The organism is Arthrobacter sp. K41 (assembly GCF_059089645.1).
Genome location: NZ_JBNHEW010000003.1, coordinates 1 through 114,230, shown reverse-complemented (window position 1 = coordinate 114,230; position 114,230 = coordinate 1). Strand labels below are relative to the sequence as shown.

Genomic DNA, 114,230 nt, shown 5'->3' with positions numbered 1-114,230 from the left:
ATCAGGCCTCCAGCGTCCTGGCCACCGTGAAGCGGGAGCAGTACGAGGCAGCCGGCCAGGAGTGGTCGGCTGAGGACGAGGAAGACTTCAAGGCGCCCATCCGCCGGCAGTACGAGGACCAGGGCAGCCCCTACTACTCCACCGCCCGCCTGTGGGATGACGGCGTGATCGATCCCGTGGACACCCGGACGGTCCTGGGGCTGGCACTGGACGTGGTGTCCCGCGCCCCGCTGCCGGAAACCTCCTTCGGCCTCTTCAGGATGTGAGCCCAGTGACCATGCCACTATCGCCGGCCGCCCGCGCGGAAACATCCGCCACGGCACCGCCAAAACAGGATGCACTCTTCGGCGCCGTCCTCGTGGCCAACCGCGGCGAGATCGCAAGCCGCGTCATCCGGACGCTGCGCGCCCTGGGTATCCGGTCAGTCGCGGTGTACAGCGATGCCGACGCCGGCGCCCGGCACGTCCGCGAAGCTGACACTGCCGTCCGGATTGGCCCGGCCGCTGCCACCGAGAGCTACCTGAAGATCGAAGCCATTATCGAGGCGTGCCGCAAGACAGGGGCCGAAGCAGTGCACCCGGGCTATGGCTTCCTCAGCGAGAACGTGGACTTTGCCCGCGCACTGGACCAGGCAGGCATTACCTTCATCGGACCCGGTGTGGAGGCCCTGAATGTGATGGGGGACAAGATCCGGTCCAAGAACCACGTGGCCGGATACGGCGTTCCCGTGGTCCCCGGGGTTGCCCAACCGGGAATGACCAACCACCAACTGGCACAGGCTGCCGGGGCCGTGGGGTTTCCCCTCCTGATCAAACCCTCAGCGGGCGGGGGCGGCAAAGGCATGCACGTGGTGGAACGCCAGGAAGACCTGGTGCCGGTACTGGCCACGGCGCGAAGGGTGGCGGCAAGTGCCTTCGGCGACGACACCCTGTTCCTGGAGCGCCTGGTGTCCACCCCGCGGCACATCGAGGTGCAGGTCCTGGCCGACAACCACGGCAACGTCATCCACCTCGGCGAGCGCGAATGCTCGTTGCAGCGGCGGCACCAAAAGGTTATCGAAGAGGCTCCTTCACCGCTGCTTGAAGCACTCCCGGCAGGCGCCGCCATCCGTGCCCGCCTCGGCGAAGCCGCGTGCAACGCAGCCCGCAGCGTCAACTACAGCGGCGCCGGAACAGTGGAGTTCCTCGTCTCCGACGATTCGCCGGAGGAGTTCTACTTCATGGAGATGAACACACGGCTGCAGGTGGAGCACCCAGTCACCGAGATGGTCACCGGCATCGACCTCGTCGAGTGGCAGGTGCGGATCGCCGCGGGCGAGGAACTCACCGTCCGGCAGGCCGACGTCGGACTTAACGGTCACGCAGTGGAAGCCCGGATCTACGCCGAGGTGCCCGAGAAGAACTTCCTTCCGTCCACAGGCACGTTGCTCCTGCTGGACGAACTGCCCGGCGGGCCAAGGCGCCCAAGCGCCCCTTCCCAAACCCAGGTCACTGCCGGCAACGGCCTAGTGCGGGTGGACTCGTCCCTGGTGGAGGGGCTGGAGCTCTCGGCCAGCTACGACCCCATGATGTCCAAGCTCATCGCCTGGGGCGAGGACCGCGCGGCCGCCCTGGCCGCCCTTGATACCGCCCTGGCAGGCTATACCGCACTGGGACTGGACACCAATGTGGAGTACCTGCGGTTGCTGATCAATGATCCCGACGTCCGCGCCGGCCGCCTCGATACCGGACTGATAGAGCGCAAACTGCCCAAGCTGACCTTCCGCCGGGTCGCCGACGCCGAACTGGTGGCGGCGGCACTCTTCACCATCGGTGCCGAGGCACAGAACAATACGCCCCCCGCGCCCGGCCTCTGGCAAGCACGCAATGGCTGGCGGCTGGGAGCACCTGCACCCCGCCGCATCAGTTTGGGAACGCCCGACGGCGGCGTTGCAACAGTAAGCATTAGCGGCGCATCAACAGACGGTACTGCGTTTGGCACCGTGACCGCGGGAGGCAGGACCCCCGGCGGCACCGTCCTCGTGGCTGTGGACAGCGGGCCCGCACGACCGGCGCGGCTGGAGTACCTTTCCCCCCGCGCCGCCGTGCTGACCCTCGACGGCCAGAGCACCACCTACGCCGTCGCACCGGTCTTCCGTGGGCCGGTGACACCTAACAATGACCACCCGGTTGCAGGGGTACCGGCGGAACTGTTCCTGGGCAACGAAGGCTGGTCCTGCCGGCTGGAAATACTCACCCGTGAGTCACGGCTGGAACGGGTCCTGGCAGCTGTCCACCGGGAGGAGGGCGCCGCCGATCCCGCCGTCCGCTCCCCGATGCCGGGAACCGTGGTGTCCGTTGCGGTCAGCGACGGAGAGGCCGTGGTGGCCGGGCAGGTGCTGGCGTCGGTGGAGGCGATGAAGATGGAACACCATTTGCTGGCACCGCTGGACGGAACGGTCCACCTCAGTATCCGGCCGGGCGACCCCGTCAAAGCAGACCAGGTCCTGGCCACCATCCACGCCACCCACACGGAGGCCGCCGCAGAACAGCCACACGACACCCCTTCAGATGGCAAAGGAGCCTAGACATGGCAGGTTTTGAACTCAGCGAGGAATACCAGGACCTCAGCGACACCGTCCGGGACTTCGCGGACAACGTGGTTGCCCCGGTGTCGGCCAAGCACGACGAAGAGCACAGCTTCCCCTACGGGGTAGTGAAGCAGATGGCGGAAATGGGGCTGTTCGGACTGCCCTTCCCCGAGGAATTCGGCGGCATGGGCGGGGACTACTTCGCCCTTGCCCTGGCACTGGAGCAGCTGGGCCGGGTGGACCAGTCCGTAGCCATCACCCTCGAGGCGGGCGTATCCCTCGGTGCCATGCCGATCTACCGCTTCGGAACCGGGGAACAGAAGCAGGAGTGGCTGCCCCTGCTGGCGTCCGGCCAGGCGCTCGCGGGCTTCGGCCTGACCGAACCGGAGGCGGGATCCGACGCCGGCGGCACCAAGACCTCCGCCCGGCGTGAGGCAGGGCAATGGGTGATTAACGGCAACAAGGAGTTCATCACCAACTCCGGCACGGACATCACCCGGCTTGTCACGGTCACGGCCGTCACCGGACAGAAGGAACGCGCGGACGGCAGCATCCAAAAGGAAATTTCCACCATCCTGGTTCCCACGGACACGGAAGGCTTCAAAGCGGAGAAGCCGTACAACAAGGTGGGCTGGAACGCCTCGGACACCCACCCGCTGACGCTGAGGGACGTGCGTGTCCCGGAGTCAAACCTGCTGGGGGTGGAGGGCCGCGGCTACGCCAACTTCCTGTCCATCCTCGATGAGGGCCGCATCGCGATTGCGGCGCTGGCCACCGGCGCCGCCCAGGGCTGCGTGGATCTGTCGGTCAAGTACGCGAAGGAACGGAGCGCCTTCGGCAACCAGATCGGCAAGTACCAGGCGATCTCATTCAAGATCGCCCGCATGGAGGCAAGGGCCCATACCGCCCGCCTGGCTTACTACGACGCGGCGTTCCGCATGCTGGCCGGAAAGCCGTTCAAGACCCAGGCGGCCATCGCTAAGATGGTCGCAGGCGAGGCGGCCATGGACAACGCGCGGGATGCCACCCAGGTGTTCGGCGGCTATGGCTTCATCAATGAGTTCACCGTGGCACGCCATTACCGCGACTCCAAGATCCTTGAGGTGGGGGAGGGCACCACGGAGGTCCAGTTGATGCTGATTGCCCGCGAACTGGGTCTGTAGTACCGGGCGCTTGCCCCATGGAACCGAGTCGGCCTGAAAGGATCACCGATGATAGATAAGGTTGTTGCCACCGCAGAGGAGGCTGTAGCGGACATCCCGGACGGCGCCTCCCTGGCGGTGGGGGGCTTCGGTTTGTGCGGCATCCCGGTGTCCCTGATTGACGCGCTGCACCGGGCCGGAACAACGGAGCTGGAAACGGTGAGCAACAACTGCGGCGTGGACGACTGGGGCCTGGGCATACTGCTTCGGGACGGCCGGATCCGCCGGACCATCAGCTCCTACGTCGGCGAGAACAAGGAGTTCGCCCGCCAGTACCTGGCCGGTGAGCTTGAGGTGGTGCTCACTCCGCAGGGCACCCTTGCAGAGAAACTCCGGGCAGGCGGTGCGGGCATCCCGGCCTTTTTCACCAAGGCCGGCGTAGGCACCCAGGTGTCCGACGGCGGCCTGCCGCAGAAATACGACGCCCACGGCGGGATTGCCATCGCTTCGGCCCCGAAGGAGGTGCGCACCTTCGCCGGGGTCGATTACGTGCTGGAGGAGGCCCTGACCCCGGACTTTGGCCTGGTCCACGCCTGGAAGGGCGACCGCCACGGAAACCTGGTCTTCCACGCCACCGCCATGAATTTCAACCCGCTGTGCGCCATGGCCGGGCGGATCACCATCGCGGAGGTGGAGGAACTGGTGGAACCGGGCGAGCTGGACCCCGAACACATCCACACACCGGGGATTTTCGTCCAGCGGGTAGTGCTGGCCCCGGACGCCGAAAAGCGGATTGAAAAGCGGACCGTCGCCCTCAACCAGCAGGCAGGAGCCTAACCATGGACCCGAACAGCCCCTACGCGCCACGGCCTGAAGGCGTACGTCCGGAGTACCGCCGCGCAGCCTCCCAACACGACGCCCCGGGCGACGGACGGGACACGTCCCAAACCAAGGGCTGGACGCGGAACGAACTGGCCGCCCGGGTGGCCCGGGAGCTCAGCAACGGCCAGTACGTCAACCTGGGCATCGGCATGCCAACCCTCATTCCCAACTACATCCCTGCCGGGGTGGAAGTGGTGCTCCATTCCGAAAACGGGATTCTCGGCGTCGGACCTTATCCGGCGGAGGATGCCGTAGACCCGGACCTGATCAACGCCGGCAAGGAAACTGTCACGGTCAACAAGGGGGCTGCCTTCTTCGACTCGGCGACTTCCTTCGGAATGATCCGCGGCGGGCACGTGGATGTCGCCGTACTCGGTGCCATGGAGGTGGCCGAGAACGGCGATCTCGCCAACTGGATGATTCCGGGCAAGATGGTCAAGGGAATGGGCGGGGCCATGGACCTGGTGTTCGGCGCCAAGAAGGTCATCGTGATGATGGAGCACGTGGACCGCAACGGGAACCCGAAGATCGTCCGGCAGTGCTCCCTGCCCCTGACGGGCAAAGGCTGCGTGGACCGGATCATCACGGACCTGGCAGTCATCGACGTCGTCACCGACTCAGCGGGCCCGCGCCTGGTACTCCGGGAACTGGCGCCCAACGTTTCCGTGGAGGACGTGGCAGCGGCCACCGGTGCCGAGCTTTTCGAGGAAGACCGGGAACTGACTGTATGAGGGGCGGCAGGAATTCCGGCGACGGGCTGCGCCAGATCGAGCAGCGCGGACTGTACTTCGATGAGCTGGAGGAGGGCGTGCTGTACGCCCACCGTCCCGGCCGGACCGTCACGGAAGCGGACAACGTCCTGTTCACCACGCTGACAATGAACACCCAGGCGCTGCACCTCGACGCTGCCTGGAGCGCAGGCCAGCCTTTCGGCCAGCGGCTGGTGAACTCCATGTTCACCCTCGCCACCATGGTGGGCCAGTCCGTTTCCCAGCTCACCCAGGGCACCATCATCGCCCAACTGGGCCTCACCGACGTCTCCTTCCCGCACCCGCTGTACCACGGCGACACCCTTTACACCGAGACGGTGATCGCCGGGAAACGGCTCTCGTCATCCCGCCCCGGCCAGGGCATCGTCAGCATGGAACACACCGGCCGCAACCAGGACGGCACCGTGGTTGCACTGGCGAAGCGCAGTTGCCTGATGTGGATGCGGGACGCGCACGCCCGGCAGCCCGGCCCGGGAGAGGGGACAATACCGGTATGACCTTTGTGATGGGACCTGCCCTGCTTTTCTGCCCGGCGGACCGGCCTGAGCGCTACCAGAAAGCCGCCACCCGCGCCGACGCCGTCATTCTGGACCTTGAGGACGCCGTCGCCCCGGCGGACAAACAACGCGCCCGCGGTGCCATCCTTGCGCAGCTCGGTGCTGCCGGCGACGTGCCCGAGCTGGACCCGAGCCGGACCATTATCCGGGTAAACCCTGCCGGGAGCGAAGAATTCGAGAAGGACCTGCACTGCCTGGCCCACACGCCCTACAAAACCGTGATGCTCGCGAAAGCCGAGAGCACCGCGCAGGTGGATGCCCTGGCCCGCTACCAGGTGATTGCACTGTGTGAAACGGCCGCCGGCGTCCTCAACGCCCCGGCAATCGCCGCGGCCCCCAACGTAGTGGCCCTGATGTGGGGAGCTGAGGACCTGCTGGCGTCACTGGGCGGGACCTCCAGCAGGACGGACGATGGCGGCTACCGGGCCGTCGCGCTCCACGCCCGGTCCTCAGTCCTGCTCGCCGCACGGGCCTTCGGCAAGGAAGCGGTGGACGCCGTCTACACCAACATTCCGGACCTGGAGGGCCTGGCGGCGGAAGCGGCGGATGCGGTGGCGTCAGGCTTCGGTTCCAAGGCATGCATCCATCCCAGCCAGGCAGCAGTGGTGCGGGGGACCTATGCGCCCTCGGAAGCGGAGGTCTCGGCTGCCGCAGCGCTGCTCCAGGCCGCGGCGGCGGCAGGACAGGGCGTTTTCCAATACAACGGCCACATGGTTGACGGGCCCATCCTCCGGCACGCCGAGGCAGTTATCCGCCGTGCAGGGGAGCACGCCTAACGTTTGCGTCCGCTCGAATTCCGCAGCGAAACCGGGGGAATCGGCTCGTGGAGCAACGTCCGCACCCACCGGTCCCCGGTCTCCCGGAATTCCTGACGCGTCGCAAACCGGTAGTGGTAGCTGCGGACGCGCACCCAGTGCGGCGGCACGCCGTCGAACGGGTCCTGGCGAAGCAGCCGCAGCGTGGGGCGGTCCGCTTCCAGCAGTTTGCCGAGGAAAGCGTAGAACCACTCCTCATGGACGCTCCGCAGCGGCAGGAACCACATCAGCCAGTCCAGCCGGAGGTGGTACGGCGCCCACTGGCGCGGCACCCTGCGGACATCGCCCGGCTTGCCCTTGAAGCCGTACTCCTGCCACTTGGCGGAGCTGTCCGGGTCCTCCTCCAGCGTGCCTTCCACCACGATCTCGATGCGCTTCCTGGTTACTGAACCGAACGCACCGTAGGTGTTGACCAGCTGCCACCGGTTGAAGCTGGCGTTCATGAGCTGCCGGCTGGAGAACAGGTTGCGCAGGGGCCAGTAGCTGAGCACCAGCAGCAAAAGGGTGACGGCCAGCGTGATGACCAGCCACCACAGCGGTGTCTCCCTGCCCGCGGCGGCTTCGCCGTGCCAGTCCAGCGGGATGACCGGCAGGACAGCATGCGCCACCGGGTCGCTCACCGCGGCGAACGCCAGCACAATGGCGATCCAGTTCAGCCAGGCGAAGTTGCCGGTGGCCACCAGCCACAGCTGGGTGAGGACGACCACCGCCGCCGCGACGCTGGCCACCGGCTGCGGCGCGAACAGGAAAAAGGGCACCACCAGCTGGGCGAAATGGTTGCCGAGGACTTCAACTTTGTGGAGCGGTTTGGGTAGCAGATGCGCCTGCCGGCTCATTGGCCCCGGCATGGGCTGGGTTTCGTGGTGGTAGTACAGGGCGGTGAGGTCGCGCCATTCACGGCCGCCGCGGATCTTGATCATGCCGGCGCCAAACTCGAGCCGGAACACCAGCCACACGATCAGGATCAGGATGGTGCGCGGCGGGTCGGTCTGGTCCGACCCCAGGAAGGCCACGGTGAAGCCCGCCTCGAGGAGCAGCATCTCCCAGCCGAATCCGTAGAAGGTCTGGCCCACGTTCACAATGGACATGTAGAGCAGCCACAGGCTCAGGAACGCAATGAGGGGAACCCAAGGCGGACCCTGCTGCGGGATGCCCGCCACCAGCAGCGCCGACACCACAAGCCCTGCCGCGCAGACCCAGCGCAGCAGCCGGTCCGAGTACCGCCAGCGGAATAGGGTGGGCCGGCGCAAACGGCTGAAACCGGACAGGTACTCAGGCGCCGGAAGGAGGCCCCGCTCGCCCAGCAGCGCGGGGAACTGGTTCAGTGAGGACAGGAACGCAACGAAATACAGTGCTGCCACGCCGCGCTGCAGCACCTGCCGGGCGAACTCGTATTCCGGCGCATCAAACCACGAGAGCCAGTCCACGGAGTCCACGTTACGCCCGGCCACCCCGGGGTCAAGGCGCAGCGGGCCAAGGATGGTGCGCAATACTTAAGCAATGCAGCCACGCAAGATCGCCCTCCTTGGATCCACCGGCTCCATCGGCACCCAGGCGATTGACGTCGTCGACGGCGCCCCGCATCTTTTCGAGGTGGTGGCACTCAGTGCCGGGGGAGGCAACCTGGAGCTCCTCGCGCAGCAGGCGGTGAACACGGGAGCCGCGGCTGTGGGCATTGCCGGCGGCGACCCCCGACGCCTCGCACTGTTGATCGGGGAGGCCGCCGCCGCGGCCGGCAGGCACGGCTACCGGCCGGAGATCGTCGCAGGACCGGATGCATCCACCCGGATCGCAGAGGTCCAGGCAGACGTGGTGCTTAACGGAATCACCGGTTCCATCGGCCTGGCACCGACTTTGGCGGCCCTCAAGTCAGGCGCCACCCTCGCCCTCGCCAACAAGGAATCGCTTATTGTCGGCGGCTCTCTGGTGAAAGCGGCGGCACGGGAAGGCCAGATTGTCCCCGTGGACTCCGAGCACTCGGCTATCGCCCAGTGCCTGCGCTCGGGGTCGGCGGCCGAGGTGGACAAACTCATCCTCACAGCCTCGGGCGGCCCTTTCCGCGGCAGGACCAGGGCGGAACTCCATGATGTCGCTCCGCACGAGGCACTGGCACACCCCACCTGGGACATGGGCGTCATGGTCACCACCAACTCTGCCACCCTCGTCAACAAGGGACTGGAAGTGATAGAGGCACACCTGCTGTTCGACGTGCCGCTGGAACGGATCGATGTGGTGGTGCATCCCCAGTCCGTGGTTCACTCCATGGTCCAGTTCATCGACGGGTCGATCATTGCCCAGGCGTCCCCGCCGGACATGCGCCTCCCGATCGCCCTGGGGCTGGGCTGGCCGGACAGGGTGCCCAACGCCGCCGCGGCCTGCGACTGGACCCAGGCGTCCACGTGGACTTTCGAGCCCCTGGACGTGGCTGCCTTCCCTGCCGTTGACCTTGCCAAGGACGCGGCCAAACGGGGCAGCACCTTTCCCGCCGTGTTTAACGCCGCCAACGAGGAAGCCGTGACGGCCTTCCATGCCGGCCGGATCAGGTTCACGGACATTGTGGACACCGTGGCCGCCGTCCTCAGCGAACATTCAGGCTCCTCCGGGCTGACAGTGGAAACTGTGCTGGATGCTGAAAGCTGGGCACGCGCACGCGCCAATGAACGTTTAGCAGTCAGCAGTCTCTAGGAAGCAGCAAGTACCTCCATGACCCCCGTTTTCCTCTTTATCCTCGGTGTCGTCTTTGTGGCCATCGGCATCGCTGCCTCCATCGCGCTCCACGAAGTGGGCCACCTCGTGCCCGCCAAGCTCTTCAGGGTCCGCGTCACCAAGTACATGATCGGGTTTGGCCCCACACTCTGGTCACGGCGGAAAGGCGAGACGGAGTACGGCGTGAAGGCCATTCCGCTGGGCGGTTACGTCTCCATGATCGGGATGTACCCGCCCAACCAGGAGGACGGATCCGTCAGGCCCTCCAGCACGGGAATGTTCCAGACGCTGGCAACGGAAGCACGGTCCGCCGCCCAGGAGGAAGTTGGCCCGGGTGATGAAAACCGGGTGTTTTACCGGCTTCCCGTATGGAAAAAGATCATCGTGATGCTGGGCGGCCCGGCCATGAACATGGTCCTCGGCGTGGTGCTGACCGCTGTCCTGCTGATGGGCTTTGGCATGGCGACGGCCACCACCACCATCTCGGACGTCTCCAAATGCCAGGTGGCGGCGGGCGAAACCGTTGACCCGGATTCAGCGGACTGCCAGCTTACGCCGGCCGCGGCCGCAGGCCTGAAACCCAACGACACCATCACTTCCTTTGACGGGAAAGCCGTTACCAGCTGGGACCAGTTGACTGAATGGATCCGGGCTTCGGCAGGGCGTGAAGTAGCCATTACGGTGGAGCGGGACGGTGCCCCGGTTTCCACCACCGTGACGCCGGTACTGTCGGCCAGGCCCATCATCGGTGCGGATGGCCGGCAGGCGACGGACGACGCCGGCACCCTCCTTTACCAGGACGTCGGCTTCCTGGGCATTGGCGCGCAGACAGAACTGGTGCCCCAGCCGGCGTCGTCCGTTCTGCCCATGGCCGGCGAAAACATCCGGCAGGTGGCAGGAGTGGTCTTCAACCTCCCCGCCCGGGTGGTAGGCGTGGCGAAAGCCGCCTTCAGCGAGGAGCCCCGCGACCCCAACGGCCCCATCAGCGTTGTGGGTGTGGGCCGGGTGGCCGGTGAAGTGGCTGCCATGGAGGAGATCCCCGTACAGTCCCGGGTGGCCACCCTGGTGGGACTGCTGGCCGGGCTGAACTTCGCCCTGGCGGTCTTCAACCTGATCCCGCTATTGCCGCTGGACGGCGGTCACGTAGCCGGTGCGCTCTACGAAGGGGCCCGGCGCCAGGTGGCCAAACTGTTCGGCAAGCCTGACCCAGGCGCCTTTGACATTGCCAGGCTGCTCCCCGTGACGTATGTGGTGGCCGCCCTGCTGATGGGCATGAGCGCGCTCCTCATCTACGCCGACATCGTCAAACCCGTCAACCTCTTCGGCTGACCTTCGAGCGCCTTGCGCGAGGTGTAAACCGGCTAAGGGTGATTCGCTTTCATCAGCCTCTGACGGCTGATATTGGATAATCAGCTATTACCGATTGATTATGTGCCGCCCGGTGTCTAGGGTCATGGCATGTACGTTCTGACCATTGACCAGCGCGGCAGCTCTTCGGACCGCGACCGGGTCCCTGACCTGATCTCCGCGCTCCGAACCCTCACGCCGGCACCCTTCGAACGCTCGGTTGGTGACGAACTCCAGGGCGTTGTGGAGAACGCCGCAGAGGTGGTGGATATAGCACTCCACGCGCTTCGGAGTGGCCACTGGTACGTCGGGATTGGGATAGGCAACGTACAGCTGGCGCCGGGGAACAGCCCCAGGGAGGGATCAGGCAGCGGCTTTGTGGCAGCGCGCAAAGCTGTGGAACTGGCGAAAAGTGCAGCGGGCCAGGTTCCGTTGTCAGTGGTAGCGGGCATTATGGGCCGTGGGGACCTCCCGTCCCAGGGAAAGGAAGGTGCCATGGCCAGCGCAAACGCCCAGGCGGTGCTGCGCCTGATCGGAAGGGTTGTGCAGCAGCGCACGGAGGCGCAGTGGCGGGTGGTGGACCGGCTGCGCGAGATCCAGGACGGCGAGGGCCGGCATGGCAGCCAGAAGCAGGTTGCCCACTCGTTGGGGATAACGGAGCAATCGGTGAGCCGGGCGGTCCTTCGCTCCGGCTGGCAGGAAGAATGGGCAGCCAGGCCGGCAGCAGCGATGCTTTTGGACCACGCCCACTTCCAGGCTGTCCATACCAGGAATGAGGCAGCCCAGTGACCGCACTGTGGGTTACGGCCGCGCTGCTCGTGGCCGGTTTCGCCGGTTGGCCGGTGACCGCCCTGGTGTTCCGGGTAGCCAGAACCATCGACGACAAAGCCGATGCCGCCAGAGCTGCGGAGGAGGCCAGCAGGGCAACCGAGGACCCGGCCGCGGACGTGACAGTGGACCCGCCCCGTGCCGGAACCCGAAACGTGGACGGGGAGCTCACAGCGGCAGCCGCCGCCCCGTCACCGGGTGCTTCAGCTGGGATGCCCCCTGTTTCCAGCCAGCGCATCCTCCGCGGCGGAGCAATTATTGGAGTACTGGAGCGGCTCGGCGTGTGCCTGGCAATCCTCACCGGCCAACCTGTGGCCATCGCCTACATCGTGGCCATTAAGGGCCTGGGCAGGTTCGCGGAGCTGAAGGAAACGCCCGTGGCAGCCGAACGCTTCATCATCGGAACACTGACCTCCATGCTGTGGGCTGCCGGAACGGCGGCGGTGGTTAAAGTGCTGTTCCTTTCCTGAGGCGTGCGCACTGTGCAGTCCCGTCGGCCCGGCAGGGCTCCCGGATGGGTGCTGGGGCAGGCGGGGCGATAGGGTAGCGGTATGACAGTTTTTGCCGTTGAGTACGTTTACGCCGCCGATTCCACCGAAGCCCGCAACGAGGCCAGGCCAGCCCACCGCGAATGGCTGGCGGGCCTTGCGCAGGATGGTGTCGTCCTTGCCAGCGGTCCGTACGGCGACGGCGCCGGAGCGCTGCTGATTTTCAAGACCGCAGACGAAGCCGCCCTGAATTCAATCCTCAAGCAGGATCCCTTTGCCGCCGCCGGAGTCATCGCCGGGACCCGCATCACGGAGTGGTCGCCCATCATCGGCGTGCTCGCCGGCCTCACCGCGTAGCCGCTTCGAAACCCTTTCAACTCTAGGAGTCCACGTGACCTCGGTCAGCCTGGGAATGCCGTCAGCACCGCCGCCCGTCCTCGCCCCCCGCCGTAAGACCCGCCAGATCAAGGTCGGTTCAGTAGGGGTAGGCTCAGACTTCCCCATCAGCGTGCAGTCCATGACCACAACCCCCACCACGGACATCAACGCCACCCTGCAGCAGATTGCGGAACTCACGGCGTCCGGCTGTGACATTGTGCGCGTGGCCTGCCCTTCCGCCGATGACGCCGAGGCATTGCCCATCATCGCCAGGAAGTCGCAGATTCCGGTCATCGCGGACATCCACTTCCAGCCCAAGTACGTCTTCGCGGCGATTGAGGCCGGTTGCGCCGCCGTGCGTGTGAACCCGGGCAACATCCGCAAGTTCGACGACCAGGTCAAGGAAATCGCGGCGGCCGCCCGGGACCATGGCACCTCCATCAGGATCGGCGTCAACGCCGGTTCGCTGGAACCGGGCATCCTGAAGAAGTACGGCAAGGCCACACCGGAGGCACTGGTGGAATCCGCCGTCTGGGAAGCCTCCCTGTTCGAGGAGCACGGCTTCCACGACTTCAAAATCTCCGTCAAGCACAACGATCCGGTGATCATGGTGGCGGCGTACGAGATGCTGGCGGAGAAGGGCGACTGGCCGCTGCACCTTGGCGTCACCGAGGCCGGCCCGGCGTTCCAGGGAACCATCAAGTCAGCCACCGCCTTCGGCGCACTCCTGTCCCGGGGGATCGGTGACACCATCCGCGTTTCCCTCTCGGCTCCGCCGGTGGAGGAGATCAAGGTGGGCAACCAGATTCTCCAGTCCCTCAACCTGCGTCCGCGGAAGCTCGAAATCGTTTCCTGTCCGTCCTGCGGCCGCGCACAGGTGGATGTGTACACGCTCGCTGAGCAGGTCACGGCAGGACTCGAAGGCATGGAGATTCCGCTGCGGGTGGCCGTCATGGGTTGCGTGGTGAACGGTCCCGGTGAGGCCCGCGAAGCTGATCTTGGCGTGGCTTCCGGCAACGGCAAGGGCCAGATTTTTGTGAAGGGCGAAGTCATCAAGACTGTGCCCGAGAGCCAGATTGTTGAGACACTGATCGAAGAGGCCATGCGGATCGCGGAAGAGATGGGGGAGGCCGATGGCGAAGATGCTGTCAAGGGTAGCCCCGTGGTTAGCGTCTCGTAAGGACGCACCCGACCCCCCGGGGATTTCTGTCCGCACGCTGGACGGAACGGATACTGCCGCGCTCCGGATGCTGGCGCAGCAGGATCCGGTAACCAACGTCTTCATCCTTGCGCACCTGCGTGCTTCCGGTACCGCCGCTCCCACCAGCGGCGGCGCCGGCGTCATTGGCGTCTTCGACGACGGCGTGCTGGTAGGAGCGTGCTGGGCTGGGGCCAACCTGGTTCCGGTCCAGCTGGACCCCGATTTTGCCGGGGCCGTTGCGCGGGCAGCCAATGGGTCCGGACGCCGCTACGCCTCCGCCTTCGGTCCTGCCGAGTCGGTCCTTGCCCTCCATGCCGAACTTGTGGAACTGGGCCACCGGGCGCACGAGGTTCGCGCCGAGCAGCCCCTGATGACTATTGAAGGTCCGCCGTCGATCCAGCCCGATCCCGGCCTCGGTCTGGGAAACCTCGCCGATTTTGACCGCATCCTTCCTGCCTGCGCGGCCATGTTCGAGGAGGAAGTGGGCTATTCCCCCTTCCTTGGCGGCAGGGAGTTCTACAGCCGGCGGGTGGAAGGCCTGATCCGCCAAGGCCATTCCCTCGTTCACCTTAACGACGCCCATGAAGTGGTGTTCAAAGCCGAACTTGGTGCCGTCACCTCGGAGGTCACCCAGGTCCAGGGCGTCTGGATGAACCCGCTGTACCGCGGCCAGGGCCTCAGCTCCGGCTACATGGCGGCCGTTGTGGAGCAGGCAAGGAAAATCGCTCCCATTACCAGCCTCTACGTCAACGGATTCAACGTGCGCGCCCGCGCCACGTACGAGCGGGTTGGTTTCCGGCAGGTGGGCACGTTCGCCACCGTGCTGTTCTAGGCTCTCCTGCCACTCGCCCCATTCTCACCTGCTGGTCTACGCCGCACCTGGACATGACGCTGATCAACGCCGATGGAAAGAATACTTGTCATTTGTGGGCCCCATCACTTAGGTTCGATTTAGCTGCGCTGGAGTGGCGTGGGCGGTCTCACCAGTCCTCACCAGTACTTAGGCGGTAACGGCTTTGAGCCACGCCCGGATGCGATGACCAGCCCTTTGGGGGGCCAGGGGCTTTGTATCCCGGGCGTGGCTCTGCTGTGCTTGGCGGTAGATTAGTACCCAGACGAAATGCCCGGCCTGCTGCTGCTCCAGCACCTCTCCAGAAACGGAAACCTTCCCGTGGTTACAAGACTGTCCCAGTTATTCCTGCGCACCCTGCGCGAAGACCCCGTCGACGCCGAGGTTGCCAGCCACCGCCTCCTGGTCCGCGCAGGCTACATTCGCCGCGCCGCCCCCGGCATCTACACCTGGCTGCCGCTGGGACTGAGCGTCCTGCGCAAGGTTGAAGCCATCATCCGGGAGGAAATGGCGAACATCGGGGCACAGGAAGTTCACTTCCCGGCGCTGCTGCCGCGCGAACCGTACGAGGCCACAAACCGCTGGACCGAGTACGGCGAAGGCCTGTTCCGCCTCCAGGACCGCAAGGGCGCGGACTACCTGCTGGCCCCTACCCACGAAGAAATGTTCACGTTGCTGGTCAAGGACCTCTACTCCTCCTACAAGGACCTGCCGCTCAGCCTTTACCAGATTCAGAACAAGTACCGGGACGAAGCCCGCCCCCGCGCGGGCCTCCTGCGCGGACGCGAGTTCATCATGAAGGACTCCTACTCGTTCGACGTCGACGACGCCGGCCTGGACGCCAGCTACGCGGCCCACCGCGGGGCCTACCTCCGGATTTTCGAGCGCCTCGGCCTGGAGGTTATCCCTGTCACTGCAACCGCCGGCGCCATGGGCGGCTCGAAGAGCGAGGAATTCCTGCACCCCACGGAGATTGGTGAGGACACGTTCGTCCGATCCGCCGGGGGCTACGCCGCGAACGTCGAGGCCGTCACCACTGTGGCGCCAGCGGAAATCGACTTCTCGGCTGCTCCCGCCGCCGAGGTCCTCGACACCCCTGATACGCCCACCATTGACACGCTCGTCGCAGCTGCAAACCAGCTCGCCCCGCGCTCATCAGCCGACGGCGGCGCGTGGACTGCCGCGGACACGCTCAAGAACGTCGTGCTGGCCGTCACTCTGCCCACAGGGGAACGGCAGCTCGTGGTCATTGGTGTCCCCGGCGACCGGGGCGTGGACCTGAAGCGCGTTGAGGCGAACATCGGCTCCTTCCTGCCCATCGCAGGCGAAATCGGCATCGAGGCCGCCAACGACGACGACCTCAAGAAGCAGCCGTCGATCGTGAAGGGCTACCTTGGACCCGGACTTGCACTGGACGAAGCACTGCTGGGCAGCGAGAGCGCCTCGAAGCTCCTGTACCTGGTGGATCCCCGCATTGTCAGCGGAACCGCCTGGATCACCGGCGCCAATGAGGCAGGCAAGCACGTCTTCGGCCTGGTGGCGGGCAGGGACTTCTCGTGGGACGGCGTCATCGAGTGCACGGAAGTCCGCGAAGGCGACCCCGCCCCTGACGGCTCCGGCCCCCTGGAGATAGCCCGCGGAATCGAGATGGGCCACATTTTCCAGCTCGGCCGGAAGTACGCCGAAGCCCTGGAGCTGAAGGTCCTGGACCAGAACGGCAAGCAGGTTACCGTCACCATGGGCTCCTACGGCGTAGGTGTCACCCGGGCAGTTGCCGCGCTGGCCGAGTCCAACAATGACAGCAAGGGCCTGGTGTGGCCGCGTTCGGTGGCGCCGGCTGACGTCCACGTGGTGGCCGTCGGCAAGGGCGAGGACATCTTTGCCACCGCCGGGCAGCTGGCAGCAGACCTGGAAGCCGCGGGCCTTGAGGTCCTGCTGGATGACCGGCCCAAGGTCTCGCCCGGGGTCAAGTTCGGTGACGCCGAGTTGCTCGGCGTACCCACTATCCTTGCCGTGGGCCGCGGCCTGGTGGACGGCGTGGTGGAGATCAAGGACCGCCGCAGCGGTGATGCCGAGAACGTTGCCGTAGACAAGGCTGTTGACTACGTAGTCAACGCTGTCCGCGCCAGCTGACGCAGCAGGGGTGCTTCCAGGGCTTGAGTCCATCCAGCTCACCACGCTGGTACTGATTGTGCTTGCGGGTTTCGCAGCCGGGTGGGTGGACGCCGTGGTGGGCGGGGGCGGGCTGATCCAGCTTCCCGCCCTGTTGCTGGTCCCGGGCATCACGCCCGTGCAGGCACTGGCCACGAACAAGATGGGGTCCATTTTCGGAACTGCCACCAGCGCCGTCACGTACTACCGTCGGGTGGGACCGGACCTGCGGACGGCACTGCCAATGGCCGCAATCGCGTTGGCAGGCAGTTTCGGTGGTGCCGTGTTGGCCGCCACGCTGCCGTCCGCCGTTTTCAAACCCATAATTGTGGCCGCACTGGTGGCGGTTGCGCTGTTTACGGCCCTTAAGCCGGACGCGGGCCACATCACCGACCTGCGGCACAACGGACACAAGCACTATGTGGTGGCGTGCCTGATCGGTGCCGTCATCGGCTTTTATGACGGCCTGATCGGTCCTGGAACCGGTTCTTTCCTGGTCATCGCACTGGTTTCCGCGATGGGTTACGCGTTCCTCGAAGCCAGTGCCAAGGCCAAAATCGTGAACATGGCAACCAATGCCGGCGCCCTGATGTTCTTCCTGCCGCACGGCTCCATCCTGTGGGGACTCGGCTTGTTGCTGGGTCTTGCCAACATGGCCGGCGGGTACCTGGGAGCCAGGACGGCGGTAGCGCAGGGAAGCCGGTTTGTCCGTGTCGTCTTCCTGGTGGTGGTGGCCGCCCTGATCATCAAGCTCGGCTACGACGTCTGGCAGGAAAACTTCGCCCAACAGGGGTAGGCGGAAGCCTCCCGGGCACCAAAGGCGGGGGAGTAGCATGCAGCTATGCCACACGGCGAAGATGAGTACTCCAGTGCCCTTGCTGCCGCGGCAAGGCACGCCAAGGCCTGGCTGGGCAGCCTTCCTGACAGGCCGGTGGGTCCACGCCGGCCGGCCCAGGACCTCACCGGCGCCTTTGGCGGCCCGCTGCCTGCTCACGGCGTCCCTGCAGAAGATGTTGTTGAGCTCCTGGCTGAAACAGCCGAACCCGGACTGATGGCGATGCCGTCCGGCCGCTTCTTCGGCTGGGTCATCGGCGGGACACTGCCTGCCGCTCTCGCCTCAGACTGGCTGGTCAGCGCGTGGGACCAGAACGCCGGCCTCCGCTACGCCACCCCTGCCATGGCAGCCATCGAGGAAAGCGCCGGGACGTGGCTGCTGGAACTGCTGGGGCTTTCACCGGACTCCGACGTCGGCTTTGTCACCGGGGCCACCATGGCCAACTTCACCGGGCTGGCTGCCGCACGGTGGCGGCTCCTCTCGAACGCCGGCTGGGACCTGGACCGTGATGGGTTGAACGGAGCACCACGCATCAGGTGCTTCGTGGGCCGCGAACGGCATGACACCGTGGACCTCGCCCTCAGGTACCTGGGTTTGGGCAGGCCGGAAGTGATTGACGTGGATGATCAGGGGCGGCTTGTTCCTGCTGCCCTTGAGGCGGCGCTGGCTGAAGGTTCGGGGCCGGCCCTGGTATGCCTGCAAGCCGGGAACCTACATTCCGGGGCGTTTGATCCGTTTGCCGACGCCATTGGCATCGCCCGGAAACATGGCGCCTGGGTCCATATCGACGGTGCATTCGGCCTCTGGGCGGCGGCAGTACCCGAACTGCGGAACCTGACCCGGGGCTACGAGGATGCCGACTCGTGGGGGACGGACGCCCACAAGACCTTGAACGTTCCCTACGACTGTGGCATCGCCATTGTGCGCGACGCAGCCGCCCTCCGGTCCGCCATGGGCCTGCACACCAGTTACCTCATCCAGGATGCTGAAGGTCCTGGTGACCCGTTTGAGAAGGTGCCGGAGCTGTCGCGGCGCGCCCGAGGGGTCCCCGTATGGGCTGCGCTGAAGAGCCTGGGCCGTGACGGCGTGGAAAACCAGGTGCGGGGCCTGGTGACCGCGGCTGCTGACATTGCCGCCGGCCTGGCAGGGCTCGACGGCGTGGAAGTCCTGAATGACGTCCGCTACACCCAGGTCTGTATTGCGTTCGGTGACGACGCGACCACCCGCGCCGTAACCGCACGCATCATTGCGGACGGCAGGGTGTGGATGTCCGGCTCCCGCTGGCGCGACCGGGACATCCTGCGCATCTCCGTCAGCAACTGGCAGACATCAGCGGAAGAGGTGCGCACTGCCGTGGCAGCGGTGGATTCCGCCCTCGCCGCCGTGGGGGGAGCATGAGCAGCGAGGCGCCACCGGCATCAGCGCGCGCCGGGAGCCTTGCCGGGTTCCGGAAGACGATGCGCTGACGGGAGCCCTTCCAGGGTTTTGCCGGCCAGGGTGCTGGCCACCCACAGGGACCGGGCAAGCTCCCCGCGCAGGCCCAACCTCCCAGCGTATGCGAGGGCGCTTTCCACTTCCCGGGCGATGCCCCATTGCCGTGCCACGTCCGGGTCCAGGCCCGCGGCAGAGCTGAACTCAGCACAACGCTGCCGAAGCCCGGCTCCGGCGTTGTTCAGGGGCAACCAGGACAGGCGGTTCCACAGCAGCGGGGCCACGGCAAACTCCGGCTCGCCGATCATGGGCTGCGGGTTGATGGCGGCGAAGCCTGCCGCCATCGGAAGCGCCGGCGGGGCTCCAGAGCCTGCACGTCCCGGCGCAGCGGGACGTGCCAGGACGTTGAGGAAGTGCAGATCGGTATGTACCAGGACGTCGCATGCTGAACGCCGCCCTACCGCCCCACGGGTTTGGCACACCTCAAGTGCAGCTTCGAGGAGCCAGCGTGGAAAGGGGCGTCCCAGCTGTTCCCATTCCAGGGGCAGGTCATCACTCCATTGCTCAGCCCGTGCGGCGATGTGTTCAAACTCCTGCCACTGCGGCCGGTCATCGGGGACGATGCTCAGCTGCCGCACCAGGCCGCCCCACACTTCCACAGCCTCTTCCATGGAAACAGCGGCGAGCGACCGTTCGCCGTCGAGCCTTTCCAGGAGCATGGCGCACGTACCTGCGTCTGAGGCCAGCAGTGCTGCCGCGCCCCGTCCCTGCCATAAAGCAAGGGCGTGCCGTTCAACCCGGGCTTCCTCGTGGGGGAAGGCGATCTTGAGGGCCGCCGTGGTGCCGTCCGCCTGCGTCACCGGGATGACTACTCCGCCGCGGCCGTTCCAAGGCAGTGCGCCGCGAGGCAGGTCCGGTGTCAGCTGCCAGTTCTCCAGCCGGCCCTTGATGAGGTCCGGCAGGGACGCGAGCCACGCCCGCCCTGCGCTGCTGCGGCTGTACCGCGCAGTGAGGTCAGGGGGGATTGGTACTGCCGCCGGCCCGCTCATCCCTTCCAGCCTAGGCGTACGGAAGCGGCCAGCGCCGCAGGCACCTCCTTTAGACCACGCCCGTGGCTCCGAGCAGGCTGCCGACACTGAAGGTGGCTGCGAGGGCGAGGGCGCCGCCTGCCACCACCCGGGCAGCCGCCCGGACTTTTGAACCGCCGCCGATCCAGGCCCCAACCCCACCGGTCAGTGCCAGGGCAAGGAGGACCGCGGCGAAGGTGATGGGGACACGAAGCTCCGGTGGCGGGAGCAGGATGGCCAGCATGGGGAGGACGGCGCCGGTGACGAAAGCGATGGCAGAGGCGAAGGCGGCGTGCCAGGGGCTGACGATGCCGGTCTCGTCAATGTTGAGTTCGGCGGACAGGTGTGCGGCCAGTGCGTCGTGCGCTGTAAGTTCCTCGGCTACCCTGCCGGCTGTTTCCGGGCTAAGTCCTTTGGCCAGGTAAAGGGCCGTCAACTCGGCCAGTTCCTCTTCCGGTTCCTCCGCCAGTTCACGGCGTTCCTTTTCGATCAACGCGCGCTGGCTGTCACTTTGGCTGCTGACGGAGACATACTCGCCCAGTGCCATGGACACGGCCCCGCCCACAAGGCCCGCGGCTCCGGCTGTCAGTATCGGCCCGGTTGCGGCGGTAGCGCCGGCCACTCCAACAACTATCGCTGCAACGGAGACGATGCCGTCATTGGCGCCCAGCACCCCTGCCCGCAGCCAGTTCAGCCGCTGCGCGATGTCGTTGCCGTGCGGTTCGTTGTTGTGAAAAGGGGGTGCGGCGTCCATCCCTACAGCAAACCACCGGGCGCGGCAGGCCCGCCAGCATCAAGGCCCGGGTATTGGCGCCCGGGGCAGTCGAAGGCCGCCCTACGCAGGCAGTTGCGGCAGCTGGGCTGCGTCCACTACAAGGCCCGGCAGGGGAACCGTCCCGGCGCCCCAGTGCTGTGCGCGGCGCGCTGCTCCCTGAAGTGCGGACAAGGCCCAGGCCCGGGTGGATCCATCTGCGATCGCCACAATGTCCCCATAAGCGGGCATAATGTCTGACTCCAGCCCGGCAAGTCCTGCCGCCGGCGCATCAAGGAACGCCTGGTCCAGGACGTAACCAGGCTGCTGCGGAACCGGGCCCCTGCAGTGTCTCAGGCTCAACGTTTCGGCCTGCACCGCAAGGTCCTGGTGCTGTTCCAGGAAGTCCGACGCCGGGCGCGCCCCTTCGGACGGAAGGCGGGTGAGGGCGGCCTGGTACCCGTACACGGTCTCCCGCTCAGCCACAGCCACGGCTGCAAGGGCGGCCCCAAGGCCGGTGTCCGCATCCGCCTGCGAGTCGGGCGCGGTCGGTGCGGCCGGGCAGGCAGAGGCCTCGGCGGCCTTTGTTGGGCCGGGTGCACCTGCCGGAGCTGTTGCCGGCGCTGTTCCTGAGCCCTGGGCCCCAAGCCGTTCGGCTGCCAGGAGCTGCGCCGTGCCGGTCCCCGCCAGCAGGCGGGCCATGCCGCCGTCGGCCGTCTCCGCGTCCTTCAGCCGCTGCTGTCCGCTGGCGGCCAGTGCGGCGGCGAACTCCGCCGGCGTGACCTGGGCAGGAGGAGCCGGCGACGGCGGAGAAGCTGAAGGCGAAGCGCCGGCAGGAGGCGCGGTGGCTGAGGCCGCAGCAGCCCTGGCGGACGCAGGGTCAGTGGGGGCAGGCCCTGCGGGAAGCAGCAGCGCCCGGGCCTGGATGGTCAGCAATGTCACAACCCCGTCCACCGGGGGCATAGCCGTTGCACCGGCGGCGGCGTTTCCTCCGGTAGCGGCAAGTTCCAGCCCGGCGGACCGCAGCCGCATTGTCTCTTCGTACGCGGCCGCGCGGGCCCGTTCTGAGAACGGCGGTTCCGCAGGGGCAGGCGGTTCAGGGGGGATGAAGGCGAATCCCAGGCTCAGGACGAGGAGGGCTGCGAGCGAAAAAACGGCGTACCGGAAATAGCGCATCTGCAGGCGGTTTTCCTGGTTGTCGTCTGTCACAACAGACCATGGTGTCACGCCGGGGGTAGAACTTCGTGCACCAAGGAACCGCTAAAATAGCTACGCTAGTACACACAACATCATCTAAACGGGAGGCGGCCGGCATCGTGAGCAATGCAGAAGCCACGGCTTCATCAGACCGGACCGGTACGGGTAAGGCCGAGGCCGCGCACAATCCGGAAGCTGCACGGCTCAGGGCCCTTCTTGAACCCTCGGTCCAGGCCAACCGCCTCTACCTGGAGGACGTGGCCATCATCCCCGGTTCCCATCGGGTGGTCCACGTGGTGGTGGACCTGCCGCAGGAGGAAACCGGCGGCGTAAGCCTGGATGTCATTGCCGATATCTCCAAGGTGCTTTCCGATGTGCTGGACAACGATCCCGGTGACGATGGGCGTCCGTATGACCTTGAAGTCTCTTCCCCCGGCGTCGGGCGGCCGCTGACCGAGCCGCGCCACTGGCACCGCGCCAAGGGGCGCATGGTCAAGGTCAATGTTGTCCAGGGAGACAACATCACTGGCCGGATCAAGTCCGTCGACGACGGCGGCGTGACGCTTGTGCCCGAGATCGCCGTGAAAAAGGGCATGAAGCCCAGGCAGGGCGAACCCCTCAAGCTTCCTTTCGACAGGATCCGCAACGGAAAAGTCGAGATCGAATTCAGCCACCTCAATGAGGACGGTCTGGAAACTGCACACAATGGACCTTCTGAGGAGGCCTGATGGATATTGACATGAGCGCACTGAGGCTTTTGGAGCGTGAGCGTGAAATTCCGCTGGACCTCCTGATCCCCACCATCGAGCAGGCGCTCCTGGTGGCTTACCACAAGTCGCCCGGCGCCTTCGAAAAGGCCCGCGCGGAGCTGGACCGCAAGAGCGGCCACGTGACCATATGGGCCGTGGAGATTGATGACGACGGCGCCCCCATCGGCGAGTTCGAGGACACCCCGGAAGGGTTCGGCCGCATCGCCGCCAGCACCGCCCGCCAGATCATCCTGCAGCGGCTGCGTGACGTGGAGGACGACAACGTCCTGGGCGAGTTCAAGGGCCGTGAAGGCGAACTGGTGGCCGGGACAATCCAGCAGGGCCACAACCCGCACATGGTCCAGGTCAACCTCGGCGCTGTGGAAGCACTCCTTCCGCCGCCCGAACAGGTGCCGGGGGAGAAGTACATCCACGGCAACCGCCTGCGTGCCCTGGTCATCGACGTCCACCGCGGTTCCAAGGGCCCGTCCGTGACGCTGTCCCGTTCGCACCCGGGGCTGGTCCGGAAGCTCTTCGAACTGGAAGTACCGGAAATCGCCGACCGTTCGGTCGAGATCGTCGCCCTGGCCCGGGAAGCGGGACACCGCACCAAGATTGCCGTGAAGGCAAACGCTCCGGGCATCAACGCCAAGGGCGCGTGCATCGGCGAAATGGGTTCACGCGTGCGGGCCGTCATGACTGAACTGAATGACGAAAAGATCGACATTGTCGACTTCAGCGAAAATCCGGCCACGTTCATCGCCAGTGCATTGTCCCCGTCGCGGGTGAATTCGGTCACCATTACCGACGAGGCAACCCGTTCGGCCCGCGTCGTGGTTCCCGATTACCAGCTCTCGCTGGCCATCGGCAAGGAGGGCCAGAACGCCCGCCTGGCCGCCAAGCTCACCGGCTGGCGCATCGACATCGTCTCCGACGCAGCGACCCCCCGCGAAAACTAGTCCCGCCGGTTACCGGCCAGCCGCGCCGCGACCACAATTGCGTTTCGGGCAGAACGGCCCGGAGGGGCTAGAATAGATAAGGCCGCGCCCAACGGCCGGCAGTTGTGCGCCCTGCGCGTGTCCCTTCCGCTGAACAAGCGGAGGCAAGGCATGACGGGGCCGGCAGATATGAACGTCAGGAAGATGACCGTGGCAGAGCTTTCCACCGGGAGTCAACCGGAACGTACCTGCATCGGCTGCCGGAAAAAGGGCAAGCGGTCCGAACTACTCCGGCTCGTCGCCGAAGGCAGCGGTTCCACCGCTGTCCTTGTGGATGAACGACGCCGGATGGCTGGCCGGGGTGCATGGCTGCACCCCAGTGAATCGTGCCTTGCTCTGGCCTTAAAACGGCGGGCTTTCGGACGTGCCCTGTCGGGCGCAACCGGAACCGCCGCCGTCGAACGCTGGATCAAGGAAGCGAGCGTTGCAGCCACGGCAACTGCAACACCAACCGTCCAACCTGAAAGCGGGTCAGAAATCTGATGGAAACCCGATGAGTTCCCAGCGATGAGTGCGCAACGATGACAACTTTGTTGCGCTCTGCAATGGGCCCTTCTGCACCAAACGCGGCTGGGGCCCGCAGTAAGAAGTAGACGGTTCGTGCCTGGCTCGGTGCGGACCGAGACAGGAGAAATGTGGCCAAGGTCCGCGTACACGAGCTCGCCAAAGAGCTCGGTATAACTTCCAAAGATGCAGTGACAAAACTGCAGGAACTGGGCGAATTCGTTCGCTCCGCCTCTTCCACCATTGAGGCCCCCGTTGTGCGCAAACTGCGCAACGCCTTCCCCGACGCTGCTGCCAAGGCATCAGCTCCGGCCGCCGCGCCCAAGGCAGCCGCTCCCGCGGCAGAGGCGCGTCCTTCCACCCCCGCTCCCGGTCCGGCAGCGCCCAAGGCTCCGGCCCCCAAGGCGCAGGAACCTGCCCCCGCACCTCCGGCCGCACCGGCACCCGCAGCTCCCGCTGCACCGGCGCCGGCAGCACCTGTTGCCAGCGCTCCGGCGGCTCCGGCCGCTCCGGCAGCGGCTGCTGCACCGTCCACCGGCGCAAAGCCCGGTGCGCGCCCGGCCCCCAAGGCCGAGACCCCGGCTGCACCCACCCGCCCCGGTGGATCACAGGGTGGTTCCGCTCCCCGTCCCGGCGGTCCCCGTCCGGGCAACAATCCCTTCGCCACCTCGCAGGGCATGCCCCGCGGCCGTGGCGGTGACGGTGAGCGCGCTCCCCGTCCCGGCAACAACCCGTTCGCCACCTCCCAGGGCATGCCCCGTCCGGGTGGAAGCCGTACCGACGGCGACCGTCCCGGCGGTCCGCGCCCCGCAGCAGGTGCCGGCGGCCCCCGTCCCGGTGGTCCCCGTCCCGCAGCAGGCGCCGGTGGGCCTCGTCCCGCCGCAGGCGCCGGCGGCCCGCGCCCCGGTGCACCCCGGCCCGGTGGCGCCGGTGGAAACCGTCCTACTCCGGGCATGATGCCCAACCGCACCGAACGTCCGGCTCCGGCCGGTGCTGGACGTCCAGGTGCCGGCGGCCGCGGCCCGGCACGTCCGGGTGGCGCTCCTGGAACAGGTGGTCCCGGTGGCGGCGGCGGTGCTCCCGCCGGTGGTGGCTTTGGCAAGGGCGGCCGCGGACGCGGCGGCACCCAGGGTGCCTTCGGCAAGGGTGGCGCCGGACGCGGCAAGCAGCGCAAGTCGAAGCGTGCGAAGCGCCAGGAACTTGAGCAGATGAGTGCCCCGTCGCTGGGTGGCGTGAGCGTACCCCGCGGCGACGGCAACACTGTCATCCGCCTCCGCCGCGGCTCGTCCATCACGGACTTCGCCGACAAGATCGAGGCAAACCCCGCCGCGCTGGTCACCGTGCTGTTCCACCTCGGTGAAATGGCAACAGCCACCCAGTCGCTGGATGAGGAAACCTTTGCGCTGCTGGGCGAGGAGCTTGGCTACAAGCTCCAGGTCGTATCGCCGGAGGACGAGGAGCGCGAGCTGCTCTCCACCTTCGATATCGACTTCGAAGCAGAGCTGGAAGCCGAAGGCGACGAAGACCTCGAGGCACGTCCTCCGGTTGTCACCGTCATGGGCCACGTGGACCACGGTAAGACCCGCCTGCTTGATGCCATCCGCAAGTCCGACGTCATGGCGGGCGAGCACGGCGGCATCACGCAGCACATCGGTGCCTACCAGGTCACCCACAACCACGAAGGCAACGACCGGAAGATCACCTTCATCGATACCCCGGGCCACGAGGCGTTCACCGCCATGCGTGCCCGTGGTGCGAAGGTCACCGACATCGCCATCCTGGTGGTCGCAGCGGACGACGGCGTTATGCCCCAGACGGTTGAAGCTCTCAACCACGCGCAGGCAGCCAACGTCCCGATCGTGGTGGCCGTGAACAAGATCGACAAGGAAGGCGCCAACCCGGACAAGGTCCGCGGCCAGCTGACCGAGTACGGCCTGGTTCCCGAAGAATACGGTGGCGACACCATGTTCGTGGAGGTCTCTGCCCGTCAGAACCTCAATATCGATGAGCTGCTCGAGGCAGTCCTGCTCACCGCAGACGCTGCCCTGGACATGCGCGCCAACCCGAACAAGGACGCCCGCGGTATCGCCATCGAAGCCAACCTGGACAAGGGCCGCGGTTCCGTGGCCACTGTCCTGGTGCAGTCCGGCTCGCTGCGCGTCGGCGACACCATCGTTGCAGGCACGGCCCACGGCCGCGTCCGTGCGATGTTCGACGACGACGGCAGCGCCCTGACCGAGGCCGGCCCGTCCCGCCCCGTCCAGGTGCTGGGTCTGTCCAACGTGCCGCGCGCAGGCGACACCTTCTTCGTGACCGCTGACGAGCGCACCGCCCGCCAGATCGCCGAGAAGCGTGAAGCAGCGGACCGTAACGCCGCCCTGGCCAAGCGCCGCAAGCGCATCAGCCTGGAAGACTTCGACCAGGCAGTGGCCGACGGCAAGATCGACACCCTCAACCTCATCCTCAAGGGTGACGTGTCCGGTGCCGTGGAAGCCCTCGAAGACGCCCTGCTCAAGATCGACGTCGGCGAAGGCGTGCAGCTGCGCGTCATCCACCGCGGCGTTGGTGCCATCACGCAGAACGACGTCAACCTGGCGACGGTGGACAGCGCCGTCATCATTGGCTTCAACGTCAAGCCCGCCGAGCGTGTTGCCGAACTGGCAGACCGCGAAGGCGTGGACATGCGCTTCTACTCCGTCATCTACTCCGCGATTGATGACATCGAGATGGCGCTCAAGGGCATGCTCAAGCCGGAATACGAAGAGTTCCAGCTGGGTACGGCCGAAGTCCGCGAAGTCTTCCGCTCCTCCAAGTTCGGAAACATCGCCGGCTCGATCGTCCGCTCGGGCATCATCCGACGCAACACCAAGGCACGCATCAGCCGCGACGGCAAGATCATCGGTGACAACCTCACCGTTGAGACGCTCAAGCGCTTCAAGGACGACGCCACTGAGGTCCGCACGGACTTCGAGTGTGGTATCGGTCTTGGCTCCTACAACGACATCACCGAAGGCGACATCATCGAGACCTTCGAGATGCGTGAGAAGCCGCGCGTCTAAGCGTTGATGCTCTACCGGTGCGGGGCCGTCGGGATTTTTCCGGCGGCCCCGCCCCTTCGCTGGGTGGCCAACGTCTTACGACGTCGGCCACCCAGCTCCGGCAGGCCCGATGCCACTCCCGGGCCGCCGGAAAAATCCCGACGGGAGTCCCGTCGTACACTCGCCTTAGGTGGGTAGCAAAAACGCAAACGTACGTATGGCCCCGTCGGGGCGCCGTCGTACCCCCAAATTTTTCTTCTTATAGGAGTTGTTCATGGCTGATCCGGCACGTGCTGCCAAGTTGGCGCAGCGGATTAAGGTTGTTGTTGCTGAGGCCCTGGGCCGGAAGGTTAAGGATCCCCGGCTGGAGGGCATCACTGTTACTGATGCCCGGGTGACGAACGATCTGCAGCACGCCACCCTTTACTACACCGTTTTCGGTGACGAGGCCGTCCAGGCTGATGCTGCCAAGGGCCTGGAGAAGGCCAAGGGTGTGCTTCGGCAGGAAGTGGGGCGCAACCTCAGCATCCGACTGACTCCCACCCTCGAATTCGTATCCGACGAAATCCCCGTCAACGCCTCCAACCTGGAGGAACTGCTGCGGGAGGCCAAGAGGCGTGACGCCGAAGTGGCCGCCCTGGCTGCCAACGCGAGTCACGCCGGGGACGCCGATCCCTACAGGAGCGATGCGTCCGCGGACGTGGACATCGACGAAAACGATTTTGATGAAGAGGACTTCGACGTCGCAGACGACGAGGAACTCAAGGAGGACGGCACCAAGCAGTAACCGTTGCTGACAGGGAGAACCCCGGCCCGCAGTTGCGGACCGGGGTTTTTGCTTCCCAAATGGTGGCCGGATTACCTGATGTCCACCTTTATCACCCGGCCTTCGGCGGGGGGAGGCGGTGGTGCGGCCGGGTTCACTGCATCGACCGTCGCATACAAAGTTCGGCCTTGAATTTCTACGTCGGCCGGTGCAGGGACCGGAAGGAACACTGACCGCTGGCCCTTCCAAGCGCTGAACCTGATGATCTCGTTGCCGAACAGCGAGGCAACATACACATCACCGGAGTTTGCCACTGCCAGCCCGGTGGCACTGAGGATCCCGTCCGCCCACAGCTTGGTGCGGCCATTCCAGGGGTTGATCTTGAAAACCGCGCCGCGTGCGCCCAGGCCAGGGGCTTCGGGGCCGCCAGGAAGCGATGTCACGTACAGCCAGCCGTCCGGGCCGATCTCCACGTCAGTTGGAACGGGTTCGAAGGCGTACTTGAAGTTTGCACAGTCTGGTGCCCCCAGAGCAGTGGCGGTCTGTTGCGTGAGGACCGAAGGCCGGGGAGGCAGAACCGCCAGCGTGCTGACGGCGCCCGAGTGAATGTTGACCTTTAGGATGGCGTTTGCCCCTGCGTCGGCGATGTAAGCGGTGTTGCCTTGGACGGCAGTGGCGTAGGCGTTCGAGTCCAGGGCGCCGTGTACCGTGCCCCCGGAGCACCCGGAACCGCTGCGGCCTGCTCCAGGCACTTACTGCTGGCATCCGCTCCAAACCCGTAGTGCTGGCCCGCATCGGGGTTGTTTTTCCGCTCATGTTCGGCCAGGTCCGCAATGGTCCTGACATCTCCCCGCGGGCTGATCGCTTTCAAATGACCCCGCAGGGCGGCAGGGTCATTGGAGCCGGCGCCTGCGGTTTCGAGGAAGAACGTTGTGGCGCCACGGGTCTCCACACCCGCTACGCCCCGGCCAGGATCTGCCTGGTAGATGTCGTTGACGCTGCCGTCCCTGTTGACACGGCTCAGCTTCCCCGCGAAATCCTGCGTTACGTAAATGGACCTATTTGTTCCGATGGCCAGGTGCAGCGGTGAGACGAGCCCGCCAACTATTTCCCTTGCCTCCGGCTCCCGGTCAGAAGCGGCCGACGGGCCCGCCGGTGCGATGGCAGCGGCCACGGCGGTGCAGACGATGATGCTGAGTCTTTTTTTCATTGGGTACTCCGGGTTCGATGCCCTCTGCGGGCCGGTATGGGAAGCCTCGCAAGAGGCGAAAAAACGGAAAACCCCCGGCGCCAGAGTATTCCTCCCAGGCAACTATGTCGCAGGGAAATTCCCCCTATTCAGCCCCCTATTTACGTCCCCTGGGACCATACCCTTGGCTAGGATCTAGCTATGACTCAGGCGGACCAACAGCAGCTCAATGCCACGCAGTACCTCGAACAGGCGGTAGCCCTCGCCACCCGAAACGTCGAGGACGGGGGAGGGCCGTTCGGCGCAGTGGTGGTGACGAAGGACGGGCGGGTTCACGAGGGCGTCAACCGCGTCACCCGCGACAACGATCCCACTGCCCACGCCGAAGTGGTGGCCATCCGTACGGCTGCCGCTGCCGTGCGGAACTTCGACCTGCGCGGTGCGGTCCTCTACGCCAGCTGCGAGCCGTGCCCGCTGTGCCTGGCTTCTGCCCTCTGGGCCCGGATAGACCGTGTGTTCTTTGCAGCAGACCGGTACGGTGCAGCGTCCGCGGGTTTTGACGACGCCATCTTCTACGACTACTTTTCTGGTACCCGCCCCGACCTGTTGCCCGTCAGCAGAGGTGAGGTCCCGGCGTCGGACGCTCCTTTCCGGGCGTGGGGCGCCCACAAGAACAGGAAAGACTATTAGGCATGGAAGCCACCCTTGTCAGCTGTCCGCACTGCGGGAAGACCAACAGAATCCCCGCCGCCGCTGCGGGCCGGCCGCGCTGCGGCAGCTGCCGCGCCGGGCTGCCCTGGATCGTGGAGGCCGGGGATTCGGACTTCAGCACTGTGGCCGAACAGTCGCCGGTTCCGGTGCTGGTGGACTTCTGGGCTGCCTGGTGCGGTCCATGCCGGATGGTCAGTCCAGCCCTGGATAAACTGGCGCGCGAACGTGCCGGTGAAGTGAAGCTGGTGAAGGTCGACGTCGACAAATCCCCGGGCCTGTCCCGGCGTTTCGACGTGCAGGCCATCCCCACCCTGATGGTGCTGGTTGACGGGCAGGTGGCTGCCCGGCAGGCGGGGGCAGCTCCCGCAGACGTCCTGCGCGCTTGGCTGGACGGTGCTCTTTCCGGCACCCGCCGTTGAGACGGGACCCCGGCGGCAGGGCCTAGACGCGTTCCGGCAGCCGGGCCACGCCGTCGAGCAGTTCCTGCCTCTTGCCGCACAGCGCGATCCGCACCCAGCCCTCGCCGATGGAGCCGAAGGCAGTTCCCGGAGCGAGCGCAACGCCTGACTCCATCAGGAAGCGCCGCACCCACCCGCGGACGTCGCCGCCGCTGACATGGGACACGTCCGCCCAAAGGTAGAACGCGCCGTCGGCCTTCAAGTAGGGGATGCCCTTGGCATCGAGTACGGCGGAGGCGGCGTCCCGGTTGGCCCGGTAATGCCCATGGGCTTGCTCGACGTAATCCTGCGGTCCCGTGAGGGCGGCAAGCGCGGCGTACTGGGAGGGCGATGCCACGCACGACACGATTGATTCCATCACGTTGTTCATCTTCTGCTCCAGTCCCGGCGGGCAGATGAGGGCGCCGATGCGGAGCCCGGTAAGGCCATAGGTTTTGGACAGGGTCAGCGAGGTGAAAACGCGCGCCTCACCCGGCAGGACGCCGTCGAACCGTGCAGGGCTTACGTGCGGGACATCGTAGGTGAACGCCTCATAGCACTCGTCCGAAATCACCCACAGGTCGTGCCGGCGGGCCAGCTCCACGAGTTCGCGGGTCAGGTCCTCGCCGAGGACCGCGCCCAGCGGGTTGGAGGGCGAGTTCAGGACCAGCACCCGCGTCCGGTCCGTGATCAGCGCCTCGATGTCACCGGTTCGAGGCTGGAAGCCGTGCTCAGGATAGAGCGGGTAACCCACCGGGACAGCATTCAAGAGGCGGCTGGTCATGGCGAAGGTGGGGTAGCCCGGGTTGGGGATCAGGATCTCATCGCCGGGGGAGAGCAGCAGGCTCATGGCAAAGTGCAGGCCCTGCTGGGCGCCGTCCACCACATACACCCGGTCCGCGCCTATCTCACTGTGGTGGCCGGCACCAGCGCGCTCCCTGAACCTGGCAGCAAACGCCTCCCGCAGCGCCGGGATGCCGGCGTTGGGGGTGTAATTGGTTTCGTCCCTGTCCAGGCAGGCCATGCCGGCGTCGAGAATGTGGCGGGGGAGCGGGAAGCCCGGTTCCCCGATGCTGAGGACCAGGGCCCCGGGGGTCCGCCACGCGGCTTCGGTGATTTCCCGGATCTGGTTCACAGGGACGTCGCGGACGTGCGCGGCAAGCTCAGGCATGCCTGCCATCCTAACTGGCTGACTACCGGCGTTACCGGCGGAAAGGGCGTTGGCGTGGCTCCCTTGCGCCCAATCCGGGCGTGGGCAGGCGCCGGGACCAGCGCCGATATACTGGGGAGCGTGCTTTCTGGACTGGTGATAGTGGACAAACCGCAGGGATGGACCAGCCATGATGTGGTTGGCCGGATGCGGCGCCTCGCCGGTACCCGGAAAGTGGGCCACGCCGGAACACTGGATCCGATGGCCACAGGCGTCCTGGTGGTGGGCATCAACAAAGCCACCCGCCTGCTGACCTACATCGTGGGCACCTCCAAGACCTACACCGCCACCATCCGCCTGGGCCAGTCCACGGTGACGGACGACGCCGAAGGTGAGGTTACGGCCGTTGCCGGCACTGCCGCTGTGGACGAGCAGGCTATTCACGACGGCGTTGCCGCCCTCACCGGGCAGATCCAGCAGGTGCCCAGCAGCGTGAGCGCCATTAAGGTGAACGGGGAGAGGGCGTACGCCCGGGTCCGCTCCGGTGAAGAGGTAAAGCTCGCAGCGCGCCCCGTCACCATCCACCGCTTCGAGGTGCACAGCATCAACAGGGACACCGGGGCCGACGTCGTGGACCTGGACGTTACAGTTGAATGCTCCTCCGGGACGTACATCCGCGCCCTTGCCCGGGACCTCGGCGACGCACTCGGCGTCGGCGGACACCTCACGGCCCTCCGGCGCACGCATGTCGGGCCCTACTCCCTTGAACAGGCGCGCACCCTCGAACAGCTTGCGGACGGGCTCAACGTTGTGGACATGGCCGAGGCTGCCCGGGCGCTGATGCCCAACCGCGAGCTCAGCCCGGAAGAGACCACTGAGATTTCCTTTGGCCGGCGCATTGCCGCCGGTGCCGCGCCCGGCAGCCCGGGAGCAGCCACAGCCGAGCATCCTGCTGCCGCTTTTGCCCCTGACGGAAGCCTGGTGGCGCTGCTTGCGGACGCCGGCAGCTTCGCCAAGCCCGTGCTGGTGTTCGCCCCCGGTACTGGTACTGGTATCGGCGCCGGTGCGTCCGGGGTGGCCTGAGGGTGGACGCCTACTTTTACATCATCCTGGTGGTGGGGCTGCTTTCCAGCGGAGTCTGCCTGCTGGCCGGCATCCTGAAAAAAGCACCCAACGACGTCACAATCCTCTCGGTGGCCACGGTCGAGGTGGCCCTGCTGGTGTACCTGGTGGGATCGGTCGTGCGTGTGGTTGCGGGCGAGCCCATTGCCGGGGAGGCCTGGGAATTCTGGGGCTACCTCGCCACCGCGATGCTCCTGCCGCCCGCAGCCGTCTACTGGGCCATCCTGGAACGTACCCGGTGGAGCAACTTTGTCCTGGCCGCCGTGGGTGTCACCGCGCTGGTGATGGCCGCCCGAATGAACCAGATCTGGTACTGAAGTGGAAGAAGCACGCAACGTGAAAGACCAGCACTCCGCCCCTGGCGCAGCCGATACCGGCGCAGCCCATGCCGGTGCGGCCAAGGACGTGGCTCCCAACGGAACCGGGTCCAGGAACACCCGCAATACCGGGCCCGGACGCCTGCTCATCGCTGTTTATGCGGTCTTCGCCATCTCGGCTTCTGCCCGCGCCGGGTATCAAATCCTCACCAAGTTCTCCGAGGCCCCGCTGGCGTACCTGCTGTCCGCGTTCGCCGCACTCGTGTACGTCATTGCCACGGTATCCCTTGCCCGGGCCGGCAGTACGTGGTTCAAAGTATCCGTGGCAGCGGTCCTGGTGGAACTGGTCGGGGTACTCGTTGTGGGCGGCCTGAGCGTCTTCGACCCGGTCCAGTTCCCGCACGAGACGGTATGGTCCCTTTTTGGCCGCGGTTACGCGTTCATTCCCCTGCTGCTGCCCGTCCTTGGCCTGGTGTGGCTCTACCGGCGGCGGCCGTCCCGCAGGTCCTGACACCTGTCCGTCGGGCCAGGCGGCAACCCCGGCCACCTGGCAATAGCGGTTGCGTGAATGCGGGTAATCTTTAGAGAGTTCCGCGGCCGGCAGGGTCCGGGACGTCGATATTTTCAGCAGTAAAAGGCGAGGGTGATGGTCTACATCTGGAACGATCCGTCCGAGGTCCCGGCGGACTTCGGCCCATCTGTTGTCACCTTTGGGAACTTCGACGGAGTTCACCGCGGCCACCAGCAGGTGCTGTCCCAGCTGATCCGCACTGCCCGCCTCACCCGCTCCAGGTCGGTGGCCATCACGTTCGACCCCCACCCGGCCCTGGTCCACCGTCCCGAGTCCGCGCCGGAGCTGATCATGGGCCTGCACGACAAACTGGAGGCGCTGGGCGAGCTGGGCCTGGATGCCATCCTGGTGATGAAGTACTCCCTGGATCTGGCCAGCCTCACCGCTGAGGAATTCGTGGAGCAGTTCCTGGTGGACCGCCTGCACGCGAGCCACGTAGTGATCGGCCACGACGCCCGGTTCGGCCGCGGAAACTCCGGCGACCTGGACACCATGCAGGCCCTTGGCGGGAAGTTTGGGTTCGAAGTCCAGGTCATCAGTGAGTTTGGCTCGGAGGGCTACCCCCTGCATGACGACGACGGCACGGACCGCCGCTGCTCCTCCACCTGGGTGCGTGAGGCACTGCAGGAGGGTGACGTGGCCACTGCCGCGGCAGTACTGGGGCGCGCGCACCGGATGCGCGGGGAAGTTGTCCATGGCGCCGCCCGCGGCCGTGCCCTCGGATTTCCTACGGCTAACCTGTCCAGCAACTCCAGCGGGCTCATCCCTGCGGACGGCATCTACGCCGGCTGGCTTGTAGACCAGGCCGGGACGCGATGGCCTGCAGCTATTTCCGTCGGGTCGAATCCCACGTTCGATGGTGTGAGCCGGCAGGTCGAAGCCCATGTCATCGACCGGCCCCACGAAGCGGTGGAGGATTTCGATCTGTACGGCCAGACAGTGGTTGTTGAATTCGTGGCCCGGCTGAGGGGCATGGTGGCATACCGTGGGCCGGAGGCGCTGGTGGACCAGATGCGGCTGGATGTGGTCCAGGCGCACAACCTCCTCGCCAGGCGCTGACCCGTCCGCCAGGACAGCGCTCAAGGGAAAGGCAGCACCGTGTCCGTTGAGAAAAACACCAGGAAACTGGACGAAGGCATAGTCCGCGACTTCAGCACACGGATGAGCTACGCCTCGTACCTGCACCTGCCAACCCTGCTGAGTGCACAGCATCCTGTCAGCCAGCCGGAACATCACGATGAAATGCTGTTCATCATTCAGCACCAGACCACCGAACTGTGGCTCAAGCTGGTGTTGCACGAACTCCGGAGCACCGCGGCCTGGCTCCGTGCGGATGATCTGGGGTCCGCGCTCAAGGGCATAGCCCGGGTCAAGCACATCCAAAAGACCCTCACCGAGCAGTGGTCAGTGCTGGCCACCCTGACGCCCACCGAGTATTCACAGTTTCGCGGCTTCCTGGGCAATTCCTCCGGCTTCCAGTCAAGCCAGTACCGGGCCGTTGAATTCATCCTCGGCAACAAGGACCGCAAGATGCTTCCGGTGTTCGAGTCGGATCCGGAAGCCTACGCCATGCTCGATGAGGTGCTTTCCGCGCCCAGCATCTATGACGAATTCCTGGCCTACCTTGCCCGGCAGGGGTTTGCTGTGCCCCGCTCGGTACTGGAGCGGGACGTTACCTCTGCCCACGAATTCACCCCCGACCTGGTGCCGCTCTTCAAGCACATCTACGAGAACGCTGCGGATAACTGGGGCGCCTACGAGGCGTGCGAGGAGCTGGTGGACCTCGAGGACAACTTCCAGCTGTGGCGCTTCCGGCACCTGCGCACCGTGCAGAGGACCATCGGCATGAAAACAGGGACCGGCGGCTCAAGCGGGGCCGCGTTCCTGCAGAAGGCCCTCGAACTGACCTTTTTCCCAGAACTTTTCGCTGTCAGGACGGAGATCGGCCAATGACCACACAGGAGCACGTTGCCGGAACCACAAAAGATGCGGACGCCGCCTTGCAACAGCGCGCGGCCGAGCTGGACCGCAAGGACCCTCTGGCCCAGTACAGGAGCCGGTTCATCGGCACGGACACGCCCTTGTCCTACCTGGACGGCAACTCCCTGGGCCGGCCGCTTCAGCGCACGGCGGAGGACATCAGCGCCTTCATCCGCGACGGCTGGGGAGGACGCCTGATCCGGGGCTGGGACGAGGAATGGCTGGACCTGCCCCAATCCATTGGCGACCAGCTGGGCCGGGCCGTGCTCGGCGCCGCCCCGGGACAGACAATCATCGCGGATTCCACCACCGTGGTGCTGTACAAGCTGATCCGGGCAGCCCTGGCAGCCGTGGCAGACCCGGACCGGAACGAACTGGTCCTGGACACGGAAAATTTCCCTACCGACCGCTACCTTGTGGAGGGCATTGCCCTTGAGGAAGGCCTGACACTCCGCTGGATTGAAACGGACCCCAACGCGGGGGTGACAGTTGAGCAGGTGCGCAACGCGGCTGGACCGCGCACCGCCGTCGTACTTTTGAGCCACATCGCCTACCGTTCCGGCCACCTGGCGGACTTGCCGGGCATCACGGCAGCAGTGCACGACGCGGGGGCGCTGGTGGTGTGGGACCTTTGCCATTCCGCCGGTTCAGTGGAGATGGACCTGGACAGCGCGGACGTGGACTTCGCTGCCGGCTGCACCTACAAGTACCTCAACGGCGGGCCCGGTTCGCCCGCGTTCGCCTACGTCAACCACCGCCACCTCGCCTCGCTCAACCAGCCCATCTGGGGATGGATGGGCCGCAAGGATGCCTTTGACATGGGCTCCGGTTATGAACCAGCTCCCGGCATCCGCGGTTTCCTCAGCGGTACGCCCGCCATATTCGGGATGCTTGCCATGCGGGGGACCCTCGACCTTATTGAGGAAGCAACCATGGCTGCCGTACGGGCGAAATCGGTGCAGCTGACCGCCTTCGCCGTGCATGTCTTCGAAGCCTGGCTGGCGCCCCTGGGGGTGGAGCTCGCCTCGCCGCGGGAGCCGGGGGAGCGGGGCAGCCACATCACCCTGGACCACCCCGGTTTTACCAAAGCAACTGTCGCGTCCCTCTGGGACGACGACGTCATCCCGGACTTTCGCGCGCCGCGCGGCGTTCGCGTGGGCCTGTCCCCGCTGAGCACCAGCTTCGCGGAAGTCCTGCAAGGGATGGCGGCAATCCGGAAGCAACTGGCGCGGTAGCGCAGCAGCTTCCCTCCCGGGAGATGGCTGTTTCGACAAGATTGGGCAGGCGCCGGTAAACTGGGGGATGGATCCGGCTGCAGTCCGTGGCGGCTGGTTCCTGTTGTGTGTGGCATAGTCCGGTTTTTCCGGACCAGACGGCGCGGCAGACCCGGCAGTGAGTTACTGACCTGGGCCCTCACGGCACATCCCTAGGAGTTATTGTGGCACTTGACGCCGCTGTAAAGCAGTCCATCATCAAGGAATACGCAACCGGAGAAGGCGACACCGGTTCACCGGAGGTCCAGGTTGCAGTCCTGACCCAGCGGATCAAGGATCTGACTGAGCACATGAAGGAGCACAAGCACGATTACCACACCCAGCGCGGTCTGCTGGCCATGGTTGGTCGTCGCAAGCGCATGCTGAGCTACCTCAAGAAGACTGACATCGCCCGCTACCGTTCGCTCATCGAGCGCCTCGGCCTGCGCCGCTAGTCGGACTTTGGGGCGGCCCTTTCCGGAACGGAACGGGCCGCTCCTTCAAAGAAAAAAACTAAACAGGAGGATCAACCGCATCACGCATTCGCGGTCCTCGGTAGTGATCTCCGGGAACGGCTTCGTTGACTGAAGCCCCGGCCCGTGGGTCTCGATCGACGACCGGGTGCAGGGCCAGTCGACAGATGCTGGCCTGGGTTGATGCGGCTGGACTTCCGTAAAACAGAAACGGAGGTGACTCTCTTGGAGGGTCCCGAAATCCAGTTCTCAGAAGCAGTCATTGACAATGGCCGTTTTGGCAAGCGTGTAATCCGCTTTGAAACCGGCCGCCTTGCCAAGCAGGCAGCCGGCGCAGCAATGGTGTACATCGACGATGACACCGCCCTGCTGTCTGCAACCACGGCCGGCAAGCACCCGCGTGAAGGCTTTGACTTCTTCCCGCTGACGGTCGACGTCGAAGAGCGCATGTACGCTGCCGGACGCATCCCGGGCTCGTTCTTCCGCCGCGAAGGACGCCCGTCCACCGAAGCCATCCTGGCCTGCCGCCTGATGGACCGCCCGCTGCGCCCCGCCTTCATCAAGGGCCTTCGCAACGAGGTCCAGATTGTTGTGACCGTCCTGGCCATCAACCCTGACGAGCTCTACGACGTGGTGGCCATCAACGCCTCCTCCATGTCCACCCAGCTTTCCGGCCTGCCGTTCTCCGGCCCCATCGGCGGCGTCCGCGTTGCCCTGGTTGCCGACGAAAACGGATCACAGTGGGTTGCTTTTCCCAAGCACTCGCAGTTGGAAAACTCCGTCTTCAACATGGTGGTAGCCGGCCGCGTGGCCGGTGACGACGTCGCCATCATGATGGTGGAAGCCGAAGCCACCGACAACTCCTGGAACCTCATCAAGGAACAGGGCGCCACCGCCCCCACCGAAGAGGTTGTCTCCGAAGGCCTCGAGGCTGCAAAGCCGTTCATCAAGGCACTCTGCGACGCACAGGCGGACCTGGCTGCCCGCGCGGCCAAGCCCACTGTTGAGTTCCCGGTCTTCCTGGACTACGAGGACGACGTTTACGCCGCTGTTGAGTCGGCCGCCGCCGAGAAGCTGGCTGCTGTCTTCCAGATCGCCGACAAGCAGGAGCGCGACAACGCTTCCGACGTCCTGAAGGACGAGGTTACCTCTTTCCTCGCCGGCCAGTTCGAAGGCCGTGAGAAGGAAGTGTCCGCAGCATTCCGCTCGGTCACCAAGCACGTTGTGCGCCAGCGCATCCTCAAGGACCAGATCCGCATTGACGGCCGCGGCCTGACGGACATCCGTCAGCTCACCGCCGAGGTCGAGGTTCTGCCCCGCGTTCACGGTTCGGCCATCTTCGAGCGCGGCGAGACCCAGATCATGGGTGTCACCACGCTGAACATGCTGAAGATGGAACAGCAGATCGACTCGCTGTCGCCGGTGAAGACCAAGCGCTACATGCACAACTACAACTTCCCGCCGTACTCCACCGGTGAAACGGGCCGCGTCGGTTCCCCGAAGCGCCGCGAAATTGGCCACGGCGCCCTGGCCGAGCGTGCACTCGTGCCGGTCCTGCCGTCCCGCGAAGAGTTCCCGTACGCCATCCGGCAGGTATCCGAGGCCCTCGGTTCCAACGGCTCGACGTCGATGGGTTCCGTCTGCGCCTCCACCCTGTCGATGCTGAACGCCGGTGTGCCCCTGAAGGCAGCTGTCGCAGGCATCGCCATGGGCCTGGTCTCCGACCAGGTTGACGGCCAGACGCGCTACGCGGCACTGACCGACATCCTCGGCGCCGAAGATGCCTTCGGCGACATGGACTTCAAGGTTGCCGGTACCTCCGAGTTCGTGACCGCCATCCAGCTGGACACCAAGCTTGACGGTATTCCCGCTTCGGTCCTGGCTGCAGCACTCAAGCAGGCCCGCGAAGCCCGCCTGCACATCCTCGAGGTCATCGACTCGGCCATCGACACCCCGGACGAGCTCTCCGAGTTCGCACCGCGCGTCATCGCCGTCAAGATCCCCGTGGACAAGATCGGCGAGGTCATTGGCCCCAAGGGCAAGATGATCAACCAGATCCAGGAGGACACCGGCGCCGACATCTCCATCGAGGACGACGGCACGGTCTACATTGGCGCCACCGACGGCCCGTCTGCAGACGCAGCACGCTCCGCCATCAACGCCATCGCGAACCCGCAGGTCCCGGAAATCGGCGAACGTTACCTGGGTACGGTCGTCAAGACCACCACCTTCGGTGCATTCGTATCGCTGACCCCGGGCAAGGACGGCCTCCTGCACATCTCCGAGCTGCGCAAGCTGGCCAACGGCAAGCGCGTGGACAACGTTGACGACGTTGTCTCGGTGGGCCAGAAGGTCCAGGTGGAAATCACCAAGATCGATGACCGCGGAAAGCTCTCGCTCGCCCCGGTTGTGGCCGAGGAAGAAGGCGCTGAGGTCGAGACCGAGCGCGCCCACACCACGGAACCTGCTGAAGGCGCTGACATCTAGCACTTCCGGTTTCCGGCACGGACAAGCATGAATCGGCGGGGCCGGTGGATGATCCACCGGCCCCGCCGCTGTTACGATGGCAGCCAGATCCCGGCTGCCCCTTTGAAAGGCCTCAATGACTGTAGTACCCCTGCCGCTCGAGCAGAACCACCGCGGCAACACCCTGGTCCACGGTTCCGACGGCGGCTCCGAGGTCCGGCGTTCGGTATTGCCCGGGGGAGTGCGGGTGCTGACAGAGGCAATGCCTGGCCAGCGCTCGGCCACCATCGGTTTCTGGGTGGGCGTCGGATCCCGTGACGAGGCCCCGGGACAGCACGGCTCCACCCACTTCCTCGAGCACCTCCTGTTCAAGGGAACCAGGCGCCGTACCGCGCTGGAGATCGCCTCGGCCTTTGACGAGGTGGGCGGGGAGTCCAACGCGGCCACAGCCAAGGAAAGCACCTGCTACTTCGCCCGGGTCCTGGACTCGGACCTGCCCATGGCCATCGACGTCATCGCCGACATGATCACCGGAGCCGTCCTGGATCCGGCGGAAATGGAGCAGGAACGGGACGTCATCCTCGAGGAAATCGCCATGGACAGTGACGACCCCACCGACGTCGCGCACGAACACTTTGTCTCGGCAGTGCTCGGCAGCCACCCCCTGGGCCGCCCTATCGGTGGCACACCGGACGCCATCAAAGCCGTGGCCCGTGACTCCGTGTGGGAGCACTACCAGAGGTATTACCGGCCGGATGAGCTGGTGATCACCGCAGCCGGCGGCTTGGAGCACGACGTCGTCTGTGACCTTGTGGTCAGCGCCCTTGAGTCCGCCGGGTGGTCGCTGAAGAGTGACGCCGCGCCGGTGGAGCGGCGTTCCACTGACCGGGCCCTGATTACGGGGACCGCCGGACTCCACGTGGTCAAGCGGGCAGTGGAGCAGGCGAACATCATCATGGGCTGCCCCACCATCGTTGCCACCGACGAGCGGCGTTATGTCATGAGCGTCCTGAACGCCGTGCTCGGCGGTGGGATGTCTTCGCGCCTCTTCCAGGAGATCCGGGAGAAGCGCGGTTTGGTCTACTCCACCTACTCCTTCGCTTCCTCCTACGCGGACGCCGGCTACTTCGGCATGTACGCGGGCTGCACCCCGTCCAAGGTGCGGCAGGTCCTGGAACTGCTCGGCGCGGAATTGGACAAGCTTGCGGAGCATGGAATCACAGAGGACGAGCTGCGCAAGGCTGTAGGCCAGCTCGGCGGCGGCATCGTCCTGGCCCTGGAAGACACCGGGTCGCGGATGTCCCGGCTGGGCCGGGCAGAGCTCGTCTCCGGGGAGTACCAGGACATCGACGAGACCTTGCGGCTGATCAAATCCGTCACGGCCGAGCAGGTACAGGATCTTGCTGCGGAACTTGCCGCGGCGCCGAGGACTGTGACCGTGGTGGGACCGTTCGAGGAGACGGAAACTTTCGGTCTGTGACCGCGGCAAAACAACAACGCATCCCGCAAACGGCAGGACTTACGCTCCGGAAGTGAGGGCCAGTGGAACGGACGCAGTCCGGCGGATTGCCGGGCGCCCTGGCTGCGTTCCTCGGTCACTGGCGCGGGAGCACCCGCCTTGCGGCTGGTCCCTGGGGGCCCGAGCGTACTGTTGATGCCGAAGTAACCTATACGCGCGTGGCAGGCGGTTTCGCGGTGGTCCAGAGCTACCGCCATGTCGAGCCGGACGGCGCGCATTTTGAAGGGCACGGGATGTTCACCGTGGATCCGGATCATCAGGACGTCCTGTGGTACTACGTGGACGGCGCCGGCCCGGCGCCGGACGCACCGGTCCGCTGTTTATGGCATGAAGGGGCCCTGCGGGTGGAACGGCACGGCAGTGCAGGGTGGACCCGGCACACGCTGCGCGTTGACGGCGACGTGCTGACCCATGTGACGGAGTTGCGTCCGCGCGGAGATGACGCTGTACGGGAAAGTGGTCTTGCGGAGCGCGTAACCGCTGATGGTACTGGCACGGCATACAGCCCCTTCATGACGTCGTGGTTCAACAGAGACTGACATTCGGGCCCCGTTCAGGACAGGATCAAGTCCCAATTCCTTACCGGATCCGGCGGCAGGACGTATGGTTTCGCGTAAAAGTCCTCCCACACAGCATCGTCGGGCGGAATGTCGTCTGCGTCGACGAGGTTCTGGTCCGAAGGTTCTTCGTACGGAGGTTGAACGTACGGAGGTTGAACGCTTGGAGGCTCCTCGTACTGCGGTGGCGAGTCCCTCCCTTCAGCTAGAGGCGTCGGGGTGTCGGTTGAAGCGTCTGGCGAACTCCATGGCTCACGCCCAGCGAAAGCCGCGGGCCAGTGTGGTGGTTCCTGGTCGGGTTGTTCGCTTTTGTAGTGGCGGCCGGTGGGTGAGGTCCAGCCGGGTGGTTCGTTTCGGGTTGCTGGTGTGGGTGCCCATGGGGTGTTGTGTTTGAGGCGGTGGTGTTTGGGGCAGAGCTGGGCCAGGTTGTTGATTCCGGTGGTTCCGCCGTGGTGCCAGGCCTGAAGGTGGTCGGTTTCGTTGTCGGGGGTGCGGTTGTTGCAGCCGGGGAAGGTGCACTTACCGTCCCGCATCCGCAGCCAGCGCTTCATCGTTTCGGGGAGCCGGTAGCTTTTGCGGCCGATCTCCAGGGGCGTCCCATCCCTTGGGTCGACCAGGACCCGGTAGAAGGAGTTTGCCCCGTCCGCAACCAGTTTCCGGGCCATGGATGCCGGGATGGGGCCGTGCCCGTCGAGCATGGCGGGTTCGTCGATGAGGCCTAGGAGCGCGAACACCGGGACGGTGACCAGCACCTCGGTCCGGGGGGTGGGCACTTCAGCGCTTGGCTGCCCTGACCCGCCGCCAACGGTTGGTGCCGCGTTCCCGGCGGGAACGGGTCCGGTTGGAAGGACCCGAGCGCCGGGTACCTGCGTGCCGGGTACCTGTGTGCCGGGTTCGCGGGGGCGGAGTATCCGGTTGCAGAGGATGTCGGGGCGGAGTTGGGCCAGGGTGCGGGGTTCGTTGGGTCCTTGCAGGCCGCGGGCGGTGGCTGTGATGTTGTTCCACAGTGCAGAGGCTTTATCCGCGGGCAGGTAAGCGGAGATCCAGGCCATGCCGTCCCGGTCCGGGCTGTATTCGATCCGCCGGTCGGCGGCGCTTTTGTTGTGGCGTGTTTCGAGGGATTCGGGGTGGTGGCGTTCGCGCCAGGTCCGTACTTTGGCCCGGAACCGGGAGGGGATCAGGTCCCCGGCGGCGGCTCCGCGGGCGGGGTTGGGTGCGTCGGGGTCCAGGAAGTGCGCGGTCAGGGCGGTTCCGCCGGCGGGGCCCAGGGTCTCGGTTTCGTCGGCGATGATCCGGGCGTGTTGCCACGAGATGGTGCCGGAGGACAGGGCGTCCATGGCCAGCGGCAGGGTGCAGAGCTGACGGGACTGGGTGACGAGCGCTGCGGCTGCGGGGGAGCTGATGGTCAGGATGCCGGCGATTTCCTCGATCGCGGACATTTCGGCGTAGGTCCGTTCGTGCACGGGTGCTTCCGGCGGGGTCATCGCGTGTTGGAGGTCGAGGGCCTCGGCGGCGTCCCGGGCTTTCAGCCCGGCTATTTGTGCTTCGAGTTTCGACAGCAGCCCCAGCCGGTCCAGCCGGAGCTCGTAGGCGCGCTGCAACACATCAATTCCGCCACCAACACCGCTACCGGCAGAGGCACCAGCGGCGCCAGCGGTCAGGGCGGCATCCTCAAGAAACAGCGCATCCAGGCCGGCCACGGAGGCATGAACACCCTCCATCGCTGCCGCTGTCCCCGCGCCGTTTTCCATACCGACATCATCCATCGAGGCACCGACAATTCCAGGCGGGATGCACAGTATGGCCGCCCGGAAGGCCTTGAGGTTCCTAGCCTCCAGCGAAAGGAGGCAGGACATCCACTACGTCGTCTGCACCCACAACTACAGACTGGTCCCTCACCGCCACCTCGTTCAGCAGGAAGCTGCTCCGGGACAAAATGCGGGGCAGCGGGGGAGTGCCGGCGGGAGGTTCGGGGCGCTCCACGGACAGAACCGTTTGCAGCAGATCAGCGACAGTGGAGCCCGGCGCAAGGTCGAAGCTCTCTTCCTCAAGCCCTGCAGCGGCGCGTGCGGCAGCGAAGTAACGTACGTTCAAAAGTGTCAGCCCCCGATGGCGCTCATGCTGCGGTCCGGCTGGACGAAGTCCGGAGCATCAAGTCCCACGTGGTCCATTCCGTGGGCTCTGGGTTTGATCCACATCGCGTCCTGCCACCGCCGGGCCAGAGCGTCGTCGGTAGCACCGGAGCGAAGCAGGCCCAGCAGGTCGAATTCCTCACGGGAGAACAGGCAGCTCATGATTTTGCCCTCTGCCGTAATCCGGGTCCTGCGGCAGTCAGAGCAGAACGGTTCGGTCACGGAGGCAATAATCCCCACTGTTCCCAGCAGGGGACCAGCCGAACCAGCGGACGCGGAGTCCCGCCGTCGTACTTCAAAACGCTCCGCCGGGGCACCGTCACGGGCGCGGGGATCCGGGGTGAGGACAAACTCCGACGAGAGCAGTTCGCGGATTTCGGCCGCCGTAATCATGTTCCGCCGCGTCCAGCCATGGTCTGCGTCCAGCGGCATCTGCTCGATGAAGCGGAGTTCGTAGCCACGCCCCAGGGCCCATGCCAGCAGTGAGGAAGCCTCGGCATCGTTGATGCCCCGCATCAGGACAGCGTTGAGCTTCACCGGGCCCAGGCCCGCTGCCCATGCGGCATCCACCCCGGCCAGCACCTGGTTGAGGAAGGGCCTGCGGGTCAGCTGGGTGAAGGTTTCCTCGTGCAGCGAATCCAGCGAGACGTTAATGCGGGTCAGGCCTGCAGCCTTTAGCGCTGCCGCCTTTTTCGCAAGCCCTACGGCGTTGGTGGTCATGGAGATCGGCAGGTTGGGGTGGTTGCTGCGAAGGGCTGAGATGATGTCCACCAGGTCGTGCCTCACAAGAGGTTCGCCGCCGGTGAGCCGCAGTTCGCGCACCCCCAGCTGCTCCACGCCGATCCGCACAATACGGACAATCTCCTCTGCTGACATGACCGCCTGTTTCGCCAGCCATTCCAGGCCCTCGGCAGGCATGCAGTAGGTGCAGCGAAGGTTGCATTTGTCCGTCAGGGACAGCCTCATGTCCGTGGCACGGCGCCCGTAGCGGTCGGTGAGCCCCGCCGGAGCATCGCCGGGGCGGGCAGCGGGAACCGGGGGCAGGGGTGCTGCTTCCTCCCGCGGCTGGGGCATGCCTAGCTGGACACTCATGAATTCAGGCTACGCCACGTTGGGTTGTGCATCACACCTCGTGACGGACGCAGGTAAAGCTGCAGCCGGAGAATCTGGGACGGGACCGGCGCCACGGGGACTCTGCAAACCTATGCTGGGAGGGTGGACACCACCCAGCCAAGGCAGGCAAAGGCAACGCTCGACGGCGGGCCGGGGTTGCAAAAGCACGGGGCGCCTTCGTTTCCGCCCCGGTCAGCTCCACCCCGGTCAGCGCAACGCCGGAACCGTGGGTGGGCGGCGGCAGCCGGGAGTGCGGCGGTGGGCAGCGCGGTGGTGCTGGGCGAGCTGCTGGCTGGCATGTTTAGTCCGTCGTTGTCGCCGCTGACCGCTGTTGGCGGCGCCGTCATCGATGCTGTCCCTCCCGCGGTGAAGGACTGGGCCGTGGGGCTGTTCGGGACGGCGGACAAGGTGGTTCTCCTGGCAGGAATGGCCCTGGTGATGGCTGTGCTGGCCGGAGTGGTGGAGCAGCGCCGCCGCTTTGTTGGCGTCGCGGTGGTTGCCGCCTGCGGGCTGGTTGGCCTGGCAGCCGTTTTGACCCGCGCCCAAACCACCGCCATCGCGGCTGCCCTGGCGGTCCTCACTGCCGTCCTCGCCTGCGTCCTGCTGCGATACCTGATGGGCCGGCTGCAGGAATGGGGAAGGGAAGAACCGCCGGGAGGAACCGACGCCGACCCGGCACGCCGCCGCTTCTTGCAGGCCGTGGCAGGAGGAGCCGCGTTCACTGTCATCGGCGGAGCGCTGGCAGCGAAGTGGCGAGGTGCTTCAGCAGTGGCTAGCGAAGCCAGGAGCCGCGTAACCCTGCCCACTCCCGCTTCAGCGGCGCCGGCCATACCTCCAACTGCTGAGGCGAAAGTCGAGGGCATGCAACCGCTGGTCACGCCCAACGCCGACTTCTACCGTATCGACACAGCCCTCACGGTTCCCGCCGTAAACCCGGATACCTGGGTGCTGAAAGTAACCGGACTGGTGGACAGGGAGGTCGAGCTGCCGTTCGCGGAACTCCTGGCAAAGCCCCTGGCTGAACGCCACCTGACCCTTGCATGCGTGTCCAACAATGTGGGCGGCAACCTCATAGGCAACGCCCGCTGGCTGGGCTGGCCGGTCCGGGAACTGCTCGCGCTCGCCGGGCCGCTGCCCGGCGCGGACATGGTGCTCTCCCGAAGTGTGGACGGCTGGAGCGCGGGACGCCGCTGGAGGTCCTGACAGACGGCAGGGATGCGCTGCTCGCCGTCGGAATGAACGGGGAACCCCTGCCCCTTGAACACGGATTCCCCGTACGGCTGGTGGTACCCGGACTCTACGGTTACGTGTCGGCCACCAAATGGGTCACGGAGCTTAAGGTCACCAGGTTCACCGATGATGTTGCCTATTGGACACCGAGGGGTTGGTCGGAGCGGGGTCCCATCAAATGCTCGTCACGGATTGACGTGCCCCGCAGCGGCCGGGCGGTGAAGGCGGGCACTGTGATGTTCGGCGGCGTCGCCTGGGCGCAGCACGCAGGCATCGGACGGGTGGAGCTCCGCGTGAACCGTGGGCCGTGGCAACAGGCTGACCTGGCGGAAGGCATCTCGCCGGACACTTGGTACCAATGGAAGCTCGGCATGGAACTGGTTGAAGGGCAGTACGAGGTCCAGGACCGCGCCACAACTCTCGCAGGCCAGGCACAGGACGAGCAGAGCAGGCCTGTTGCGCCCGACGGAGCAACAGGGCTGCACACCATTAGAGTGGACGTGAAACCCTGATGGCCCACTGAAGGCGGAACCATGACCAGCCCTCAACCGCATGGAACATCCCTGCGCCCAACAGCAGAGCAGGCAGAGCACCATAGCCACCAAGCCGGGCATAACGGGCGTCAACCCCGGCACCAGGCAAGGTCCGTCGCTGAGCACGCCGCCGCCGTCGTCGAACTGCTGCGCCCGCTGCAGTCACCGGACAGGACCGAAGCGCTGCCACTGCACGCGGCCCTCGGCCGGGGACTGGTCAGCGACGTCCGCGCTCCCATCAGCCTGCCGCCCTTCGCCAATTCACAGATGGACGGTTTTGCCATTCGTTCCGCGGACGTCCCCGACGGCGGCGCGGAACTGCGGGTTATGCCTCCCGTTCCAGCGGGCGCCAGCCCTGCACCCCTTGAACCTGGGATGGCCGCTCCGATCATGACAGGGGCGATGCTCCCCGAGGGGGCCGACGCCGTCGTCCCTATCGAGCGGGCCGTTCCTGACCGTTTCCTGCCCCACGGTGAGCAGACAACGGTAAAGCTGCCACCGGCAGCGGCGGGCACCTTCGTGCGGGCTGCCGGAAGCGACGTGGGGGCAGGTGGAACAGCATTGGCGGCAGGCACCTGCCTGGGCCCTGCCCAGCTGGGACTGCTGGCGGCGCTGGGCATCCCGGAAGTGGCAGTCCGTCAAGCCCTGACCGTACTGCTGGTGACCACCGGGGACGAAGTGGTGGAACCGGGCAAGGAACTTCCCGTTGGCAAAATTTACGATTCCAACGGCACGCTCCTCGAAGCTGCCATGAAGCAGGCAGGACTGCAGGTGCGCCGCGCGGGAATCGCCGCCGACAACCCCGAGGCGCTTCGCACGCTGCTGCGGACCGAAGGAGACGGAACGGATCTCATTGTCACCACCGGCGGCGTCAGCAAAGGCGCGTACGAGGTGGTGCGGCAGGCCATGGAGGACCAGCCGGTGGAGTTCCTGCATGTGGCCATGCAGCCGGGCGGCCCGCAGGGGATCGGCAGCTTCGAAGGGCGGCCCTTCCTGGGTTTCCCGGGCAACCCCGTCAGCTGCCTGGTTTCCTTTGAGATGTTCCTCCGCCCCGTCCTGGCAAGCCTGTTTGGTGCTCCCGCGCCGCGCCTGCCCCTCCGCGCCCGCCTTCGGCATCCCCTGACGTCGCCCGCGCATAAGCACCAGGTCCGCCGCGGCACCCTCCAGCCCGACGGAACCGTGGAGCTCCAGGGCGGGGATAGTTCGCACCTGATGCATGCGCTCGCCGGTTCCAATGTGCTGGTCCATGTCCCTGATGGAGTGGACGCGCTCGCGGCAGGGGCGGAGGTGGAAGTATGGATGCTGTGAATGCAGAACAATCCCCGGCCGCACTGACGCACCTGCGCCAGGACGGCAGCGCCCAGATGGTGGATGTCTCCGCCAAAGCCGAAACCACCCGGGAGGCCACCGCCACCGCCACGGTCCGCACCACCGCGGAGGTCATGGGTCTGCTCGGCTCCGGCGGCCTGCCCAAGGGCGACGCCCTGGCCGTGGCACGTGTAGCCGGAATCATGGCCGCCAAAAAGACCCCCGAACTGATCCCGCTGTGCCATCCGCTGCCGCTGTCCAAGGTCACCGTGGACTTCCAGCTCGCCACCGATGCGGTCTCGATCCTGGCCACGGTTAAGACCCGCGGCGTGACCGGGGTGGAAATGGAAGCGCTCACGGCAGCCTCCGTCGCGGCCCTGAGCGTCTATGACATGATCAAGGCCGTCGACAAGCACGCCGTCTTGGACGACATCAAGGTACTGGCCAAAAGCGGCGGCAAGAGCGGGGACTGGACGCTGTGACCAGCACTCCCAACGCCCCCGAACCCCACCGCCACGGAGACGTACAGGGCCGAAAGGCCGGCGTCGTCATCGCCTCCACCAGGGCCGCCGCCGGAATCTACGGCGACGAAACCGGCCCCGTGATCACCGACTGGCTCACCGAACACGGCTTTGACGTGTTTCCGGCCATGGTGGTTCCCGACGGCGAGCCGGTAGGCGCAGCCATCCGGGCCCTGCTGACCCAGCGCCCCGCCGTCGTGATCACCAGCGGAGGCACGGGCCTGAGCCCGGACGACCGCACCCCGGATGTCACGCTGCCGCTGCTGGACCGCGAGATCCCCGGCATTATGGAAGCGGTCCGCCGCGCCGGGGCAGCGAAGACACCGCTGGCGGCCCTTAGCCGCGGCTACGCCGGCGCCGCCGGCGAGACCTTCATCATCAACCTGCCCGGCTCACCTAAAGGGGTCATGGACGGACTGAGCGTCCTGGACCCGGTGATCGGGCACCTGTGCGACCAATTGGAAGGCGGACATGGGCACTGAAACAGTATTCGAGGTTGTCAACGCTGTCCTGAGCGCGGAACCCATTTCCGTTGACCAGGCCATCGCGGCAGTGGAAAGTGACACCGCGGGTGCGGTGGTCAGCTTCAGCGGCGTCGTGCGGAACCACGACGGCGGCAAGGCAGTTGAGCGCCTTAGCTACACCGCTCACCCCACGGCTCACCAGGCGATGGCCGACGTCGTCGCGCGCCTGGTTGCCGAACAGCATGCCCAACAGGGCGGGAGCGGCGCCGCCACTTCCTCCCGGCCCGTGCGGATCTGGGCGGCCCACCGGATCGGCATGCTGGACATCGGGGACCCGGCGCTGGTGTGTGCCGTGTCGGCAGCCCACCGGGGCCAGGCGTTCGCGGTCTGCTCAGAGCTGGTGGACAGGATCAAGGAACAGGTTCCCATCTGGAAGGAACAGTTCTTCACCGACGGAACGGTGGAATGGGTGGGCGCAGGTAGCTGACGCTGCCGTGCTCCTTGACTGCCGGACCCACCCGGTGTCCCGGCATTGTCATTGTGGTTTACGGGTTCCTGCGAGGTAACGCACACTCCGCGGTTCCCGTGCCCCGCAGGCCCACCGGTAGGGTTAACGCCATGACCGAACAATTTTCCGCGCCCTTGCCCGTTGCCGTGCTGGGCGCGACCGGGCGCATGGGCGCCGAAGCAGTTAAAGCCGTTGAAGCCGCCCCGGACATGAAGCTCGTGGCCGCCCTGGGCAGGGGTGACTCGCTGGACCAGCTCGCCGCTGCAGGTGCCCGCTTCGTGGTGGACGTGACGGTCCCGGAAAGCACGGAAGCGAACGTTCGCTTCGCCGTCGAACACGGCATGCACGCTGTCGTGGGCACGACCGGTTGGGACAACGGCAAGCTGTCCGCGCTTGAGGACCTGCTGGCCCGCCACCCGGAGGCCGGTGTGCTCATCGCACCCAACTTTGCCCTCGGCTCGGTGCTGGCCTCTGCTTTCGCCGCGAAGGCATCCAGGTACTTCGAATCCGTGGAAATCATCGAACTGCACCACCCGGACAAGGTGGATGCGCCGTCGGGCACCGCAGTCCGCACCGCGCAATTGATCGCCGCCGAACGCAGCGCCGCGCAGGTTCCGCCAAGCCCTGACGCCACCACCAGTGAACTCGCCGGTGCACGCGGTTGCGTGGTGGACGGTGTGCGGGTCCACAGCGTCAGGCTTCGCGGCCTCGTCGCCCACCAGGAGGTTCTCCTCGGCAGCGCCGGCGAGCAGCTGACCCTGCGCCACGATTCCTTTGACCGCGCGTCCTTCATGCCCGGCGTGCTGCTTGGCCTGCGCAATGTCGCCGCGCACCCAGGGTTGACCGTGGGCCTGGACGGCTACCTGGACCTGGGGCTTTAGCCGTGGGCGGAGTGCTCGCCGGCTTCCGAAAGAACCGCACGAAGATTTGGGTAGGGGCGGTAACCCTGCTCCTGGTCTTTTACCTGGTGGTGTCTTTCCAGCGCTCGGTCCTGCTGCTGACAGACAGCAATCCTGCCGCTGTGGCCATCGGAGCGGCCTACCTCGTGCTGCCGGTGATCGGTGCCTGGGCGCTCGTCCGGGAACTGATGTTCGGGGCCCGCACCGAGCAGATGGCCAAAGTCCTCGAGGCTGAAGGCGGGCTTCCGGTGGACGAGCTGCCCAGGACACCTGCAGGCCGGATAGTCCGTTCCGCTGCCGATGCCGAGTTTGAAAAGTACCGGGCGGAAGCGGAAGCGGCACCGGAGGACTGGCGGTCCTGGTTCCGCCTCAGCTGCGCCTACGACGCCGCCGGCGACCGCAAGCGCGCCCGCGCCGCCATGCGCGACGCCGTCAAGCTCTTCAGGGGCGTTCCGGCCTAGCCCTATCGATCAAACGCCGTACTGGTGCCCGCGGGAGGGGCGTGCGCTAGCGGATGGCTTTGACGCCGCCCCGGCCAACTTGGTTCGCGGCGTGCCCGAGCCATTCCAGGGGCCCGCGCCACTTCAGCAGCACAAACACGATCCCCACCATCACTGCACTGGCAGCCTGGGCGAAATACATTGCGTCCTCCGTCCAGCCGGCGGGGAGCGGCTTCAGGTAGAAAGCCGACGCCACCCATACGTGGACGGAATACAGGGTCAGGGTCATGGCGCCCGCACCACGCAGGGGCAGCAGCAGGTCCAGGGCCACCCACTCGGCCAGCCTGCCCAGCAGGAGGAAGGCCCCAATCACCGCCGCCGCCACCGCTGAGGTATGCAGCAGGTCAAGCGGGGTGCCCGAGTGGGGCGCAGCGGACGCCAGCCACCACCAGGACCCCTCCTGCGGGATGCCCGTCAGGTTGACCTGCAGAACGTTGTGCAGCGGGTAGCCGGGGGAGTCCAGCAGCTTTTCAAGGGCGGCCCGGCCGCCCCACTCCTCCATGGTCGCAGTGCCCAGGGCCTTGGCGAGCACAGCAATCACCGTGCCGCCCGCCAGCAGCACCCAGGGGACCAACGGCCTGTGGAGCATCAGGCGGCCGACGACGAGCCCCACCAGCAGATAGGACAGCCACTGGAGAACGGGGTAGTAACCCGTCAACAGGAGGTCGGCCAAGAGCCGGGCAGGCGTTGACAGGTCCTCCCAGGAGGGATTGTGTCCCAGCCTCAGCGGGGGGTTCGCCGCCAGCAGCCAGGGGCGCAGCAGGTATGCCAGTACCGGCGAGGCCAGGATCCAGCCCGCCGCCCAGACCAGGAGCGGCCTGAGTTGCATCCCCAGGAACGGCAGGACACACAGGAAGAGCACCGCATAGTGGACCAGGATGATTGCCAGGTTCACCTCGAGGCCACCCAAGGTCAGCCCGACGGCGGCAATCACCAGGGCCCGCAAGGCTATTCCGCGCCTCGCTGCCGAAAGGCTGGAACCATCCAGCGGCTTGTGCTTTCCCGTGGACAAGGCGAGGCCGACTCCTGCAAGGACTGCAAAGAGCGCAGCTGCCCTGCCCGAAAAGGTCAGGCCGACCCAGGTGGGGGTAAGGTCGGCGTTTGACTCGAACGTGGGGAGCAGGTGAGTGGCCATCATTCCCAGCAGGGCCAGCCCCCGTGCTGCGTCGATGCCGTGGAGCCTGCCCGGGACGGCACGGGCGGCGGCAGCCGCCCTTGAGGTGGCGGCATTACGGGAGGTCATGACCAGATCGTCTCACACCGCCTTGATCTGAGCTGTCGGAGTGCAGACCTTGTATTCGAATATACGTTCGAATAATATTGGCGGCATGCAAACCCCATCACCCGAAATCCCCGCCTCGGATTTTCCCCACGCCGGGCCACTGAAGGCCATGAGTCCCGGCGTGGTTGACTACCTCTTCCGCCAGCTGGTGGCTGGAAAGTCTTCGGAAGATGTCCAGTGGGAAAGGGAAGGCGTCAGCCTGTCCGCGCAGCCGGAGGGGGCAGAACTGGCCCGCCGGCTCGGCGAGACGGATATCGACGCCCTGACTCCGGTTGAACTGTTCCACTACGTCAGGGCAGCCCAACGGTTGACTGCGTGGGCGGAGGGGCTGCGGCAGGCCGCGGTCGGCAAGTATTGCAATCCGGGCGCGGGGGAGCCGCCGCGCGCTGGAAAAGGCCACAGCGGCTGAAGCGCGTTGCAGAGGACGGCTGCCTGGGATGGAAGCGTGGCAGGCACCTCCTCGGCGATGTCCGTGAGGTGTGCCGTCGAACCGGAATTACAGCCGTGTTGGGCTCCTACCGCGAAAGTGATGGCACAGCCCGGCTGGCATTGGTGGCCATTCATCCGGACGGGAGTAACAATCGGCCTTCAAGGTTCACCTGCAACACATGCCGGAAACCGGCTGTTTGACGTTCATCACGCCGCCCCTATTGTCCTAACCCGCCGGGGACAGGGTAACGTTTTTTCCATGGCTGACACTTCCGCGCGCATCCCTGCCCTTGGCACCCTCCTGACCGCCATGGTCACGCCGTTCGCAAAGGACGGGACAGTGGATTACCAGCAGGCAGCGGAACTGGCCTCCAAGCTCGTGGACGACGGCTGCGACGGCCTGGTGGTCACCGGAACCACAGGTGAAACCTCCACCCTTACGGACGAAGAAAACCTCGGCATGTTCCGTGCCGTGAAGGAAGCAGTCGGAGGCCGGGCGGCGATCATCGCCGGCACCGGAACCAACGACACCGCACACTCGGTGCACCTCTCCCGGCAGGCGGCGGCGCTCGGCGTCGACGGCATCCTGCTGGTGACCCCGTACTACAACAAGCCCAGCCAGTCAGGCCTGCGGGCACACTTCGAAACCATCGCCACCGCCGCCGATGTTCCCGTGATGCTTTACGACATCCCCGGCCGGTCCTCCATTGCGATCGAACCCGAAACCATGATCCGCCTGGCGCAGCACCCCAACATTGTGGCCGTCAAAGATGCCAAGGCCGATTTTGTTGCCGCCACCCGCGTTATGGCCGAGACCGACTTGCACTTCTACTCCGGCGACGACGGACTGACCCTGCCGTGGATGGCACTGGGTGCCGTGGGCCTTGTCGGCGTCACCACGCACGTGGCCACCCGCCAGTTCCGGGACCTCATTGATGCGGTCAACGCCAACGACCTTGAAACCGCACGGAAGCTCAACTTTGAGCTCCAGCCCGTGGTCCGCGCCACCATGACCAGGGTCCAGGGGGCCGTTGCGGCCAAACAGATTCTTAAATGGCAGGGAGTCCTGCCCAACTCGATTGTCCGTTTGCCCCTCGTGGAGCCGGACGAAGCCGAGATCGAAACCATCCGCGGGGATTTGGCGGAAGCGGGGCTGGTCTTTTCCTGAGGGCTGAGACCGGCACCCTTCCGCCTGGAAAGTAGTGCAATATGACCCAAATCGCCCTAACCGGCCTTGTCACCCCTCCGCGCCTGCCCCAGGGCACGCTGCGGATCGTACCGCTGGGCGGACTGGGGGAGATCGGCCGGAACATGGCCGTGTTCGAGATAGACGGCAAGCTGCTGATTGTGGACTGCGGCGTCCTCTTCCCGGAGGAAACCCAGCCCGGCGTCGACCTGATCCTGCCTGACTTCTCCTACATCGAGAACCGGCTGGACGACATCGTGGCCGTGGTCCTCACCCACGGGCACGAGGACCACATCGGCGCCGTGCCCTACCTGCTGCGCCTCCGCAGTGACATCCCGCTGGTGGGCTCGCAGCTGACGCTTGCCTTGATCGAGGCCAAGCTGCAGGAGCACCGCATCCGGCCCTACACCCTCACGGTCGAGGAAGGCCAGGTGGAGAAGTTTGGCCCCTTCGAATGCGAGTTCGTGGCTGTCAACCACTCGATTCCCGACGCCCTGGCCGTGTTCATCCGCACCGCGGGCGGCACCGTCCTGCACACCGGTGACTTCAAGATGGACCAGCTTCCCCTTGACGGCCGCATCACCGACCTGCGCCACTTCGCCAAACTCGGCGAAGAAGGCGTAGACCTTTTCATGTCTGACTCCACGAACGCAGACATCCCCGGTTTCACTACCGCGGAAAAGGAAATCGGCCCCACGCTGGAGCGGCTCTTCGGCCAGGCCACCAAGCGGATCATCGTGGCATCGTTTTCTTCCCACGTACACCGGGTGCAGCAGGTCCTGGACGCGGCCGCCAAGCACAACCGCAAGGTGGCTTTCGTGGGCCGTTCCATGGTCCGCAACATGGCCATCGCCGAAAAGCTCGGCTACCTTGATGTTCCGCCCGGGCTGATCGTTGACATCAAGAACATCGACAACCTGCCGGACAACCGCGTGGTGCTGATGTCCACCGGTTCCCAGGGTGAACCGATGGCTGCGCTGTCCCGGATGGCAAACGGGGACCACCGCGTGGTGGTGGGTGACGGCGATACCGTCATCCTCGCGTCCAGCCTCATCCCGGGCAATGAAAACGCCGTCTTCCGGATTATCAACGGACTGCTCAAGCTCGGCGCCGACGTCATCCACAAGGGCAATGCCAAGGTGCACGTCTCCGGGCACGCTGCTGCAGGCGAGCTCCTGTACTGCTACAACATCCTGGAGCCCCTCAACGCAATGCCGGTGCACGGTGAAACCCGCCACCTGATCGCGAACGGCAGGATCGCCATCGAATCCGGTGTTCCGGAAGCCAGCGTCATCCTTGCTGACAACGGCACTGTAATTGACCTCAAGGACCACCGGGCAGACGTCGTGGGCCAGGTCGAAGTGGGCTTCGTTTACGTCGATGGCTCCAGCGTTGGCGAAATTACCGACGCGGACCTCAAGGACCGCCGCATCCTCGGCGATGAGGGATTCATCTCCATCATCACCGTCGTCAACCGGACCACCGGCAAGGTGGTGTCCGGGCCCGAGATCCACGCCCGCGGTGTGGCAGAAGATGATTCCGTCTTCGATGACATTGTTCCGAAAATCAACGCCGCGCTGGAGGAAGCCGTCTTGAACCACGCGGACCACACCAGCCACCAGCTCCAGCAGGTGGTCCGCCGCGTGGTGGGTACCTGGGTCAACCGCAAGCTTCGCCGCAAGCCCATGATCATCCCCGTGGTGCTTGAGGCCTAAGAGCCCGGCACCGGCTCCGGCCCGTACTCCCGCCTGAACGGGGGTACGGGCCGGCGGCGTTTAAGCCTCCCGCCCACATACCGTCCAGCCCCCAAATCCCCGGAAAACCGGCCCTGTTCCGGTACCGTGGCTGGTATGGCCACTCGTACTACTTCCGCGCCCAATGGTTCCAGCAGGGCCGGCTCCGGCAGCAAATCCGGCAGTTCCGGCGGCCGCAGTTCCGGCTCCACCGCAGCGAAAACCACCGCAGCCAAATCCGGGCGGAGCGGGAGCTCCGGTACGGCGCGGACCCGCCAGCTTCCCGCCGTCGAACAGCACCAGCCCTGGCTGCTGCGGGTAGTGGGCGGAGCATGGCTGGGCATGGGCCACCTTGTCGGCGGGGGAGTGCGCCGCATCGGCCATGATGTCAGCGACCTTCCGGCCGACGAGCGCCGCGACGGTGCCGCCCTCTTCAACCTGGCACTGGGTGTCTTCATCGCCACCTTCGCCTGGTGGGGACTTACCGGCTGGTTCCCGGACGCCGTCTACAGCGTGGTGAACGGTACCTTCGGCTGGATCTCACTGCTGCTCCCGCTGATGCTTTTTGTCTGTGCCTTCCGGCTCTTCCGCCACCCCTCTGACGGGCGGGGCAACAACCGGGTGGGCATCGGCTTCCTCATCATGGCCTTCGCCGGCTGCGGCCTGGCCCACGTTTTGGGTGGCCAGCCTACTGTCGCCCAAGGTTTTGACGGGCTCCGCCAGGCCGGCGGCATGCTGGGATTCCTGGGCGCTTCGCCACTGGCCGCCATCCATCCGGCCGTCCCCCTGGTTTTTTACGGGCTGCTGGCCTTCGTCTCCCTGCTTATCGTCACCGCCACTCCGTTCACCGCCATCCCGCGGCGCCTGCGCAGCGCGTACGAGCACCTCATGGGGATCGACCTCCTGGACCAGGAAAAGGACAGCGACCGCCACGACCGCAGTTACCTTGAGCGGACCCCGCCGGCCGCACCCAAGAAGAAGAAGCGCCGCCTGTTCGGCAAGGACGAGGACGCCGACGCCGGCCTGGAAGGCTATGTAGGCGACGAAGCCTTCGAGCACGCCGTCATCGACGACGACGAGCCCCAGCCGCCCCGCCCCGCCCCGGGCGTACGCCGTCCCACCCAGGCGGAGATCGCCGTCGAGAAAATCAAGGCGGCCCAGGGACTGGGTGCCGGTGCTTCCGCGCCAGCCGAGGAGAACGCCACCGAAGCCATCCCGATGATCACTCCGGGCATGTCCGCCCCCGGCGGACAGGCCGGCTCAGCGGCCCCCACCGTGCCTTCCAACCCTGTAGCCCCCGCTCCACCTCCCATCCCCATCCCGCAGCGGACCGAACAGCTGTCCCTCGCCGGCGACGTCACCTACACCCTCCCTGCCTCGGACTACCTGACGCCGGGCTCAATCCCCAAGGAGCGCACAGAAGCCAACGACGCCGTCGTCGCCGCCCTGACCGACACCCTTCAACAGTTCAACGTCGACGCCACCGTGACAGGCTTCAGCCGCGGACCCACCGTCACCCGCTATGAGATCGAACTGGCCCCGGGAACCAAGGTGGAACGGGTCACCGCGCTGTCCAAGAACATCTCCTACGCAGTGGCCTCCAGCGACGTGCGGATCCTCAGCCCCATCCCGGGCAAATCCGCCATCGGCATCGAGATCCCCAACACGGACCGTGAGACCGTCTCCCTGGGCGACGTGCTGCGCAGCCAGAACGCCCGCCGCACCGACCACCCTATGGTGATGGGTGTAGGCAAGGACGTTGAGGGCGGATACGTGGTGGCCAACCTCGCCAAGATGCCCCACCTGCTGGTGGCCGGCGCCACCGGTGCCGGTAAGTCCTCCTTCGTGAACTCGATGATCACCTCCATCCTCATGCGCGCCACCCCGGACGAGGTGCGCATGGTGATGGTGGACCCCAAGCGCGTGGAACTCACCGCCTACGAAGGCGTCCCGCACCTCATCACGCCCATCATCACCAATCCCAAGAAGGCCGCCGAGGCGCTCCAGTGGGTGGTCCGCGAGATGGACGCCCGGTACGACGACCTCGCCAATTACGGCTTCAAGCACATCGACGACTTCAACAAGGCCGTCCGCGCGGGCAAGGTCCACCCGCCGGTTGACTCCAAGCGCGTCATCCGCCCGTACCCGTACCTGCTGGTGATCGTGGACGAGCTCGCGGACCTCATGATGGTGGCGCCCCGCGACGTGGAAGACTCGATCGTCCGTATCACCCAGCTCGCCCGCGCCGCGGGCATCCACCTGGTCCTGGCCACCCAGCGTCCCTCCGTTGACGTCGTCACCGGCCTGATCAAGGCCAACGTTCCCTCCAGGATGGCTTTTGCCACCTCCTCCGTCACCGACTCCCGCGTGGTCCTTGACCAGCCGGGCGCGGAAAAGCTAATTGGCCAGGGTGACGCCCTCTTCCTGCCCATGGGCGCTTCCAAGGCCATGCGCGTCCAGGGCGCCTGGGTCACGGAGTCGGAAATCCACAAGGTTGTCGAACACGTCAAGGGACAGCTCCAGGCCACCTACCGCGATGACGTCGCCGCCGAAGCCCCCAAGAAGCAGATCGATGACGACATCGGGGACGACCTCGAAGTGCTGTTGCAGGCCACCGAACTGGTGGTCACCACACAGTTTGGCTCCACGTCCATGCTGCAGCGGAAGCTGCGGGTTGGTTTCGCCAAGGCAGGCCGCCTGATGGACCTGCTCGAATCCCGGGGCGTGGTGGGTCCCTCCGAAGGTTCCAAAGCCCGCGATGTCCTCGTGAAGCCGGACGACCTTGCCCCGGTCCTTGCCGCCATGAAGGGCCAGGAGGCGCCGAAAACGCCGGACGCCCAGACTGCAGCCCTCAGCGACAACGCCAACTCCAACATCGCCCAGGGCGGCTATGCGGAAGATCTCGTGGCCGCGGACCTGGACCAGCGGAAGCAGAATGTTGAATATTACGACGGCTCGGACTCCGCGCCGGGCGGCTATGACGACTAGGACGGCTCCGAAGACGCCTGGTCCCTGACCGGGCGCTAGCCCAAAGAATGTAGCCTAGAAAGGTGACTAGCACCGATGCAACCGCCGCCGGCCATGGCCGTGCCGGGGTCTGGAACCTTCCCAATGTCCTGACCATGCTCCGCATCGCGCTGGTGCCGTTCTTCGTCTGGTTCCTGATCCTGGACGCGCCGGGCCTGGACAGCGAGGCAGGGCCCTGGCGCTGGGCAGCGGCGGCTGCGTTCGCCGTCGCGATTTACACGGACAAGCTCGACGGCGACATCGCCAGGAGCCGGAACCTCATAACCGACTTCGGCAAGATCGCTGATCCCATCGCGGACAAGCTGCTCATCGGTTCTGCACTGGTGATGCTGTCCGTACTTGGCGAACTGCCCTGGTGGGTCACATTGGTGATCCTGGTCCGCGAATGGGGCATCACGGCCCTGCGTTTCTTTGTCATCCGCTATGGCGTCATCCCGGCTTCCCGCGGCGGCAAGCTCAAAACCGTCGTCCAGACCGCCGCCATCTTCCTTTACCTCCTGCCGCTGGCAGCCATCGCGCCCTGGCTTGGCTGGGCAGCTTTCGCCGTGATGATGGTGGCTGTGCTGATTACGGTGTGGACCGGCGTCGAGTACGTTGTTGAGGCGCTGCGCCTGCGGTCCAAGGGCAAGGTGCAGCGCACGGCCAACGGGCAGGAACAGGCATGACCGACCTTCACCACGTGTCGCTTCACCATCTGTCCCAGCGTGCGGTCAGCAAGGCGCTGGAGATGCGCCGCACCGTCGCCACGGCCGAGTCGCTGACTGCAGGCATGGTGTCCGCTGTCCTCGCCGACACCCCGGGAGCTTCGGGAATGCTGCAGGGCGGCGTGGTGGCCTACCAGAACTCCGTCAAGGAAAACGTCCTGAAGGTATCCCGCGAACTCCTGGCCGACGTCGGATCCGTTGACGGCGGTGTTGCCGCTGCCATGGCGGCCGGTGCCCGGACGGCCCTGGGCGCCGACATCGGTATCTCCACCACCGGGGTGGCGGGACCCGAAGCGCACGACGGAAAGCCGGTAGGAACCGTGTATATCGGCATAGCTACGGGTACGGGAACAAACAGCTTCGGGTATTCCTTTACCGGGAGCCGCGCCGATATACGCGGCCAGGCGTGCGGGGCGGCCCTGGAAAGGCTCCTCGAAGTCCTGGCTTCCTGAAGTTACCGGCCTGTAAAGTTGGTGGGAACAAAAGCCGGTACCGATTAGTTATTACATTGTGTCGCTTCCGCAGAGCGGGGGCGCCTAGGATGAAAACACCAATGGCCCGCTTCACCGCGGACCGGACTATGAGGAGCAAGGCGATACAGATGGTAAAGCAGCCCGTATCCGTAAACGGCGTTGTCCGCTGGAAGGATGTGGGCCTCGCCGATCAGGCTAAGAGCGAACAGAAGGAGCGCAAGATGGTTGTACTTCGTCACGAAATTGGTGATGTCCTGCGCGATGTTCGCCAGCGTCAGGGGCGCACGCTCCGTGAAGTTTCGCACAGCGCCCGTGTCTCCCTGGGTTACCTCAGCGAGGTAGAGCGCGGCCAGAAGGAAGCATCCTCAGAGTTGCTGTCTTCGATCTGCTCGGCCCTGGACGTCCCCTTGTCCAGCATGCTTCGTGAGGTCAGCGACCGTGTGGCAGTTGCCGAAGGCGTTGCCGTCCCGGACACCGTACCCCAGGAATTCTCCCAGCGTTATGGTCGTGACCTCGACGGCGACCTCAACACTGAACTGAACGACGAACTTTCAACGGGCCTGTTCTCAGGCGCCCGGTAAGGGCTGAACCACCACCAGCCAGCCCTGCAACATGTGAAGCCTCCGGCGGTGTGCCGGAGGCTTCAGTTGTGTTCGGCTGTGTCCCGCTTTCGGCTGCGCTGCGGGGCCTGGCCGTCCTGCCCGGCAGGTTCTGCCGCTGCCGTCCTACTTGTCCCCGGCGGTTGCGGGCCCGTCGTGCGGGAACCCGTCGCGCTCGTACGTCGCATTCAGTTTCGACATAAAACGGGCCAGCTCCTGCAGGTCCTCCACCGGCCACTCACCGAGACGTTCCCGGAAAACCTGCCGCCGGGCATCCTGGACCTGGTGCATCTTTTCCTCGCCCTTGGGGGTGAGCCGGATGGCCTGCGCCCGCCCATCGAGCGGGTCAGCTTCCTTGGACACGAGTCCGATGCTTTCCAGGAAGGCAATCTGCCGGCTTACGGAAGGTTTGCCCACGCCGATGTTCATCGCCAGGTCAGTCAGCCTGATGGGACCCTCCCGCCGGATGACCGTCAGCAGGCCGTAAGCGGCAGGTTCCATGTCCGGGTGGACCTGGCGGGAGAGTTGATTGGAAATCGCCCGTGCGCGCCGCCAGAAAAGACTGATCTGATGTTCCACGTTCTGCAGCGCCGCGTCCACGGTTGCATCATCTTTGAGGCCGTGCGCCGGCGGGACGGCAGGGGAGTTGCTCATGGCAACAATTCTAAGGGGGCTGGATCGTGAGAGACTTTTCTGGTGCGAATCAGCGACTATTGGCGACTCATGGATGACGAATTCGGCGCCGGGTACTCGCGGGTCCTCAGCAATACCCTGGTCCTTGCCGGGGTGGGCGGACGCACCGCGGACCAGGCGCTGGCCGCGGGCGTGGAGCCGCGGAAGGTGTGGCTGGCGGTCTGTGACGTCCAGGACGTTCCGGCCGAGCGCCGGCTGGGCAGGGACATCAAACCGCGGCCGGAATAAGCGCTTTTCTCCTGACACGCCGCGCCGCTGTTCGAATATCTGTTCGGGTAAAGATATGCTTTTCCCAGCGGGTTTTCCACATAGCCGCCGTTATCCGGCCGGAATGTCAGTGGGTCCCATTAGCGTCAGAGATGACCAAGAAACGGCCACTGAGGCCACTCCAAAGCGAGAAAGCATTAGAGGTGTGAACCATGGCGGCAGCCCCGGATCGTGCAAAAGCGCTCGAAGCAGCGCTGGCCCAGATCGATAAGCAGTTCGGTAAAGGCTCAGTCATGCGGCTCGGGGACGAAGTCCGGGCCCCGATCGAGGTTATCCCTACCGGGTCCATTGCGTTGGATGTTGCCCTGGGAATTGGAGGCCTGCCCCGTGGCCGCGTCGTGGAAATTTACGGGCCGGAATCCTCGGGTAAGACCACCGTGGCCCTCCACGCCGTGGCAAACGCCCAGCGCCAGGGCGGCATAGCAGCCTTCATCGACGCCGAGCACGCCCTCGATCCTGAATACGCGGCAAAGCTCGGCGTGGACACGGATGCGCTCCTGGTTTCCCAGCCGGACACGGGTGAACAGGCCCTGGAGATCATGGACATGCTGGTCGGTTCGGGGTCCCTGGACGTCATCGTCATCGACTCCGTCGCCGCCCTGGTGCCCCGCGCGGAAATCGAAGGCGACATGGGTGACAGCCACGTAGGCCTCCAGGCCCGCCTCATGAGCCAGGCCCTGCGTAAAATCACTGGCCGGCTGAGCCAGACCAAAACCACGGCGATCTTCATCAACCAGCTCCGTGAAAAGATTGGTGTCTTCTTCGGTTCCCCTGAAACCACCACCGGTGGTAAGGCGCTGAAGTTCTACGCCTCCATCCGTATTGACGTGCGCCGCATCCAGACGCTCAAGGAAGGTGCCGACTCGGTCGGTAACCGAACCAAGGCCAAGATCGTCAAGAACAAGATGGCCCCGCCCTTCAAGATCGCAGAGTTCGACATCATCTACGGCCAGGGCATCTCCCGCGAGGGCGGCATCATCGACATGGGCGTGGAGCACGGGATCATCAAGAAGTCCGGCTCCTGGTTCACCTACGACGGAGACCAGCTGGGCCAAGGCATGGAAAACTCGCGCAGGTTCCTCCGTGACAACCCGGAGCTGGCTGCCGAGCTTGAGCGCCTGATCAAGGAAAAGCTCGGTGTTGGCGTGAAGCCGGCGGAGCCCGAGTCCAAGGACTCGCCAAAGCTGAAAGCCGTTGACGGGTTCTAGCCTTTGACCAGTACTGAAAGTGCGCGTCCCCGCCGGGCCGGAACCGGCGGGCGGCGCGCTGCTTCGTCTTCGAACCAGTTCCAGGATGGACCGGACGCAGCCTCACCGGTTGCCGCGGACCCTGAACCGGATCCGGTTTCGGTCGCCCAGGCGATCGTATACCGGCAGCTCGCCGCCTCGGCGAAAAGCAGGCTGCAGCTTGCCCGCAAGCTTGCTGAGAAGAATGTTCCGGAGGACGTTGCCGAGGCCGTGCTGGACAAGTTCCAGGCAGCGCGGCTCATCAATGACGCCGAATTCGCGGACATGTGGGTCCGGAGCCGGTCCCAGTCCCGGAAACTGGCGAAAGGGGCGCTTCGGCGGGAGCTCGCGGATAAAGGCGTAGACCCGGAAACCGCGGCCGTGGCCCTTGAGCAGCTCTCGGACGCTGATGAAGAGGCTGCTGCCCGCAGCCTGGTGGAGCGGAAACTGCGTCCGGGGATGGACCTCGGGGACCGGGCGGAGCGGGACAAAGTCACGCGCCGGCTGGCGTCCATGTTGGCCCGCAAGGGATACCAGCCCTCACAGGCCTTCCGCATCGTCACCGAGGTCCTTGATGCCCATGCTGCCGCTGACACCGGCCAGCCACCGAACCGGTACCCTTAACAGGTGAGTTTGACCATTCCTTCCCCTCTTTCCGGCACCAACCCGTCAGAGGCCCGCGCCGCGGCCCAGCCTTCCCCCGCCGCGGTTCCCGGCCAAGAGAAGGCCCGCACGTATGAAGTGCGCACCTTCGGTTGCCAGATGAACGTGCACGATTCAGAGCGCATGGCCGGCATGCTGGAGGACGCAGGCTATGTTCCGGCAGCTGGTGCGCAGGCGGATGTGGTGGTGTTCAACACCTGCGCTGTCCGCGAGAACGCTGACAACAAGCTCTATGGCAACCTCGGGATCCTGGCCCCGGTGAAGGCAGCCAACCCCGGCATGCAGATCGCCGTCGGCGGTTGCCTGGCGCAGAAGGACAGGGAAACCATCCTGAAGAAGGCGCCCTGGGTGGACGCCGTCTTCGGTACCCACAACGTCGGTGCCTTGCCTGCACTGCTGGACAGGGCCCGGCACAACGATGCGGCGCAACTGGAGATCCTCGAATCGCTGGACGTCTTCCCTTCCACGCTGCCCACCAAGCGCGACTCCGTCTACTCGGGCTGGGTCTCCATATCCGTGGGCTGCAACAACACCTGTACGTTCTGCATCGTCCCCGCCCTGCGCGGCAAGGAAAAGGACCGCCGCCCCGCGGACATTCTCGCTGAGATCCAGGCCCTGGTGGATGACGGTGCCATCGAAGTCACGCTCCTCGGCCAGAACGTCAACTCCTACGGCGTGGAGTTCGGCGACCGGCAGGCGTTCTCGAAGCTCCTTCGGGCGTGTGGGGCAATCGAGGGACTCGAACGGGTCCGTTTCACCAGCCCTCACCCTGCCGCTTTTACCGACGACGTTATCGATGCCATGGCCGAAACGCCCAACGTGATGCCGCAGTTGCATATGCCGCTGCAATCCGGCTCGGACAAGGTCCTGCGGGACATGAGGCGCTCCTACCGGTCCACGAAGTTCCTCGGCATCCTCGACAAGGTCCGGGAAAAAATTCCCCATGCAGCCATCTCCACGGACATCATCGTCGGATTTCCCGGCGAGACGGAAGAGGATTTCCAGGCCACCCTGGATGTGGTGGAACAGTCCCGGTTCGCCACCGCCTTCACTTTCCAGTACTCCAAGCGCCCCGGAACACCTGCCGCGGACCTGCCGGACCAGTTGCCGAAGGCCATCGTGCAGGAGCGCTTCGAGCGGCTCACCGCGTTGCAGGACCGGATCGCCGCTGAGGAGAACCGGAAACAGCTTGGCCGCCGCGTAGAGGTTATGGTCACCGCCCAGTCGGGGCGCAAAGCCGGAGAAACCCACCGGCTGTCCGGACGGTCCCAGGATCAGCGGCTGGTGCATTTCTCTGTACCGGATGGCGCCCCTGCCCCCCGCCCGGGCGATCTTGTCACCGTCACCATCACCGAGGCCGCTTCCTTCCACCTCGTCGCCGACCCCACCCTCGAGGATTACAGCCTGCGCCGCTCCCGCGCCGGCGACGCGTGGGAGAGGTCCCAGGCAGACTCTTGCGGCGCACCCACACCGGGTGCTGCCAACGGCCGCGCCGGCGTATCCCTCGGGATGCCTTCGCTGCCTGTACGCACGGGCTGATCCGTGGGCTCCCCGCCGGTCATCGCCGTCGTCGGTCCTACGGGTTCGGGTAAGTCCGACCTCGCCGTAGGCCTCGCCCTCGAGCTGGACGGCGAAGTCATCAACGCCGACGCCATGCAGTTCTACCGCGGCATGGACATCGGCACAGCGAAAATCACGCCTGCTGAACGCAGGGGAGTGCCGCATCACCTCCTGGACATCCTGGACGTCACCGACGAAGCCAGCGTGTCCAGGTTCCAGCAGCAGGCGCGTGACGTTGTCGCGGACATCCACGCACGCGGCAAGCGCGCCATCCTCGCCGGCGGCTCCGGCCTGTACGTGCGGGCTGCCCTCGACATCCTTGAGTTCCCGGGGACAGACCCGCGGCTGCGGAAGCAGCTTGAGGATGAGCTGGCGGTCCGGGGCGCCGGGGCGATGCTGGCCCGGCTTGAAAAAGTCGACCCAGTGTCCGCAGGCAGGCTCGCAGACGACAGACGCATCATCCGCGCCCTGGAGGTCCATCAACTCACCGGCCGGCCGTTCAGTTCCTTCATGCCCCGGCGCGAGTACTTCCAGCCCGCGGTCCAGATAGGCCTCACCGTCGACCGCGACCAGCTCCGCGAGCGGCTCGCCCTCCGGGTTCACCGGATGGTGGAGAACGGCCTGCTCGCCGAAGTGGAACGGTTGGAGAAGCAAGGGCTCCGGGAGGGCAAAACAGCGCCCCGGGCCCTGGGATACTCCCAATTCCTGAGGGTCATCGACGGTCAATCAACGGTCCCCGAAGCCGCGGAGGAGACTATCGTGGCAACCCGCCAGTTCGCCCGCCGGCAGTTGACCTGGTTCCGTGCCGATCCCAGGGTTAAGTGGTTGGACTGGCAGGATCCGCACCTGCTCTCCGAAGCAGCAGCACTCAGCCGGTAGGCATCCACACACGCGTTCAGGCCTGCTCTTTCCGGCCGGTACCCTTGAAACCATGAACGCAACCCTTGCCGCCACCACTGCGCACGCTTACAGCACCCTGGGTGGGCTCCGCTTCTCGAAGGGGCACGGCACCGGCAACGATTTCGTCCTGGTGGCCGATCAGGAGGGCAGGCATACCATTGCCGCCGAGCAGGTGGCGGCCTTGTGCGACCGCCACCGCGGTATCGGCGGAGACGGGCTCATTCGCGCCGTCCCGTCACGCTTCCTGCCCGAGGGGCGCGAGTTGCTGGCCGTGACGCCCGAGGCAGAGTGGTTTATGGATTACCGCAACGGTGACGGATCACTGTCGGAAATGTGCGGCAACGGCGTTCGGGTCTTCGTCCACTTCCTGCGCACCGAGGGTCTGGTTGACCTGCCCGACGGCGGGGCGCTCACCATTGGCACCCGCGGCGGGGCAAAGACGGTGATTCGGACAGGTGAGGACTACGCCGTGGACATGGGCCCTTGGGAGTTCATCTTTCCGGGCGAGGCCACCGCCAAGGCGATGGATTCACTGGTCACAGCAGAAGGACTGGAAGTTCCCCGTCCCGCCTTGTCAATCAGTATGGGCAACCCCCACACCGTGGTTGCCCTGGCAGAACTGTCGGAACTCGCCGGCACCCGCCTCTTTACCGCACCCGTGGTTGATCCGGTACCGGTCAACGGCACCAATGTGGAGTTTGTGGTTCCCTCCGAACCATTGGTGCATGACGGCGTCGGGTCAGTCACAATGCGCGTGCACGAACGCGGTGTGGGGGAGACCCAGTCATGCGGAACGGGAGCCTGCGCCGCAGCCGTGGCTATCCGGCACTGGGCAGGAGCCGAGGCCCCTGACACCTGGGAGGTGCACGTTCCAGGAGGCGTGGTGGGCGTCAAATTCTTTGCCGGGCCGGGGGGACACGAACACGTCGAGCTGAGCGGGCCCGCCGTTATTGTGGCAACTGGGACGCTTTCCTGACCTTCAGGATCCGGAAGGACTTGGACGTCGATTCCCGGCTTACGCTGAAGGATTCATCCAGTTCTGCCGCCAGCCAACGCTGAAGCGAATCCGAGCCCAGGTTCTTCTGCACCACCAGCCACGCCGTTCCCCCCGGCGCCAGGCGCGGCAGCCACAGCTTCAGGAGCGAGTGCAGTTCGTCCTTGCCGATCCTGATCGGCGGGTTCGACCAGATGGTGTCGAAACGCAGCTCCGGATCCACAGCTTCGGGAGTGCTCGCCACCACATTGGTCAGTCCCAGCGCCGCGGCGTTCTCATTAGTGAGCGTGATGCACCGTTCATTGACATCCACGGCGTAAACCCTTGCCTGCGGTGCACGCAGCGCCATGGTGAGCGCAACCGGACCCCATCCGCAGCCGATGTCCAGCAGGTTCCCGGCAGCAGCGGGCGCCGGAACTTCGGCCAGGAGCACGGCGGTTCCCTTGTCGATTCCATCCGGGCTGAAAATGCCTGAGGAGGTCTGCAGCCGGCGCGTTTCCCCTGCAAGTTCAACCGTTAGGGGTTTCCGCGTGAACGGGCCGGCGGGGGATGCGCTGAAATAGTGTGCGGACTCCATAACTCGCCAGAGTAGTTCCCCTTGCAGCGTAAAGTGAAACCCTGCGCTTTGCTGCTCTGCTAGGGTTGAAACCATGTTCCTGATCTTCGAGTAGCCGGCACGGGCCTTGCCCGTCCCGCAGCCTTGTCCCACAGCGACGCAGGTAATTATCCTTCCGCACAGTGCACCGGACCACGCGCAGGCGTATGTTCCGGCCGCCGGACACGATTCGAAGGTCAGCTTCCCGCTGTCTCCCTCGCCGATTCTCCGGCTCCCTCATTTTCGCCACTTCCCTTGGAATGTGGCCGCCACTGCCGTCCGCTTTTTTCCGGCCGGCGAAAACGAACCAGGAGAACTGCATGACCGCAGGCCGTCAGCCCAGCGCGAATACTTCCCCAAGCACCAACAATCGGCACTATTCTGGAACTGCCGAATCTTCAAAGGAGACCATGACCAGCCAGCCCAACACCGGATCCGATCCAGCCGCCCAGGACATGAGCCCTGAGGAAATCCAGGCCGTGATCGACCGGATTCTTTCCAAGGACGTACCGGCGAAAGCCGTCAGCACGCCAGGTGATTCAGGCCGCGGCGACGGAAGGCCTGTACTGGGCAAGGCCCAGGCCATATCCCGCCTGGACGAAGAACACACGACGTACGACGGCGACCAGCAGGACCTCGAGGAACGCCGCGCCCTTCGGCGCACGGCAGGCCTTTCCACGGAACTGGAAGATGTCACCGAAGTCGAATACCGGCAGCTCCGCCTGGAACGCGTCGTCCTCGCCGGCATCTGGTCCGAGGGAACCCTTGCAGACGCGGAGAACTCGCTGCGCGAGCTGGCCGCCCTCGCCGAAACAGCCGGTTCCGAGGTCTTGGACGGCCTCGTGCAGCGCCGTGACAAGCCCGATCCGGGTACGTTTCTGGGCTCGGGCAAAGCACTTGAACTGAAGGACATCGTGATGTCCACCGGCGCCGACACCGTTGTGGTTGATGCCGAGTTGGCCCCGTCCCAGCGCCGTGGCCTTGAAGACATCGTCAAGGTCAAGGTGATTGACCGGACCGGGCTGATCCTGGACATTTTCGCCCAGCACGCCAAGAGCCGGGAAGGCAAGGCGCAGGTGGAGCTCGCGCAGCTCGAGTACCTCCTGCCCCGCCTTCGCGGCTGGGGCGAATCGATGTCCCGCCAGGCCGGTGGCCAGGTGGGCGGCGCAGCGGCGGGTATGGGTTCTCGTGGTCCCGGTGAGACGAAGATCGAGCTGGACCGCCGAAGGATCCGCACCCGCATGGCCAAGCTCCGGCGCGAGATCGCCGCGATGAAGCCCGCCCGGGAGACGAAACGGGCCAACCGCCGTCGTAATGAAGTGCCCTCGGTGGCCATTGCCGGGTACACCAACGCCGGCAAGTCCTCACTGCTGAACCGCCTCACGGACGCCGGGGTGCTCGTGGAGAACGCACTGTTCGCCACGCTGGACCCCACGGTGCGCAAAGCCGAAACTGCCGACGGGCTGGGCTACACGCTGGCGGACACCGTCGGATTTGTCCGCTCCCTGCCCACCCAGCTGGTGGAGGCGTTCCGCTCCACCCTCGAGGAGGTTGCGGACTCGGACCTGATCCTTCACGTCGTTGACGTCTCGCACCCGGACCCCGAGGGCCAGATTGCCGCCGTCCGCAAGGTCTTCAGCGAAGTGGACGCACGCAAGGTCCCGGAGATCATCGTCCTCAACAAGGCCGACGCCGCAGATCCCTTTGTGGTGGAACGGCTGAAGCAGCGCGAGCCGCGCCACGTTGTGGTTTCGGCCCGGACAGGAGAGGGCATCCCCGAACTCCTGAAGGCGATCAGCGAGTCGATTCCGCGCCCGTCCGTCAAGCTCGAGCTGCTCATTCCCTACGACCGCGGGGACCTGGTCAGCAAGCTGCACGAGTCAGACGCAGAGATCATCAGTGTTGACCACGATGAAGCCGGTACCCGGGCAGTAGTTAAAGTCCGGGAGGGCCTCGCGGCTGAACTGGAATCATTCGTCAGCAATGACTGACCTCGTGGCTGACGAAGCCACAGGCACGGCCGGCGAGCAGTTTGTCATTGACCTGCTTGACCGTGCCGTTGCCGGCATGGGCGGGCAAAGCCGCAGTGGGCAACATGAGATGGCCCGGCAGGTGGCACGCGCGATTGAAACGGGCGACCACCTGCTGGTCCAGGCCGGGACGGGTACGGGCAAGTCACTGGCGTACCTGATACCGCTCATTGCCCATGCCCTCGAGAGCGACAAGCCCGCCCTGGTCTCTACGGCGACGCTTGCCCTGCAGACCCAGATTGTGGGCAGGGACATTCCCCGGCTCCTGAAAACCATCACGCCGGCGCTGGACCGGCCGGTGAAGGTGGCGCTGGTCAAGGGACGGTCCAACTACGTCTGCCGGCACAAGCTCGAAGGCGGGTTTCCCTCCGAGGAACCTGCAGAGGGCCAGCTGTTTGCGCTCGGCGAGGACACCAGTGTCCCGCACTTTGCTGCAGCTGTGGGCGGTCCCGCTTCCCAGCTGGGCAAGGAAGTGGTCCGCTTGCGGGAATGGGCGGAGAAGACCACTACGGGAGACCGTGATGAGCTCCTGCCCGGTGTCACTGACCGGGCCTGGCGGCAGGTCTCGGTGACCTCGATGGAGTGCCTGGGCGCCCAGAAGTGCCCCATGGCAGCAGAATGCTTCAGCGAACTCGCACGCCAGGACGCCGCCGAAGCCGACGTCGTGGTCACCAACCACGCCATGCTCGCCGTCAGTGCCTTCGAAGGCCTCGCGGTGCTGCCCGAATACGACGTCGTTGTGGTTGACGAGGCACACGAACTCCAGGACAGGGTTACCGGCGCCGTTTCGGGGCAGCTCTCGGTGGCCATGGTCCATGCCGCAGCTGCGGGAGCGCGCAAGCATACGGCCATTACCGTGGATGCCCTTAGTGCGGCTGCCGCCAACCTTGAAGCCGCCCTTGCCGGAGTTTCCAATGGACTGCTCCCCAATGGCCTCAACGATGAGCAGCTGGACTGCGTGGACCAGTTGCGTGAAGCCTGCCGCGCCGCACTTTCCGACTCCAAGGGGGACAGCAGCACCACTGCCGACGGCGGGAGGCAACTGGCGCGCTCCCGGCTGATGCTCATCCTGGAACTGTGTGAACGTCTCCTCGCCGCCCGGGAGAACCGGGAAGTGGTCTGGTTTTCCCGCGCCAGTTCCTTTGACCCCCAGCAGGGGTACTCCCAGCCCGACGAAACAGCTCCCGCGCTGATCAATATTGCGCCGCTGTCCGTGGCAGGGCGGCTGCGCGAGGGCCTGTTCGCGAACCACACTGTGGTGCTGACTTCCGCCACCCTGGCAATCGGTTCAGCCTTTGAGCCCGCCGCCGGCGGGCTGGGGCTGGTGGGAGAGGGGGCGCCCAGCTGGACGGGCGTTGATGTGGGATCGCCCTTTGACTATCCCAGGCAGGGAATTCTGTACGTGGCGGGCCACCTGCCCAAGCCCGGCCGCGGAGCATCCCCGGAAGCGCTGGCCGAACTTGAGGCCCTGATCAGGGCCTCAAACGGCGGGGCGCTGTGCCTGTTTTCTTCCCGGCGGGCGGCAGAAGAAGCGGCGGACGCACTGCGGCCCAAGCTGGGAATGACCATCCTGTGCCAAGGCGACTCCACCATGACGGCCCTGGTGAAGCAGTTTGCGGACGAACCTGACACCTGCCTGTTCGGCACGATGTCCCTGTGGCAGGGCGTGGACGTTCCGGGGGGCTCCTGCCGCCTGGTGGTCATCGACCGGATTCCCTTCCCCCGGCCCGATGATCCCCTGATGACAGCCCGGTCCCGGGCAGTGGCGCAGGCGGGAGGCAACGGCTTCATGTCAGTTTCGGCCACCCACGCTGCCATCCGGCTTGCACAGGGCGCCGGACGGCTGATCCGGTCAACCGGGGATAAAGGCGTGGTGGCGGTGCTTGACTCCAGGCTGGCCACGGAGCGCTACGCCGGATTCCTCCGCGGTGCCCTGCCGCCGTTCTGGTCCACTACGGACAGGAAAACAGCCATGGCGGCGCTGGAGAGGCTGGCCAAGGAAAAGATTTGAGCGCCACGGCTGACGGGCCGGGGCGCTCATAGCTGGAGGCACAGGTGAGTTCGAACTCCGGGGCCGTTTAAAGCGAGCGGAGCACCGACACTACCTTGCCCATGATGGTGGCGTGGTCGCCAAGGATGGGCTCGTACTGGGTGTTCTGGGGGAGCAGCCAGGTGTGGCCGTCGCGCTGACGGAAAGTCTTAACAGTGGCTTCGTCGTCAAGCAGGGCAGCAACAATATCTCCATTGGCCGCATCTGCCTGGCGGCGGACCACCACCCAGTCGCCGTCGCAGATGGCAGCGTCCACCATGGAATCACCGGCCACCTTGAGCATAAACAGTTCCCCCTGGCCCACGAGCTGGCGGGGGAGCGGCAGGACGTCCTCCACCTGCTGGTCAGCCAGGATGGGACCACCGGCAGCAATCCTGCCCACAAGGGGGACCATGGCTGTGTCCATGGCGGTGGGAAGAACGGTGACGGTGCCGCCCCCCTGAAGGGAAGGGGCAGGCTCCGCCGCCTGCTTGGATGAGCCACCGTCGAGGGTAAGGGGCATCAACACTTCCATGGCGCGCGGCCGCTTGGGATCGCGCCGCAGGTAGCCAAGCTTTTCCAGCTGCGAAAGCTGGTGCGTGACGCTGGACAGGCTTGCCAGGCCCACGGTGTCACCGATCTCGCGCATGGACGGCGGATACCCGTTGTCATTGACCGAGCGCTGGATGGTCTCGAGGATCCTTTTCTGCCGCGGCGTCAGGCCCTTGGCGGTCTTCTTCGGTTGGGAGGTTGCCCTGCCCCCGGCGGCTGCTGCTGCCATATTCGCCAATGCCTTTCGGTTGCCCCGGACTCCTGTGGCCCGGACCTGAAGTTCACGCCGGAATTGTCAGACCCTGCTGATCAACTTTCAGAGTGGTTGTTCTTTCTCTCAAAACTAGGCCAGCCACATTGCTTTTTCAAACATTTGTTCTAGCGAGTCTCGACAATGTTCGTTGATAAGTGCTAAAACAGAGGAAGCAAAGTTCGAACATTTGTTCTACTCCGGTCGAAGCCATTCGAAAACAGGCGGCAAGGGCTGCCAAGGCGGCGGCTTCGGAGGGGAATATCGGGCAGCACAGTACGGTCCAGGAGGGCTAAGTCATGTCAGCTACATCTGCTTCGCGGGATTCATTTTCAGTGCACTACTTGTCCGGGCCTGAGCCCAGGCCGGAGGAGCGGCCTGTGCCCCTGCCGCCCCTGCGCCTGACGCGCCGCGGGAAGATCGTCCTGATCGGCATTCCCCTGGTCCTGCTCGCGGCCCTGATGCTTTCCCTGGCCGGATTCTTCAACTCGCCGGCAAAGGCCTCCGATTCGGCGGCTGACCTGTCCGTTACCCCTGCCGTTACCGTTACCGTCCAGGCAGGGGAATCCTTGTGGGCTATCGCCGGGAGCGTTGCCCCGGAGCGGGATGCGCGTGACGTCGTGGCTGACATCGTCCAACTGAACAACCTGACCGGCGGCGCGGTCTTCCCGGGGCAACAGTTGTACGTCCCCACCCGGTAGGTGCCGCTCACCCGCCGGCTGCCGAAGGCCAACGCGGACAGGGCGTTGACGGGCCCGGCGCGAAGGACCGCTCAGCGCGAACGGGAAGCCGTCATATTTTCCGGCTCCCCGGGCTGGCACTAAACTGTTCAGGTGAATGACCAGCTAGAGCGCCTCAACCGGTTACCCCTCCGCAGCAACCTTCGTGGGCTTACCCCCTACGGCGCACCCCAGCTGGACGTCCCTATCCTCCTCAACGTTAACGAGAACACCCATGGCGTCCCTGAGAACGTACGTGCCGCCATCACCGCCGCCGTTACGGAAGCGGCCGCAGGCCTCCACCGTTACCCGGACCGCGAGTTCACGGAGCTGCGCAAGGCCCTGGCGGAATACTTGGGGCATGGCCTGGACGAGTCGAATGTCTGGGCGGCCAACGGCTCCAACGAAGTACTCCAGCAGATTCTCCAGGCTTTCGGTGGTCCCGGCCGCACCGCGCTGGGCTTCCCGCCTACGTACTCCATGTACCCCTTGCTCGCCAGTGGCACGGACACGGAATACATTGTGGGCCAACGCGCTGACGGCTACGGCCTCAGTGCAGAATCGGCAGCACTCCAAGTGAAGGAGCTGCAGCCCAGCATTGTTTTCCTCTGCTCGCCGAACAACCCTACGGGAACAGGTTTGGGGCTCGATGTGGTGGAGGCCGTCTACGAGGCCGGGCAGGCCAGCCAGACCATCGTCATCGTGGACGAGGCGTACCACGAGTTCGCACACGACGGGACGCCCAGCGCCCTGACTCTGCTGCCGGGCCGGGAGCGGCTGATCGTTTCGCGGACCATGAGCAAGGCCTTCGCCCTCGCCGGAGCCCGCCTGGGCTACATGGCCGCGGCTCCGGAAGTTGCCGACGCACTGAGGCTGGTGCGCCTACCGTACCACCTGTCGGCTGTAACCCAGGCGACTGCCCTCGCGGCCCTCCAGCACCGTGAGGCGCTGCTGGCCGATGTTGAAGACATCAAAAAGCAGCGCGACCGTATTGTGGCCGGACTGACGCGGTTGGGCCTCAAGCCGGCGGCCTCCGATTCCAATTTTGTTTTCTTCGGCGGGCTGGAGAATCCCCACCAGGTCTGGCAGGAACTGCTCGATGCGGGCGTCCTGATCCGCGACGTCGGCATCCCCGGCCATCTGCGGGTGACAGCAGGTACTGAGACGGAAACCACAGCCTTCCTTACTTCCCTGGAAGGTATCCTTACCGGCCAGCCAAAGCTTCCGGCCTAGACTTGAAGCAGCGGCGCTGGACGCCCTGAACCACTCCTTCTTCCCAAAGGACACTTGACCATGAGTTCCACAGGATCCAATGCGGCCCGGACCGCACGCATGGAGCGTGCCACGAGTGAATCCTCCGTGCTCGTGGAGATCAACCTGGACGGCACGGGCATCTCGGACATTGATACGTCGGTGCCCTTCTACGACCACATGCTGACGGCGCTCTGCAAGCACTCGCTGATCGACCTGACCGTGAAAGCCACGGGAGACATCCACATCGATGTCCACCACACGGTGGAAGACGTCGCCATCACGTTCGGAGAGGTGCTGCGGACGGCCTTGGGAAACAAGGCAGGAATCCGCCGCTTCGGCGAAGCCACCGTTCCGCTGGACGAGGCATTGGCCCACGCGGTGGTTGACGTGTCCGGCCGCCCCTACCTGGTTCACGGAGGTGAGCCGGCAGGCCAGGAGTACCACCTGATCGGCGGCCACTTCACGGGCTCGCTCACCCGCCACGTCTTTGAGGCGATAACCCTCCATGCCGGGATCTGCCTCCACATGAACGTCATTGCCGGCCGGGACCCGCACCACATCGTTGAGGCTCAGTTCAAGGCGTTCGCGCGGGCCCTCCGCGCCGCCGTCGAATCCGATCCGCGTGTTGAGGGCATTCCTTCCACCAAGGGTGCGCTGTGAGCGGCCAGGTGCTGCGCGACGGCGCCATCATTGATCCGTCGGCTTCGCAGAAGCTGCCGTCACCCGAGGGAAAACCCACCGTTACCGTGCTGGACTACGGCTCCGGAAACGTCCGCTCGGCAGTCCGCGCCCTTGAGCGGGCAGGCGCAGAGGTGATCCTCAGCTCAAAGCCCGAGGACGTCCTGAACGCCGACGGCCTGGTTGTCCCCGGCGTTGGTGCTTTCGAAACCGTGATGCGTGAACTTAAGGCCGTGGACGGCATCCGCCTGATCGGCCGGCGGGTAGCCGGCGGCCGCCCGGTCCTGGGCATCTGCGTTGGACTGCAGGTGCTCTTCGAAGCCGGCGTGGAACACGGCACAGAAGCTGAAGGCATCGGCGAATGGCCCGGGAAGGTCGAACTCCTTCCGGCGGAAGTTGTCCCGCACATGGGCTGGAACACCGTCAAGGTGCCCGACGGGTCCAAGCTCTTCGCCGGCGTCGAGAACGAACGGTTCTACTTCGTTCACTCCTACGGCGTGCAGGACTGGAATTTCGACGTCGTCCAGCCCCGGATGGCCGCACCCCTCGTCACCTGGTCCGAGCACGGCGCCCCGTTCATCGCCGCGGTTGAGAACGGGCCACTGTGCGCTACCCAGTTCCACCCCGAAAAGTCCGGGGACGCCGGCGCCCGTTTGCTGCACAACTGGGTGGAGGCCCTCCGCAAGCCTTCCGTGACGGGCAAGCCGGAGGAAACCGGCGAAACCTCTCCCGGCGGCGCCTGAATGTGGTCCGTTATCCTGATGGGCCTCGCCGGCCTGCTGGTTGGCGGCGCCCTGTCCTTCCGGCAGCAGCATAAGCCGCTCTGGACCCAGGTCTCGTTCTACGTCCTGGCCGGCATGGCGCTGCTGGCCGCCTACCTGCTCACGCTGCCGGAAAACTAGCTGCCCGCCGGCCGGCTGCCGGTTACCCTCCGCCGCACACCCCTGCCCCCAACAATGAGGATCACGATGAACTCCGCTATCGATCTGCCGGTACTTGAACTGCTGCCCGCCGTCGACGTCGTCAATGGACAGGCCGTCCGGCTGGTGCAGGGCGAAGCAGGCAGCGAAACCAGTTACGGCACACCGCTGGAGGCGGCCCTGAACTGGCAGCAGCAGGGAGCGGAATGGGTCCACCTGGTTGACCTGGACGCCGCCTTCGGCCGTGGTTCCAACGCAGACCTGCTCCGCGAGGTTGTGGGCCGGCTGGACATCAACGTTGAGCTCTCCGGCGGGCTCCGCGATGACGAAACCCTTGAGGCAGCCCTGGACCTGGGCGTCGCGCGCGTGAACCTGGGTACCGCGGCGCTGGAGAACCCCGAATGGACCCGCAGGGCCATCGAACGCTTCGGCGACAAGATCGCCGTCGGACTCGATGTCCGCGGAACCACCCTGGCCGGCCGCGGCTGGACCAAGGAGGGCGGGGACCTCTGGGACGTCCTGGGCCGGCTCGAAGAGGCAGGCTGCGCGCGGTACGTCGTCACCGACGTGACCAAGGACGGCACCCTGCAGGGACCCAACGTGGAACTGCTCCGCCAGATGGTGGAAAAGACCGGAAAGCCCGTAGTGGCGTCAGGCGGCATTTCCAGCCTGGATGACCTCAAGGTCCTGCGTTCCCTGGTTCCCTTGGGTGTCGAAGGTGCCATCGTGGGTAAAGCACTGTACGCCGGCGCCTTCACGCTGCCCGAGGCACTCAACGTCGCAGGCCGCCGCTAGGCGCCTGGCAGCCGATCCAGTCACTCCATGGCCACCAACGAATCCGGCACCCCTCCCCGGCGCCACCTTCCCGGACACATCGCCGCCGCACTGGCAGGAGCCGGTGGTGCCGCTGATTCCGCCGGACAGCCCTGGACGGGACGGAGCCTGGCGGGGGACCAGGCCAAAATCCATAACTTCGAGGACGATGACGGAACGGCCGACGCCGGCTACCTCACCGCCGTCGCGGACCTGCAGGCAGGGCGCGGGGACGAAGCAGGAGTCATTGTCTCGCTGGCCACCGCCCGCGTCTTCATCCCGATCGTTGCCCAGCTTGCCGAAGAAGGGGAGGGGCAGGGCGGCCTGCAGGCCGACAAGCAGGCAGATATGGCCCTCGTTACGCTCAAAGCGGCAGATGGCAGGACCGCGATGCCCGCTTTCACCACCGCGGCAGCCTTGGCTGCCTGGCATCCCGGAGCCCGGCCGGTGGCCGTCTACGCTGCCCGGGCCGCGCTCTCGGCTGTCTCCGAAGGCGCTGAACTCCTGGTTCTGGACCCGGGGGCGGACGTAACGTTCGTGGTGCGCAGGCCGGCCATGTGGGCGCTGGCCCAGCAGCAGGACTGGACTCCGTCCTACGCCGACCCGGAACTGGCGGCCATGATGCGCCAGTCAGCAGGAGGCTTCGCGGCGGTACGGAGCCTGGAACTCCTGCCAGGCAGGGGAGTGGCTGCCCGCACAGCTGACGGAGCTATCGTTGCCGGCGGCGGCGCCGGGCCTGAGCTGCAGGTGGTGCTGTACCTGGCAGAGGGTCTCGACGCCGACGCGGTTCAGCAACTGGTGGCCGGACTGCAGGCCCTGTGGTCCCGGAATGTATTGTTTGGTGAGCGGGTCGACTCCATCGAAATAAAACTGCGGCGCGCTGTCCACTAGCTGCTGCCAGGAGGGGGATCCCCGGCCGGCTGCGGCAGACCGAAGGATCCTTTCGTGAATTTCGCTCTCTACCGGGAGTTGCTGGCCGTCCAACCCATCAGGCGGCTGCTGCTGGTGGGCCTGATCGCCCGTATTCCGCACTCGGCGGCCGGGGTGCTGCTGACCTTGCATATTGTGCTTACCCTTGGCCAGGGCTACGCAGCCGCCGGTACAGCCGCTGCCGTGATGACCATCGGTATCGCCCTGGGTGCTCCGTGGCGCGGCCGGAGGGTGGACACCGTGGGCCTGCGCAGGGCACTGATCCCTTCCGTGGTATCAGAGACGGTGATCTGGTCCATCGTGCCGCACGTGTCCTATGAGCTGCTCCTTCCCCTGGTGTTCGTGGGCGGACTGCTCACCTTGCCCATCTTCAGCGTGGTGCGCCAGTCACTCGGCGTGCTGGCCGAAGGCGAACAGCGCCGCACCGCCTTCGCATTGGACGCCATCACCACCGAAGTGGTCTTTATGATCGGTCCTGCTGCGGGTGCCATCGCGGCCACCAGCGGCTTCAGTGTAGCGGGCCTGACCATTGTGGGCGTCTGCACCTCCCTGGCCGGCCTGTTCCTGATGTGGTTCAACCCGCCAACGCGCAGCAGTGCCACCGGGGAGGACGGCGAGGCGGACCAGCAGCGCGCCGAGGCGGCCGTCATCGCCACAGCCCCGGCGCACCTGCAGGAGGCTGCCGCGGACCTGGCCCCTGCTGCCGCCCGTACTGCCCGCAGCACCGGCCTGAAGGACAGGGTGGCCGGCAGCTTCACCTGGTTCACCGCTACCGTCGCCGCACTTTTCGCTGTTGCCGCCGGGGCGGGAATGGTCCTCAGCGGCACCGACGTCGGTATTGTCGCCGCCCTCGAAACAGGCGGCCACCAGGCCGAAATCGGCATTGTTTTCCTGTTTTGGTGCGCAGCCTCCGTGGTGGGCGGCCTGGTGTACGGCGCCATGCACCGGCCCGTCCCGCCCATGATCCTCCTGCTCGGGATGGCGGCCCTGACCATTCCCATGGGATTCGCCCACGACACCTGGTCGCTTGCGCTGGTTGCCATCCTGCCGGGGCTCCTCTGCGCCCCGGTCCTCTCCTCTGCCTCCGAGAAAGTGGCGGACCTGGTGGATGAGGCGAGGCGCGGCGAGGCGATGGGCTGGTATGGCTCCGCACTCACGGCCGGCGTTGCTCTCGGGGCGCCGCTGGCGGGCGTTTTCATCGACCGGGCAGGGCCCTCCGGCGGCTTCGTAGCGGTGGGAGCCGCAGGCGTGGCGCTGTGCCTCGCGGGGATGGTCCTTCAGCGGCGCCGCAGGGCCACGCGCTGACCTTACTTCCGGATGAAGCCACGCCGCCGGTGCGGACTTTGAATTGGACGGGAGACGACGACGGCGGGCCGACCTTGAAAGGTCGGCCCGCCGTCGCGGTCTGCTCAGTTGTGCGCTGCGGCGTCAGTTGACCGCGCCGGTGTACTTCTCGCCCGGGCCCTTGCCCGGGGCGTCAGGAATCAGCGACTCTTCGCGGAAAGCAAGCTGCAGAGAACGCAGCCCATCGCGCAACGGGCCGGCGTGCTGGGAACCGATCTCCGGGGCGGCGGCGGTGACCAGGCCGGCCAGGGCGGTGATCAGTTTCCGGGCCTCGTCCAGGTCCTTCAGCTCTGCGGCATTCTCTTCCGCCGCGAGGCCAAGCTTGACCGCTGCGGCACTCATCAGGTGGACGGCGGCGGTGGTGATGACCTCGATGGCCGGCACTTCGGAGATGTCGCGGATCTGCTGGGAGACGTCGGAACCGGCGTCTGCAGGCTCGAAAACGTATGAATTACTGTCTGGGGTGCTCATACTGGTAAGCTTGACACAGACCGACTGGATGTCGTTATTTCAGGGATTGTTCCCAACAATCAAGGTTCCCCCGGCGCTTCACTGCGTTGGCGGGAATTTTTTCTGTAAGATGGCATGCAGTTTGCAAGCGGAGTTCTCTCCCACCCGCGTCAACCGCTGTTCCAAGGAATTAATGGAACGCAAGGTTGCCGGGTACTGGTTGGCATTGGAACCGGCACAGCCGGACACCCTCTGTGCAGTCCTTTATTGGGGCAGGCACAGCCAATCTTTGAGGCCTTCGATTGCTCCGGCAATTGGGGGCCTTCTCTATTTGCCGGGATTCCACAACAACACAGGAGCTTTAACATTAGCGAGCCAAGAATCAATGAGCGTATCCGCGTCCCCGAGGTGCGGCTGGTCGGCCCTGCAGGTGAACAGGTAGGAATCGTCCGTATTGAGGATGCCCTGCGCCTGGCCGCCGAGTCTGACCTTGATCTCGTTGAAGTTGCACCTCAGGCGAAGCCTCCGGTGTGCAAGCTGATGGACTTCGGCAAGTACAAGTACGAGGCCGCAGTCAAGGCACGTGAAGCACGGAAGAACCAGACGAACACCGTTCTGAAGGAAATCCGCTTCCGCCTGAAGATCGACACCCACGACTACGAGACCAAGCGCGGGCATGCCCTGCGCTTCCTCGGCGCCGGGGACAAGGTCAAGGCCATGATCCAGTTCCGCGGCCGCGAACAGCAGCGTCCCGAGATGGGCATCCGGCTGCTGCAGCGCTTTGCTGAGGATGTCGCTGAAGTCGGCGTGGTCGAATCCAGCCCCCGCATCGACGGCCGCAACATGGTCATGGTGGTTGGGCCCCTGAAAAACAAGGCGGAGGCCAAAGCCGAAGCACGCCGCGCAACGCAGCGGGCTGAAGCCAAGGCAGAAAACGAAGCCAAGGCAGCTGGCCGCATCGACGTTTCCGGTGACGACCAGGCACCGCTGACGCAGTCCCTCGCGGACCTGCTTCCCGAGGGATTCACCATCTCGACGGAGCCGGAAGCAGTGACTGAGGCTCCTGAGCAGGAGGCTGCTCCCGTCGTCGAACCGGCCGCACCTGTGGCACCTGCCAAGGAGGAAGCTCCCAAGCAGGAAGCTCCGAAGCAGGAAGCTCCAAAGGCTCCTGCGCCCAAGGCTGCCGCTCCCGCACCCAAGGCTGCTGCCGCTCCGGCACCCAAGGCTGCAGCACCGGCCGCCAAGCCGGCTGCGGAAAAGCCCGAAGCTGCCAAGCCGGCAGCTGCGGCGCCGAAGCCTGCAGCAGTGCCTGCTCCGCCGAAGCCGGTGGCCAGGCCGGCTGCACCCAAGCCTGCCGCGCGCCCTGCCCCCAAGGCAGTGCCGAAGCCGGCCGGCAAGAAGACAACTTAGTCCACAGCTGCCGGAGTTCGTCCTCCGGCAGTCAGCAACCAGCACGCCGTCCCTTGGGGCAGCTGCGCGATAGAACTGCAGGCCCAGCCTGCGGACACGTAAGGAGATCGGTTCCCATGCCGAAGATGAAAACCCACAGTGGTGCTAAGAAGCGCTTCAAGCTGACCGGCAGCGGCAAGCTGCGCCGCCAGCAGGCAAACCGCCGCCACTACCTCGAGCACAAGTCCTCCAGGCTGACCCGCCGCCTCGCCGGCGACAAGATCGTCTTCAAGGGCGATGCCAAGGTCATCCGGAAGATGCTCGGCATCTAGTTTCCAAGTTTTCTGACTGACCACCACCTGGTGTAAGTCACCTACCAAAAAGCCTTCTCAGGCCGCCGGGAAATTCCGGCAGTAGATGCTTGGGAGCAGAATTTTCGAAGGAGTACGCACGTGGCACGTGTGAAGAGGGCGGTCAACGCCCACAAGAAGCGCCGGGTTATCCTTGAACGCGCAAAGGGCTACCGTGGACAGCGTTCACGCCTTTACCGCAAGGCAAAAGAGCAGCTGCTGCACTCGTTTGTGTACAGCTACGGTGACCGCAAGAAGAAGAAGGGCGACTTCCGCCGCCTGTGGATCCAGCGCATCAACGCTGCTTCCCGCGCGAATGGCCTCACCTACAACCGTCTGATCCAGGGCCTGAAGGCCGCTGAGGTTGAGGTTGACCGCCGCATGCTCGCCGAACTGGCCGTTTCCGACGCCAACGCCTTTGCTGCGCTGGTCCAGGTTGCCAAGGACTCGCTGCCGGCCGACACCTCCGCCAAGAGGGTTGCCGCTGCACAGTAGTACCTGCCTTCCCTCGGACGAGGGGCAGTTCAGGAACCCGTGGCCCTAGCCACTAAGGTTTCCTATATGAACGAAACTGGGCGCCCGCAGGATTTTCCACTCTCCAACCCCCGAGCAGATCGGGTGAGGGATGTGGCAAAACTTGCCGGGCGCCCGGCCCGTTTAAAGCGCAGCCAGTTCCTGGTTGAGGGCCCGCAAGCGGTGCGCGAAGCACTGAAGCTGCACCAGCAGCGCGTGGCCGTAGGAGCCCCCGGACTGGTTATGGAGCTCTTCGCAAGCGAAGCCTGCCTGGACCGGTTTCCGGAGTTCGAGGAGCTGTCCGAAGGCACGAACGCCCGGCTTGCCACGGAGGACGTCCTGGCCGCTATGGCGGATACTGTCAACCCGCAGGGAGTCATTGCCGTTTGCCGCTTCCTGGACGTCACGCTGGAGGAAGTGCTCGACGCCGGTCCCCGCCTGATCGCCGTCCTGTGCGAGGTCCGTGATCCCGGTAATGCCGGAACCGTTCTGCGTGCGGCAGATTCCGCCGGAGCAGACGCAGTGGTGCTCACGGGCTCCAGCGTGGACATCTACAACCCCAAGGCGGTCCGCTCCACCGCGGGATCGCTGTTCCACCTCCCCGTGGTGCTCGGGGCCGACGTGAACCGCCTCGCGGCGTCATGCCGCGCCCGGGGGATCGGGATCCTGGCAGCGGACGGTTACGGATCCCTCAATCTTGATGCCCTGCAGGACGAGAACGCCCGGCGCAGGCTTACCGGTGCAGGACCCGACTCCGCGTACGACCTGGCGGCCCCCACCGCCTGGCTCTTCGGCAATGAAGCGCAGGGGTTGTCCCAGGAGGAGCTGGGCCTGGCTGACCACAGGGTGGCAGTTCCGGTTTACGGAGCTGCGGAAAGCCTTAACCTCGGCACTGCTGCCACGGTCTGCCTCTATGCCAGTGCCCGTTCCCAGCAGGTCCCCGCAGGCGTCAGCCCCTAATAGGGTTCACGCGGCAAGTGGTTTTCGGCGTTCCAGCATCCCGCTTGCAAGGGCAACACCAAGCCCCAGTACAGCCAGGCATGCGCCCACCAGGGCGGGGGCCACATAGCCCCAACCCCAGGCAATGACCAGCCCGCCCAGGAAAGCGCCCAGGGCGTTGGCTACGTTGAGGGCAGCGTGGTTCAGGGACGACGCCAGGGACGGCGCGTCCGGGGAGGCATCCAGGAGGCGGGTCTGCAGCGCAGGCACAAGCATGGACCCGGCTGCTCCCACCACGAAGACCATCACCAGCGCTGACCAGGGCCAGTGGGCGGCGATGGCGTACACCACCAGGGCTGCCGCGATGGCAGGCAGCACGCTGTACAGGGTTCCCATCACTGATTTGTCGGCGATCCTGCCGCCCACCACGTTGCCGGCCACCATGCCCAGGCCGTAAAGCGCAACCACCAGTGGAATCAGCGCGGACGGGAGGCCGGCTACATGGGTCATCGTGTGGGAGATGTAGGTGTACGTGGCAAAAAATCCGCCAAAGCCCACGATGCCAATCATGATGGCAAGCCACACCTGCAGCCGTTTCAGCGCCCCAAGTTCCCGGCGGATGCTTGCATCAGGGTGGGCCTCGTGGAAGGGAACGAAGCGCCAGATCAGCACCAGGGTCAGCGCCCCGAGGAGGCCTACAAGGATAAAGAGCAGCCGCCAGCCGTAGGTTTGTCCCACCCACGTTGCCGCCGGCACGCCGATGACGTTTGAAATGCTGAGACCTGCCATAACCATGGAGATGGCCCAACCCCGGCGGGTGGCGGGCACGAGCGAGGCGGCGATGACAGCGGCAACGCCGAAAAACGCGCCGTGCGGTAGGCCGGCCGCGAACCGTGACACGAGCATGGTCCCGTAATCAGGGGCCAGGAAAGAGGTGAGGTTGGCGACAGTAAAGAACAGCATGAGGCCCAGCGCGAGATTTTTGCGCGGAAGCTTTGCACCGACGGCGGCAAGCAGTGGGGCGCCCACCACCACGCCCAGCGCGTAGGCGGAGATAAGGTGCCCGGCTTCGGGCGTACTGATGTTGAGGCCCTGTTCCACTTCCTTGAGCAGGCCCATCATGGTGAACTCGGTGACCCCGATGCCCACCCCGCCCATGGCTAGGGCGATGATGGCCATGGCGATATTGGGGGAGGAGGTGCTCTTTGCCGTGGGTGATTCTAGGACGGTGCTCATGTGCCTGCTTTTCAAAGTGCTGGAGGTAGGTGTGCAGCCACGGCAATGGGGCTGATGTAGTCCTGGACCCCCATGAAAACTCCTTCGGGCATGCAGGTATTCCCGGGACGGGGAAAGAGTGCCCGGGTACCTCCATTGTCCCCCATACAATGAAGCGGTGACTGGACTGATACAGGTGGTGGGCGGCGCTGTGGTGGACCGCCTCCGGGAGCCCTCCAAGCTGCTTGTGGCCCGCCGCAGCGCGCCGGAAAAGCTCGCCGGCCTCTGGGAGTTCCCGGGCGGCAAGGTGGAACCGGGCGAGGAACCGGAGCCGGCGCTGTGCCGGGAGTTGGCCGAGGAACTGGGAATCAGCGTCCGGCTGGGCGCAGAGCTTCCGGCCGAAGCCCCTCATGGATGGCCCTTGAATGACCAGGCCAGCATGCGGGTATGGTTCGCGGAAATCGCCGGCGGCGAGCCCCAGCCCCTCGAGGACCATGATGAACTCCGGTGGGTGTCACTGGATAACCCGAAGGAAGTCCTGGGGCTTCCGTGGATTCCAGCCGATTTGCCGATTGTCCGGGCCCTGCTCACCGTAGCGGCGATTCCGGCAGGATCAACGCGCTCTTAGAAAAGCGTCGCCTGGTCCGCTGCCCCTGACGGGCTCACCGAAGCGCTGGATCCTGGCTGTCCGGACCCTGGCTGCGGCGTTCCCGCCGCCATGGATGGGATGACGCCTGCGGGGTACTCCGCCTCCTCACCACGGGGATCGTCCAGCTCCCGGTGGCTGAAGCCGGACGAGTGGGAAAAACCGTGCCGCGCCTTGAAGTAGCGGACTTTTCCTGCGAGCCAGGTGCGGTACTCCTTGGAGGCATAGGAACCGGTTCCGTAAAGGCGCCGGTAGCGGCCGGCGAGTACGGGATGGTTTGTTGCGATCCACTTCATAAACCATTCCCTGGTCCCCGGCTTCAGGTACAGCGCACCGGCAGTGACCCCGGTAGCTCCGGCGGCTGCGAGGGAGGCGAAAAGAGAATCCAGGGCTTCGTCGCTGTCCGAGAGCCACGGCAGGATGGGCATGGCCATGACCCCGCAGGGCAGCCCGGCTTCGCGAAGCCTCGATACCAGCTTCAGCCGTGCCCGCGGCCCAGGCGTTCCCGGCTCCACGGACTCGGACAGGGCTTCGTCGGTCATGGCCAGGGAGATGCCAAGCCCCACAGGCACTTGGGTGGCCGCGCTCTTCAGCAGGGGGATGTCCCGAGCCAGCAGCGTTCCTTTAGTCAGGATGGAAAGGGGAGTGCCGGATTCAGCGAGGGCGTTGATGATCCCGGGCATCAACCGATAACGTCCCTCGGCGCGCTGGTACGGGTCCGTGTTGGTGCCCAGGGCCACCTGCTGGCGTGTCCAGGACGGTTTGGCCAGCTCTTTGCGAAGGACCTCGGCAGCGTTGACTTTCACCACCACCTGGCTGTCAAAGTCCAGCCCGGCGTCGAAATCGAGGTAGGTGTGCGTCTTCCTGGCAAAGCAGTAGACGCAGGCGTGGCTGCAGCCGCGGTAGGGGTTGATGGTCCACTCGAAAGGCATCCGTGAACCGGCCGGGACTCTGTTGAGCAAGGACTTGGAAGTGACCTCGTGGAAGGTGATGCCGGCGAAATCGGGAGTCGTCACGGACCTGACCAGGCCCGCGAGTGGAAGCAGCGCAGGGGCCGCCGCACCCGCTTCCACCGGCGCCGGTATCAGTGCTTGGGCATCCCATCTCATGACCTCCATTCGAATATATGTTCGAACTTAAGTCAAGCACCGCCGCCGGCTTCCGCGCCCGAGCCTCACGCCTCCATCGTGGAAGGGCGGCGGGAGCGGCGGTTCGAGGGCGGAGGATAACCGCCGGCGGCCAACCCGGCGCGGCGTTCAAAGACATTGCCCGTGCCCGGATTGCCGGTCCGAACCACCGACCAGGCGGCGGCGAGGAGATACAGCGGAAGGAAAGGAACCCCAAGGCACCACGCGTACTGGGAGCAGTGTTTCTCCTCGTGTCCCAGCAGCGCCGGCCGGGAGAGCAGGTCAGAAGCAGTGCCGCGGCACAGAACCACGTTCCCGAGGGTGAAAGCGCCGGCGAACGGCAGACGCCACCGGTATCCTGCCGCGATGAACAGCCCGCGCGGGCCCCTGCTGACTTCCGTCCGCGCCGCCGCAGCCACGGCAAGGCCCAGGGCAGTGCTGCCATTAACCGCGTTGGCGGCCAGCCGCAGCCGCTGGCTGACTGTCAGGGGCGCCCGGGATTCAGGGGCCAACCGTGGTGTCATGAGGACATGGTAGCCGGGGGTTCAATTAGACTGGAGGGCAGTGGCCGCCGGATCTTCCGGTGCGCCCTGACCCGGTCATTGAATGAACTGATACTTGCACGAGTATTCAGGTCATTCATCCATGACCTGCCAGTGACGGACGCGCCGCGGGGAAACCGCGCCGGCCGCGCCGCCGCCGGCAGCCACGACTCGTAGCTAAGAACAGTAGATGACTGAAACTTTGCCGGACGCCGCCATCCCGAACCCCACGGATGAAGCCGCCATCACTGCCGCTGTAGACCAGGCCATCGCCGCCATTGCCGGCGCGGCCACCCTTGACGGGCTCAAGGCGGTGAGGCTCGCGCACACCGGTGAGAAGTCGCCGCTCAGCCTCGCCAACCGCGAAATCGGAAAGCTGCCCAAGGACCAGAAGGCCGTCGCCGGCAAGCTCATGGGCGCGTCCCGCGGACGCGTCAACAAGGCGCTCGCCGACCGCACGGCAGAACTGGAAGCGGAAAACGACGCCCGGATCCTGCTCGAGGAGACCGTTGACGTCACTGCCGCACCCCGCCGTCGCCGTGCCGGTGCCCGCCACCCCCTGTCCACCCTCCAGGACCGCGTTGCGGACATCTTTGTGGGCATGGGCTGGGAGATCGCCGAGGGGCCGGAAGTCGAATCTGAATGGTTCAACTTCGATGCACTGAACTTCAAACCGGACCACCCGGCGCGCGAGATGCAGGACACCTTCTTTGTGGAACCGCCCGAGGCCCACCTCCTGATGCGCACCCACACTTCTCCGGTGCAGGTCCGCTCCATGCTGGAACGCGAGCTGCCCATCTACGTCCTGTGCCCGGGCAAGGTATTCCGCACGGACGAGCTGGACGCCACGCACACGCCGGTGTTCCACCAGTTCGAGGGCCTGGCCATCGACAAGAAGCTCAGCATGGCTGACCTGCGCGGCACCCTTGAGCACTTTGCCCGGCAAATGTTTGGCGACGAAGCCCAGATCCGGCTGCGCCCCAACTACTTCCCGTTCACGGAGCCATCCGCGGAACTGGACATCTGGCATCCCGGTGCCAAGGGCGGCCCGCGCTGGATCGAGTGGGGCGGCTGCGGCATGGTCAACCCCAACGTGCTCCGTGCCGCAGGCATCGACCCGGAGATCTACTCAGGTTTTGCCTTCGGCATGGGTATTGAACGCACCCTGATGTTCCGCAACGAGGTGGGGGACATGCGCGACATGATCGAAGGCGATGTACGTTTCAGCGAGCACTTCGGGATGGAGATCTAACAGTGCGTATCCCAATTTCATGGCTGCGTGAATTCGCAGAGGTACCGGCCGGAGCAACGGCCGAAGACGTTATGGCCGAGCTCGTCAAGGTCGGCTTTGAGGAGGAGGACGTCCACCGCCCCACGGACACTCTCCAGGGCCCCATCGTGGTGGGCCAGGTGCTGAGCCTGGTCAAGGAACCGCAGACCAACGGCAAAACCATCAACTGGTGCCAGGTCCGTGTTGTCCCCGAGGGCCAGGAGCAGACCCTGACAGGCAAGGGCATCGACCCGTCCGGCGTGCAGGGCATCATCTGCGGCGCCCACAACTTCGTTGAGGGCGACAAGGTAGTGGTCACGCTTCCGGGCGCGGTTCTCCCCGGGGATTTCCACATCTCTGCCCGCAAGACCTATGGCCACCTTTCCGCCGGCATGATCGCCTCGGTCCGCGAACTCGGCATCGGCGAGGACCATGACGGCATCCTGGTGCTGTCCCGCATTGGGCTGGATCCCGAAATCGGCACCGACGCCATGGAGCTCCTGGGCCTCTACGACCAGGCGGCGGAAATCAACGTCACCCCGGACCGCGGCTACGCCTTCTCCATCCGCGGCCTGGCACGCGAGTACGCGCACGCCACCGGGACCGCCTTCAACGATCCCGCCTCGCGGGTCAGCGCTCCCGCGGCGCCCGCGGGCGGCTATGGCGTCAAAATCAACGACGACGCCCCGATCTACGGCAAGCCGGGCTGCGACCGGTTCGTGGCCCGCACCATCCGCGGCGTGGACGCCACCAGGCCCACACCACCGTGGATGACCTCCCGGCTCCGGCTGGCCGGCATCCGCTCCATCTCACTGCCGGTGGACATTTCCAACTACGTGATGCTGGAACTCGGCCAGCCCACGCACTGCTATGACCTGGACAAACTGTCCGGGGACATCGTGGTGCGCCGGGCCCTGGCGGGCGAGAAGATCACCACTTTGGATGACAAGGAACGGACGCTCGACGCCGAGGACCTCCTGATCACCGACGCTTCCGGGCCGATTGGCATCGCCGGCGTGATGGGCGGGGCGGCCACCGAGGTGGGCGATTCGACGTCGAACATCCTGGTCGAGGCCGCGCACTTCGATGAGGTTTCCATCGCCCGCTCGCGCCGCCGGCACAAGCTGCCGTCCGAGGCCTCCAAGCGTTTCGAGCGCGGCGTGGACTGGCAGGTGGCCGGCATCGCCGCGCAGCGGGTAGTGGACCTCCTGGTGGATCTGGCGGGTGGCACGGCTGACGAGGCGGGAACCGACGTCGGCACCGTCCCGGACCCCGTCACGATCGCACTGCCCGCGGACTTCGCTGCCGCCCGGATCGGCATCGATTTCACCGAAGAGCAGATTGTTACTTCCCTTGAGGACCTTGGCGCCACCGTGGTGAAGAACGACGGCGGGTGGAGCGTTACTGCCCCGAGCTGGCGGCATGACCTGGAGACCAAGGAGGATCTTTCCGAGGAGATCGCCCGGCTGGTGGGTTACGACCGAATTCCCGCCACCTTGCCGGTGGCGCCTCCCGGGCGCGGCCTGACCCGCGTGCAGCAGCAGCGCCGGCGCCTCATCCAGGCGCTGGCTGACGCCGGGCTCACCGAAGTGCTGTCTTATCCCTTTGTGTCCAAGGCCGCCAACGACACCTTTGGCGTGGCAGAACAGGGAGCAGGGCGGACAGCGGTCAAGCTGGCAAACCCCATCAGCGAGGAGCAAGGCTTCCTGCGCGCCTCCATCCTGCCGGGACTCATTGAGGTGGCCAAGCGCAACCACTCGCGCGGTTTCCGCGACCTCGCCATCTTCGAGTCGGGCCTGGTGTTCCTGCCGGCGGAGCGGATGGGGACAGACTCCATCCCGCCCCTGGGCATCAAGCCAAGTGATGAGGTGCTGGACGGACTGTACGACGGCGTCCCGGCCCAACCGTTCCACCTTGCCGTGGTCCTCACCGGGCACGATTCCCCGGCCGCCGCGGCACATTCACCGCGGCTGTGGGACTGGGCGGACGCCCTGGACATTGCCCGCCTTGCCGGTGATGTCCTGGGCGTGGAAGTAGTGGTCAGCCAGGGCAGCCACCAGGCATTCCACCCGGGCCGCGCTGCGCAGCTGTCCCTGCGGTCGGGGGAGGTTGTGGGTTACGCCGGAGAGCTGCACCCCAAGCTCCTTGCAGCCTCTGACATGCCTGCCCGCTCGGTTGCCCTGGAACTCAACGCCGACGCCCTGTTCAGCGCCGCGGCGGACGTCATCGTGGCGCGCCACATTTCCTCGTTCCCGGTTGCCACCCAGGACGTGGCGCTTGTGGTGCCTGCCGGCGTTCCGGCCGAGGACGTACTGGCAGCACTCCGGGAAGGCGCCGGTGAGCTGTTGGAGGACGTTGCGCTTTTCGATGTCTACACCGGCAAAGGGATCGAAGAAGGCAAGAAGTCCCTCGCTTTCGGGCTCCGCTTCCGCGCGGCTGACCGCACGTTGACAGCGGATGAGGCATCAGCTGCACGGGAAGCCGCAGTGGCAGCGGCGGCCGGGCGCTTCGGCGCGGTCCAGCGCTAGGCGGCACACCGGGCCATATGGACTCCAGGCTCGTGCTGCGGGCAGCGAATGTGTCTGCTGATCTTCGCTGTCCGCAGGCAGGCACCGGTCCCGGGGATGGAGTGATTCCCGGGCGGGCAGAGGCGTTGCGGGCAGCAGCCATGGAACCCGGTGCCGCCGCCCGCTTCCTGGCCGGCAGGGCGGCCCTGCGCCGCTTTGCGGGCAATATACTCGAGATCCCCGCCGCTCAACTGACGGCAGCGTACTCCTGTCCGCGATGCGGGTCCGGACCTGACCTGTCCCATGGCCGCCCGGGTTTTACGCATCACGGCCGGTCGCTGCCCCTGCTGCTGAGCATGGCCCGTGCCGGGGACTGGGTTCTGTTGGCGGCCCTCCACTCACCGGCGGCGGGGGAAAGGCTGGGTGCCGACGCCGAGGATCCGGAACGGCTTGACTTCGTGGGCTTCGACGCCGTGGCCCTGGCGGACGGAGAAAAGCCCGCCCTTGCCGGTCTCCACGGATCAGCCCTCCTCCGCGAAAGGGCGCGGCTGTGGACCCGGAAAGAGGCCTGGCTCAAAATGACCGGCGATGGACTCCGGAGGGATCCCCGTGAGGTGGCTGTCCTGGACAAGCCGGGGCTGACCGACCTGCCGCCTGCCGCAACAGGCCTGCCGGCCTCGCTCGTTGCTGCCGTAGCGCTCGGCCGGCTCAGTTAGCGTGGCCGGATTCTGCTGGGCCGGGTTTTGCCAAGCCGGATTCTGCTAGGCCGGCAGCGGCGGAAGCGCCAATTCGAAGAGCCAGGGATGAAGCACCGCCTCGGCGTCGATGCCCGTCACGCGGTTCGCCGCGAGCACGAAGTCGGCTGTTGCAACCGATCCGTGGGAGTGGGTCCTGGTCCACTCCTGCAGCAGTGTGAAGAAGGCCAGGTCCCCGCAATGGCGCCGGAGCGCGTGCAGTGCCAGCGCACCCCGCTTGTAGACGCGGTCGTCAAACATCAGGGCGGGGCCGGGATCTCCGATCAGCAGGTCCTGTTCCGCTTGGGCCAGCACATGCCAGGCTGACGCTGCCCTCTCCTGGGCGCCCAGGACGCCGGCCTCCTCAGACCAGATCCACTCCGCGTAGCAGGCAAAACCCTCGTGAAGCCAAATGTCATGCCAGCCTGCCACAGTCAGCGAGTTGCCGAACCACTGGTGCGAAAGCTCATGGGCGATAAGCCGCTGGGATTCCCAATCGAAGCCCATATGGTTCCGTCCGAAGATCGACAGCGATTGGGCTTCGAGCGGGATCTCCAGTACGTCATCAGCGATCACCACGGTGTATCCCGGGAAGGGGTACGGGCCGAACCGCCGGACGAATGTCGCCATCATGTCACGCTGCCGTCCCAGCGCGGCCCCTGCTGCGTCGGCGAGGGACGGGGGCACCGCGGCGGTCTGGACCACGCCGCCGGCAGATCCGTCGTCAAGGACCACGGATTCGTACCTGCCGATTTGCACCGTGGCCAGATAGGTGGCCATTGGCTCTTTCTGCTCGTACGTCCAGGTCTCCCTGCTGGACCCGCGTGTGTTGTTGACCAGCACGCCGTTACAGACGGCCCGGTAGCCAGTGTCCGTCGTGACGGAGATGCGGTAGCTGGCCTTGTCCCGGGGTTGGTCATTGCAGGGGAACCAGGAAGGGGCGCCGTTGGGTTGTCCTGCGACCAGTACACCGTCAGTCAATTCTTCCCAGCCCACCTCGCCCCAAAGGCCGCGGCGGGGAGCAGGATTGCCCTCATAGCGGACGTCCACGGTGAAGCCTTCGCCGGAAACGAGGGCGGCCTCCAGATGCACCACCAGTTGTTCGGCGCGCTGGGAAAAGCGGCGCACCCGGCGGCCGTTGAACTGCACTTTGACTGCCCGAAGCCCGGCCAGGTCAAGCACAACGGCCGAAGCAGCGCGGTTGGCTACGGCGTGTAGCAGGGCCCTGCCGTTCAGCCGGTTGCTCGCAAGCCTGTAATCCAGTTCCAGCTCGTACCGGTGCACACTATAGGCGCCGGTGCCATGGTGGGCAGCATAGGGGCCTGAGTCCAGGGCGGGTCCGTACCCGCGGGTGGAGGTTCCGCGCACTGTTTCTGGCGAGCTCATCGGGGAGGGGCCTTCGCTACTACTGTTGTTGGACGGAGAAGTGTTGCTGCAGGTGATGCCGGAGCGCCTTATTTCGCCGGCGGCCGGCCCGGCCCGGCCCACGGGCTGACAGGGTTGCCCATCCAGTAGGTTCCCGCCGGTACTGTCTCCCCACGCATCACCAGCGATGCGGGACCAACTGTTCCACCGGAGCCTATCCGCGCCTGCGGAAGGATGACACCATGTGGTCCCATCGTTGCGCCGTCTTCGAGCGTAACAGGGCCAATGCTCATGATCCGGTCGTGGAAAAGGTGGGTTTGAACCACGCAGCCCCGGTTGACGGTGGAGTTCGCACCCAAGGTAACGAGATCAGCCTCCGGCAGCCAATAGCTCTCGCACCATGTTCCGGAACCGATTTTGGCCCCAAGGGCGCGCAGCCACCAGACAAGGGCCGGTGTGCCGGTGGCGGCACGGGCGAACCAGGGCGCGCTGACCATCTCGATGAACGTGTCCACCACTTCGTTGCGCCAGATGAAAGAAGTCCACAGGGGATGTTCACCGGCCCTGATCCGGCCGATGAGCAGCCACTTGGCCGCAACGGCGCTGCCGGCTGCCACTGCTCCTGCCAGGAGCATCACCAAACCCCCAAGCAAGGCAGCCAGCGCATAACCACCGGCCGAGGCCAACCAGTCAAAGGCCAGCAGGACCGCGGCGGCGAGTCCCACTGTCAGCACCACGGGAACGAAACGGCAGCTTTCCCATAGCGCCCGGGCGATTTTCAGCCTCCGCGGCGGCTGGTAGGTGCGCGAGTTGTCTGACGCGACAGCGGTGCGCCGCAAACGGACGGGAGGGCTTCCCAGCCAGGATGTTCCGGACTTGGCTTTGGACGGCGTCGCCGAGAGTACGGCCACCAGTGAGTTCTTTGGAACATTGCGGCCCGCTCCGGTCATTCCCGAGTTGCCGAGGAATGACCGCTTGCCAATCTTGGCGGGTGCGATCCTCAACCAGCCGCCGCCAAGCTCGTAAGAGGCCACCATGGTGTCGTCGGCCAGGAACGCGCCCTCGCCCACCGTGGTCATTTTGGGAAGCAGCAGCACGGTGGAAGCTTCCACGTTCTTTCCGACCTTTGCGCCCAGCAGCCGGAGCCAGACAGGTGTAAACAGGCTGGCATAGATGGGAAACAGCAGGTCGCGGGCCAGATCCAGCACGCGTTCCGTAGCCCAGACCTGCCAGCCGATCCGGCTCCGGACACGGTAGTAGCCCTCGCGCAGGCCCAAGCCCAGCAGGCGGGTGGTGCCCAGGATCAGGAGCAGGTTGGCAGCGAACCAGGCAAGGGCGGCAAGAGGCAAGGAAACCAGCAGGGGAATCCACGCCTCCGACAGCGAACTGTTGCCCCTGATGAACGAGAACACCACCAGGCAGGCAACTCCCGCGGAAAGGTAGGGAATCATGGCCAGCAGGGTGCTGGCGGCGGCGAACGCGGTAAGCCAGAGCCGGTCAAGTCCTGGACTGGTGGGCGGCTGGGCGGGCCAGTTCTGCTTGGCTTTGCCCCTGCGTTCTGCCGGGGAACCGGCCACAACCTGGCCCGCCTTGACCTTGCCCAGAACCGCCGAACCCGGCTCCACCTGCCCGCCTGCCCCGATGCTGGCGCCGGGCATCAGGGTGCTGCGGGCACCTACCGTGGCACCTGCCCCAATGCGGATGGCTCCGATGTGCACGTCGTCGCCGTCGATCCACCATCCCGAAAGGTCCACCTCGGGCTCCACATTCGCCCCGTTGCCAAGCGAGAGGAAGCCGGTGACCGGCGGCAGCGAGTGCAGGTGCACGTTACTGCCGATCTTCGCACCCAGAGCGCGCGCGTAATAGGGAACCCAGGGTGCGCTTGCCAGACTTATCGCCCCCGCAAGATCCTGAATCTGCTCAGCCAGCCACAACCGCAGATGGACTTTGCCGGACCTGGGGTAGGTCCCGGGCTCAACCTTCCGGAGCAGGAGACGGGCCGCGGCCACGGACAAGCCCATGCGTCCGGCAGGACTGACGAACACCAGCCAGGACGCACCAACCCACCACCAGGACACTGTTACCGCGCCGCTGAAACCGGCCAGCCCGGCGAGGACGTTGTTGCCTGCCATCAGGTAGGTCAGCCACCGCATGCTCACGAGGATATGCAACGGCACTCCCATCAGAGTCTGGAAAACCTGGGACTTGCGGGCGGTAGGCCGGACGATGCGCGCCTCGGCGGGGCCGGCCGCAGCTCCCTTCGGCATGGACTGGCGGGCAGCATCGATGAGGGCCCCGACCCTGGGCGTGGCGTAGATGTCTGCCACAGTGATGGTGGGGTAGCGGACCCGGAGCGCGGAAACGAGTTGGGCTGCGGCCAGGGACCCGCCGCCGGCGGCAAAAAAGTCTGCGTCGAGGCTGGTCGCCTTGATGCCGAGGACGGCGCCCCACTGCTCGACAATCCAGCGGGCGTCATCGGGGAGGTTAAGCGGGGCAGCGGCTGCGTCATCGGCGCCGGAACCTGCAAGCGGCCAGGGCAGGGCGTTCCGGTCCACCTTGCCGCTGGTCTTGGTTGGCAGGGAGCCGACGACGGTCAACAGCGGAACCAAGGCGGCGGGAAGGGTGGCAGCAAGGGCTTGGCGGGCGGCGGTAAGGTCCGGTTTCGCAGCCCCGGCGGGCGCAAGGTACCCCACCAGGATCTGGTTCCCGGCCGCCGTCGTACGGACGGCGGCCGCAGCACCGGCGATCCCGGGCAGGGCCTGCAATGCGGCATCCACTTCGCCAAGTTCAATGCGGCGTCCGCCCAGTTTGACCTGCTCGTCGGCGCGGCCCATGAAGACGAGTCCTTCGGCTTCGTAGCGGACAAGGTCACCCGAGCGGTAGGCGCGCTGCCAGCCGAGTGCCGGGAAGGGCGCATACTTTTCGGCGTCCTTGGCCGCGTCCAGGTAACGGGCAAGCCCTACTCCGCCGATGATGAGTTCACCTACGGCTCCTTCCGGGACCGGAACGCCTTGGCCGTCCACTACCGCCAGATCCCAGCCGTCCAGGGGAAGCCCGATCCGCACTGGTCCCCGTCCGCCCAAGGGGGCAGCGCAGGCCACAACGGTGGCCTCGGTGGGGCCGTAGGTATTCCAGACTTCCCGGCCGTCAACGGCCAGCCGTTCAGCCAGTTCCAGGGGGCAGGCTTCGCCGCCAAAGATCAGCAACCGGACGTTTTCCAATGCTTCGGCGGGCCACAGGGCAGCCAGGGTGGGGACGGTGGACACAACGGTGATGCCGTGGCTAATGAGCCAGGGGCCCAAGTCCATGCCGGTGCGGACCAATGCCCGCGGAGCCGGGACCAGGCAGGCGCCGTGCCGCCACGCCAGCCACATCTCCTCGCACGAGGCATCAAAAGCCACTGACAAGCCTGCAAGCACCCGGTCTGACGTTCCAAGGGGCTCTGGGGCGAGGAATATCCGGGCCTCGGCGTCCACGAAGGCGGCTGCTGAACGGTGCCGGACGGCGACGCCCTTGGGCGTTCCCGTGGAGCCGGACGTGAAGATTACCCAGGCGTCGTCATCAACCTCTGCTGTCCGGGGGGAGGGAAAGGGCGAGGGCAGGGTGCCGTTGAGCGTCACTCCGCTTTCAGTCACGACGGCGGCGACACGCGCTTCAGCGAATACCAGCCTGGCCCGTTCCTCGGGATCATCCGCGTCCACGGGAACATAGGCAGCGCCAATGAGCAGGATGGCCAGGATGGAAATGTACAGCCTGTTGGTGCCGGACGGGACGCGAACGCCGATCCTGTCGCCGGCCCCGAGCCCGGCAAGGTGCATCTCCCGTCCGGCCGAGCGGACCGCCGCGAGCAATTGGGCGTAGCTCAGGGATTCCCGGCCGTCGTCAAGGGCGGAGGCATCCGGGTAGCGGTCCGCGGTGTCCTGGAGGATGTCAACAAGCGTCCTCGCGGGGGGAGTCGCGGCGGACCCGGCAAGCTGCGCCTCGTAGCGGGGGAGGAGCCCCGGGATGCCGTCTGTTGCAAGGCTGCTGCTTTGTTGCTCGGTCACCAGAGCAGTGTGCCGGGACAAGGTGAACAGAAAGTGACCAAATTTGCCGGCTGTCCACCCGTTGGTCCGACGTTGTTCAACACGGGCCCGGCGAACTTTATACCCGCTCAAGTTGCGCCCCGGGCCCGGAAGCTGCCGTTACGGAACCAGGATGACCTTTCCGGTGGTGCGGCGGCCTTCGAGGTCGCGGTGCGCCTGACCGGCCTCCGCGAGCGGATACGATGCGCCGATCCGGACCTTGAGGCTGCCGTTCGCGGCGGCGGCGAAGATCTCGTCCGAGCGCCAGCGCCGTTCCGCCGCGTCCTGCAGGTAGTGCGCCATGGTGGGTCTGGTGAGGAACAGCGAGCCGCCTGCGTTCAGCCGCTGCGGGTCCACAGGCGGAACGGGGCCTGAGGCTGCGCCGAACAGAACCAGAGTCCCCCGCACCCGAAGGGCGTTAAGGGAACCGTCAAAGGTGTCCTTGCCAACGCCGTCATAAACAACGTCCACTCCCTTGCCGTCGGTGAGGTCCCGCACGGCCGTACTAAAACCGTCATACCGCAGGACGTGGTCCGCCCCGGCGTCAAGTGCGAGGGCTTCCTTCTCGTCGGTGGAGACCGTGGTGATGACCCGCGCACCCTTGGCCTTGAGGAGCTGGATGAGCAGCAGCCCCACCCCGCCTGCGCCGGCGTGCAGCAGGACGTCCTGGCCGGCTTCAACCTTGAAGGTGGAGTTGACCAGGTAATGTGCGGTCAGGCCCTGCAGGGGGAGGGCGGCGGCGGTGGCATCGTCCAGTCCTTCCGGCACAGACAAGGCCTTATCCTCGTCGACCAGCGCATAGCCGGCATAGCAGTCTGCGCCCTCGGCCGTAGCCACCCGGTCCCCTTCCGCGAACGCCGTTACCCCAGGGCCCACGCCCACAACCTTTCCCGCGGCTTCCGAGCCCGGGGTAAACGGATACGGGACCTTGTAAACCCCGCCGCGTTTGTAGGTGTCAATGAAGTTGACGCCCGCTGCAGCCACCTGGATCAGCAGTTGTCCGGGACCGGGAGCGGGAGCTTCCACTTCTTCGTAAACGAGGACTTCCGGTCCGCCTGCCTGCCGTGCGACGATTGCGTGCGTCATTGCTCCCCTTCCCAGGCCCGGAACTTCCGGGCTCCAGCTGCTGTGACCATCCTAGGGATACCAGCAGGCCAGGAAGCAAAGCATGCATAAATATCGGCCATCGTGCATAAGTATTGCTGTATAGTCGAGGCCATGACTATTTCTGTTGCAGTCTCCGGGGCCAGCGGCTACGCGGGCGGAGAAGTGCTCCGCCTGCTCGCGGGCCATCCGGACGTGACCATCGGAGCGATCACCGCGCACAGCAACGCCGGTTCACGCCTGGGCGAGCTGCAGCCCCACCTGCACGGGCTGGCTGGCCGGATCCTCGAGGACACCACCGTGGAAAACCTTTCGGGCCACGACGTCGTGTTCCTCGCGCTGCCGCACGGGGCCTCCGCAGAGATTGCTGCCCAGCTTCCGGAAGGAACAGTGGTAATCGACGCCGGTGCGGACCACCGCCTGGAGGACCCGGCGGCATGGGAAAAATTCTACGGCTCAGCCCACGCCGGAACATGGCCCTACGGCCTGCCCGAACTGCCCGGCCAGCGTGAAGCCCTCAAGGGCGCCAGCCGGATCGCCGTGCCCGGCTGCTACCCGACGTCGGCCCTGCTGGCCCTGACGCCCGGGTTCGCTGCCAACCTCCTCCAGCCCGACGACGTCGTGATTGTTTCCGCCTCCGGCACCTCAGGTGCGGGCAAGGCAGCGAAGGTCAACCTGATTGGCTCCGAGGTGATGGGCTCAATGAGCCCCTACGGCGTAGGCGGCGGCCACCGGCACACGCCCGAGATCGAGCAGGGCCTCTCCAACGCAGCAGGGGAGCAGGTGACAGTGTCGTTCACGCCCACCCTCGCACCGATGAGCCGCGGCATTCTCACCACGGCTACGGCGAAGGTGAAACCGGGTACTACTGCCGAACAGCTCCGCCAGGCGTGGACCGATGCGTACGGCGACGAACCCTTCGTGCACGTGCTTCCGGACGGGCAGTGGCCCGCCACCAAGTCTGTCCAGGGATCAAACCACGCAGCCATGCAGCTGGCCTTTGACTCCCATTCCGGCCGCGTGATCGTCACCTGCGCCATAGACAACCTCACCAAGGGCACCGCCGGCGGCGCCGTCCAGTCCATGAACATTGCCCTCGGCCTGGCGGAAACCGCCGGGCTTGACCTGCAGGGAGTAGCCCCGTGACCATTACCGCACCCCGTGGCTTCCGGGCCGCCGGCGTTACCGCCGGACTCAAGACCTCCGGCAAGCCCGACCTCGCCCTGGTGGTCAATGACGGCCCGTCCAAGTCCGCTGCCGCCGTCTTCACCAGCAACCGGGTTGCAGCGGCGCCCGTCCACTGGTCCCGCCAGGTGGTTTCGGACGGCCGGGTGGACGCCGTGGTCCTGAACTCCGGCGGAGCCAACGCCTGCACCGGGCCTACCGGCTTCCAGAACACCCATAGCACGGCCGAAAAAGTGGCCGAAGTGCTGGGCCTTTCTGCTACTGACGTGTTTGTCTGCTCCACCGGCCTGATCGGCGAGCAGTTGCCCATGGACAAGATCCTTCCCGGCGTGGAGGCTGCCGCGGCTGCCCTCAGCACTGGCGGTGGACCGGACGCAGGCACCGCCATTATGACCACCGACTCGGTTCCGAAGGCGGCGCTGTTTATCGGCACCGACGCAGACGGCCAGGAGTTCAGCATCGGCGGCATCGCCAAGGGGGCCGGCATGCTGGCGCCCGGACTCGCCACGATGCTGGTGGTCCTCACCACGGATGCCGCGGTGGAAGCGGAATTACTCGACGTCGTCCTCCGCGATTCCACCCGCGTCACCTTTGACCGCGCGGACTCCGATGGCTGCATGTCCACCAATGACACAGTGGTCCTGCTCGCCTCCGGCGCCTCCGGGGCCGTGCCGTCCGCCGAGGCCTTCGGCGCCGGCCTCACCCAGGTCTGCGCGGAACTGGCGCGCAAACTCATTGCCGACGCCGAAGGTGCCAGCCACGACATCGCCATCCGCACCTTCAACGCGGCCAGCGAAGCGGACGCCGAAACAGTGTCCCGCTCCGTGGCCCGGTCCAACCTTTTTAAGGCCGCCATCTTCGGCAAGGACCCGAACTGGGGCCGGGTGCTCTCCGCTGTAGGCACCACGGACGCCGCTTTCGAACCCGACCAGCTGAACGTAGCCATGAACGGCGTCCAGATCTGCCGGAACGGCAGCATCGGGGATGACCGTGGACTGGTGGACCTGGAACCGCGCGAGGTCCTGGTGGAAATCGACCTGCAGGCCGGCAACGCCGAGGCCACCATTTGGACCAACGACCTCACCCACGACTACGTGCATGAGAACAGCGCCTACTCAAGCTGAACCGCCCAGCAGCCCGGCAACCCTGGAGATCCTGCCCATGAACACCCGTACCCGCGAGAACACCACCATGCTTGACGCCCAAAGCAAGGCCGGCACGCTGATCGAGGCGCTGCCTTGGATCCAGCGTTTTGCCGGCACCACCATGGTGATCAAGTACGGCGGCAACGCCATGGTCAACGATGAGCTGCGCCGTGCCTTCGCAGAGGACATCGTTTTCCTGCACCACGTGGGTGTCCACCCCGTGGTGGTCCACGGCGGCGGACCGCAGATCAACTCCATGCTTGCCCGGCTGGGTATCGAGTCCGAGTTCAAAGGCGGACTGCGCGTCACCACTCCGGAAGCCATGGACGTGGTGCGGATGGTCCTCACCGGCCAGGTGGGACGCGAGCTCGTGGGGCTCATCAACTCCCACGGCCCCTACGCGGTGGGCATGTCCGGTGAAGACGGCGGCCTGCTGCGGGCGGTCCGCACCGGCACTGTGGTGGACGGCGAAGAAGTCGATCTGGGCCTCGTGGGCGAAGTGGTGGGAGTAAACCCCGAAGGCGTCCTGGACATCCTCGCTGCCGGCCGGATTCCGGTGATCTCAACCGTCGCTCCGGAGATTGAGGGCGACGGGCTGCCTGCCGACGGCCGGGTCCAGACCACCGGACAGGTGCTCAACGTCAACGCGGACACCGCCGCGGCCGCCCTGGCCGAGGCCCTGGGTGCCTCCAAACTGGTGATCCTCACCGACGTCGAGGGCCTTTACGCCAACTGGCCCGACAAGTCCTCGCTGATCTCCTCCCTGAAAGCATCGGATCTGCGGGAGCTCCTGCCCGCGCTTGAGTCGGGCATGATCCCGAAGATGGAAGCCTGCCTTAAAGCGATCGACGGCGGGGTGGAACGTGCCCACATCGTGGACGGGCGCCTCGCCCACTCCATGCTGCTGGAAACCTTCACGACGGCGGGCATCGGCACCCAGGTTGTTCCGGACGAGGAAGTAAACGCATGAACGAAACCCAGCAAACCCCGGTGGCGGAGCTCGTTGAGACTGCAGGCCACGCCGGGTCCGAGTGGCTGGCCCGGTACTCCACCTCCTTGATGGGCGTGTTCGGCACTCCTCAGCGGGTCCTGGTCCGCGGTGCCGGCTGCCTGGTCTGGGACGCGGACGGCAAGGAGTACCTTGACCTGCTCGGCGGCATCGCCGTCAACGCGCTGGGCCACGCCAACCCGTTCGTTACGTCGGTCATCTCCAGCCAGCTTGCCACTTTGGGCCACGTATCCAACTTCTTCACGAGCCCCACCCAGATTGCGCTGGCTGAGAAGCTCCTGGCCCTCACCAACGCGCCTTCCGGTTCCAAGGTGTTTTTCACCAACTCCGGAACGGAAGCCAACGAGGCCGCCTTCAAGCTGGCCCGCCGCAACGCCGGCTCCAAAGATGCGCCCAGAACCAAAATCATCGCCCTCGAAGGTGCCTTCCATGGCCGCACCATGGGCGCACTGGCCCTGACGGCCAAAGAAGCGTACCGGGCACCGTTCGAACCCCTGCCCGGCGGTGTGGTGCACCTTCCGTTCGGCGACATCACGGCCCTTGAAGCCGCAGTGGACAATACCGTGGCAGCAGTGTTCCTCGAGCCCATCCAGGGTGAAGCCGGCGTCCGCCCCCTGCCGGCCGGGTATCTCCGGGCAGCCCGGGAGCTGACTACCAAAGCGGGCGCGCTGCTGATCCTGGACGAAGTGCAGACCGGCATCGGCCGCACCGGCAAGTGGCTTGCCAGCGAGGACGCCGGCATAGAGCCGGACGCCGTCACCCTGGCAAAGGGCCTGGGCGGCGGGTTCCCAATCGGTGCCCTGGTCACGTTCGGTGAGCAGACGTCGTCGTTGCTGACCGCAGGCCAGCACGGCACCACGTTTGGCGGCAACCCGGTGGCCACCGCAGCGGCCCTCGCCACCTTGCACGCGATCGAAAGCCAGGACGTGCTGGCGAATGTGGAAAAGGTTGGGGAGCACCTGCGCTCCGCGGTGGAGGCCATTCCCGGCGTCACGGACGTCCGGGGAGAAGGCCTGCTTATCGGTTTCGACCTGGACGCCGACGTCGCCCCGGCAGTGGTCCAGGCGGGCCTGGACGCAGGCTTCATCGTCAACAGCCCGGGGCCCCGCACCATCCGACTGGCGCCGCCGCTGGTCCTCACCATCGCCCAGGCGGACTCCTTCCTCGCCGCCTTCCCGGCCATCCTCCAAGCAGCTAAGGACACCCAGTGACGTCAGCCACCCGCGCCACCCGGCACTTCCTCAAGGACACAGACCTCAGCCCTGCAGAACAGGCCGAGGTCCTGGACCTCGCCGTCCGCATGAAAGCGGAGCCGTACAGCGTCCAGCCCTTCGCCGCCGGCGGCAATGGCCGCAAAACCGTGGCCGTCATCTTCGATAAGACCTCCACCAGGACCCGCGTCTCCTTCGCCACCGGCATCGCCGACATGGGCGGCAACGCCCTCATCATCAATCCGGGCGAAGCGCAGATCGGGCACAAGGAATCCGTGGAGGACACCGCCAAGGTCCTCGAACGCATGGTGTCCACCATCGTCTGGCGCACCGGCCCGCATGCCGGCCTCGTGGCGATGGCCGGGAACTCCAAGGTCCCCGTCATTAACGCTTTGTGCGACGACTACCACCCGTGCCAGTTGCTCGCGGACCTGCTGGCCGTCAGGGAGCACAAGGGCGAACTCAAGGGCCTCACCATGAGTTACCTGGGGGACGCCGCCAACAACATGGCCAACTCCTACCTGCTGGCAGGCGTCACCGCGGGCATGCACGTACGCATTGCCGGTCCTGAGGGCTACCTGCCCGCAGCGGACATTGTGGCTGAAGCCGAGGAACGCGCAGCAGAAACTGGCGGTTCGGTGCTGGTCACGACTGATGCCGCGGCCGCGTTGAAGGGTGCCGACGTCGTGGCAACAGACACATGGGTTTCCATGGGCCAGGAAGCCGAGAAGGAGGCCCGGCTGCAGCTTTTCCGCGAGTACTCCGTAGACGAGGCAGCGATGGCGCACGCGGCGGAAGACGCCGTCGTGCTTCACTGCCTGCCCGCCTACCGCGGCTACGAAATTTCGGCGGGCGTGATCGACGGGCCGCAGTCCATCGTCTGGGACGAGGCCGAAAACCGGCTGCACGCCCAGAAGGCCCTGATGGCCTGGCTGATGCACCAGTCGGGTTTGGCATTCGTTGAAGGCCTGTCTCCGGTCGAAGGCAGCGGGGAGAGCACGTTCTAGTGTCCGCCCAGCCGGCATCGCCGGGCTCCAGCCCCGCCACTAAAACAGCCCGCCAGGCTCGCATCACCGCCATCCTGACCGGTGAATCGGTGCGTTCCCAGGCCGAGCTGGCAGCATTGCTGGCGGACGACGGCGTGCAGGTCACCCAGGCGACGCTGTCCAGGGACCTCGTGGAACTCGGCGCAGTCAGGGTACGGGGCAGGGAGGGCGTGCTGGTGTACGCCGTCCCCGGCGAAGGCGGCGAGCGGGCGGCCAAGAGCGGAGTGAGCCAGGAAATCCTGGACGCGCGGCTGGCGCGGCTGTGCAGCGAACTCCTGGTCACCGCGGAAGCGTCGGCCAACATCGCAGTCCTCCGCACCCCGCCCGGCGCAGCCAACTTCCTGGCGTTGGCCATTGACCACTCGGTGATGCCCTCCATCCTGGGGACCATCGCCGGGGATGACACTGTGCTGCTGGTCTCCCGGGACCCGCAGGGCGGGCAGGACCTCGCTGCCAGATTCCTGCAACTGGCTGAAGAAGCCGGGCAATAAGCTTGAAGACAACATCTACACCCCCAATTACAAGGAGCATTTGAAGTGACTGAACGCATCGTGCTGGCCTACTCCGGCGGCCTGGACACATCAGTAGCCATCGGCTGGATCGGTGAAGCCACCGGTGCCGAGGTCATCGCCGTGGCCGTCGACGTCGGACAGGGCGGCGAGTCCCTGGAGACCATCCGCCAGCGTGCCCTGGGCTGCGGCGCCGTCGAAGCCTACGTGGCCGACGCCTCCGACGAATTCGCCAACGAGTACTGCATGCCCACGCTGAAGGCCAACGGCCTCTACCAGGGCCACTACCCGCTGGTGTCCGCCATCTCCCGTCCGGTCATCGTCAAGCACCTGGTGAAGGCCGCCCGCGAATTCGGTGCCACCACCGTCGCTCACGGCTGCACCGGCAAGGGCAACGACCAGGTCCGCTTCGAGGTCGGCATCCAGACCCTCGGCCCGGACCTGAAGTGCATCGCCCCCGTCCGCGACCTCGCCCTCACCCGCGACAAGGCCATCGCCTTCGCCGAGGAAAAGGGCCTGCCGATCGAAACCACCAAGAAGAACCCGTACTCCATTGACCAGAACGTCTGGGGACGCGCGGTGGAGACGGGCTACCTCGAGGACATCTGGAACGCCCCCACCAAGGACATCTACGACTACACCGCCACCCCGGAGTTCCCGCCGGCACCGGATGAGGTCATCATCTCCTTCGAAGCCGGCGTTCCGGTAGCGATCGACGGCGTGAAGGTCACCCCGCTGCAGGCCATCAAGGAGCTCAACCGCCGTGCCGGCGCGCAGGGCGTGGGCCGGATTGACGTCGTCGAAGACCGCCTGGTGGGCATCAAGTCCCGTGAAATCTACGAGGCGCCCGGTGCCATGGCCCTGATCACCGCCCACAAGCACCTCGAAGACATCACTGTTGAGCGCGAGCAGGCCCGCTTCAAGGCCACCGTTGGCCAGCGCTGGTCAGAGCTGGTGTACGACGGACAGTGGTTCTCCCCGCTCAAGCGCTCCCTCGACGCCTTCATCGAGGACACCCAGAAGTACGTGTCCGGCGACATCCGCATGACCCTGCACGGCGGCCAGGCCATCGTCAACGGCCGCCGCTCCGACACCTCGCTCTACGACTTCAACCTGGCCACCTACGACACCGGCGACACGTTCGACCAGTCCATGGCCCGCGGCTTCATCGAACTGTGGGGCATGTCCGCCAAGGTCGCCTCTGGCCGCGACATCCGCGTCGCGGGAAAGTAAGACTCGATGGCTGAGCCCAAGGTTGAGGCGACCAACGCAGGCGCACTGTGGGGCGGCCGGTTCGCCGGCGGCCCTGCCGATGCCCTGGCGGCGCTGAGCAAGTCCACGCACTTCGATTGGCGGCTGGCCCGCTACGACATCGCCGGCTCGAAGGCCCACGCGCGTGTGCTGCACAAGGCCGGGCTGCTGGACGACGTCGAGCTGGAGGGCATGCTTGATGCCCTCACCCAGCTGGACGGGGACGTCGCATCCGGCGCCTACGTGCCGGCCGAATCCGACGAGGACGTGCACGGCTCGCTTGAACGCGGCCTGATCGAGCGCGCCGGACCGCAGCTGGGCGGAAAGCTTCGCGCCGGCCGGTCCCGCAACGACCAGGTGGCCACGTTGGGGCGGATGTTCCTGCGCGACCACGCCCGCATCATCGCCCGCGGCGTGCTGGACACAGTGGATGCCCTGGTAGGGCAGGCCAAGGCCCACCACGGCGTGGCCATGCCGGGCCGCACCCACTTGCAGCACGCCCAGCCGGTGCTGCTCAGCCACCACCTGCTGGCCCATGCCTGGGCGTTGCTGCGCGATGTGCAGCGGCTCCAGGACTGGGACAAGCGGGCAGGCGTTTCGCCGTACGGTTCGGGTGCCCTCGCCGGCTCCTCCCTGGGGCTGGACCCGGAAGCCGTTGCCGCGGACCTGGGCTTCTTCTCCGCGTCGCACAACTCGATTGACGGCACCGCGTCCCGCGATGTCTTCGCCGAGTTCGCCTGGGTGTGTTCCATGATCGGTGTGGATCTCTCGCGGGTGTCGGAGGAAGTCATCCTCTGGGCCACCAAGGAGTTCTCCTTCGTCACGCTGCACGATTCCTACTCCACGGGCTCGTCCATCATGCCGCAGAAGAAGAACCCGGACGTGGCGGAGCTGGCCCGCGGCAAGGCAGGGCGCCTGATCGGCAACCTGACCGGTCTGCTGGCCACGCTGAAGGGCCTGCCGCTGGCGTACAACCGCGACCTGCAGGAGGACAAGGAACCGGTGTTCGACGCCGCCGACACCCTGGAGCTGCTGCTTCCGGCCGTCTCCGGCATGATCGCCACCCTGACGTTCAACACCGAACGGATGGAGTCGCTGGCACCGCAGGGCTTCGCGCTGGCCACGGACATCGCCGAATGGCTGGTGCGCCAGGGCGTGCCGTTCCGGGAGGCGCATGAACTCTCCGGCGCGGCCGTCAAGCAGGCGGAATCCCGCGGCGTGGAGCTGTGGGACCTGACGGACCAGGAATACGCCGCCATCTCCGGGCACCTCACGCCGGAGGTCCGCACGGTCCTCTCCACTGAGGGTTCCCTCAACAGCCGCAACTCCCAGGGCGGAACCGCGCCGGCCGCCGTCGAACGCCAGCTGGCCGCACTGGAAGCCGAGCTGGCGGGCGTGCGGGAGTACGCGGGCTAACCGGCACGCTCTCTCACTTAATGCCGCTTTTCGGTCAGCGCTCTCTCACTATCCTCAAGAAAGTGAGAGAGCGTTGCCGATTTTCATGCCTTAAGTGGGAGAGCGTTCGTTTTATCGCCCGAAGCTCCCCGCTATCATGACGCCATGAGTGACTCCTTCCGCAGGCAACTCCGCGCGCTTCCCGACTTCCCGGCTGACCTGCCAGGCTTTGATCCGGAGACCGCGCCTTCGGATCCCGCAGAACTCTTCCGCCAATGGCTGGACGAGGCCCTGGCGGCGGGGGAGCGCCAGCCCCATGCGTGCAGCCTCGCCACGGTGGACGGCAGCGGGCAGCCGTCGTCGAGGATGCTGATCCTGAAGAACATTGACGACGACGGCTGGCACTTCGCCACGTCCCGCACCTCGCGTAAGGGCAGGGAGCTCACCGCCAACCCGCGCGCCGCCCTGAACTTCTACTGGCCATCACTGGGCAGGCAGGTCCAGGTGGCGGGTCCCGTCGGGGAGCTGTCGGCCGGGGCGTCGGCGCGGGACTGGGCGGAGCGGCCGCGGGCAGACGGCAGCACCAACCCCGACTGGCAGTTGTACGCCATCAGGCCGAAGGAGATCGAGTTTTGGCAGGCGAGCCACAGCGGCTCCCACATCCGGCACCGGTTTGGCCCGGACGGGGTTCTTCCCGGCTAGGATGAGCGCCATGACAGCTCCCGCACCCGAGGTCCTCCTCGCCGGACTCCATAAAGCCGCTGCAGGCCTTTCCTCCGATGTTGCCAGGCTCAATGACGAGGACGTGCGGGCGCCGTCGGCCCTGCCAGGCTGGACCCGCGGCCATGTCCTGGCGCACCTGACCGGAATCTGCAACGCCATGGCCCGCCAGCTTGAGTACGCCGCCCGCGAGGAGACGATCGAGCTTTACGACGGCGGTATGGCAGGCAGGAACAGGGCGATCGACATGGCTGCCGGCCACGACGCCGCAGCCCACCTGTCCGACCTGACAGCAGCCATGGAACGGGCAATCAAGAGGTTCGATGCGCTGCCCGGCATCAAGGATTCATCTGCCAACCACACCGGCTGGTACGCACCCATCAGCTACCGCGGGGGAGTTGTCCTCGACGGCGGCCTGGCACTGTGGCGGGAACTCGTCATACACAACTCTGACCTGCGCACGGGCAGGGGACCGGAAACCTGGAGCAGGGAGTTCTGCGGCCACCTGTTCGACTTCCTGGCGGCCAGGGTCCCGCCCGACGACAAACTGGTGCTTCAACCCCTGGGCCTCCCGCCGGTCAGCATCGGCAGCGGCAACAGGTCCATCGTGGTCGGCGGCATGATCACGGACATCGCTGCCTGGCTGGCAGGGCGTGAACCTACCCTGGGCAGCCTGCGGGCCTCCGCCGCGGCCGACGGCGTGGACCTGCCGGCCCTCCTGCCGTGGCCCGCAGGGACACCCACCGCGAACTAGCGGTTTCCACGCGTCTAACCGCAGTCAGGCGGCTTCGCGCGCCAGCAGGCTCTGTTTGATGGGCAGCCCCCAACGGAAGCCGCCCAGGGAGCCGTCAGTCCGGATAACGCGATGGCACGGGACGAACAGGGCTGCGGCGTTGAAGGCGCAGGCGCTGGCCGCTGCCCGGACGGCCATTGGATTGCCGGCCAGCCCGGCGTACTCGGTGTACGTCACGGGCGAGCCCGGCCGCACCAGCCGCAACACGTCCCAGGCATGCACCCGGAACGGTCCGGACAACTGCCGCACGGGAACGTTCATCGCCGGTGCCGGGTCGCCGGCGTAAAAGGCTTCGACGGCGGCCGAGATTTCACCGAGTTCGCTGACCAGTTCCAGCGTGGCGGGCCGCAGCGACGGGTGGATCTGTCCGGTCAGATCACCGGGCTTGTCCGTCCAGCCGCTCGAGAGGACCACTCCGTCGCGGGCGAGGATGCTGAACGGGCCGTCCGGAGTGGACATCTGCAACAACTGGGCCTTCATCGGTTCACTTTCTCTGCTGTTCTGCTGCCTGCACTGCCGAGGACAGCCGGTGCACCCTGGGGCGGAGCGGCCGCGTGATGGGCTGCTTCGGGGAGGGCGGCTGCCCGCCACAGGTGCATGGTTGCGTAGGAGCGCCAAGGGCTCACTTCGCGGAAATCCGGGCTGAAGGTTCTTCCGTCCCGAGCACCCAACGAGGGATCTGCCCCTCGCTCCAGGGCCCTGATCCCGTTCCGCACGGCCGCGTCGTTGGCCAGGAACACATCCGGCGCGCCGAGGACACGCATCGCAAGGTAGCCCGCCGTCCAGGGTCCCACACCGGCCAAGGGAAGCAACTTCGCGTTCAGGCTTGCGGGGTCGTCGCCATAGCCGAAGTCGAGCGAACCCTCCGCCAAGGCGGAAGCTGCTGCACGGAGGGCGTCGATGCGTTTCCGCGGTCCGCGAAGGAGGGCCCAGCCGTCGGCGGCTATCTCACCTGGGGTGGGAAACATCCGGTCAAGGCCCTCGCCGGGGTTGCGGCTTGAACTTCCGACGGCGGCCAGCCGGGTAAGGGCGGTCCGCGCCGCAGCCACGGTAACCTGCTGGCCGATCATCGCCCTAATCAGCATTTCGGCAGGATCCAGGGCCCCGGGCATCCGGATTCCGGGGGTGCCGGCAACAGCGGACGCGAGCCTCCTGTCTTCGGCGAGGGCACTGTCGATGGCGACCGGATCGGCATCGAGGTCGAACAGTCGCCTGACCCGGCTCAGCAATGCCGGCAGGTCCCGGAGGTCCACCGCGCCGATGGTGAGGGTCAGCGGCCGGCCGGGAGCGCCGGCGTCGTACTCGGTCTTAAAGCGCGCATCCCCATGGGGAAGCCGCAAAGTCCGGGCGTAGGACGTTGCCGTTCCTGCTTCTATCCCCGGGAGGGTGCGCACTGCGAGAAAGGAGAAGACGCCGGGGTCGAAAGGCTCCCGGTACGGAAGGCTTAGGGTCAGCGCGGTAGAGCCGGCAGTGGTCCTTGGATGCCTGGCGGCGCGGAGAGCGGTGGGGGTCATGTCGAAGACTTCCGCCATGGTTTCGTTGAACTGGCGCACGCTGCTGAAGCCTGCCGCGAACGCTACATCCGCCAGCTTCATCGATGTGGAAACCAGCAGGGCGCGCGCCGTCTGGGCCCGGCCGGCACGCGCGAGCGAAAGGGGACCGGCGCCCAGTTCCTGGCTGAGGATGCGGTTCAGTTGGCGGGAGGAATAGCCAAGGCGCGCGGCCAGGCCGTCGACGCCGTCCCTGTTCACCACGCCGTCGTTGATCAGCCGCATGGCGCGCCCTGCAATGTCCTGCCGCACGTTCCAGGCCGGCGTTCCCGGAACCGCCTCGGGGAGGCAGCGCTTGCAGGCCCGGTAGCCGGCGTCGTGCGCTGCGGCTGATGTCTCATAGAAGGTGACGTTCGCCGCCTTCGGGGTCCTGGCCGGACACGACGGGCGGCAGTAGATGCCGGTAGTCCGGACGGCGGTATAGAACTGCCCGTCGAACCGGGTGTCCCGGGCATCTATTGCCCGGTAGCGCTGCCAGAAGTCCACCACTCCATCCTGCCAGCAGCGCCGGGGCGGGGCTAGCGGAAATCGGACATCGCCGTCAACCCCGCCAGGGCGTCGCGGGGACGCTCCTTTTACGGTCTTTGGATAGAGTCTGGCCATGAACACAAGTCCCCCGCCGGCGCGGGAACCGCTGAGGGAATTCCTGTCCGGCGATGCCCGGGAACTCGCGCCCGCGCTGCTGGGCGCGATCCTAACCCATGATTCCCGGGAGGGCCGGGTCTCCGTCCGGCTTACCGAAGTGGAGGCCTACCTAGGCCCGGAGGATTCCCTGCACCCGGATCCGGGCTCGCACACCTTCCGCGGGCCCACCCCCCGGAACGCGCCGATGTTTGGCCCGGCGGGACACCTGTACGTTTACTTCACCTACGGCATGCACCACTGCACGAACATCGTGTGCGGTCCGGCCGGCGTCGCCTCGGCACTGCTGCTGCGCGCCGGAGAAATCGTGGAGGGGCTCGAGCTGGCACGGCACCGCCGGCCTACCTCGAAAAATCCCGCTGACCTCGCAAGCGGCCCCGCCCGGCTCGCCAAAGCTCTGGGCCTGACAACCGCGTACAGCGGCCGTGACGCCTTGGTGCCGCCCTTCGGGCTGGTGCTCCCGGAACGGCCGGTCGCGCAGGTCAGCTCGGGCCCCAGAGTGGGAGTGTCCGGCGTCGGCGGATCCGGGCAGTACGCCTGGCGGTTCTGGGTCACCGGCGATCCCACGGTCTCGAAGTACAAGGCGGCCAAGCCAAGAACGCCATAGTTTCGCAAGCGTTAACGGAAATGGTTGTAGAATAGTAGGTCTGTCTTTTGCGATAGGGGAACGTTAAATGCTTGACGCCGATTTGGCCCACGAACGGGACTATGTTGCCGGGCTGTACGCCCGGCTGGAGGAGTTGCGCGAGGAAAAGCGCAGGCAGCTCGCGCAGGTCCGGCGGGCAGGGGCCGTGGGAACCATGCAGAACGTTTCCGAGCGTGACGCTTTCGCCGCTCTGTACGAGGACCGCCTGGCGCAGCTGGATGCCGTTGACGACCGGCTGGTCTTCGGGCGTTTGGACCTGGACTCCGGGGAAGCGCAGTACATCGGCCGCATCGGCCTCACCACCGAGGACCTGCAGCGGCTCATGGTTGACTGGCGCGCGCCCGAAGCCGGCCACTTCTACCAGGCCACCGCCTTCGACCGGCAGGGCGTCCGCCGCCGCCGGCACCTGATCCTGCAGGGCCGCGAGGTCAAAGCCATCGAGGACGATGTGCTCGACGCTGACATGCTGGCCGACGACGAATCCCTGCAGGGCGAAGGCGCCCTGCTCGCCGCCCTGAACTCCAGGCGCACCGGCCGGATGTCGGACATCGTCAGCACCATCCAGTCCGAACAGGACCGCATCATCCGGTCCTCCATCTCCGGCGCCGTGGTGGTACAGGGCGGACCGGGTACCGGCAAGACCGCCGTGGCACTGCACCGCGCCGCCTACCTGCTGTACACCCACCGCGACCGCCTCAAGTCGGCGGGCGTCCTGCTGGTGGGCCCGTCGTCGTCGTTCATGAAGTACATCGAAAGGGTGCTGCCCTCCCTCGGTGAGACCGGCGTCGTTATGGCCAGTGTCGGCCGCCTGATGCCGGGCATCAACGCTGTCCCGGAACCGCACGCCGACGTGGCGGCCATCAAAGGCCGCCTCGACATGGCCACAGTGGTGGCCAACGCCGTCGCCAACCGCCAGCGGATCCCCGCCGAGGACCGGATCCTGGAAGTGGACGGCCGAAAGCTCGTGCTGACACCGCGCCAGGTGCGTCGCGCCCGCGAACGCGCCCGTTCCACCGGCAAGCCGCACAATGAAGCACGGGTGACGTTCGTCAAGATCCTGCTCCGCGAACTGACCGAGCAGATGACCGAGCTCGTGGAAGCCGCCAACATCGGCAACAACGCGGACCGGTCCTACCTGGCGGAGGATGTCCGCACTGCGCGTGACGTTCGGATCGCCCTCAACCTCTGCTGGATGCCCATGACGCCCGAAAAGCTGATCTCGGAGCTGTTCAGTAAGCCCGCCATTCTCGAATTCTGCACCCCGGGCTTTTCGGCCGCCGAACGGGCTCTGCTGCAGCGCCCCGCGGATGCCCCGTGGACCGAATCGGACGTTCCCCTGCTGGACGAGGCCGCCGAGCTGCTGGGCGAGCTGGACCCGGCGGCCGGGCGTGGACTGGCGCAGCAGGAGCACGACCGCGCCCGCGACCTTGCCAACGCCAAGCAGACCCTGGTCAACATGGAGGCGGCAGGGGTGGACCCGTTGATGTCCGCCGAGGAGCTGGCCGAGCAAAACCAGGAACAGGAAGCGCGGCTGACGGCTGCCGAGCGCGCCACGAGCGACCGCACGTGGGCCTTCGGCCACATCGTGGTGGACGAGGCGCAGGAGCTGTCACCCATGCAGTGGCGGCTGCTGGTCCGCCGTTGCCCCCTGAAGTCGTTCACCATTGTTGGAGACATCGCGCAGACGAGTTCCGTTGCCGGCGCCAACTCATGGCAGGGCGCCCTGGCCCCAATGTTCGGTGACCGCTGGCAGCTGGAGGAGCTGACCGTCAACTACCGCACACCGTCCCAGATTGCTGAGGCAGCGGTCCGGATGGCCAATGCCGCGGGACTTGTCGTCTCCGCACCCAAGGCAGTCCGGGAAGGACGCTGGTCGCCCGTTATTGACGAAGTGGACGAGGGCCAAGTGGTCAGCCGTCTGGTGGAAGTCCTGCCGGAGGAACTGGAAGCGCTCGACGGCGGCCTGCTGGCCGTCATCGCTGACGGTCACCTTTTGCCCGAGGCCATGGCCGCCCTGCGCGCCGTGTACGGCCGCCGCATCGGGACCGGCGCAGGGGGGTACGAGCAGGACATTGTGGTCATCAGCCCCCGTGAGGCCAAGGGGCTGGAGTTCGACGGCGTGGTGGTACTGGAGCCCGGCATGATGCTGAACCATGAGCACGGCAAGGTGGGGGACCTGTACGTGGCCATGACCCGCGCAACGCAGCGGCTGCGCCTGATTGCTGCCGGGCCGGTTCCTGCGGGAATCGAGCGCTGAGCGCCGGTTGGGGGTTGTCCTTTCCGGTGCGGGCGCAGGCGCCGTTCACTCACCGCCTGCGCCCGGTAATACTGCTAACTTAGAAGGCGTGTCAGAACTCAACAGCCTCGAATCGCAACACAACGACCCCACTTTTGCCAACGTCTGGCAGGAACTGAAGTGGCGTGGCCTGGTCCACGTCTCCACCGACGAAGCAGAGCTGGAAAAGCTCCTCGCCGGCGGACCGGTCACGTACTATTGCGGCTTCGATCCCACTGCTCCGAGCCTCCACCTGGGCAATCTGGTCCAGCTGCTCGTGATGCGGCGGCTGCAGCTGGCCGGCCACAGGCCCCTCGGGCTGGTGGGCGGTTCCACCGGCATGATTGGCGATCCCCGCCCTACAGCCGAGCGCACCCTGAACACCAAGGACACTGTCGCGGAGTGGGTGGGATACCTCCAGGCGCAGGTCCGCAGGTTCCTCAGCTTCGATGGTGACAACGCGGCACGGATGGTCAACAACCTGGACTGGACGGCGCCGCTGAGCGCGATCGATTTCCTGCGGGAGGTGGGCAAGCACTTCCGCGTGGGCACCATGCTGCGCAAGGACGCCGTCGCGTCGCGGCTGAATTCCGACGAGGGCATCAGCTACACCGAGTTCAGCTACCAGATCCTGCAGGGTATGGACTACCTCCAGCTGTACCGTGACTACGGCTGCATGCTGCAGACCGGCGGCTCCGACCAATGGGGCAACCTCACCAGCGGAACCGAACTGATCCGGAAGGTGGAGGGCAAAAGCGTCCATGCCCTGGGTACACCGCTGATCACCAATTCGGACGGGACCAAGTTCGGGAAGAGCGAGGGCAACGCCATTTGGCTCGATGCCGGCATGTGCAGCCCGTACGCCTTTTACCAGTTCTGGCTCAACACTGCCGATGCTGACGTGGTGGACCGGCTGAAGGTGTTCACGTTCCTGACCCGTGCTGAAATCGAGGAAATTGCCACGGCAGTTGCCGAGCGCCCGTTCGCCCGTGAAGGCCAGCGGAAGCTTGCCTTCGAAGTGACCTCCCTCGTCCACGGAGTGGAAGCCACCGAGAAGGTGATTGCAGCCTCTGCGGCGCTCTTCGGAAACGGCGATCTGTCGGCTTTGGACAAGCCCACGCTCCAGGCAGCCACCTCCGAACTTCCTTCGGCCGTGGTCCAGGTGGACGCCCTGGGAATAGTCGACCTGCTGGTGGCCTCCGGGCTGTCGGAAAGCAAATCCGCTGCCCGTCGCACTGTGGGTGAAGGCGGCGCCTACGTCAACAACGAAAAGGTGTCAGATCCGGAAGCGGTGATTTCGGAGACCGAACTGCTGCACGGGCAGTACCTGCTCCTGCGCCGGGGCAAGAAGAACCTGGCAACGGTTGAAGTGCTGGTTCCCTAGCCTCGTTCCGGACCCGCTTCAGAGCCCCTGCACGCTCCTCCGCAGCCGATTTGCACGGCCGCGGGGGAGCGTGTAATGTTTTTCCAGTCGCCGCCGCTGAAGCGGAAAAATAGCGACCGACCCCCAACAAAAAGTGAAGCAACTTCACCATGTGCGGAAGCGCTGGCCCGAAGAAATGCTCCATTTTATGCTGGGCGCATTCTTTTCCATTGAGTGAATTCCGGGTAAACAACCGGATTTGCAAAGTGAAAATGAATGAAATAGTATTGAAACATCGCAGCGAAGAAATACGAATTAGAAATTCACTAGGTGGATTGGTTCGGGAGTATTCGAATGTGTCTGTTGTTTGAGAACTCAATAGTGTGCCAAGTTTGTTGATACCGATTGTTTTTTGATTGGTTGAATTGACCGGGCTGTCCGCCCCTGTGGGT

At 65.8% G+C, this 114,230-nt stretch carries 107 protein-coding genes and 1 pseudogene (1 of these 108 running past the window's edge); 85 read left to right on the top strand and 23 right to left on the bottom strand.

Translation table 11 applies throughout. From position 1 onward, the window contains the following. The 7 genes in view from AC5RTE_RS08155 to AC5RTE_RS08125 are tightly spaced (at most 48 nt apart) and all read left to right on the top strand, a layout consistent with a single transcriptional unit that may run on beyond the window. Positions 1-266 carry the 3' end of a carboxyl transferase domain-containing protein gene (locus AC5RTE_RS08155; protein WP_494040889.1) on the top strand. It extends 1,342 nt beyond the left edge of the window, so the window shows 266 of its 1,608 coding nt (coding positions 1,343-1,608); the start codon falls outside the window, past its left edge; its stop codon occupies positions 264-266. 11 nt (positions 267-277) lie between these two features. Then, positions 278-2,566, top strand: a complete 2,289-nt coding sequence (locus tag AC5RTE_RS08150; RefSeq protein WP_494041335.1) for an acetyl/propionyl/methylcrotonyl-CoA carboxylase subunit alpha — start codon at positions 278-280, stop codon at positions 2,564-2,566. A gap of 2 nt (positions 2,567-2,568) precedes the next feature. Further along, positions 2,569-3,732, top strand: coding sequence for an acyl-CoA dehydrogenase family protein (locus AC5RTE_RS08145; protein WP_494040888.1), 1,164 nt, complete (start codon positions 2,569-2,571; stop codon positions 3,730-3,732). A 48-nt stretch (positions 3,733-3,780) separates the two neighbouring features. Further along, the gene (locus AC5RTE_RS08140) at positions 3,781-4,548 is read left to right on the top strand and encodes a CoA transferase subunit A (RefSeq protein WP_494040887.1); all 768 of its coding nucleotides are present in this window, start codon (positions 3,781-3,783) and stop codon (positions 4,546-4,548) included. A 2-nt stretch (positions 4,549-4,550) separates the two neighbouring features. Further along, positions 4,551-5,324 (top strand): CoA transferase subunit B, encoded by a 774-nt coding sequence (locus AC5RTE_RS08135; protein ID WP_494040886.1) that lies wholly within the window; start codon positions 4,551-4,553, stop codon positions 5,322-5,324. Next, positions 5,321-5,860 (top strand): MaoC family dehydratase, encoded by a 540-nt coding sequence (locus AC5RTE_RS08130; RefSeq protein ID WP_494040885.1) that lies wholly within the window; start codon positions 5,321-5,323, stop codon positions 5,858-5,860. Before AC5RTE_RS08135 ends, AC5RTE_RS08130 begins: the two co-directional genes overlap by 4 nt. Continuing rightward, positions 5,857-6,696, top strand: a complete 840-nt coding sequence (locus tag AC5RTE_RS08125) for an HpcH/HpaI aldolase/citrate lyase family protein (RefSeq protein ID WP_494040884.1) — start codon at positions 5,857-5,859, stop codon at positions 6,694-6,696. The genes AC5RTE_RS08130 and AC5RTE_RS08125 overlap by 4 nt, the downstream gene beginning before the upstream one ends. Here the strand turns inward: AC5RTE_RS08125 and AC5RTE_RS08120 are convergent. Further along, entirely contained in the window at positions 6,693-8,162 is a 1,470-nt protein-coding gene (locus tag AC5RTE_RS08120) for a lipase maturation factor family protein (protein ID WP_494041334.1), read from the bottom strand. The genes AC5RTE_RS08125 and AC5RTE_RS08120 overlap by 4 nt on opposite strands. A 73-nt stretch (positions 8,163-8,235) precedes the next feature. Between AC5RTE_RS08120 and dxr the strand changes: the two genes are divergently transcribed. The 10 genes from dxr to AC5RTE_RS08070 all read left to right on the top strand — a co-directional run bounded on the left by dxr (position 8,236) and on the right by AC5RTE_RS08070 (position 18,917). After that, on the top strand, positions 8,236-9,420 hold the full coding sequence (gene dxr / locus AC5RTE_RS08115) for a 1-deoxy-D-xylulose-5-phosphate reductoisomerase (RefSeq protein WP_494040883.1): 1,185 nt from the start codon (positions 8,236-8,238) through the stop codon (positions 9,418-9,420). An 18-nt stretch (positions 9,421-9,438) separates the two neighbouring features. After that, on the top strand, positions 9,439-10,770 hold the full coding sequence (locus AC5RTE_RS08110; RefSeq protein WP_494040882.1) for a M50 family metallopeptidase: 1,332 nt from the start codon (positions 9,439-9,441) through the stop codon (positions 10,768-10,770). Between the two features lie 129 nt (positions 10,771-10,899). Beyond that, positions 10,900-11,577: a MarR family transcriptional regulator gene (locus tag AC5RTE_RS08105; protein WP_494040881.1), complete on the top strand. Its 678-nt coding sequence runs from the start codon at positions 10,900-10,902 to the stop codon at positions 11,575-11,577. After that, positions 11,574-12,086, top strand: coding sequence for a hypothetical protein (locus tag AC5RTE_RS08100; protein WP_494040880.1), 513 nt, complete (start codon positions 11,574-11,576; stop codon positions 12,084-12,086). The genes AC5RTE_RS08105 and AC5RTE_RS08100 overlap by 4 nt, the downstream gene beginning before the upstream one ends. A gap of 81 nt (positions 12,087-12,167) precedes the next feature. After that, positions 12,168-12,461, top strand: coding sequence for a YciI family protein (locus tag AC5RTE_RS08095; protein ID WP_494040879.1), 294 nt, complete (start codon positions 12,168-12,170; stop codon positions 12,459-12,461). Between the two features lie 34 nt (positions 12,462-12,495). Beyond that, positions 12,496-13,662 carry a flavodoxin-dependent (E)-4-hydroxy-3-methylbut-2-enyl-diphosphate synthase gene (gene ispG / locus AC5RTE_RS08090; RefSeq protein WP_494040878.1) on the top strand — a complete coding sequence of 389 codons (1,167 nt, stop codon included), beginning with the start codon at positions 12,496-12,498 and terminating at the stop codon, positions 13,660-13,662. Beyond that, positions 13,625-14,515: a GNAT family N-acetyltransferase gene (locus tag AC5RTE_RS08085; protein WP_494041333.1), complete on the top strand. Its 891-nt coding sequence runs from the start codon at positions 13,625-13,627 to the stop codon at positions 14,513-14,515. Before ispG ends, AC5RTE_RS08085 begins: the two co-directional genes overlap by 38 nt. Before the next feature lie 339 nt (positions 14,516-14,854). After that, positions 14,855-16,666 carry a proline--tRNA ligase gene (locus tag AC5RTE_RS08080; protein ID WP_494041332.1) on the top strand — a complete coding sequence of 604 codons (1,812 nt, stop codon included), beginning with the start codon at positions 14,855-14,857 and terminating at the stop codon, positions 16,664-16,666. Between the two features lie 10 nt (positions 16,667-16,676). Then, positions 16,677-17,480 (top strand): sulfite exporter TauE/SafE family protein, encoded by an 804-nt coding sequence (locus tag AC5RTE_RS08075; protein ID WP_494040877.1) that lies wholly within the window; start codon positions 16,677-16,679, stop codon positions 17,478-17,480. A gap of 45 nt (positions 17,481-17,525) precedes the next feature. Beyond that, complete coding sequence (locus tag AC5RTE_RS08070; protein WP_494040876.1) at positions 17,526-18,917, top strand: pyridoxal phosphate-dependent decarboxylase family protein; 1,392 nt, start codon at positions 17,526-17,528, stop codon at positions 18,915-18,917. A 20-nt stretch (positions 18,918-18,937) separates the two neighbouring features. Here the strand turns inward: AC5RTE_RS08070 and AC5RTE_RS08065 are convergent, their stop codons facing one another. The 3 genes from AC5RTE_RS08065 to AC5RTE_RS08055 form a co-directional block, all read right to left on the bottom strand. Then, positions 18,938-19,999, bottom strand: a complete 1,062-nt coding sequence (locus AC5RTE_RS08065) for an aminoglycoside phosphotransferase family protein (protein ID WP_494040875.1) — start codon at positions 19,997-19,999, stop codon at positions 18,938-18,940. A 49-nt stretch (positions 20,000-20,048) separates the two neighbouring features. Next, positions 20,049-20,771 carry a VIT1/CCC1 transporter family protein gene (locus AC5RTE_RS08060; RefSeq protein WP_494040874.1) on the bottom strand — a complete coding sequence of 241 codons (723 nt, stop codon included), beginning with the start codon at positions 20,769-20,771 and terminating at the stop codon, positions 20,049-20,051. 81 nt (positions 20,772-20,852) lie between these two features. Further along, positions 20,853-21,977 carry a DUF4439 domain-containing protein gene (locus AC5RTE_RS08055; RefSeq protein WP_494040873.1) on the bottom strand — a complete coding sequence of 375 codons (1,125 nt, stop codon included), beginning with the start codon at positions 21,975-21,977 and terminating at the stop codon, positions 20,853-20,855. Between the two features lie 107 nt (positions 21,978-22,084). Between AC5RTE_RS08055 and rimP the strand changes: the two genes are divergently transcribed. The 5 genes from rimP to rbfA all read left to right on the top strand — a co-directional run bounded on the left by rimP (position 22,085) and on the right by rbfA (position 28,041). Next, complete coding sequence (gene rimP / locus AC5RTE_RS08050; RefSeq protein ID WP_494040872.1) at positions 22,085-22,693, top strand: ribosome maturation factor RimP; 609 nt, start codon at positions 22,085-22,087, stop codon at positions 22,691-22,693. Then, complete coding sequence (gene nusA, locus AC5RTE_RS08045) at positions 22,693-23,673, top strand: transcription termination factor NusA (RefSeq protein WP_494040871.1); 981 nt, start codon at positions 22,693-22,695, stop codon at positions 23,671-23,673. The genes rimP and nusA overlap by 1 nt, the downstream gene beginning before the upstream one ends. A gap of 183 nt (positions 23,674-23,856) precedes the next feature. Next, on the top strand, positions 23,857-24,195 hold the full coding sequence (locus tag AC5RTE_RS08040) for a YlxR family protein (protein WP_494041331.1): 339 nt from the start codon (positions 23,857-23,859) through the stop codon (positions 24,193-24,195). 152 nt (positions 24,196-24,347) lie between these two features. Continuing rightward, the gene (gene infB / locus AC5RTE_RS08035; protein WP_494040870.1) at positions 24,348-27,275 is read left to right on the top strand and encodes a translation initiation factor IF-2; all 2,928 of its coding nucleotides are present in this window, start codon (positions 24,348-24,350) and stop codon (positions 27,273-27,275) included. 253 nt (positions 27,276-27,528) lie between these two features. Beyond that, positions 27,529-28,041: a 30S ribosome-binding factor RbfA gene (gene rbfA / locus AC5RTE_RS08030; protein WP_494040869.1), complete on the top strand. Its 513-nt coding sequence runs from the start codon at positions 27,529-27,531 to the stop codon at positions 28,039-28,041. A gap of 71 nt (positions 28,042-28,112) precedes the next feature. On the opposite strand, the gene AC5RTE_RS08025 is transcribed toward rbfA, so the two are convergent. Beyond that, positions 28,113-28,667: a ScyD/ScyE family protein gene (locus AC5RTE_RS08025; protein ID WP_494041330.1), complete on the bottom strand. Its 555-nt coding sequence runs from the start codon at positions 28,665-28,667 to the stop codon at positions 28,113-28,115. Then, positions 28,637-29,230, bottom strand: a complete 594-nt coding sequence (locus AC5RTE_RS08020; protein WP_494040868.1) for a hypothetical protein — start codon at positions 29,228-29,230, stop codon at positions 28,637-28,639. Before AC5RTE_RS08020 ends, AC5RTE_RS08025 begins: the two co-directional genes overlap by 31 nt. Before the next feature lie 180 nt (positions 29,231-29,410). On the opposite strand from AC5RTE_RS08020, the gene AC5RTE_RS08015 reads away from it, so the two are divergent. Next, positions 29,411-29,899 (top strand): nucleoside deaminase, encoded by a 489-nt coding sequence (locus AC5RTE_RS08015; protein ID WP_494040867.1) that lies wholly within the window; start codon positions 29,411-29,413, stop codon positions 29,897-29,899. A gap of 2 nt (positions 29,900-29,901) precedes the next feature. Next, positions 29,902-30,339: a thioredoxin gene (gene trxA / locus AC5RTE_RS08010; RefSeq protein ID WP_494040866.1), complete on the top strand. Its 438-nt coding sequence runs from the start codon at positions 29,902-29,904 to the stop codon at positions 30,337-30,339. A gap of 22 nt (positions 30,340-30,361) precedes the next feature. Here trxA and AC5RTE_RS08005 read toward each other — a convergent pair whose 3' ends face one another. Then, positions 30,362-31,528: a pyridoxal phosphate-dependent aminotransferase gene (locus AC5RTE_RS08005; protein ID WP_494040865.1), complete on the bottom strand. Its 1,167-nt coding sequence runs from the start codon at positions 31,526-31,528 to the stop codon at positions 30,362-30,364. A gap of 120 nt (positions 31,529-31,648) precedes the next feature. On the opposite strand from AC5RTE_RS08005, the gene truB reads away from it, so the two are divergent. From truB to AC5RTE_RS07955, 10 genes are all read left to right on the top strand, one after another. After that, positions 31,649-32,590, top strand: coding sequence for a tRNA pseudouridine(55) synthase TruB (truB, locus tag AC5RTE_RS08000; protein ID WP_494040864.1), 942 nt, complete (start codon positions 31,649-31,651; stop codon positions 32,588-32,590). 2 nt (positions 32,591-32,592) lie between these two features. Beyond that, positions 32,593-32,946 carry a hypothetical protein gene (locus AC5RTE_RS07995; RefSeq protein WP_494040863.1) on the top strand — a complete coding sequence of 118 codons (354 nt, stop codon included), beginning with the start codon at positions 32,593-32,595 and terminating at the stop codon, positions 32,944-32,946. Between the two features lie 88 nt (positions 32,947-33,034). After that, entirely contained in the window at positions 33,035-33,457 is a 423-nt protein-coding gene (locus tag AC5RTE_RS07990) for a hypothetical protein (RefSeq protein WP_494041329.1), read from the top strand. A gap of 135 nt (positions 33,458-33,592) precedes the next feature. After that, a complete protein-coding gene (locus AC5RTE_RS07985) occupies positions 33,593-34,576 on the top strand; it encodes a bifunctional riboflavin kinase/FAD synthetase (protein ID WP_494040862.1) in 984 nt (327 codons plus the stop codon). A gap of 39 nt (positions 34,577-34,615) precedes the next feature. After that, positions 34,616-35,470 (top strand): tryptophan 2,3-dioxygenase, encoded by an 855-nt coding sequence (gene kynA / locus AC5RTE_RS07980; protein ID WP_494040861.1) that lies wholly within the window; start codon positions 34,616-34,618, stop codon positions 35,468-35,470. Further along, positions 35,467-36,732 (top strand): kynureninase, encoded by a 1,266-nt coding sequence (gene kynU, locus AC5RTE_RS07975; RefSeq protein WP_494040860.1) that lies wholly within the window; start codon positions 35,467-35,469, stop codon positions 36,730-36,732. The genes kynA and kynU overlap by 4 nt, the downstream gene beginning before the upstream one ends. A gap of 203 nt (positions 36,733-36,935) precedes the next feature. Continuing rightward, positions 36,936-37,205, top strand: a complete 270-nt coding sequence (rpsO, locus tag AC5RTE_RS07970) for a 30S ribosomal protein S15 (RefSeq protein WP_013600532.1) — start codon at positions 36,936-36,938, stop codon at positions 37,203-37,205. A 243-nt stretch (positions 37,206-37,448) separates the two neighbouring features. Then, a complete protein-coding gene (locus AC5RTE_RS07965) occupies positions 37,449-39,710 on the top strand; it encodes a polyribonucleotide nucleotidyltransferase (RefSeq protein WP_494041328.1) in 2,262 nt (753 codons plus the stop codon). A 115-nt stretch (positions 39,711-39,825) separates the two neighbouring features. Continuing rightward, on the top strand, positions 39,826-41,169 hold the full coding sequence (locus tag AC5RTE_RS07960; protein WP_494040859.1) for a M16 family metallopeptidase: 1,344 nt from the start codon (positions 39,826-39,828) through the stop codon (positions 41,167-41,169). 62 nt (positions 41,170-41,231) lie between these two features. After that, positions 41,232-41,747 (top strand): DUF1579 domain-containing protein, encoded by a 516-nt coding sequence (locus AC5RTE_RS07955; protein WP_494040858.1) that lies wholly within the window; start codon positions 41,232-41,234, stop codon positions 41,745-41,747. Between the two features lie 14 nt (positions 41,748-41,761). Here AC5RTE_RS07955 and AC5RTE_RS07950 read toward each other — a convergent pair whose 3' ends face one another. From AC5RTE_RS07950 to moaA, 3 genes are all read right to left on the bottom strand, one after another. Next, positions 41,762-43,531: an HNH endonuclease signature motif containing protein gene (locus AC5RTE_RS07950; RefSeq protein WP_494040857.1), complete on the bottom strand. Its 1,770-nt coding sequence runs from the start codon at positions 43,529-43,531 to the stop codon at positions 41,762-41,764. 61 nt (positions 43,532-43,592) lie between these two features. After that, positions 43,593-43,859 carry a MoaD/ThiS family protein gene (locus AC5RTE_RS07945; RefSeq protein ID WP_494040856.1) on the bottom strand — a complete coding sequence of 89 codons (267 nt, stop codon included), beginning with the start codon at positions 43,857-43,859 and terminating at the stop codon, positions 43,593-43,595. Between the two features lie 5 nt (positions 43,860-43,864). Continuing rightward, a complete protein-coding gene (gene moaA, locus AC5RTE_RS07940) occupies positions 43,865-44,989 on the bottom strand; it encodes a GTP 3',8-cyclase MoaA (RefSeq protein WP_494040855.1) in 1,125 nt (374 codons plus the stop codon). Positions 44,990-45,307: 318 nt separating this feature from the next. On the opposite strand from moaA, the pseudogene AC5RTE_RS07935 reads away from it, so the two are divergent. The 7 genes and pseudogenes from AC5RTE_RS07935 to AC5RTE_RS07905 all read left to right on the top strand — a co-directional run bounded on the left by AC5RTE_RS07935 (position 45,308) and on the right by AC5RTE_RS07905 (position 50,934). After that, positions 45,308-46,752 (top strand): annotated as a pseudogene (locus tag AC5RTE_RS07935) (molybdopterin-dependent oxidoreductase). A 21-nt stretch (positions 46,753-46,773) separates the two neighbouring features. Then, positions 46,774-48,081 (top strand): molybdopterin molybdotransferase MoeA, encoded by a 1,308-nt coding sequence (locus AC5RTE_RS07930; protein WP_494040854.1) that lies wholly within the window; start codon positions 46,774-46,776, stop codon positions 48,079-48,081. Then, positions 48,069-48,563 carry a cyclic pyranopterin monophosphate synthase MoaC gene (gene moaC / locus AC5RTE_RS07925; RefSeq protein WP_494040853.1) on the top strand — a complete coding sequence of 165 codons (495 nt, stop codon included), beginning with the start codon at positions 48,069-48,071 and terminating at the stop codon, positions 48,561-48,563. The genes AC5RTE_RS07930 and moaC overlap by 13 nt, the downstream gene beginning before the upstream one ends. Then, positions 48,560-49,084: a MogA/MoaB family molybdenum cofactor biosynthesis protein gene (locus AC5RTE_RS07920; RefSeq protein ID WP_494040852.1), complete on the top strand. Its 525-nt coding sequence runs from the start codon at positions 48,560-48,562 to the stop codon at positions 49,082-49,084. The genes moaC and AC5RTE_RS07920 overlap by 4 nt, the downstream gene beginning before the upstream one ends. Further along, positions 49,074-49,553: a molybdenum cofactor biosynthesis protein MoaE gene (locus AC5RTE_RS07915; RefSeq protein ID WP_494040851.1), complete on the top strand. Its 480-nt coding sequence runs from the start codon at positions 49,074-49,076 to the stop codon at positions 49,551-49,553. The genes AC5RTE_RS07920 and AC5RTE_RS07915 overlap by 11 nt, the downstream gene beginning before the upstream one ends. 131 nt (positions 49,554-49,684) lie before the next feature. Beyond that, positions 49,685-50,455 (top strand): 4-hydroxy-tetrahydrodipicolinate reductase, encoded by a 771-nt coding sequence (dapB, locus tag AC5RTE_RS07910; protein ID WP_494040850.1) that lies wholly within the window; start codon positions 49,685-49,687, stop codon positions 50,453-50,455. A 2-nt stretch (positions 50,456-50,457) separates the two neighbouring features. Then, positions 50,458-50,934: a hypothetical protein gene (locus AC5RTE_RS07905; RefSeq protein ID WP_494040849.1), complete on the top strand. Its 477-nt coding sequence runs from the start codon at positions 50,458-50,460 to the stop codon at positions 50,932-50,934. Positions 50,935-50,980: 46 nt separating this feature from the next. Here AC5RTE_RS07905 and AC5RTE_RS07900 read toward each other — a convergent pair whose 3' ends face one another. Further along, positions 50,981-52,216 (bottom strand): heparan-alpha-glucosaminide N-acetyltransferase domain-containing protein, encoded by a 1,236-nt coding sequence (locus AC5RTE_RS07900; protein WP_494040848.1) that lies wholly within the window; start codon positions 52,214-52,216, stop codon positions 50,981-50,983. An 85-nt stretch (positions 52,217-52,301) separates the two neighbouring features. Here AC5RTE_RS07900 and AC5RTE_RS07895 point away from each other — a divergent pair, with 85 nt between their 5' ends. The 7 genes from AC5RTE_RS07895 (at position 52,302) to AC5RTE_RS07865 (ending at position 60,388) form a co-directional block, all read left to right on the top strand. Continuing rightward, positions 52,302-52,664, top strand: coding sequence for a hypothetical protein (locus AC5RTE_RS07895; RefSeq protein WP_494040847.1), 363 nt, complete (start codon positions 52,302-52,304; stop codon positions 52,662-52,664). Positions 52,665-52,943: 279 nt separating this feature from the next. Then, positions 52,944-53,852, top strand: coding sequence for a 4-hydroxy-tetrahydrodipicolinate synthase (gene dapA, locus AC5RTE_RS07890; protein ID WP_494040846.1), 909 nt, complete (start codon positions 52,944-52,946; stop codon positions 53,850-53,852). Between the two features lie 41 nt (positions 53,853-53,893). Further along, positions 53,894-55,585, top strand: a complete 1,692-nt coding sequence (locus AC5RTE_RS07885; protein ID WP_494040845.1) for a ribonuclease J — start codon at positions 53,894-53,896, stop codon at positions 55,583-55,585. Between the two features lie 135 nt (positions 55,586-55,720). Further along, entirely contained in the window at positions 55,721-58,591 is a 2,871-nt protein-coding gene (locus AC5RTE_RS07880; RefSeq protein WP_494040844.1) for an FtsK/SpoIIIE family DNA translocase, read from the top strand. Between the two features lie 62 nt (positions 58,592-58,653). Further along, positions 58,654-59,295: a CDP-diacylglycerol--glycerol-3-phosphate 3-phosphatidyltransferase gene (gene pgsA / locus AC5RTE_RS07875; protein WP_494040843.1), complete on the top strand. Its 642-nt coding sequence runs from the start codon at positions 58,654-58,656 to the stop codon at positions 59,293-59,295. Next, positions 59,292-59,786: a CinA family protein gene (locus AC5RTE_RS07870; RefSeq protein WP_494040842.1), complete on the top strand. Its 495-nt coding sequence runs from the start codon at positions 59,292-59,294 to the stop codon at positions 59,784-59,786. The genes pgsA and AC5RTE_RS07870 overlap by 4 nt, the downstream gene beginning before the upstream one ends. A 149-nt stretch (positions 59,787-59,935) precedes the next feature. Further along, on the top strand, positions 59,936-60,388 hold the full coding sequence (locus AC5RTE_RS07865; protein WP_494040841.1) for a helix-turn-helix domain-containing protein: 453 nt from the start codon (positions 59,936-59,938) through the stop codon (positions 60,386-60,388). A 144-nt stretch (positions 60,389-60,532) separates the two neighbouring features. Here the strand turns inward: AC5RTE_RS07865 and AC5RTE_RS07860 are convergent, their stop codons facing one another. After that, positions 60,533-61,060, bottom strand: a complete 528-nt coding sequence (locus AC5RTE_RS07860; protein ID WP_494040840.1) for a MarR family winged helix-turn-helix transcriptional regulator — start codon at positions 61,058-61,060, stop codon at positions 60,533-60,535. A 42-nt stretch (positions 61,061-61,102) separates the two neighbouring features. Here AC5RTE_RS07860 and AC5RTE_RS07855 point away from each other — a divergent pair, with 42 nt between their 5' ends. The 6 genes from AC5RTE_RS07855 to dapF all read left to right on the top strand — a co-directional run bounded on the left by AC5RTE_RS07855 (position 61,103) and on the right by dapF (position 66,691). Then, positions 61,103-61,327 carry a DUF3046 domain-containing protein gene (locus AC5RTE_RS07855; protein WP_494040839.1) on the top strand — a complete coding sequence of 75 codons (225 nt, stop codon included), beginning with the start codon at positions 61,103-61,105 and terminating at the stop codon, positions 61,325-61,327. 191 nt (positions 61,328-61,518) lie between these two features. Next, on the top strand, positions 61,519-62,574 hold the full coding sequence (recA, locus tag AC5RTE_RS07850) for a recombinase RecA (RefSeq protein ID WP_307095599.1): 1,056 nt from the start codon (positions 61,519-61,521) through the stop codon (positions 62,572-62,574). A gap of 3 nt (positions 62,575-62,577) precedes the next feature. Then, complete coding sequence (locus AC5RTE_RS07845) at positions 62,578-63,216, top strand: regulatory protein RecX (protein WP_494040838.1); 639 nt, start codon at positions 62,578-62,580, stop codon at positions 63,214-63,216. A gap of 3 nt (positions 63,217-63,219) precedes the next feature. Further along, entirely contained in the window at positions 63,220-64,794 is a 1,575-nt protein-coding gene (miaB, locus tag AC5RTE_RS07840; RefSeq protein WP_494040837.1) for a tRNA (N6-isopentenyl adenosine(37)-C2)-methylthiotransferase MiaB, read from the top strand. Positions 64,795-64,797: 3 nt separating this feature from the next. Further along, positions 64,798-65,694, top strand: coding sequence for a tRNA (adenosine(37)-N6)-dimethylallyltransferase MiaA (miaA, locus tag AC5RTE_RS07835; protein ID WP_494040836.1), 897 nt, complete (start codon positions 64,798-64,800; stop codon positions 65,692-65,694). Positions 65,695-65,746: 52 nt separating this feature from the next. Then, positions 65,747-66,691, top strand: a complete 945-nt coding sequence (gene dapF / locus AC5RTE_RS07830; RefSeq protein WP_494040835.1) for a diaminopimelate epimerase — start codon at positions 65,747-65,749, stop codon at positions 66,689-66,691. Here the strand turns inward: dapF and AC5RTE_RS07825 are convergent. Next, positions 66,663-67,286 (bottom strand): class I SAM-dependent methyltransferase, encoded by a 624-nt coding sequence (locus AC5RTE_RS07825; RefSeq protein WP_494040834.1) that lies wholly within the window; start codon positions 67,284-67,286, stop codon positions 66,663-66,665. The genes dapF and AC5RTE_RS07825 overlap by 29 nt on opposite strands. Before the next feature lie 428 nt (positions 67,287-67,714). On the opposite strand from AC5RTE_RS07825, the gene hflX reads away from it, so the two are divergent. Then, on the top strand, positions 67,715-69,295 hold the full coding sequence (hflX, locus tag AC5RTE_RS07820) for a GTPase HflX (RefSeq protein WP_494040833.1): 1,581 nt from the start codon (positions 67,715-67,717) through the stop codon (positions 69,293-69,295). Then, entirely contained in the window at positions 69,288-71,345 is a 2,058-nt protein-coding gene (locus AC5RTE_RS07815) for an ATP-dependent DNA helicase (protein ID WP_494040832.1), read from the top strand. Before hflX ends, AC5RTE_RS07815 begins: the two co-directional genes overlap by 8 nt. Positions 71,346-71,412: 67 nt before the next feature. On the opposite strand, the gene lexA is transcribed toward AC5RTE_RS07815, so the two are convergent. Further along, a complete protein-coding gene (lexA, locus tag AC5RTE_RS07810; RefSeq protein ID WP_494040831.1) occupies positions 71,413-72,144 on the bottom strand; it encodes a transcriptional repressor LexA in 732 nt (243 codons plus the stop codon). Positions 72,145-72,464: 320 nt separating this feature from the next. On the opposite strand from lexA, the gene AC5RTE_RS07805 reads away from it, so the two are divergent. The 8 genes from AC5RTE_RS07805 (at position 72,465) to AC5RTE_RS07770 (ending at position 78,784) form a co-directional block, all read left to right on the top strand. Further along, on the top strand, positions 72,465-72,866 hold the full coding sequence (locus tag AC5RTE_RS07805; RefSeq protein WP_494040830.1) for a LysM peptidoglycan-binding domain-containing protein: 402 nt from the start codon (positions 72,465-72,467) through the stop codon (positions 72,864-72,866). A gap of 132 nt (positions 72,867-72,998) precedes the next feature. Further along, complete coding sequence (locus AC5RTE_RS07800) at positions 72,999-74,117, top strand: histidinol-phosphate transaminase (RefSeq protein ID WP_494040829.1); 1,119 nt, start codon at positions 72,999-73,001, stop codon at positions 74,115-74,117. A 60-nt stretch (positions 74,118-74,177) separates the two neighbouring features. After that, a complete protein-coding gene (gene hisB / locus AC5RTE_RS07795) occupies positions 74,178-74,798 on the top strand; it encodes an imidazoleglycerol-phosphate dehydratase HisB (protein ID WP_494040828.1) in 621 nt (206 codons plus the stop codon). Beyond that, complete coding sequence (hisH, locus tag AC5RTE_RS07790; protein ID WP_494040827.1) at positions 74,795-75,559, top strand: imidazole glycerol phosphate synthase subunit HisH; 765 nt, start codon at positions 74,795-74,797, stop codon at positions 75,557-75,559. The genes hisB and hisH overlap by 4 nt, the downstream gene beginning before the upstream one ends. Further along, on the top strand, positions 75,560-75,718 hold the full coding sequence (locus tag AC5RTE_RS07785; protein WP_494040826.1) for a hypothetical protein: 159 nt from the start codon (positions 75,560-75,562) through the stop codon (positions 75,716-75,718). Positions 75,719-75,784: 66 nt separating this feature from the next. Beyond that, the gene (gene priA, locus AC5RTE_RS07780; RefSeq protein ID WP_494040825.1) at positions 75,785-76,531 is read left to right on the top strand and encodes a bifunctional 1-(5-phosphoribosyl)-5-((5-phosphoribosylamino)methylideneamino)imidazole-4-carboxamide isomerase/phosphoribosylanthranilate isomerase PriA; all 747 of its coding nucleotides are present in this window, start codon (positions 75,785-75,787) and stop codon (positions 76,529-76,531) included. Between the two features lie 27 nt (positions 76,532-76,558). After that, positions 76,559-77,440, top strand: coding sequence for an SseB family protein (locus tag AC5RTE_RS07775; protein ID WP_494040824.1), 882 nt, complete (start codon positions 76,559-76,561; stop codon positions 77,438-77,440). Positions 77,441-77,494: 54 nt separating this feature from the next. Then, positions 77,495-78,784, top strand: coding sequence for an MFS transporter (locus AC5RTE_RS07770; RefSeq protein ID WP_494040823.1), 1,290 nt, complete (start codon positions 77,495-77,497; stop codon positions 78,782-78,784). A gap of 123 nt (positions 78,785-78,907) precedes the next feature. On the opposite strand, the gene AC5RTE_RS07765 is transcribed toward AC5RTE_RS07770, so the two are convergent. Continuing rightward, positions 78,908-79,294, bottom strand: a complete 387-nt coding sequence (locus AC5RTE_RS07765; protein ID WP_494040822.1) for a DUF1844 domain-containing protein — start codon at positions 79,292-79,294, stop codon at positions 78,908-78,910. Between the two features lie 387 nt (positions 79,295-79,681). On the opposite strand from AC5RTE_RS07765, the gene infC reads away from it, so the two are divergent. The 4 genes from infC to AC5RTE_RS07745 all read left to right on the top strand — a co-directional run bounded on the left by infC (position 79,682) and on the right by AC5RTE_RS07745 (position 82,485). Then, positions 79,682-80,683, top strand: coding sequence for a translation initiation factor IF-3 (gene infC / locus AC5RTE_RS07760; protein WP_494040821.1), 1,002 nt, complete (start codon positions 79,682-79,684; stop codon positions 80,681-80,683). Positions 80,684-80,799: 116 nt separating this feature from the next. Next, positions 80,800-80,994 (top strand): 50S ribosomal protein L35, encoded by a 195-nt coding sequence (gene rpmI, locus AC5RTE_RS07755; RefSeq protein WP_009358635.1) that lies wholly within the window; start codon positions 80,800-80,802, stop codon positions 80,992-80,994. Positions 80,995-81,114: 120 nt separating this feature from the next. Further along, positions 81,115-81,507 carry a 50S ribosomal protein L20 gene (gene rplT, locus AC5RTE_RS07750; protein ID WP_494040820.1) on the top strand — a complete coding sequence of 131 codons (393 nt, stop codon included), beginning with the start codon at positions 81,115-81,117 and terminating at the stop codon, positions 81,505-81,507. Positions 81,508-81,573: 66 nt separating this feature from the next. Then, positions 81,574-82,485 (top strand): TrmH family RNA methyltransferase, encoded by a 912-nt coding sequence (locus AC5RTE_RS07745; RefSeq protein WP_494040819.1) that lies wholly within the window; start codon positions 81,574-81,576, stop codon positions 82,483-82,485. Positions 82,486-82,491: 6 nt separating this feature from the next. Here AC5RTE_RS07745 and AC5RTE_RS07740 read toward each other — a convergent pair whose 3' ends face one another. Further along, positions 82,492-83,700, bottom strand: a complete 1,209-nt coding sequence (locus tag AC5RTE_RS07740) for an MFS transporter (RefSeq protein ID WP_494040818.1) — start codon at positions 83,698-83,700, stop codon at positions 82,492-82,494. Between the two features lie 157 nt (positions 83,701-83,857). On the opposite strand from AC5RTE_RS07740, the gene AC5RTE_RS07735 reads away from it, so the two are divergent. Beyond that, positions 83,858-84,307 carry a (deoxy)nucleoside triphosphate pyrophosphohydrolase gene (locus tag AC5RTE_RS07735; RefSeq protein WP_494040817.1) on the top strand — a complete coding sequence of 150 codons (450 nt, stop codon included), beginning with the start codon at positions 83,858-83,860 and terminating at the stop codon, positions 84,305-84,307. Here AC5RTE_RS07735 and AC5RTE_RS07730 read toward each other — a convergent pair. Next, positions 84,304-85,434, bottom strand: a complete 1,131-nt coding sequence (locus AC5RTE_RS07730) for an Rv2578c family radical SAM protein (RefSeq protein WP_494040816.1) — start codon at positions 85,432-85,434, stop codon at positions 84,304-84,306. The genes AC5RTE_RS07735 and AC5RTE_RS07730 overlap by 4 nt on opposite strands. 65 nt (positions 85,435-85,499) lie before the next feature. Beyond that, positions 85,500-85,976 carry a hypothetical protein gene (locus AC5RTE_RS07725; RefSeq protein ID WP_494040815.1) on the bottom strand — a complete coding sequence of 159 codons (477 nt, stop codon included), beginning with the start codon at positions 85,974-85,976 and terminating at the stop codon, positions 85,500-85,502. Between the two features lie 208 nt (positions 85,977-86,184). Between AC5RTE_RS07725 and pheS the strand changes: the two genes are divergently transcribed. From pheS to AC5RTE_RS07710, 3 genes are read left to right on the top strand one after another with little or no spacing between them, the layout of a single operon-like run. Then, on the top strand, positions 86,185-87,246 hold the full coding sequence (pheS, locus tag AC5RTE_RS07720) for a phenylalanine--tRNA ligase subunit alpha (RefSeq protein WP_494040814.1): 1,062 nt from the start codon (positions 86,185-86,187) through the stop codon (positions 87,244-87,246). A 2-nt stretch (positions 87,247-87,248) separates the two neighbouring features. Continuing rightward, positions 87,249-89,792 carry a phenylalanine--tRNA ligase subunit beta gene (gene pheT / locus AC5RTE_RS07715; protein ID WP_494040813.1) on the top strand — a complete coding sequence of 848 codons (2,544 nt, stop codon included), beginning with the start codon at positions 87,249-87,251 and terminating at the stop codon, positions 89,790-89,792. 17 nt (positions 89,793-89,809) lie between these two features. Then, positions 89,810-90,487 carry a 4'-phosphopantetheinyl transferase family protein gene (locus AC5RTE_RS07710; RefSeq protein ID WP_494040812.1) on the top strand — a complete coding sequence of 226 codons (678 nt, stop codon included), beginning with the start codon at positions 89,810-89,812 and terminating at the stop codon, positions 90,485-90,487. A 45-nt stretch (positions 90,488-90,532) separates the two neighbouring features. On the opposite strand, the gene AC5RTE_RS07705 is transcribed toward AC5RTE_RS07710, so the two are convergent. The 3 genes from AC5RTE_RS07705 to AC5RTE_RS07695 all read right to left on the bottom strand — a co-directional run bounded on the left by AC5RTE_RS07705 (position 90,533) and on the right by AC5RTE_RS07695 (position 97,020). Continuing rightward, complete coding sequence (locus AC5RTE_RS07705; protein WP_494040811.1) at positions 90,533-91,891, bottom strand: M1 family metallopeptidase; 1,359 nt, start codon at positions 91,889-91,891, stop codon at positions 90,533-90,535. Between the two features lie 68 nt (positions 91,892-91,959). Next, positions 91,960-95,877, bottom strand: coding sequence for a Pls/PosA family non-ribosomal peptide synthetase (locus tag AC5RTE_RS07700; protein WP_494041327.1), 3,918 nt, complete (start codon positions 95,875-95,877; stop codon positions 91,960-91,962). A gap of 177 nt (positions 95,878-96,054) precedes the next feature. Further along, entirely contained in the window at positions 96,055-97,020 is a 966-nt protein-coding gene (locus AC5RTE_RS07695) for a quinone oxidoreductase family protein (RefSeq protein ID WP_494040810.1), read from the bottom strand. A gap of 132 nt (positions 97,021-97,152) precedes the next feature. Here AC5RTE_RS07695 and argC point away from each other — a divergent pair, with 132 nt between their 5' ends. The 10 genes from argC (at position 97,153) to AC5RTE_RS07645 (ending at position 107,263) form a co-directional block, all read left to right on the top strand. Then, positions 97,153-98,184 carry an N-acetyl-gamma-glutamyl-phosphate reductase gene (gene argC, locus AC5RTE_RS07690; RefSeq protein ID WP_494040809.1) on the top strand — a complete coding sequence of 344 codons (1,032 nt, stop codon included), beginning with the start codon at positions 97,153-97,155 and terminating at the stop codon, positions 98,182-98,184. Next, a complete protein-coding gene (gene argJ / locus AC5RTE_RS07685) occupies positions 98,181-99,347 on the top strand; it encodes a bifunctional glutamate N-acetyltransferase/amino-acid acetyltransferase ArgJ (RefSeq protein WP_494040808.1) in 1,167 nt (388 codons plus the stop codon). The genes argC and argJ overlap by 4 nt, the downstream gene beginning before the upstream one ends. 37 nt (positions 99,348-99,384) lie before the next feature. After that, on the top strand, positions 99,385-100,338 hold the full coding sequence (gene argB, locus AC5RTE_RS07680) for an acetylglutamate kinase (RefSeq protein ID WP_494041326.1): 954 nt from the start codon (positions 99,385-99,387) through the stop codon (positions 100,336-100,338). Further along, the gene (locus AC5RTE_RS07675; RefSeq protein WP_494040807.1) at positions 100,335-101,588 is read left to right on the top strand and encodes an acetylornithine transaminase; all 1,254 of its coding nucleotides are present in this window, start codon (positions 100,335-100,337) and stop codon (positions 101,586-101,588) included. The genes argB and AC5RTE_RS07675 overlap by 4 nt, the downstream gene beginning before the upstream one ends. Then, on the top strand, positions 101,585-102,595 hold the full coding sequence (gene argF / locus AC5RTE_RS07670; RefSeq protein WP_494040806.1) for an ornithine carbamoyltransferase: 1,011 nt from the start codon (positions 101,585-101,587) through the stop codon (positions 102,593-102,595). The genes AC5RTE_RS07675 and argF overlap by 4 nt, the downstream gene beginning before the upstream one ends. Then, a complete protein-coding gene (locus AC5RTE_RS07665; protein WP_494040805.1) occupies positions 102,595-103,125 on the top strand; it encodes an arginine repressor in 531 nt (176 codons plus the stop codon). The genes argF and AC5RTE_RS07665 overlap by 1 nt, the downstream gene beginning before the upstream one ends. Positions 103,126-103,170: 45 nt before the next feature. Continuing rightward, positions 103,171-104,376, top strand: coding sequence for an argininosuccinate synthase (locus tag AC5RTE_RS07660; protein WP_494040804.1), 1,206 nt, complete (start codon positions 103,171-103,173; stop codon positions 104,374-104,376). Between the two features lie 6 nt (positions 104,377-104,382). After that, a complete protein-coding gene (argH, locus tag AC5RTE_RS07655; protein ID WP_494040803.1) occupies positions 104,383-105,810 on the top strand; it encodes an argininosuccinate lyase in 1,428 nt (475 codons plus the stop codon). Positions 105,811-105,954: 144 nt separating this feature from the next. After that, positions 105,955-106,491, top strand: a complete 537-nt coding sequence (locus tag AC5RTE_RS07650; RefSeq protein WP_494040802.1) for a pyridoxine/pyridoxamine 5'-phosphate oxidase — start codon at positions 105,955-105,957, stop codon at positions 106,489-106,491. Positions 106,492-106,501: 10 nt separating this feature from the next. Then, complete coding sequence (locus tag AC5RTE_RS07645) at positions 106,502-107,263, top strand: maleylpyruvate isomerase family mycothiol-dependent enzyme (RefSeq protein ID WP_494040801.1); 762 nt, start codon at positions 106,502-106,504, stop codon at positions 107,261-107,263. A 24-nt stretch (positions 107,264-107,287) separates the two neighbouring features. Here AC5RTE_RS07645 and AC5RTE_RS07640 read toward each other — a convergent pair whose 3' ends face one another. Both AC5RTE_RS07640 and AC5RTE_RS07635 read right to left on the bottom strand, forming a co-directional pair. Then, positions 107,288-107,782, bottom strand: a complete 495-nt coding sequence (locus tag AC5RTE_RS07640) for a methylated-DNA--[protein]-cysteine S-methyltransferase (RefSeq protein ID WP_494040800.1) — start codon at positions 107,780-107,782, stop codon at positions 107,288-107,290. Continuing rightward, on the bottom strand, positions 107,779-109,338 hold the full coding sequence (locus tag AC5RTE_RS07635; protein WP_494040799.1) for a DNA-3-methyladenine glycosylase 2 family protein: 1,560 nt from the start codon (positions 109,336-109,338) through the stop codon (positions 107,779-107,781). Before AC5RTE_RS07635 ends, AC5RTE_RS07640 begins: the two co-directional genes overlap by 4 nt. A 115-nt stretch (positions 109,339-109,453) precedes the next feature. On the opposite strand from AC5RTE_RS07635, the gene AC5RTE_RS07630 reads away from it, so the two are divergent. The 3 genes from AC5RTE_RS07630 to tyrS all read left to right on the top strand — a co-directional run bounded on the left by AC5RTE_RS07630 (position 109,454) and on the right by tyrS (position 113,799). Continuing rightward, entirely contained in the window at positions 109,454-110,101 is a 648-nt protein-coding gene (locus tag AC5RTE_RS07630; protein WP_494040798.1) for a DNA-3-methyladenine glycosylase, read from the top strand. Between the two features lie 67 nt (positions 110,102-110,168). Continuing rightward, positions 110,169-112,397 (top strand): HelD family protein, encoded by a 2,229-nt coding sequence (locus AC5RTE_RS07625; protein ID WP_494040797.1) that lies wholly within the window; start codon positions 110,169-110,171, stop codon positions 112,395-112,397. A gap of 88 nt (positions 112,398-112,485) precedes the next feature. Then, a complete protein-coding gene (gene tyrS, locus AC5RTE_RS07620; RefSeq protein ID WP_494040796.1) occupies positions 112,486-113,799 on the top strand; it encodes a tyrosine--tRNA ligase in 1,314 nt (437 codons plus the stop codon). The last annotated feature ends 431 nt before the right edge of the window (positions 113,800-114,230 follow it).

What these genes read in the sequence shown, in the direction of transcription:
- AC5RTE_RS08085 (WP_494041333.1), top strand. Translation starts at nt 13,625, where the DNA reads ATGCTGTCAAGGGTAGCCCCGTGGTTAGCGTCTCGTAAGGACGCACCC.
- AC5RTE_RS07785 (WP_494040826.1), top strand. Translation starts at nt 75,560, where the DNA reads ATGTGGTCCGTTATCCTGATGGGCCTCGCCGGCCTGCTGGTTGGCGGC.
- AC5RTE_RS08130 (WP_494040885.1), top strand. Translation starts at nt 5,321, where the DNA reads ATGAGGGGCGGCAGGAATTCCGGCGACGGGCTGCGCCAGATCGAGCAG.
- AC5RTE_RS07805 (WP_494040830.1), top strand. Translation starts at nt 72,465, where the DNA reads ATGTCAGCTACATCTGCTTCGCGGGATTCATTTTCAGTGCACTACTTG.
- AC5RTE_RS07745 (WP_494040819.1), top strand. Translation starts at nt 81,574, where the DNA reads ATGAACGAAACTGGGCGCCCGCAGGATTTTCCACTCTCCAACCCCCGA.
- AC5RTE_RS07695 (WP_494040810.1), bottom strand. Translation starts at nt 97,020, where the DNA reads ATGACGCACGCAATCGTCGCACGGCAGGCAGGCGGACCGGAAGTCCTC.
- AC5RTE_RS08065 (WP_494040875.1), bottom strand. Translation starts at nt 19,999, where the DNA reads ATGAGCGGGCCGGCGGCAGTACCAATCCCCCCTGACCTCACTGCGCGG.
- AC5RTE_RS07880 (WP_494040844.1), top strand. Translation starts at nt 55,721, where the DNA reads ATGGCCACTCGTACTACTTCCGCGCCCAATGGTTCCAGCAGGGCCGGC.
- AC5RTE_RS08110 (WP_494040882.1), top strand. Translation starts at nt 9,439, where the DNA reads ATGACCCCCGTTTTCCTCTTTATCCTCGGTGTCGTCTTTGTGGCCATC.
- AC5RTE_RS08105 (WP_494040881.1), top strand. Translation starts at nt 10,900, where the DNA reads ATGTACGTTCTGACCATTGACCAGCGCGGCAGCTCTTCGGACCGCGAC.
- AC5RTE_RS07640 (WP_494040800.1), bottom strand. Translation starts at nt 107,782, where the DNA reads ATGAAGGCCCAGTTGTTGCAGATGTCCACTCCGGACGGCCCGTTCAGC.
- AC5RTE_RS07895 (WP_494040847.1), top strand. Translation starts at nt 52,302, where the DNA reads ATGCAAACCCCATCACCCGAAATCCCCGCCTCGGATTTTCCCCACGCC.
- pheS (WP_494040814.1), top strand. Translation starts at nt 86,185, where the DNA reads ATGACTGAAACTTTGCCGGACGCCGCCATCCCGAACCCCACGGATGAA.
- argC (WP_494040809.1), top strand. Translation starts at nt 97,153, where the DNA reads ATGACTATTTCTGTTGCAGTCTCCGGGGCCAGCGGCTACGCGGGCGGA.
- AC5RTE_RS08135 (WP_494040886.1), top strand. Translation starts at nt 4,551, where the DNA reads ATGGACCCGAACAGCCCCTACGCGCCACGGCCTGAAGGCGTACGTCCG.
- AC5RTE_RS07625 (WP_494040797.1), top strand. Translation starts at nt 110,169, where the DNA reads ATGCTTGACGCCGATTTGGCCCACGAACGGGACTATGTTGCCGGGCTG.
- AC5RTE_RS07930 (WP_494040854.1), top strand. Translation starts at nt 46,774, where the DNA reads ATGACCAGCCCTCAACCGCATGGAACATCCCTGCGCCCAACAGCAGAG.
- AC5RTE_RS07775 (WP_494040824.1), top strand. Translation starts at nt 76,559, where the DNA reads ATGGCCACCAACGAATCCGGCACCCCTCCCCGGCGCCACCTTCCCGGA.
- AC5RTE_RS08005 (WP_494040865.1), bottom strand. Translation starts at nt 31,528, where the DNA reads ATGCCTGAGCTTGCCGCGCACGTCCGCGACGTCCCTGTGAACCAGATC.
- lexA (WP_494040831.1), bottom strand. Translation starts at nt 72,144, where the DNA reads ATGGCAGCAGCAGCCGCCGGGGGCAGGGCAACCTCCCAACCGAAGAAG.
- AC5RTE_RS07765 (WP_494040822.1), bottom strand. Translation starts at nt 79,294, where the DNA reads ATGAGCACCCCAGACAGTAATTCATACGTTTTCGAGCCTGCAGACGCC.
- moaA (WP_494040855.1), bottom strand. Translation starts at nt 44,989, where the DNA reads ATGAGTGTCCAGCTAGGCATGCCCCAGCCGCGGGAGGAAGCAGCACCC.
- AC5RTE_RS08015 (WP_494040867.1), top strand. Translation starts at nt 29,411, where the DNA reads ATGACTCAGGCGGACCAACAGCAGCTCAATGCCACGCAGTACCTCGAA.
- AC5RTE_RS07645 (WP_494040801.1), top strand. Translation starts at nt 106,502, where the DNA reads ATGACAGCTCCCGCACCCGAGGTCCTCCTCGCCGGACTCCATAAAGCC.
- dapA (WP_494040846.1), top strand. Translation starts at nt 52,944, where the DNA reads ATGGCTGACACTTCCGCGCGCATCCCTGCCCTTGGCACCCTCCTGACC.
- AC5RTE_RS07650 (WP_494040802.1), top strand. Translation starts at nt 105,955, where the DNA reads ATGAGTGACTCCTTCCGCAGGCAACTCCGCGCGCTTCCCGACTTCCCG.
- AC5RTE_RS07865 (WP_494040841.1), top strand. Translation starts at nt 59,936, where the DNA reads ATGGTAAAGCAGCCCGTATCCGTAAACGGCGTTGTCCGCTGGAAGGAT.
- hflX (WP_494040833.1), top strand. Translation starts at nt 67,715, where the DNA reads ATGACCAGCCAGCCCAACACCGGATCCGATCCAGCCGCCCAGGACATG.
- recA (WP_307095599.1), top strand. Translation starts at nt 61,519, where the DNA reads ATGGCGGCAGCCCCGGATCGTGCAAAAGCGCTCGAAGCAGCGCTGGCC.
- rbfA (WP_494040869.1), top strand. Translation starts at nt 27,529, where the DNA reads ATGGCTGATCCGGCACGTGCTGCCAAGTTGGCGCAGCGGATTAAGGTT.
- AC5RTE_RS08125 (WP_494040884.1), top strand. Translation starts at nt 5,857, where the DNA reads ATGACCTTTGTGATGGGACCTGCCCTGCTTTTCTGCCCGGCGGACCGG.
- AC5RTE_RS07710 (WP_494040812.1), top strand. Translation starts at nt 89,810, where the DNA reads ATGGACTCCAGGCTCGTGCTGCGGGCAGCGAATGTGTCTGCTGATCTT.
- AC5RTE_RS08070 (WP_494040876.1), top strand. Translation starts at nt 17,526, where the DNA reads ATGCCACACGGCGAAGATGAGTACTCCAGTGCCCTTGCTGCCGCGGCA.
- hisB (WP_494040828.1), top strand. Translation starts at nt 74,178, where the DNA reads ATGAGTTCCACAGGATCCAATGCGGCCCGGACCGCACGCATGGAGCGT.
- AC5RTE_RS07675 (WP_494040807.1), top strand. Translation starts at nt 100,335, where the DNA reads ATGAACGAAACCCAGCAAACCCCGGTGGCGGAGCTCGTTGAGACTGCA.
- AC5RTE_RS07950 (WP_494040857.1), bottom strand. Translation starts at nt 43,531, where the DNA reads ATGGATGATGTCGGTATGGAAAACGGCGCGGGGACAGCGGCAGCGATG.
- AC5RTE_RS07885 (WP_494040845.1), top strand. Translation starts at nt 53,894, where the DNA reads ATGACCCAAATCGCCCTAACCGGCCTTGTCACCCCTCCGCGCCTGCCC.
- dxr (WP_494040883.1), top strand. Translation starts at nt 8,236, where the DNA reads ATGCAGCCACGCAAGATCGCCCTCCTTGGATCCACCGGCTCCATCGGC.
- priA (WP_494040825.1), top strand. Translation starts at nt 75,785, where the DNA reads ATGAACTCCGCTATCGATCTGCCGGTACTTGAACTGCTGCCCGCCGTC.
- AC5RTE_RS07860 (WP_494040840.1), bottom strand. Translation starts at nt 61,060, where the DNA reads ATGAGCAACTCCCCTGCCGTCCCGCCGGCGCACGGCCTCAAAGATGAT.
- AC5RTE_RS07870 (WP_494040842.1), top strand. Translation starts at nt 59,292, where the DNA reads ATGACCGACCTTCACCACGTGTCGCTTCACCATCTGTCCCAGCGTGCG.
- AC5RTE_RS07705 (WP_494040811.1), bottom strand. Translation starts at nt 91,891, where the DNA reads ATGAGCTCGCCAGAAACAGTGCGCGGAACCTCCACCCGCGGGTACGGA.
- AC5RTE_RS07960 (WP_494040859.1), top strand. Translation starts at nt 39,826, where the DNA reads ATGACTGTAGTACCCCTGCCGCTCGAGCAGAACCACCGCGGCAACACC.
- argB (WP_494041326.1), top strand. Translation starts at nt 99,385, where the DNA reads ATGAACACCCGTACCCGCGAGAACACCACCATGCTTGACGCCCAAAGC.
- moaC (WP_494040853.1), top strand. Translation starts at nt 48,069, where the DNA reads ATGGATGCTGTGAATGCAGAACAATCCCCGGCCGCACTGACGCACCTG.
- AC5RTE_RS07630 (WP_494040798.1), top strand. Translation starts at nt 109,454, where the DNA reads ATGAACACAAGTCCCCCGCCGGCGCGGGAACCGCTGAGGGAATTCCTG.
- AC5RTE_RS08020 (WP_494040868.1), bottom strand. Translation starts at nt 29,230, where the DNA reads ATGAAAAAAAGACTCAGCATCATCGTCTGCACCGCCGTGGCCGCTGCC.
- AC5RTE_RS07725 (WP_494040815.1), bottom strand. Translation starts at nt 85,976, where the DNA reads ATGACACCACGGTTGGCCCCTGAATCCCGGGCGCCCCTGACAGTCAGC.
- dapB (WP_494040850.1), top strand. Translation starts at nt 49,685, where the DNA reads ATGACCGAACAATTTTCCGCGCCCTTGCCCGTTGCCGTGCTGGGCGCG.
- AC5RTE_RS07915 (WP_494040851.1), top strand. Translation starts at nt 49,074, where the DNA reads ATGGGCACTGAAACAGTATTCGAGGTTGTCAACGCTGTCCTGAGCGCG.
- AC5RTE_RS08095 (WP_494040879.1), top strand. Translation starts at nt 12,168, where the DNA reads ATGACAGTTTTTGCCGTTGAGTACGTTTACGCCGCCGATTCCACCGAA.
- AC5RTE_RS07815 (WP_494040832.1), top strand. Translation starts at nt 69,288, where the DNA reads ATGACTGACCTCGTGGCTGACGAAGCCACAGGCACGGCCGGCGAGCAG.
- AC5RTE_RS07740 (WP_494040818.1), bottom strand. Translation starts at nt 83,700, where the DNA reads ATGAGCACCGTCCTAGAATCACCCACGGCAAAGAGCACCTCCTCCCCC.
- AC5RTE_RS07825 (WP_494040834.1), bottom strand. Translation starts at nt 67,286, where the DNA reads ATGGAGTCCGCACACTATTTCAGCGCATCCCCCGCCGGCCCGTTCACG.
- AC5RTE_RS08140 (WP_494040887.1), top strand. Translation starts at nt 3,781, where the DNA reads ATGATAGATAAGGTTGTTGCCACCGCAGAGGAGGCTGTAGCGGACATC.
- nusA (WP_494040871.1), top strand. Translation starts at nt 22,693, where the DNA reads ATGGATATTGACATGAGCGCACTGAGGCTTTTGGAGCGTGAGCGTGAA.
- AC5RTE_RS07985 (WP_494040862.1), top strand. Translation starts at nt 33,593, where the DNA reads ATGGTCTACATCTGGAACGATCCGTCCGAGGTCCCGGCGGACTTCGGC.
- argH (WP_494040803.1), top strand. Translation starts at nt 104,383, where the DNA reads ATGGCTGAGCCCAAGGTTGAGGCGACCAACGCAGGCGCACTGTGGGGC.
- AC5RTE_RS07730 (WP_494040816.1), bottom strand. Translation starts at nt 85,434, where the DNA reads ATGAGATGGGATGCCCAAGCACTGATACCGGCGCCGGTGGAAGCGGGT.
- AC5RTE_RS08060 (WP_494040874.1), bottom strand. Translation starts at nt 20,771, where the DNA reads ATGGACGCCGCACCCCCTTTTCACAACAACGAACCGCACGGCAACGAC.
- AC5RTE_RS08040 (WP_494041331.1), top strand. Translation starts at nt 23,857, where the DNA reads ATGACCGTGGCAGAGCTTTCCACCGGGAGTCAACCGGAACGTACCTGC.
- dapF (WP_494040835.1), top strand. Translation starts at nt 65,747, where the DNA reads ATGAACGCAACCCTTGCCGCCACCACTGCGCACGCTTACAGCACCCTG.
- AC5RTE_RS08150 (WP_494041335.1), top strand. Translation starts at nt 278, where the DNA reads ATGCCACTATCGCCGGCCGCCCGCGCGGAAACATCCGCCACGGCACCG.
- rpmI (WP_009358635.1), top strand. Translation starts at nt 80,800, where the DNA reads ATGCCGAAGATGAAAACCCACAGTGGTGCTAAGAAGCGCTTCAAGCTG.
- kynU (WP_494040860.1), top strand. Translation starts at nt 35,467, where the DNA reads ATGACCACACAGGAGCACGTTGCCGGAACCACAAAAGATGCGGACGCC.
- AC5RTE_RS07900 (WP_494040848.1), bottom strand. Translation starts at nt 52,216, where the DNA reads ATGACCTCCCGTAATGCCGCCACCTCAAGGGCGGCTGCCGCCGCCCGT.
- trxA (WP_494040866.1), top strand. Translation starts at nt 29,902, where the DNA reads ATGGAAGCCACCCTTGTCAGCTGTCCGCACTGCGGGAAGACCAACAGA.
- AC5RTE_RS08145 (WP_494040888.1), top strand. Translation starts at nt 2,569, where the DNA reads ATGGCAGGTTTTGAACTCAGCGAGGAATACCAGGACCTCAGCGACACC.